This window comes from Xanthomonas sp. NCPPB 2864 (assembly GCF_056675615.1).
Map to the genome: position 1 here is coordinate 173,015 of NZ_JBWWVS010000001.1, position 115,343 is coordinate 288,357.

Annotated in this window: 88 protein-coding genes, 1 tRNA gene, 1 other RNA gene and 3 pseudogenes (2 of these 93 running past the window's edge); 48 read left to right on the plus strand and 45 right to left on the minus strand. The window is 66.7% G+C overall.

The window, feature by feature from the left end:
- The 9 genes from ruvB to queE form a co-directional block, all read left to right on the plus strand.
- On the plus strand, positions 1-434 hold the final stretch of the coding sequence (ruvB, locus tag AC1KVE_RS00625; RefSeq protein WP_046346028.1) for a Holliday junction branch migration DNA helicase RuvB. 607 nt of this gene lie to the left of the window's left edge; 434 of the gene's 1,041 nt are visible here — the last part of the coding sequence; the start codon falls outside the window, past its left edge; it ends in the stop codon at positions 432-434.
- 52 nt (positions 435-486) lie between these two features.
- Positions 487-945: a tol-pal system-associated acyl-CoA thioesterase gene (ybgC, locus tag AC1KVE_RS00630; protein WP_481092030.1), complete on the plus strand. Its 459-nt coding sequence runs from the start codon at positions 487-489 to the stop codon at positions 943-945.
- An 11-nt stretch (positions 946-956) separates the two neighbouring features.
- On the plus strand, positions 957-1,736 hold the full coding sequence (gene tolQ / locus AC1KVE_RS00635; RefSeq protein ID WP_016904125.1) for a protein TolQ: 780 nt from the start codon (positions 957-959) through the stop codon (positions 1,734-1,736).
- A 235-nt stretch (positions 1,737-1,971) separates the two neighbouring features.
- Positions 1,972-2,421 (plus strand): protein TolR, encoded by a 450-nt coding sequence (gene tolR, locus AC1KVE_RS00640; protein WP_016904126.1) that lies wholly within the window; start codon positions 1,972-1,974, stop codon positions 2,419-2,421.
- A complete protein-coding gene (gene tolA, locus AC1KVE_RS00645; protein WP_046343846.1) occupies positions 2,411-3,448 on the plus strand; it encodes a cell envelope integrity protein TolA in 1,038 nt (345 codons plus the stop codon). Before tolR ends, tolA begins: the two co-directional genes overlap by 11 nt.
- 276 nt (positions 3,449-3,724) lie before the next feature.
- On the plus strand, positions 3,725-5,044 hold the full coding sequence (gene tolB, locus AC1KVE_RS00650; protein ID WP_024939948.1) for a Tol-Pal system beta propeller repeat protein TolB: 1,320 nt from the start codon (positions 3,725-3,727) through the stop codon (positions 5,042-5,044).
- Between the two features lie 57 nt (positions 5,045-5,101).
- Positions 5,102-5,620: a peptidoglycan-associated lipoprotein Pal gene (pal, locus tag AC1KVE_RS00655; RefSeq protein WP_016904129.1), complete on the plus strand. Its 519-nt coding sequence runs from the start codon at positions 5,102-5,104 to the stop codon at positions 5,618-5,620.
- A gap of 6 nt (positions 5,621-5,626) precedes the next feature.
- Positions 5,627-6,445, plus strand: a complete 819-nt coding sequence (gene ybgF, locus AC1KVE_RS00660; protein ID WP_104576450.1) for a tol-pal system protein YbgF — start codon at positions 5,627-5,629, stop codon at positions 6,443-6,445.
- A 42-nt stretch (positions 6,446-6,487) separates the two neighbouring features.
- Positions 6,488-7,171: a 7-carboxy-7-deazaguanine synthase QueE gene (gene queE / locus AC1KVE_RS00665; protein ID WP_104576449.1), complete on the plus strand. Its 684-nt coding sequence runs from the start codon at positions 6,488-6,490 to the stop codon at positions 7,169-7,171.
- Between the two features lie 190 nt (positions 7,172-7,361).
- On the opposite strand, the gene AC1KVE_RS00670 is transcribed toward queE, so the two are convergent.
- Complete coding sequence (locus AC1KVE_RS00670) at positions 7,362-8,228, minus strand: aldo/keto reductase family oxidoreductase (RefSeq protein ID WP_104576448.1); 867 nt, start codon at positions 8,226-8,228, stop codon at positions 7,362-7,364.
- 524 nt (positions 8,229-8,752) lie between these two features.
- On the opposite strand from AC1KVE_RS00670, the gene AC1KVE_RS00675 reads away from it, so the two are divergent.
- Both AC1KVE_RS00675 and AC1KVE_RS00680 read left to right on the plus strand, forming a co-directional pair.
- Positions 8,753-8,968: a hypothetical protein gene (locus AC1KVE_RS00675; protein ID WP_146095707.1), complete on the plus strand. Its 216-nt coding sequence runs from the start codon at positions 8,753-8,755 to the stop codon at positions 8,966-8,968.
- Positions 8,965-9,288 carry a hypothetical protein gene (locus tag AC1KVE_RS00680; RefSeq protein ID WP_181142416.1) on the plus strand — a complete coding sequence of 108 codons (324 nt, stop codon included), beginning with the start codon at positions 8,965-8,967 and terminating at the stop codon, positions 9,286-9,288. Before AC1KVE_RS00675 ends, AC1KVE_RS00680 begins: the two co-directional genes overlap by 4 nt.
- A 230-nt stretch (positions 9,289-9,518) precedes the next feature.
- On the opposite strand, the gene AC1KVE_RS00685 is transcribed toward AC1KVE_RS00680, so the two are convergent.
- From AC1KVE_RS00685 to AC1KVE_RS00695, 3 genes are all read right to left on the minus strand, one after another.
- Positions 9,519-9,594 (minus strand) — tRNA-Lys (locus AC1KVE_RS00685).
- A 47-nt stretch (positions 9,595-9,641) separates the two neighbouring features.
- Positions 9,642-10,316 carry a 7-cyano-7-deazaguanine synthase QueC gene (queC, locus tag AC1KVE_RS00690; RefSeq protein ID WP_039519526.1) on the minus strand — a complete coding sequence of 225 codons (675 nt, stop codon included), beginning with the start codon at positions 10,314-10,316 and terminating at the stop codon, positions 9,642-9,644.
- 231 nt (positions 10,317-10,547) lie between these two features.
- A complete protein-coding gene (locus AC1KVE_RS00695) occupies positions 10,548-11,441 on the minus strand; it encodes a LysR family transcriptional regulator ArgP (protein ID WP_104576447.1) in 894 nt (297 codons plus the stop codon).
- 76 nt (positions 11,442-11,517) lie between these two features.
- Here AC1KVE_RS00695 and AC1KVE_RS00700 point away from each other — a divergent pair, with 76 nt between their 5' ends.
- Both AC1KVE_RS00700 and AC1KVE_RS00705 read left to right on the plus strand, forming a co-directional pair.
- The gene (locus AC1KVE_RS00700) at positions 11,518-12,168 is read left to right on the plus strand and encodes a LysE/ArgO family amino acid transporter (protein ID WP_221234064.1); all 651 of its coding nucleotides are present in this window, start codon (positions 11,518-11,520) and stop codon (positions 12,166-12,168) included.
- Between the two features lie 26 nt (positions 12,169-12,194).
- Positions 12,195-12,620, plus strand: coding sequence for a GNAT family N-acetyltransferase (locus AC1KVE_RS00705; RefSeq protein ID WP_104576446.1), 426 nt, complete (start codon positions 12,195-12,197; stop codon positions 12,618-12,620).
- Positions 12,621-12,710: 90 nt separating this feature from the next.
- On the opposite strand, the gene AC1KVE_RS00710 is transcribed toward AC1KVE_RS00705, so the two are convergent.
- From AC1KVE_RS00710 to AC1KVE_RS00720, 3 genes are all read right to left on the minus strand, one after another.
- A complete protein-coding gene (locus AC1KVE_RS00710) occupies positions 12,711-13,076 on the minus strand; it encodes a hypothetical protein (RefSeq protein ID WP_104576445.1) in 366 nt (121 codons plus the stop codon).
- 442 nt (positions 13,077-13,518) lie between these two features.
- Positions 13,519-15,687, minus strand: coding sequence for a methyl-accepting chemotaxis protein (locus AC1KVE_RS00715; protein ID WP_104568943.1), 2,169 nt, complete (start codon positions 15,685-15,687; stop codon positions 13,519-13,521).
- Between the two features lie 519 nt (positions 15,688-16,206).
- Positions 16,207-16,413 carry a hypothetical protein gene (locus AC1KVE_RS00720; protein ID WP_016904346.1) on the minus strand — a complete coding sequence of 69 codons (207 nt, stop codon included), beginning with the start codon at positions 16,411-16,413 and terminating at the stop codon, positions 16,207-16,209.
- Positions 16,414-16,530: 117 nt separating this feature from the next.
- On the opposite strand from AC1KVE_RS00720, the gene AC1KVE_RS00725 reads away from it, so the two are divergent.
- A complete protein-coding gene (locus tag AC1KVE_RS00725) occupies positions 16,531-17,241 on the plus strand; it encodes an rRNA pseudouridine synthase (RefSeq protein ID WP_104576444.1) in 711 nt (236 codons plus the stop codon).
- A 1,157-nt stretch (positions 17,242-18,398) separates the two neighbouring features.
- On the opposite strand, the gene AC1KVE_RS00730 is transcribed toward AC1KVE_RS00725, so the two are convergent.
- From AC1KVE_RS00730 to AC1KVE_RS00750, 5 genes are all read right to left on the minus strand, one after another.
- Entirely contained in the window at positions 18,399-19,169 is a 771-nt protein-coding gene (locus tag AC1KVE_RS00730; protein ID WP_456362947.1) for a hypothetical protein, read from the minus strand.
- Between the two features lie 155 nt (positions 19,170-19,324).
- Positions 19,325-19,729, minus strand: coding sequence for a response regulator (locus AC1KVE_RS00735; protein ID WP_024939936.1), 405 nt, complete (start codon positions 19,727-19,729; stop codon positions 19,325-19,327).
- 78 nt (positions 19,730-19,807) lie between these two features.
- A complete protein-coding gene (locus tag AC1KVE_RS00740; protein ID WP_046343838.1) occupies positions 19,808-20,290 on the minus strand; it encodes a hypothetical protein in 483 nt (160 codons plus the stop codon).
- A 138-nt stretch (positions 20,291-20,428) separates the two neighbouring features.
- Positions 20,429-22,225 (minus strand): DNA helicase RecQ, encoded by a 1,797-nt coding sequence (recQ, locus tag AC1KVE_RS00745; protein ID WP_039519542.1) that lies wholly within the window; start codon positions 22,223-22,225, stop codon positions 20,429-20,431.
- Between the two features lie 395 nt (positions 22,226-22,620).
- Positions 22,621-23,178, minus strand: a complete 558-nt coding sequence (locus AC1KVE_RS00750) for a Dps family protein (RefSeq protein WP_024939933.1) — start codon at positions 23,176-23,178, stop codon at positions 22,621-22,623.
- A gap of 90 nt (positions 23,179-23,268) precedes the next feature.
- Between AC1KVE_RS00750 and hrpA the strand changes: the two genes are divergently transcribed.
- Complete coding sequence (gene hrpA / locus AC1KVE_RS00755; RefSeq protein ID WP_481092029.1) at positions 23,269-27,399, plus strand: ATP-dependent RNA helicase HrpA; 4,131 nt, start codon at positions 23,269-23,271, stop codon at positions 27,397-27,399.
- 64 nt (positions 27,400-27,463) lie between these two features.
- On the opposite strand, the gene AC1KVE_RS00760 is transcribed toward hrpA, so the two are convergent.
- From AC1KVE_RS00760 to pqqA, 10 genes are all read right to left on the minus strand, one after another.
- Positions 27,464-27,538: non-coding RNA, sX9 sRNA (locus tag AC1KVE_RS00760), on the minus strand.
- A gap of 61 nt (positions 27,539-27,599) precedes the next feature.
- Entirely contained in the window at positions 27,600-30,233 is a 2,634-nt protein-coding gene (locus AC1KVE_RS00765; protein WP_481092028.1) for a TonB-dependent receptor, read from the minus strand.
- Between the two features lie 102 nt (positions 30,234-30,335).
- A complete protein-coding gene (locus AC1KVE_RS00770) occupies positions 30,336-31,370 on the minus strand; it encodes a glucokinase family protein (RefSeq protein WP_184608787.1) in 1,035 nt (344 codons plus the stop codon).
- Positions 31,371-31,710: 340 nt separating this feature from the next.
- Positions 31,711-33,228: a PhoPQ-activated pathogenicity-related family protein gene (locus AC1KVE_RS00775; protein WP_184608788.1), complete on the minus strand. Its 1,518-nt coding sequence runs from the start codon at positions 33,226-33,228 to the stop codon at positions 31,711-31,713.
- A 60-nt stretch (positions 33,229-33,288) separates the two neighbouring features.
- Positions 33,289-33,801: a hypothetical protein gene (locus AC1KVE_RS00780; protein WP_054591015.1), complete on the minus strand. Its 513-nt coding sequence runs from the start codon at positions 33,799-33,801 to the stop codon at positions 33,289-33,291.
- 62 nt (positions 33,802-33,863) lie between these two features.
- Positions 33,864-34,994: a pyrroloquinoline quinone biosynthesis protein PqqE gene (gene pqqE / locus AC1KVE_RS00785; protein ID WP_481092027.1), complete on the minus strand. Its 1,131-nt coding sequence runs from the start codon at positions 34,992-34,994 to the stop codon at positions 33,864-33,866.
- Complete coding sequence (gene pqqD, locus AC1KVE_RS00790) at positions 34,991-35,269, minus strand: pyrroloquinoline quinone biosynthesis peptide chaperone PqqD (RefSeq protein ID WP_047129146.1); 279 nt, start codon at positions 35,267-35,269, stop codon at positions 34,991-34,993. The genes pqqE and pqqD overlap by 4 nt, the downstream gene beginning before the upstream one ends.
- A complete protein-coding gene (gene pqqC / locus AC1KVE_RS00795; protein ID WP_039525992.1) occupies positions 35,266-36,018 on the minus strand; it encodes a pyrroloquinoline-quinone synthase PqqC in 753 nt (250 codons plus the stop codon). Before pqqC ends, pqqD begins: the two co-directional genes overlap by 4 nt.
- A complete protein-coding gene (pqqB, locus tag AC1KVE_RS00800) occupies positions 36,015-36,914 on the minus strand; it encodes a pyrroloquinoline quinone biosynthesis protein PqqB (RefSeq protein ID WP_481092026.1) in 900 nt (299 codons plus the stop codon). Before pqqB ends, pqqC begins: the two co-directional genes overlap by 4 nt.
- Positions 36,915-36,980: 66 nt before the next feature.
- Positions 36,981-37,061: a pyrroloquinoline quinone precursor peptide PqqA gene (gene pqqA / locus AC1KVE_RS00805; protein ID WP_002812057.1), complete on the minus strand. Its 81-nt coding sequence runs from the start codon at positions 37,059-37,061 to the stop codon at positions 36,981-36,983.
- A gap of 290 nt (positions 37,062-37,351) precedes the next feature.
- Between pqqA and AC1KVE_RS00810 the strand changes: the two genes are divergently transcribed.
- Together AC1KVE_RS00810 and AC1KVE_RS00815 are read left to right on the plus strand one after the other, a co-directional pair.
- On the plus strand, positions 37,352-39,535 hold the full coding sequence (locus AC1KVE_RS00810) for a RelA/SpoT family protein (RefSeq protein ID WP_184613271.1): 2,184 nt from the start codon (positions 37,352-37,354) through the stop codon (positions 39,533-39,535).
- 218 nt (positions 39,536-39,753) lie between these two features.
- Positions 39,754-41,268: a hypothetical protein gene (locus AC1KVE_RS00815; RefSeq protein WP_481092025.1), complete on the plus strand. Its 1,515-nt coding sequence runs from the start codon at positions 39,754-39,756 to the stop codon at positions 41,266-41,268.
- 59 nt (positions 41,269-41,327) lie between these two features.
- Here the strand turns inward: AC1KVE_RS00815 and AC1KVE_RS00820 are convergent, their stop codons facing one another.
- Positions 41,328-43,430, minus strand: a complete 2,103-nt coding sequence (locus tag AC1KVE_RS00820) for a glycosyltransferase (protein ID WP_481092024.1) — start codon at positions 43,428-43,430, stop codon at positions 41,328-41,330.
- Positions 43,431-43,669: 239 nt separating this feature from the next.
- Between AC1KVE_RS00820 and mrcB the strand changes: the two genes are divergently transcribed.
- The 5 genes from mrcB (at position 43,670) to AC1KVE_RS00845 (ending at position 50,575) form a co-directional block, all read left to right on the plus strand.
- Positions 43,670-46,114, plus strand: a complete 2,445-nt coding sequence (gene mrcB, locus AC1KVE_RS00825) for a penicillin-binding protein 1B (protein ID WP_481092023.1) — start codon at positions 43,670-43,672, stop codon at positions 46,112-46,114.
- Between the two features lie 13 nt (positions 46,115-46,127).
- Complete coding sequence (locus tag AC1KVE_RS00830; RefSeq protein WP_024940334.1) at positions 46,128-46,652, plus strand: tetratricopeptide repeat protein; 525 nt, start codon at positions 46,128-46,130, stop codon at positions 46,650-46,652.
- A gap of 256 nt (positions 46,653-46,908) precedes the next feature.
- Positions 46,909-48,915: a DNA repair helicase YoaA gene (gene yoaA / locus AC1KVE_RS00835; protein WP_102251496.1), complete on the plus strand. Its 2,007-nt coding sequence runs from the start codon at positions 46,909-46,911 to the stop codon at positions 48,913-48,915.
- A 29-nt stretch (positions 48,916-48,944) separates the two neighbouring features.
- Positions 48,945-49,664 (plus strand): tRNA (adenosine(37)-N6)-threonylcarbamoyltransferase complex dimerization subunit type 1 TsaB, encoded by a 720-nt coding sequence (tsaB, locus tag AC1KVE_RS00840; protein WP_184456787.1) that lies wholly within the window; start codon positions 48,945-48,947, stop codon positions 49,662-49,664.
- Positions 49,661-50,575: an ADP-ribosylglycohydrolase family protein gene (locus AC1KVE_RS00845; protein ID WP_104568125.1), complete on the plus strand. Its 915-nt coding sequence runs from the start codon at positions 49,661-49,663 to the stop codon at positions 50,573-50,575. Before tsaB ends, AC1KVE_RS00845 begins: the two co-directional genes overlap by 4 nt.
- Positions 50,576-50,660: 85 nt before the next feature.
- Here AC1KVE_RS00845 and AC1KVE_RS00850 read toward each other — a convergent pair whose 3' ends face one another.
- Together AC1KVE_RS00850 and gshB are read right to left on the minus strand one after the other, a co-directional pair.
- On the minus strand, positions 50,661-51,536 hold the full coding sequence (locus AC1KVE_RS00850) for an energy transducer TonB family protein (protein WP_184456791.1): 876 nt from the start codon (positions 51,534-51,536) through the stop codon (positions 50,661-50,663).
- Entirely contained in the window at positions 51,533-52,483 is a 951-nt protein-coding gene (gene gshB / locus AC1KVE_RS00855; RefSeq protein WP_024940329.1) for a glutathione synthase, read from the minus strand. Before gshB ends, AC1KVE_RS00850 begins: the two co-directional genes overlap by 4 nt.
- A gap of 238 nt (positions 52,484-52,721) precedes the next feature.
- On the opposite strand from gshB, the gene pilG reads away from it, so the two are divergent.
- The 9 genes and pseudogenes from pilG (at position 52,722) to AC1KVE_RS00900 (ending at position 65,989) form a co-directional block, all read left to right on the plus strand.
- Positions 52,722-53,123: a twitching motility response regulator PilG gene (gene pilG / locus AC1KVE_RS00860; RefSeq protein ID WP_024711139.1), complete on the plus strand. Its 402-nt coding sequence runs from the start codon at positions 52,722-52,724 to the stop codon at positions 53,121-53,123.
- A gap of 17 nt (positions 53,124-53,140) precedes the next feature.
- On the plus strand, positions 53,141-53,503 hold the full coding sequence (locus tag AC1KVE_RS00865) for a response regulator (RefSeq protein WP_024940328.1): 363 nt from the start codon (positions 53,141-53,143) through the stop codon (positions 53,501-53,503).
- Positions 53,503-54,033 carry a chemotaxis protein CheW gene (locus AC1KVE_RS00870; protein ID WP_003482487.1) on the plus strand — a complete coding sequence of 177 codons (531 nt, stop codon included), beginning with the start codon at positions 53,503-53,505 and terminating at the stop codon, positions 54,031-54,033. The genes AC1KVE_RS00865 and AC1KVE_RS00870 overlap by 1 nt, the downstream gene beginning before the upstream one ends.
- Positions 54,034-54,072: 39 nt before the next feature.
- Positions 54,073-56,109, plus strand: coding sequence for a methyl-accepting chemotaxis protein (locus AC1KVE_RS00875; protein ID WP_016904289.1), 2,037 nt, complete (start codon positions 54,073-54,075; stop codon positions 56,107-56,109).
- A gap of 113 nt (positions 56,110-56,222) precedes the next feature.
- Positions 56,223-60,881 (plus strand): annotated as a pseudogene (locus AC1KVE_RS00880) (Hpt domain-containing protein); the annotation flags it as partial.
- Between the two features lie 165 nt (positions 60,882-61,046).
- A pseudogene (locus AC1KVE_RS00885) lies at positions 61,047-63,485 on the plus strand (hybrid sensor histidine kinase/response regulator); the annotation flags it as partial.
- Positions 63,486-63,492: 7 nt separating this feature from the next.
- The gene (locus AC1KVE_RS00890) at positions 63,493-64,680 is read left to right on the plus strand and encodes a chemotaxis protein CheB (RefSeq protein WP_102251500.1); all 1,188 of its coding nucleotides are present in this window, start codon (positions 63,493-63,495) and stop codon (positions 64,678-64,680) included.
- A 35-nt stretch (positions 64,681-64,715) separates the two neighbouring features.
- Complete coding sequence (locus tag AC1KVE_RS00895; protein ID WP_024940325.1) at positions 64,716-65,192, plus strand: chemotaxis protein CheW; 477 nt, start codon at positions 64,716-64,718, stop codon at positions 65,190-65,192.
- 224 nt (positions 65,193-65,416) lie between these two features.
- Positions 65,417-65,989, plus strand: a complete 573-nt coding sequence (locus AC1KVE_RS00900; RefSeq protein WP_102580834.1) for a GNAT family N-acetyltransferase — start codon at positions 65,417-65,419, stop codon at positions 65,987-65,989.
- 45 nt (positions 65,990-66,034) lie between these two features.
- Here AC1KVE_RS00900 and AC1KVE_RS00905 read toward each other — a convergent pair whose 3' ends face one another.
- The 3 genes from AC1KVE_RS00905 to AC1KVE_RS00915 form a co-directional block, all read right to left on the minus strand.
- Positions 66,035-66,496 (minus strand): hypothetical protein, encoded by a 462-nt coding sequence (locus AC1KVE_RS00905; RefSeq protein WP_146009950.1) that lies wholly within the window; start codon positions 66,494-66,496, stop codon positions 66,035-66,037.
- Positions 66,497-67,668: 1,172 nt separating this feature from the next.
- Entirely contained in the window at positions 67,669-68,241 is a 573-nt protein-coding gene (locus tag AC1KVE_RS00910) for a sigma-70 family RNA polymerase sigma factor (RefSeq protein WP_102251519.1), read from the minus strand.
- Between the two features lie 29 nt (positions 68,242-68,270).
- Positions 68,271-69,740 carry a vWA domain-containing protein gene (locus AC1KVE_RS00915; protein ID WP_481092022.1) on the minus strand — a complete coding sequence of 490 codons (1,470 nt, stop codon included), beginning with the start codon at positions 69,738-69,740 and terminating at the stop codon, positions 68,271-68,273.
- Positions 69,741-69,816: 76 nt separating this feature from the next.
- Here AC1KVE_RS00915 and AC1KVE_RS00920 point away from each other — a divergent pair, with 76 nt between their 5' ends.
- The 3 genes from AC1KVE_RS00920 to AC1KVE_RS00930 all read left to right on the plus strand — a co-directional run bounded on the left by AC1KVE_RS00920 (position 69,817) and on the right by AC1KVE_RS00930 (position 72,458).
- Complete coding sequence (locus tag AC1KVE_RS00920) at positions 69,817-70,086, plus strand: hypothetical protein (RefSeq protein WP_481092021.1); 270 nt, start codon at positions 69,817-69,819, stop codon at positions 70,084-70,086.
- Between the two features lie 579 nt (positions 70,087-70,665).
- Positions 70,666-71,730, plus strand: a complete 1,065-nt coding sequence (locus tag AC1KVE_RS00925; protein ID WP_024940206.1) for a glycosylasparaginase — start codon at positions 70,666-70,668, stop codon at positions 71,728-71,730.
- On the plus strand, positions 71,727-72,458 hold the full coding sequence (locus AC1KVE_RS00930; RefSeq protein WP_481092020.1) for a copper homeostasis protein CutC: 732 nt from the start codon (positions 71,727-71,729) through the stop codon (positions 72,456-72,458). Before AC1KVE_RS00925 ends, AC1KVE_RS00930 begins: the two co-directional genes overlap by 4 nt.
- Before the next feature lie 822 nt (positions 72,459-73,280).
- Here the strand turns inward: AC1KVE_RS00930 and AC1KVE_RS00935 are convergent.
- Positions 73,281-74,393, minus strand: a complete 1,113-nt coding sequence (locus tag AC1KVE_RS00935; RefSeq protein WP_481092019.1) for a sialidase family protein — start codon at positions 74,391-74,393, stop codon at positions 73,281-73,283.
- Positions 74,394-74,397: 4 nt separating this feature from the next.
- On the opposite strand from AC1KVE_RS00935, the gene AC1KVE_RS00940 reads away from it, so the two are divergent.
- Together AC1KVE_RS00940 and AC1KVE_RS00945 are read left to right on the plus strand one after the other, a co-directional pair.
- Complete coding sequence (locus AC1KVE_RS00940) at positions 74,398-74,718, plus strand: hypothetical protein (protein WP_435014051.1); 321 nt, start codon at positions 74,398-74,400, stop codon at positions 74,716-74,718.
- A gap of 80 nt (positions 74,719-74,798) precedes the next feature.
- On the plus strand, positions 74,799-75,128 hold the full coding sequence (locus AC1KVE_RS00945; protein ID WP_126966186.1) for a RebB family R body protein: 330 nt from the start codon (positions 74,799-74,801) through the stop codon (positions 75,126-75,128).
- A gap of 72 nt (positions 75,129-75,200) precedes the next feature.
- Here AC1KVE_RS00945 and AC1KVE_RS00950 read toward each other — a convergent pair whose 3' ends face one another.
- From AC1KVE_RS00950 to AC1KVE_RS01000, 11 genes and pseudogenes are all read right to left on the minus strand, one after another.
- Entirely contained in the window at positions 75,201-75,416 is a 216-nt protein-coding gene (locus tag AC1KVE_RS00950) for a hypothetical protein (RefSeq protein ID WP_016904393.1), read from the minus strand.
- Positions 75,417-75,735: 319 nt separating this feature from the next.
- Positions 75,736-77,577 carry a glycoside hydrolase family 35 protein gene (locus AC1KVE_RS00955; protein WP_481092018.1) on the minus strand — a complete coding sequence of 614 codons (1,842 nt, stop codon included), beginning with the start codon at positions 77,575-77,577 and terminating at the stop codon, positions 75,736-75,738.
- Positions 77,578-77,626: 49 nt separating this feature from the next.
- Entirely contained in the window at positions 77,627-79,969 is a 2,343-nt protein-coding gene (locus AC1KVE_RS00960) for a GH92 family glycosyl hydrolase (protein ID WP_481092017.1), read from the minus strand.
- Between the two features lie 134 nt (positions 79,970-80,103).
- Positions 80,104-81,564: a glycoside hydrolase family 125 protein gene (locus AC1KVE_RS00965; protein ID WP_481092016.1), complete on the minus strand. Its 1,461-nt coding sequence runs from the start codon at positions 81,562-81,564 to the stop codon at positions 80,104-80,106.
- Positions 81,565-81,798: 234 nt separating this feature from the next.
- A pseudogene (locus AC1KVE_RS00970) lies at positions 81,799-81,963 on the minus strand (6-phospho-beta-glucosidase); the annotation flags it as partial.
- 46 nt (positions 81,964-82,009) lie between these two features.
- Complete coding sequence (locus AC1KVE_RS00975; protein ID WP_481092015.1) at positions 82,010-84,679, minus strand: glycoside hydrolase family 3 C-terminal domain-containing protein; 2,670 nt, start codon at positions 84,677-84,679, stop codon at positions 82,010-82,012.
- 237 nt (positions 84,680-84,916) lie between these two features.
- The gene (locus AC1KVE_RS00980; RefSeq protein WP_481092014.1) at positions 84,917-87,598 is read right to left on the minus strand and encodes a beta-mannosidase; all 2,682 of its coding nucleotides are present in this window, start codon (positions 87,596-87,598) and stop codon (positions 84,917-84,919) included.
- A gap of 21 nt (positions 87,599-87,619) precedes the next feature.
- A complete protein-coding gene (locus tag AC1KVE_RS00985) occupies positions 87,620-90,043 on the minus strand; it encodes a family 20 glycosylhydrolase (protein ID WP_478204425.1) in 2,424 nt (807 codons plus the stop codon).
- A gap of 310 nt (positions 90,044-90,353) precedes the next feature.
- Entirely contained in the window at positions 90,354-91,409 is a 1,056-nt protein-coding gene (locus tag AC1KVE_RS00990) for a glycosyl hydrolase family 18 protein (protein WP_039519620.1), read from the minus strand.
- A gap of 14 nt (positions 91,410-91,423) precedes the next feature.
- Complete coding sequence (locus AC1KVE_RS00995; RefSeq protein ID WP_481092013.1) at positions 91,424-93,106, minus strand: alpha-L-fucosidase; 1,683 nt, start codon at positions 93,104-93,106, stop codon at positions 91,424-91,426.
- A gap of 208 nt (positions 93,107-93,314) precedes the next feature.
- A complete protein-coding gene (locus tag AC1KVE_RS01000; RefSeq protein WP_184456812.1) occupies positions 93,315-95,975 on the minus strand; it encodes a TonB-dependent receptor in 2,661 nt (886 codons plus the stop codon).
- A gap of 717 nt (positions 95,976-96,692) precedes the next feature.
- Between AC1KVE_RS01000 and AC1KVE_RS01005 the strand changes: the two genes are divergently transcribed.
- A complete protein-coding gene (locus AC1KVE_RS01005) occupies positions 96,693-97,691 on the plus strand; it encodes a glucokinase family protein (RefSeq protein ID WP_184456977.1) in 999 nt (332 codons plus the stop codon).
- Positions 97,692-98,301: 610 nt separating this feature from the next.
- On the opposite strand, the gene AC1KVE_RS01010 is transcribed toward AC1KVE_RS01005, so the two are convergent.
- Both AC1KVE_RS01010 and bioA read right to left on the minus strand, forming a co-directional pair.
- A complete protein-coding gene (locus tag AC1KVE_RS01010; RefSeq protein WP_184456814.1) occupies positions 98,302-99,036 on the minus strand; it encodes a 16S rRNA (uracil(1498)-N(3))-methyltransferase in 735 nt (244 codons plus the stop codon).
- Positions 99,027-100,445, minus strand: coding sequence for an adenosylmethionine--8-amino-7-oxononanoate transaminase (bioA, locus tag AC1KVE_RS01015; RefSeq protein ID WP_184456816.1), 1,419 nt, complete (start codon positions 100,443-100,445; stop codon positions 99,027-99,029). The genes AC1KVE_RS01010 and bioA overlap by 10 nt, the downstream gene beginning before the upstream one ends.
- A 41-nt stretch (positions 100,446-100,486) precedes the next feature.
- Between bioA and nudE the strand changes: the two genes are divergently transcribed.
- The 8 genes from nudE (at position 100,487) to gcvH (ending at position 106,730) form a co-directional block, all read left to right on the plus strand.
- Positions 100,487-101,035: an ADP compounds hydrolase NudE gene (gene nudE, locus AC1KVE_RS01020; RefSeq protein ID WP_016905001.1), complete on the plus strand. Its 549-nt coding sequence runs from the start codon at positions 100,487-100,489 to the stop codon at positions 101,033-101,035.
- Positions 101,032-101,832, plus strand: a complete 801-nt coding sequence (cysQ, locus tag AC1KVE_RS01025; protein ID WP_024939266.1) for a 3'(2'),5'-bisphosphate nucleotidase CysQ — start codon at positions 101,032-101,034, stop codon at positions 101,830-101,832. Before nudE ends, cysQ begins: the two co-directional genes overlap by 4 nt.
- Positions 101,833-102,009: 177 nt before the next feature.
- On the plus strand, positions 102,010-102,966 hold the full coding sequence (gene mazG, locus AC1KVE_RS01030; RefSeq protein ID WP_481092012.1) for a nucleoside triphosphate pyrophosphohydrolase: 957 nt from the start codon (positions 102,010-102,012) through the stop codon (positions 102,964-102,966).
- On the plus strand, positions 102,963-103,298 hold the full coding sequence (locus AC1KVE_RS01035) for a YnfA family protein (protein ID WP_102253671.1): 336 nt from the start codon (positions 102,963-102,965) through the stop codon (positions 103,296-103,298). Before mazG ends, AC1KVE_RS01035 begins: the two co-directional genes overlap by 4 nt.
- A 215-nt stretch (positions 103,299-103,513) precedes the next feature.
- The gene (locus AC1KVE_RS01040; RefSeq protein WP_024939263.1) at positions 103,514-104,479 is read left to right on the plus strand and encodes an SPFH domain-containing protein; all 966 of its coding nucleotides are present in this window, start codon (positions 103,514-103,516) and stop codon (positions 104,477-104,479) included.
- Between the two features lie 3 nt (positions 104,480-104,482).
- Positions 104,483-104,917, plus strand: a complete 435-nt coding sequence (locus tag AC1KVE_RS01045) for an NfeD family protein (protein WP_104568142.1) — start codon at positions 104,483-104,485, stop codon at positions 104,915-104,917.
- Positions 104,918-105,079: 162 nt separating this feature from the next.
- Positions 105,080-106,189 (plus strand): glycine cleavage system aminomethyltransferase GcvT, encoded by a 1,110-nt coding sequence (gene gcvT / locus AC1KVE_RS01050; protein WP_039526065.1) that lies wholly within the window; start codon positions 105,080-105,082, stop codon positions 106,187-106,189.
- A gap of 145 nt (positions 106,190-106,334) precedes the next feature.
- On the plus strand, positions 106,335-106,730 hold the full coding sequence (gene gcvH, locus AC1KVE_RS01055; RefSeq protein ID WP_024939260.1) for a glycine cleavage system protein GcvH: 396 nt from the start codon (positions 106,335-106,337) through the stop codon (positions 106,728-106,730).
- 450 nt (positions 106,731-107,180) lie between these two features.
- On the opposite strand, the gene AC1KVE_RS01060 is transcribed toward gcvH, so the two are convergent.
- A complete protein-coding gene (locus AC1KVE_RS01060) occupies positions 107,181-107,528 on the minus strand; it encodes a hypothetical protein (RefSeq protein WP_481092011.1) in 348 nt (115 codons plus the stop codon).
- A 214-nt stretch (positions 107,529-107,742) separates the two neighbouring features.
- Here AC1KVE_RS01060 and AC1KVE_RS01065 point away from each other — a divergent pair, with 214 nt between their 5' ends.
- The gene (locus AC1KVE_RS01065) at positions 107,743-108,222 is read left to right on the plus strand and encodes a hypothetical protein (protein WP_039519650.1); all 480 of its coding nucleotides are present in this window, start codon (positions 107,743-107,745) and stop codon (positions 108,220-108,222) included.
- A 589-nt stretch (positions 108,223-108,811) separates the two neighbouring features.
- Here AC1KVE_RS01065 and AC1KVE_RS01070 read toward each other — a convergent pair.
- The gene (locus tag AC1KVE_RS01070) at positions 108,812-110,191 is read right to left on the minus strand and encodes a serine hydrolase domain-containing protein (RefSeq protein ID WP_039813429.1); all 1,380 of its coding nucleotides are present in this window, start codon (positions 110,189-110,191) and stop codon (positions 108,812-108,814) included.
- Between the two features lie 333 nt (positions 110,192-110,524).
- Between AC1KVE_RS01070 and AC1KVE_RS01075 the strand changes: the two genes are divergently transcribed.
- A complete protein-coding gene (locus tag AC1KVE_RS01075) occupies positions 110,525-111,886 on the plus strand; it encodes an NTP/NDP exchange transporter (RefSeq protein WP_054590986.1) in 1,362 nt (453 codons plus the stop codon).
- Positions 111,887-112,356: 470 nt separating this feature from the next.
- Positions 112,357-112,710, plus strand: a complete 354-nt coding sequence (locus AC1KVE_RS01080) for a DUF1304 domain-containing protein (protein WP_024939255.1) — start codon at positions 112,357-112,359, stop codon at positions 112,708-112,710.
- 247 nt (positions 112,711-112,957) lie between these two features.
- On the opposite strand, the gene AC1KVE_RS01085 is transcribed toward AC1KVE_RS01080, so the two are convergent.
- Positions 112,958-115,343, minus strand: the 3' portion of a protein-coding gene (locus AC1KVE_RS01085) for an acyl-CoA dehydrogenase (protein WP_024939254.1). Its footprint extends 89 nt past the window's final position; the window shows 2,386 of its 2,475 coding nt (coding positions 90-2,475); its start codon lies off the right edge, out of view; the stop codon is at positions 112,958-112,960.

Below are 115,343 nucleotides of genomic sequence, written 5' to 3' on the forward strand. Positions count from 1 at the left end.
GCACGCCCGAGGGTGCGGCCGAGATCGCCCGCCGCGCGCGCGGCACCCCGCGTATCGCCAACCGGCTGCTGCGGCGGGTGCGCGACTTTGCCCAGGTCAAGGCGGCGGGGCATATCGACCTGCCGGTGGCGCAGGCGGCGATGCAGATGCTCAAGGTCGACCCGGAAGGCTTCGACGAGCTCGACCGCCGCATGTTGCGCACCATCGTCGATCATTTCGACGGCGGCCCGGTTGGGGTGGAGTCGCTGGCCGCCTCGCTGTCGGAAGAGCGCGGCACGCTGGAAGACGTGATCGAGCCCTACCTGATCCAGCAGGGCTTTTTGATCCGCACCGCGCGCGGCCGCATGGCCACCCACAAGGCCTACATGCACCTGGGCCTGAAACCGCCACGGGACCGCGCGCCAGGATTCGGCGAGCCGGGAGAGCTGTTCTGATGATGCTCCGTTCGTCGCGCGCCCAGGCCGTCTTGACCAACAATCCGTGCCCATGACCGCCGAGTCCCGACTCCCGATTCCCCCATCCCCGCCTGTATTCAGTTGGCCGACACGCGTGTACTGGGAAGATACCGACGCCGGGGGCGTGGTCTACCATGCGCGCTACGTCGCTTTCATGGAACGGGCGCGCACGGAGTGGATGCGCGCACTCGGCTACGGGCAGGAGCGCATGCGCCAGCAGCACGATCTGGTGTTCGCGGTCCGCTCGATGCAACTGGATTTCCTCAAGCCGGCCCGGCTCGACGACGCGCTGTCAGTGTCGGCGGTACTGCTGCGATGCAAACGGGCCAGCCTGCTGTTTGCGCAGTCGGTACGTCGCGAGGGCGAAGTGCTGCTGACCGCCGAGGTGCGCATTGCCGCACTCGGTACCAGCGACTTCCGCCCGCGCGGGATGGACGATGCGCTGTATGACGTGTTGAAAGCTCTAGAAACCCCAGAATCCGATTACTGAGGAACAAACGGATGTCGATTGCATTGCTCCTGGCCCTGCAGGACACGGTAGTGGAAGCACTACCGCAGGACGTTGCCGCCGCTGCGGCACAGACCGCCAGCGTGGCGCACAACAGCAGCATCAACTATGTCGATCTGATTCTGCGGGCGAGTATCCCGGTCAAGATCATCGTGTTGCTGCTGCTGATCGGCTCGTTCATCAGCTGGGTGATCATTTTCCGCAAGGCGCGCGCCTTCAAGCAGGCCAACCGCGAGGCGGACGAGTTCGAAAACCGCTTCTGGTCCGGCGCCGATCTGGCCAAGCTCTACGCGTCGGCCACCGACCGTAACCGCACCGTCGGCGGCCTGGAGTCGATGTTCGAGAGCGGCTTCCGCGAGTTCTCGCGGCTGCGCGACCGCCGCCGGCTGGACGGGCGGGTGCAACTGGAAGGCGCACAGCGCGCCATGCGCACCGCCTTCACCCGTGAAGTCGACCAGCTCGAGCGCAATCTCGAATTGCTGGCCAACATCGGTTCCACCGCCCCGTACGTCGGCCTGGTCGGCACCGTGTTCGGCATCATGGTGACCATGCACGACATGGTCAGCAGCGGCGAGCAGGCCGGTATCGCTGCGGTCGCACCGGGTATTTCCGAAGCGCTGTTCGCCACCGCCATCGGCCTGTTCGTGGCGATCCCGGCGGTGTGGGCCTACAACCGCTTCACCACCCGCGTGGAACGGCTGTCGGTGCGCTACGAGACCTTCGCCGACGAGTTCAGCTCGATCCTGCAGCGCCAGGCCGGCGCGGACGAGTAATGCGCGTGCCCTGCGACAGCCGGCAGCCAGGCGAATGCCCCGTCACGGCACGCACATCCCGGTGCGTGGACGTGGCAGGTGCGGCGTTCGCACATGCGCGTCTGGCGTGGCGCAGGGATTGGACAGGCAAGCCCCTCGCGACAGCGCGCACACGCAGGTGCGATGGATTGGATGGGCGAGTCCCTCGCAAGAGCCCGCACATCCATGTGCGGGGGATCAATAGGAACGTTCCGCGATGATTTCCGGTATTTCCCGCCGTAAGAAGCGCAAGCTCAAATCCGACATCAACGTCGTGCCGTATATCGACGTGATGCTGGTGCTGCTGATCATCTTCATGGTGACCGCGCCGCTGCTGACCCTGAGCACCGACGTCAACCTGCCTAGCTCGCGCGCCAAGGCGCTGGAGAGCAAGCAGGATCCGGTGGTGGTAGTGGTGGCCGCCGACGGCCAGCTCGCACTGCAGCTGCCCAAGGGCAAGCCGCAGGCGATGGACGTGGCGGCGCTGCAGGCGCAACTGGCCGCCATCGTGGCGCAGGACAAGGACGCGCGCGTGGTCGTGGCCGGCGATCGTGCCGCGCCGTATCAAAAGATCATGGACGCCATCGACGTGCTCAAGCAGGCCAAGGTCGAGAAGGTCGGCCTGATCTCCGACTCCGGCGGCACTGCAGGCAGCGATGCACGCTGACGCACTCCCCACTCAGACGGCGCGCGAGGATGGCTGGCTGCGGCCAGTCGTGCTGGCCCTGGTCGTGCACGTGCTGGTCGCGCTGGTGTTCATCGCCGGCTGGCTGTGGTCGCCCGAACGCTCGGTCGAGCCGGCCGCGGGCGACCCCAGCATGGAAGCCTCGCTGGACGTGTCCGCCGCCGAAGCGCGCGTTGCGCGCCAGGCGCTGAAGGCCACGCCGGTGGAGGCGCCGCCACCGCCGGCACCGCTGCCCGAACCGGCGCCGGAAGACACCGTGCCGCCGCCGCAGCCGATTCCCGAACCGCGTCCGCAGGATGCGCCCACGCCGCAACAGGCGCAGGCGCAGGAACGTGTCGCGCAGCCGGACAAGGTCGACCAGGACCGCGTCGACGCGCTGGCGCTGTCGGCGGAAAAGGCCAAGCAGGAACAGGAGGCCAAGCGCCGTCAGGAGCAGATCGACCTGACCGAGCGCAAACGCCAGGAAGAGGCCGAGCAGAAACTGCGCCTGGCCAAGCAGCAGGAAGAAGCCGACGCCAAGAAGAAGCAGGCCGCAGCGCAGCAGGCTGCCGCCGATGCCGAACGCGAAAAGAAGATCGCAGAGATCCGCCGCCAGCGCGAACAGGCCACCAAGGAAGCCGCGCTGGCCGAGCAGAAACTGCGCCAGGTCGCCGCCGCGCGTGCGCAGCAGGCCTCGTCGGCTGCCGCCGCCACCGCGCAGCCGACCGCAGGGCAGGGCGGTACCAATACCGATCTGTCGGCCAAGTACGCCGCGGCGATCCAGCAGAAGGTGCTGGCGCAGTGGGTGCGCCCGCCGTCGGTGCCGCCGGGCCAGAAATGCAGCATCAACATCCGCCAGTTGCCGGGTGGCACCGTGATGGAGGCCAAGGTGGCGCCGGGTTGCCCTTACGACGAGGCCGGCCAGCGCTCGATCGAGGCCGCGGTGCTGAGCGCGCAGCCATTGCCGTACCGTGGGTTCGAGTCGGTGTTTCAGCGCAACCTGACATTTGTGTTCACCCCCCAGGATTAGTCATCCCCCTGATCCTGGATGGTCGGGGCGCGGCAGCATGACCTGCGCTGCGCCCCTCGTAGGAAGGTAGATTTGCGGGATGTGGCCGACTGCCTGGCGCAGTTCCGGCGGGTGAGTATTGCTGCGCCACCGCACGCAAGCTCGCTCGCTGGCCGCCGGAATCCCCAGTGGGCGACCACTCGCTTCATTTTCACGCTGTCTCGTTCACGATTGCGAGTATGTTCACTCGCTGATTGGTATCCCTTGCACACTTTTCCTGCCCGATCCGAGCCGTCCATGAAAAAACCGCTGCGTTGGCTAGCTGCCTTGACCGCCCTGTTGTTGCCGCTGAGCGCGCTCGCGCAACAGCAAGGGCTCACCATCGATATCGTCGGCGGTAGCGCTTCGGCGACGCCGATCACCGTCGTGCCCATGCCGTACCAGGGCTCCGGCACTGCGCCGCAGACCGATGTGTCTGCCGTCGTCGGCGCCGACCTGGACCGTTCCGGCCAGTTCCGCACGTTGCCGGTTGCGCAGATCGTCGAGAAGCCGACCCGCGGCACCGAGGTGCAGTTCCAGACCTGGCGTACGCTCAAGCAGAACTACATTGTGGTCGGCCGCGTGATGGATGCCGGCGAAGGCGCCTACCGCGTCGAGTACGAACTGTTCGACGTGGCCAAGGGCGAGCGTCTGCTCGGCCTGGCCATGACCGCACGTGCCAATGCGATGCGCGATGTCTCGCACCAGATGGCCGACGCGATCTACGAAAAGATCACCGGCGTGCGTGGCGCGTTCTGGACCCGGATCGCCTATGTGACCGCCAGCGGCAAGGGCGGCGCCATGCGCTATGCGCTGATGGTGGCCGACTCGGACGGCTACAACCCGCAGACCATCGTGCGTTCGGCCGAGCCACTGCTGTCGCCGAACTGGAGCCCGGACGGCAAGAAGCTGGCCTATGTGAGCTTCGAGCGCGGCAATTCCTCGATCTACCTGCAGGACATCGCCACCGGCGCACGTGAGCTGGTGTCCAGCTTCCGCGGCATCAACGGTGCGCCGTCGTTCTCGCCGGACGGCCGCCGCCTGGCGCTGGCACTGTCGCGCAGCGGCAACCCGGAAATCTACGTCATGGATCTGGGCAGCAAGCAGTTGACCCAGCTGACCAATCACTTCGGCATCGACACCGAGCCGACCTGGGCGCCGGACGGCGGCAGCATTTACTTCACCTCCGACCGCGGCGGTCGTCCGCAGATCTACCAGGTGGCCGCAAGCGGCGGCAGCGCCAACCGCGTGACCTTCCAGGGCAACTACAACGCCACCGCCAGCGTCTCGTTCGACGGCAAGAAGATCGCCGTGGCACAGGGCAGCGGCAACAGCTACCGCATCGCCATGATGGACCGCAGCCTGGGTTCGCCGAGCTGGAGCACGCTCTCGCCGGGGTCGCTGGACGAGTCGCCGAGCTTTGCGCCGAACGCCAGCATGGTGCTGTACGCCGCACGTGAAGGTGGTCGTGGCGTGCTCTACGCCGTGTCCGCCGACGCTCGTGTCCGCCAGCGCCTGGTCCTGGCGGATGGAGATGTGAGAGAACCTTCGTGGGGGCCTTACCGAACCGCGCATTAATGTTAATATTTCGCTGCGTTAAACCACTCATTGGCCCAGAGCCTCCATAGGTATCCCATGAACAAGTCCACCCGCGTCTTGCTTGTCTCCCTGTTGTCCGTTGCCGTGCTGGCCGGTTGTTCGAAGAAGGTGAAGGAAACTCCGCCTCCTGCGACTGACACCACCGCTGGTTCCTCCGTTCCCACCGGCCCGTCCACCTCTGGCCTGTACGGCCCGGGCGACCTGGATACCGATGCCTGCCTGCGCCAGCGCGTCGTCTACTTCGATCTGGATCAGGACTCCCTGAAGCCGGAATTCCAGGCCATCATGGCGTGCCACGCCAAGTACCTGCGTGACCGTCCTTCCTCGCGCATCACCCTGCAGGGCAATGCTGACGAGCGCGGTTCGCGTGAGTACAACATGGGTCTGGGCGAGCGTCGCGGCAATGCCGTGTCGTCGTCGCTGCAGGCTGCCGGCGGTTCCGCCAGCCAGCTGACCGTCGTCAGCTACGGCGAAGAGCGTCCGGTCTGCACCGAAACCAGCGAAAGCTGCTGGTCGCAGAACCGTCGCGTCGAAATCGTGTACACGGCTCAGTAAGAAGCGATGCGCTTTCGAGTGACATCCCTGTTCGTCGCGGCGGCCCTTGTGGTCGCCGCGCCGGCACACGCGCAGCGAGCCAGTCTCGCTGATCGTGTTGCCGTTCTCGAGCAGCAGCAGGCCAACAGCCAGGCCAACAACGATCTCCTCAACCAGTTGCAGCAGGCGCGTTCGGACCTGCAGGGCTTGCGAGCGACCGTGGAGCAGCTGCAGCACGACAACGAACAACTCAAGCAGCAGTCCAAGGATCAGTATCTGGACCTGGACGGACGCCTGAATCGGCTGGAAGGTGCAGGTGGCGCAACCCCGCCATTGCCATCTCCCACCGGCAGCGTCACACCCGCCCCGGCTCCGGCCGCGCGGCCTGCAGCGGCGGCAACTTCCGAGAAGCCGCCCAGCGTGCATGGCGACCCAGGCACCCTGGCCGTCAGCAACGAGGAGCGCACTGCCTACAACGTCGCTTTCGATGCCTTGAAGAACGGCAAGTACGACGATGCCTCGCAGTTGTTCCTGAGTTTTCTGGAGCTGTATCCAAACGGCGTCTACACCCCCAATGCCTTGTACTGGCTGGGCGAGAGTTACTACGCCACCCGAAATTTCCAGCTGGCCGAGGCGCAGTTCCGCGATCTCGTCAGCCGCTATCCCACGCATGACAAGGCCTCTGGCGGCCTGTTGAAGCTTGGCCTGTCGCAGTATGGCGAAGGCAAGAACGATCAGGCCCAGCAGACCTTGCAGCAGGTCGCAGCGCAGTATCCCGGCTCCGACGCAGCGCGCGTGGCCCAGGAGCGTCTGCAGTCCATCCGTCTCGGCCAGCAACTGCGCTGAGCCCGCGCGTGCGCGCCTTCGGGCGTGACGCATACTTTGCCAATGAACGCCGCCGCCGTCCCCAGCGAGATCGTCCAGTCGCCGTTGCCGCGATTGAAGATCACCGAAATCTTTCTGTCCCTGCAGGGCGAAGCCGAGGCCGCCGGCTGGCCGACCGTGTTCGTGCGTTTGACCGGTTGCCCGCTGCGCTGCCATTACTGCGACACCGCCTACGCCTTCCACGGCGGTGAATGGCATGACATCGATGCGATCGTCGCCGAGGTGGCTAGCCACGGCGTGCGCTATGTCTGCGTGACCGGCGGCGAGCCGTTGGCGCAGAAGCGCTGCCTGGTGCTGCTGCAGAAACTGTGCGATGCCGGCTTCGACGTCTCGCTGGAGACATCCGGCGCGTTGGATGTGTCGGCCGTGGATCCGCGCGTCTCGCGCGTGGTCGACATCAAGACGCCCGCCTCCGGCGAGGAACAGCGCAATCGCTGGGAGAATCTGCCGCTGCTGACCGCACGCGACCAGATCAAGTTCGTGATCTGCAGCCGCGCCGATTACGAATGGTCGCGCGAGATTGTCGCCGCGCATGCGCTGGACCGCCGCTGCACGGTGTGGTTTTCGCCCAGCAAGAGCGAAGTCACGCCGCGGGAGCTGGCCGACTGGATCGTGGCCGATCGTCTGCCGGTGCGCTTCCAGATGCAGCTGCACAAGCTGCTGTGGAACGATGAGCCGGGGCGCTAAGCCCGGGCGATAGAGCGACCGCGCTCACCCAAGAAAGGCAGGCGCGGCCGGTTGCCCGCAATCGGCGTGTACCACGCATCCGTTGCGGTTGCTGGCATGCCGTCCGCTCCCGCCTGACGATCACCCGCGACGCTTCGTTGGCTGCTTCCGGTCCCCCGTGCAAGGCGAGCCAGGAGGCAGCCGCCTGCGTTTACGCGGCGATCCTGTTCAACTCTTCGACGGCATCGGCCGGCAGTTTGAGTTCCGCCGCGAACAGATTGGCGCGCAGATGCGCCACCGACGAGGTCCCCGGAATCAGCAAGATGTTGGGCGAACGCTGCAGCAACCACGCCAGTGCCACCTGCATCGGGGTTGCGGCCAGGCGCTGGGCAACAGCGGCAAGCGTGGACGATTGCAATGGCGAAAAGCCGCCGAGCGGGAAGAACGGCACGTAGGCGATGCCGTCGCGCGCGAGCGTGTCGACGATTTCGTCGTCGTGTCGATGCGCGATGTTGTACATGTTCTGCACGCAGACGATATCGGTCATGGCGCGTGCCTCGGCCACCTGCGTCGCGGTGACGTTGCTGATGCCGATGTGCCGCACCAGGCCATCGCGCTGCAGCTTGATCAAGGCTTCCAGTTGCTCGGCGATCGAGCCTTCAGCTGGCTCCTGCGTCTTGAACATCACGCGCAGGTTGACCACCTCCAGCGTTTCAAGCCCCAGGTTGCGCAGATTGTCGTGCACCGCCTCGACCAGCTGCTGCGGCGAGAAGGCAGGTAGCCATGAACCATCCGTGCCGCGCGCGGCGCCGATCTTGGTGACGATGGTCAATTCCTGCGGGTAGGGATGCAGTGCCTCGCGGATCAGCTGATTGGTGATGTGCGGCCCGTAGAAATCGCTGGTGTCGATATGGTTGACGCCCAGCGCGATGGCTTCGCGCAGCACCGCCAGCGCACCCTCGCGATCCTTGGGCGGGCCGAACACGCCAGGCCCCGCCAGCTGCATTGCGCCGTAGCCGATGCGGGTGAGCTTGCGGTCTCCAAGCAAAAACGTTCCGGCTTTTTCGATGTTGGTCATGGCGTGGCGCTCGCGTGTCGTTGAGCCAACAACGATAGGAAACGTGGCGCGGCATGTGAATTCGCATTTGCTGCCGCGCCAGTCCACTGCCGCCAGGGCTTGTGGCATATGGGCGCAGCCGCAGCGCCCCGGGCCGATCGTCCGGCGGGATGTGCTGGAGTTTCAGGTTTTGCTGGCTGCGCGGGCAGTGCTTTCGCCGCGTTTCTTCGCGGCTGAAGCCGCCGCGTTGCACGTTCTGCATTGACAGGCGCCAAGCGGCGGCGCGAGTATGCCAACGTCGCCGCACAATCGGCGGCCGGGATTGGCGTCCCGAACCAAAAGGCGCACCAGCGCCCATCGACCGATGCACGGCGCTTTTTTATCGCCCGCATCGTCGCGGGCGCATGCCGGCCAGTTTTATGGCGGGCGGTGCGCGGGGGCCGCAAGGCCCACCGGGTCCTTTTGGCCGGCACGCCAACCGCGTACCGTCCGCCACCCCGATTGGCGTCTGGGTGGCGGATTCCAAAACACAAAAGGAATCCAGCATGTCTCACGACACCCATGAAGCACCCACGTCTGTGGCGTACCAGGTCGTCCATGATGTGGGGCCGATCTCCAATGCCCTCGAAGCGACGCGTGCCGCTTGGCGAAGCCCGAATGCCCATCTCGGCGTCGCAGGTAAGGCTGTGCATGCGCTCACGCTTGCCGGCGCCGATGCAATCGCTAGCGTCGATAGCGCGTTGACGGAGCCGCAGCGATGAGCCTGGGCAAACAGTTCCGCGTCTGCACGGGCGTCGTCCTCAGCGTCGAGATGATGCAGGGCTATGTGCTGGCCATGCTGCATTCCGACGCGCAACCCGGTGCCTCGCCCGTCCTGATCGCCTGCGAAGCCACTGGCTTTGACGATATTTTGCCGGGCGGCGATGCGCAGAGCGTCGTGCTGGGCCGCCTGCATGTCTGCATGCGCGTGGACGCTGCAGTGGACGTCCTCAGCTGGTTGCGCAAGCAGGCACGCGCCGCAGGAGCTGCGCGACGAACGCGGCGCGTGCAATCGCGTATCCAGAAGACGGGAGCCGCATGATTGGCGAGAACGCCACGGCCGCCTGCGCCGGGCCCACCACCTGCAAGATGACACGCGCGATCGGCAAAAGAGGAGCCGGCGTTGACGGCAGCGCGCCAGTCGCGGCAGATGGTGCATGCCATCCGACTTCGCGGCCGTGACGCAGGGTCCCTGGCGACGCAGGTCCCGGCAACTTTCCGGCGGACAAACAAAAAAAGCGCCTTCGGCGCTCTTCAAGTTGCTGATTTGATTGGTGGGCCGTGATGGATTCGAACCATCGACCAAAAGATTAAAAGTCTTCTGCTCTACCGACTGAGCTAACGGCCCACTGTCCCGGCAGTGCGCCGGGGTGCGCATTCTACCCTACAGCGGCGTCAAGGCGAAATGGCGTAGTGGGTGGGGTCCGCGACGCCGGCGTCGGCGAAACCGGCGGCACGCAGGCGGCAGGCGTCGCAGTGGCCGCAGGCGCGTCCGTCGGCGTCGGCGCGGTAGCAGGACACGGTCAGGCCGAAGTCCACGCCCAGGCGCACGCCTTCACGCACGATGTCGGCCTTGCTGAGGAACTGCAGCGGTGCGTGCACGCGCAGGCCGGCGCCTTCGACGCCGGCCTTGGTGGCCAGGTTGGCCAGCACTTCGAAGGCGCGCACGAATTCGGGCCGGCAGTCGGGGTAACCCGAATAATCGACCGCGTTGACGCCGCAGAACAGGTCGTTGGCGCCGATCACCTCGGCCCAGCCCAGTGCCAGCGACAGCATGATGGTGTTGCGCGCCGGCACGTAGGTGACCGGGATGCCGTCACCGCCGGCATCGGGCACGTCGATGTCGTCGGTGAGCGCCGAGCCGCCGATGCTGCGCAGGTCCACGTCCACCACCTTGTGCGCGATGACGCCCTGCGCCGCCGCCACGCGCGCGGCGGCGTCCAGCTCGGAGGTATGGCGCTGGCCGTAGCGCACGCTCAAGGCATGCACGGCAAAGCCCTGCTCCTGCGCAAGCGCGATGACGGCAGCGGAATCCATGCCCCCGGACAACAGAACAACGGCTTTTTTCATGACGGATCGGCAATCACAACGGAATAAGCGGAAAGGCTAGCAGGCTCGGCGTGGCACGGCGACCCGGCTGTCGCTGCGGCGGCAGCGGGATGCCGGGCAACGCGGCTGTGCCAAGCGTGCGCGGGCAGGGCAGCGATGCACCTGCAGGCCAATCCGGTGCGATAGCCTGCCGGCAGTTGCGCGCTCGTTCATGGGTATTGCCCGCCCGTTTCGCGTGCGGCACGGCCGGTCTCAGCGCAGGCTCGCAGCCGCGGCCTTAAGCAGGGCCTGGCCCAGCTGCTGCAGGGCGCTCGAGCGCACTGCGGCGCATTGCCAGTACAGCGGCACATCGAGCCAGCGTGTCTGGTCGATGATGACCACCTGTCTGTTGCGCACGGCAGGTACGACCATCGATTCCGGCGCCAGACACCAGCCGAGTCCGCGTGCGGCCGCTTCGACGAAACCGGTCGAGGTCGGCAGGTAGTGGATCGGCGGCGCCACCTGTGTGCGGGTGATGCGGCGGACGAAGCGGGTCTGCAGCGTGTCCTTTCGGTTGAACACCAGCATCGGTGCGTGGGCCAGGGCCGCTGCGCTGAAGCCCTGTTTGAAATGCGTCGCAACGAATGCGGGCGATGCGATGGCGTGGTAACGCATCACTCCCAGCGCCTGCACATTGCAGCCCTGCAGCGGCTTGCGCTCGGCGGTGACGGCACCGAGCACCGCCCCGGAGCGCAACAGCTCCAGGGTGTGGTCCTGGTCGTCCATCTGCACATCGAAAAGGACGCCGTGCTCCCGGTGCAGCGCCGACAGGGCCGCCAGAAACCAGGTCTGCAGCGAGTCGTCGTTGACGGCGATGGCCAGCGTGCGCGGATGCCCGGCGCTGCTGTCGCCAGGGAGGAAGTCGGCGATCGCTTCGGATTCCAGGACCTGCATCGGCTTCACCCGGCGTAGCAGGCGTTCGCCGGCCGGGGTAGGGCGGCAGGGGGCTTTGCGGATCACCAGCACCTGGCCGAGCCGGTCTTCCAGCGCCTTGATCCGCTGCGAAATCGCCGACGGCGTCACCGACAGCCGCCGCGCAGCGGCGTCGAAGCTGGCTTCCTCGAGAACGGCAGCGAATGCGGCCAGTTGCGGATGCAGAAGATCCATGGCGTTCGGCGGGATTAGAAGTTCTAAGCAGGATACAGAAGATTTAGTTTTCCTAATTGCAGCGGAACGCCCAGCATTGGCGCCTGTGATCCGGGAGGTGCTCGTGTTCCTTCAAGCCGCAATCTCTGGCTTTATCGCCAGCGCAGGTCTCATCATCGCAATCGGTGCGCAGAATGCATTCGTGCTGCGGCAGGGACTGCAGCGCCAGCATGTCGGTCTGGTGGTGGCGATCTGCGCGTTCGGCGATATCGCGCTGATCGTGCTGGGCGTAGCCGGGATTGGCGTGCTGGTGACGCAGTGGCCGGAGTTGTTGCAGGGACTTCGCTATGCGGGAGCTGCATTTCTCGCGGCATATGGCGCGCTGGCTGCGCGCAGGGCCTGGTGTGGCACCAGCGGGTTGGCGCCGTCGCAGGCGGGTGCGCAACGCTGGCAGCGCGCCATGCTGGCGTGCCTGGCATTTACCTTTCTCAACCCGCATGTCTATCTGGACACGATGCTGCTGCTGGGCAGCCTGGCCGCGCGTTACCCGGGCCAGCTGCGCTGGGCATTCGCGTCGGGTGCGTGCCTGGCCAGCATCGCCTGGTTTTCCGCTCTGGGCTATGGCGCGCGCTTGTTGCAGCCGGCCTTCCGCGATCCGCGCGCGTGGCGTGTGCTGGATGCGGCGATCGCAGGATTCATGCTGGTGCTGTGCGCACTGTTGCTGCTGCCTGCGCAGGCGCTACCCTGAGGCCCACTGTTGCCGGAGCTGTCGTCATGTCGCCGCTGCGCGTTTCCACCGATCACTCCGAACTCGATGTTGCGCTGGTCCATCGCTACCTGGCCCAGCACAGCAGCTGGGCCAGGGACATCCCGCTTGCGGTAGTACAGCGCTCCATCGCCAACTCGCTATGCTTCGGCGGGTTTCTGCAGGGCGGGCAGGTGGCCTTTGCGCGGGTGGTTTCCGACTATGCAACCGTCGCCTATCTGGGCGATGTGTTCGTGTTGCCCGAGCATCAGGGCAAGGGCTATGGCAAGGCAATGATGAATGCGGTCATGGCGCACCCCGATCTGCAGGGGCTGCGCCGTTTCAGCCTGGCCACAAGCGATGCGCATGGTCTCTATGCGCGCTACGGCTTCACGCCGCCGCTGGCTCCGCAGTCGCTGATGGAACGCTATCGTCCCGGTCTCTACACGCGCTAGCCGCGGCGGGCCGGCTGTTGCGCGGCCGCACCGGCATGGCACTGCGTCGGGGCAGAAGGACGGTTCAACGCGCTGCCGCGCCGCGTGGTATTAGGCAAGCACTGCGACCTCGTCACCGCACAGCGCCGGCCAGGCATCGGCAGCGCGCATTGCCGCCAGTGATGAATCGCAGTTGCCGCCGCACAGGTGTCGATCCTGCAGCAGGTCGATGGCTTCCCACTCCCAGCGCAGCGAATGCGGCATCTGCCAGGCCGCCAACAGCACCGACATGCCGCCCTGGAGCATGAGCTGCCGCCGCCAGATCACGCGCGTGTCGAGATGGGCTTGTTGCCAGTGCGAGAAGGCATCGTCGTATGGCTTTGCGTCTGCGGCCCCTGCGTATGCGCAAGCATGCACGTTGGCATGCTCATCGTTGATTGGGCGATGCAGATCATGACTGTCGATGCTGGTGTTCACGGGTGATCCTTCCTGATTGAGAAGGCGTGCCGAGCGGTGACGAGAGCAAGTACGGACACACCTGCAGTGCCGGCATCGCCGGCTGCGGATGTCGTGGGTACCGATGGCTAAGATGCCGCCTGCGCTGCAGACGGTGGCCGGGCTACCATCCGGCCTGCTCTCTTTCGACCGGCGCAGCGTAACCAGGCATGGCGCTGGAAACAAGCGCTTTTGAGTGACTTGAGCGCTTGTTTTCCAGCTTATTTTGTGAGCACTGGGCGCGCGTTGCGGTGCCTGAGCTGTCTGCGCCGAATGCCGGTGAGCGTGCGGGATAAACGCAGAAAGCGCCCTGGCGGGCGCTTTCTGTGTGTGCGATGGCATCAATGGCTGCGGGCACATCCGCGGTGTTGCATCAGCGTGCCTGCACCGACAACCGGTCGACGGCGCAGTACCGGCTGCTGGCTCAGGCGTTGCGGACCTTGCTCAGCAGCTGTGCGACCGGTGCCGCTATGCGCGAGGCGGCCTGCCGTGTCTGGCGTGCGTCGATCTTGAAGATCGCCACCGCATCGGTGAGCTGCACCGCCTGCTCTTCCATCGCGCGCGCGGCGGCAGTGGCTTCTTCCACCAGCGCAGCGTTCTGCTGGGTGGTTTCGTCCATATGCGTGATGGTCTGGTTGACCTGCTCGATGCCGGCCGACTGTTCCTGCGAGGCTGCAGAAATCTCGCCCATGATGTCGGTGACGCGTTGCACGCTGGCCACCACATCGCCCATGGTCTTGCCGGCGCTGTGCACCAGTGCCGAACCCTCGGCCACGCGTTGCACCGAGTCGTCGATGAGGTCCTTGATCTCCTTGGCGGCGCCGGAGGACCGCTGCGCGAGCGTGCGCACCTCCGAGGCCACCACGGCAAAGCCGCGGCCTTGTTCGCCGGCGCGCGCGGCTTCCACCGCTGCGTTCAAGGCCAGGATATTGGTCTGGAAGGCGATGCCGTCGATGACGCTGATGATGTCGGCAATCTTCCTGGACGAGGCTTCGATACCGGTCATGGTGTCCACCACCTTGCCGACCACGTCGCCACCTTGCGAGGCAACGCGTGCGGCGCCGATCGCCAGCTGGTTGGCCTCGCGGGCGCTTTCGGCATTCTGCTTGACGGTGGAGGTCAGCTCTTCCATCGATGCTGCGGTTTCTTCGAGGTTGGCTGCCTGCTGTTCGGTGCGCTGCGACAGGTCCTGGTTGCCGGCGGCGATTTCGCTGGCCGCGGAGTTGATCGACACGGCCGACTCCTGGATGTTGCCGACGATCTGCGCCAGCTGGCTGGCCGTGGTGTTGGCGTCATCGCGCATCTGTGCGAACACGCCGCGGAATTCGCCGCTCATGCGTGCGGTCAAGTCGCCGGCGGCGATGGACTGTAGCAACGACGACAGCGACTGCAGATTGCCGTCGGCCGTGGACATCAGGTGGTTGAGGCTTTCGACCATGATGCGGAAGTCGAACTGGAAGCGCTCGGCATCGCCGCGCGCGCTGAAGTCACCATTGGCGGCGGCCTGGGCGAGATGCTTGATCTCGTGGTTCATCGCCGACAGGTTGAGCTTGACCTGCGACATGGTGTCGCTGAAAACGGCCTTTTCGCCGGGCAGCGGCTGCATGTCTTCGGAGAGTTCGCCAACCGCATACCGGCCCATGATGCGCGCCAGATCGGTCTGCACTGCCACGTGCGAGGCAACCAGCAGGTTGGTGTCGTTGGCCATGCGCCCATAGTCGCCCGGGAATGCTGCCGCATCGATGCGGAAGCTGATCTGGCCGTTGTCGTGATGCCTGGCCATGTCGGTTTGCGCGGCGATCAGGTTACGTAGCTGCAGCTGCATCTTGTCCATGGCCTTGAGCAGACGGCCGGTTTCATCGTTGGCGTTGGTGTGCACATCGTTGTGCAGATTGCCGGCCGCGATCGCTTCTGCAGTGCGTGTGGCCTGGCTGAGCGGCTGGGTCAGGCTGCGTGTGATCAGCCACGCGAGCAGGCCGCTGATGACCAGTGCGGCAATGCCGCCGGTAGCCAGGGTGATCTTCCCTCGATGCATCGATGCAACCGCGGCCGCATAGGCATCCTTGCTGAGGCGGCGCTCCAGTGCAGCGTTCTCGCGGATCGCCGTCTGCTGCGCATCCATGGCCGCTGCGGCGTCGCCTTGCAGCAAGGCCTGCGCTTCCTGGTTCTGGTCGCGGAGGCCGTATTCGAGAATCTGGTTATTGAGCTTGACCGAGATGTCGCGCTTTTCCTGCACCAGGTCGAGCGCCTGTTTTTCAGGAACGCTGCTGGGCAGTGCGGCCAGGGCGTCGTGTGCCTGCTTGTAGCGTGCGCGGTTCTTCTCGATCATGTCCATCGCACGGCGATTGGCCGCGTCGCCAGCGACCATGACGATGTCGCGCAGGCCGATTGCCACGTTGGTGTTGGCGTCGAGCATTTCCGAGGACAGCTGGATCCTCTCCATGTTGCTGTTGACGATGGTGTCCAGTTCGAAACGCGCGTTGGACATGGTGACCAGGCCGGTGGCCACAAGCAGGCCCGACAATAGGATCAAGATGCCAAAGGCCATGCCCAAGCGGCGGCCGACATTGAGGCGTTGCAGATATGTATTCATGACCGCATCCAGGTAGTGCAACTGAGGGGCTCGATGAATGGGTCATCCACCAGAGCGTCTTGCCCCAGCTAGCGGCCGGATCGCGACGAGCTAAAGGCTCGTATTTGAAATTACTTATATTGAATTCATCGGATGGAAGAAATTTCCCGACAGCCGTCCGCAGCGGCCTGACATACGCGCAGAAATTGCTTGTTTATTGCGTTATGGCTGGATCGAAGCGTGCCAACGGCGGAACGATTTTCCGACGTTCTGGTGACAGGTGGCGATGCACCCAGGGCAAAGACGTTGCTGGGACAGGGTGCAATTCCTCCCGTGTCGCGATACCGGCAATGCGCTTGTCTTCAAGCAGCGGCGGCGCCATTGCTGCCGAGTGCTCAGGTGCTTGGATCGGCCGTGATGCGGTGCGACAAGCCCACGTTGCCGCGAGCGATTTGCGGGCCCGCACGTGCTGGCTGCTCTGCCGGCAACGCCCATCGCGCGTGAGGCATCACGCGCGTGACGGCACTGTGGGTCTTGCGCTCAACCTTCCAGTGCAGCGAGCACCTCTGCATGCAGCTGCTCGGCGCCGCTTTCGGTATTGAAGCGTGCAAAGATTTCCTCGCCGGAGAGCAGGCCGACCCGGACCGAGTGGCAATACGAGCCGAAGTTTTCGCCTGCATTGAAAGGGTCGCTGATGACGGAGATATGGTTGAGGCGGACCCGGGTGGTGCCGAACTTGATGAACATCTGCAATCTCCTGTGTGAGCGCCCAGTTTCCCATGTTGTCGGGCGGTGCAGAAGCCGGCCTCACGCATCCATCGACCCAGCACGTACACTGCCGTGCCCTGAAACCGAGCTCGCCCGATGTCCGATCCGATCCGTCTCGACAAATGCGTGGCCGCGCTGTTCGGCTGCTCGCGTGGCGAGGCGCAGCAATACATCGAAGGCGGCTGGGTCAGTGTGGACGGGGCCGTGGTCGAAGAGCCGCAAGCCTTGGCCACTGCAGCGCAGGTGACGCTGGCGGAAGACGCCGTGCTCGCAGCTGCCGAGCCTGCCACGCTGCTGCTGCACAAACCGGCAGGCATGAGTGCCGAAGCTGCGCTGGCACTGGCCACGCCGGCAACGCGCAGCGCACTGGACCAGCTCGAAATGCGGGTGCTGAAGCGGCACTTCCTGCGCTTGAACGCGCTGCTGCCGCTGGAGGACGAGGCGAGCGGCTTGCTGGTGCTGAGCCAGGACGGCCGCGTGCTGCGCAGGCTCAGTGCCGATGCGACCTCGATCGAACAGGAATTCCTGGTGGAGGTGCGCGGTGAGCTGCGCCCGTATGGCATGGCGCGGCTTGCGCATGGTCTGGTGTATCAGCAGCGCAGCCTGTCGCCGTGCAAGGTGAGCTGGCAGAACGAGGAGCGCCTGCGGTTCGCGATCAAGCATGTGCAACCCGGCCAGCTGCGTTACATGTGCGCTGAGGTGGGGCTGGAGGTGGTCAGCATCCGACGCCTGCGCGTGGGCCGTGTATCGCTGGGCAAGCTGGCCATTGGTGAGTGGCGCTATCTGCCGACAGGCGAGCGGTTTTGATCGGCGTCGGTTTTTTCTGCGCGCCTAGTCGCAACGCGGTCGTGTGCAGATGCTGCTGACACGTGCTGGTGACACGGCACATGCATCAAATTCCGCGCAGCCTCAACGCAGCGATGTCGCTGCGGGGCCTCGCTTTCCAGACAGCGTTAGCACTGCTGCGCTGTCACGCGGGAAGTAGTGGGTGTTAGCCGTGCCAGGCAGAGTCCGGCCTGGACCGGCGCCCGATATCAGCAACTCAGGGTAAGTGCGCATCGAGCGCGGGATATGTCGCATCCCGATGTCTGGCGCGCTTCCTGTGTTGCTTACTTCTTGTTGCGCTTCTTCTTGGCGCGGGTCACCAGCCAGAACACCACGGCAATCACGCCGATAACCAGAATAACGAAGGCCGGTGACAGAAACGAATTGTCGCCCATGGGAATTTCCTGAAAGTCTTCGCAGCCAAGTGCTGCACTGACATCAGCCTAGCGAGCGGCCTGCTTGATGGCGTGAAATACACTGCATTCGTCCCTGGCAGCAGCGGTGCATCGCCATCCGCGCAAGAGCACGCTACAGCTGCGAGTGCGGTTGCTGGGCATCTGGCTGCCGGCGCTGCCGTGGAGATACCGGCGCAATGATGCTGTGCTGGCGGTAACCGCAAACCGATAAGTCTCAAGCCACAAGCGCATGGGCAGCAGCGTTTGGAGATCGCTGTGCAGGTGATCAATTTAATGCGCATGCAACGCCGGCGCTTGAGCTCAGCCACGATAAGCATCAGCACAATCGAGCTGCAGGACAGATCGAGCTGCAGGTTGGAGCTCGTGACGTTGGAGCTCGGACACAGGGCTGGCGTGTCACCGAGCAGTTCGACTGCAAACCCAAGTGAGCCGTCTGCGCCTGCGCGAATGACTCTTTGTCCGAGTAAAGCGCGCGCAGCCAGGCTGATGGACGAACAACTCACCACGATGTGGGAGCCGCTTGCCCGGTGCCGGTAATGTCCCGGCAGGGGCGTGCTCAGCGCCCCGCGAGTTGAGCGGCCCAACAGGCCTCGCGTCCGGTGGCTGCAGTCTAAATGAGGTGTACATCACGTAAATCGGGGCCGCGCCGACAGCTTGTCGGGTCATCCCCGACAAGTGTCGTGCCGTCCGGCTGCACCCGCACCCGGGCGCAGCCTTGTCAGGTCACGGGAAGCTCGCGCTGCAGCGGAAGCCGGCGCAATCGATCTGCACCGTACTGCCGCCAGTGCAACTGGCGGTGAAGCGCGTGGCGCTGCGCGCCTGCACCGCGCCGCAACTCAGGCCAGTGCTGATGCCCTGCGCGCGCGTCATGGCCGATTCGGTGGACATCGCCGGGCCTGCAGGTGCAACGGTGGCTGCGGCGTTGCCGGCTGGTGCTGCTGCGCTGGCCGGTGCAGGCGGGGCGACATCGCCTGCCAGCGGCAGCGTGACCGCTCCGCCGGGCGAATTGCCGCGGCTGGAATCGATTGCTGCGACAGCGCGCCCTTGTGCCTTGTCGCCCTGCAACGGTTGGCCGCGGTCCTCGCGGTGGCGGTCGAAGCTCAGCGTCTGTCCGAATACCAGCTGGATCCAGCTCGGGTAGGTGTAGCCGGTACCTTTGCTGTGGTCGACGATGGCGCCGATCGCGCCGCCGATCAGGATGTTGCCCCAGATCCCGATGTTGGCGCGCGAGATGGAGCGGCCGGCGGCATCGCGCTGACCGGGCAGCACGCAGCTGACCTCCAGATCGCGCGAGGACCGATGTACCTGCACGGTCTGCCCAGACTTCAGGGTGAACCGGCCCTTGTCGTTGCTGAGCGCGCAGTCGGCGCCAGCGATGACGTGCCCGTCGGCGGTCTTGGTATCCACACGGATGGGCTGGGTCGCGTCGTTCATGACCGTCGCGCAACCGCTCAACGCAGCCATGGCAATGGCTGCGGTCACTAGGTGTTTCATGTTGTCCCCTGGCGTAAGACATGGTCGGGCCAGGTGGGCATGGCGCCGCGTCCCTGGCACAACCGTGTCGTGATCAATCCCCGTTGCCGACGCATCGCGCCGGCCGCCACTTCATACCGGGATTATGGGTCGCCGTCCAGTCGCGACCGTCTGCGTCATGCAACCGGGGTGGAGAGCACCCGGTGCTTGGCCATCACGCTGCGGATCGCGCTCAACAACTGCTCAGGGGTATAGGGTTTCTCGAGGAAGGCCACGCCGTCCGGCAGGATCTCTTCCACATATTCGACCGCCAGGCCGGAGGTCAGCAGCACGGGCAGGTTGTAGGGCGCGTGCGCCGTCTTGAGGGCCAGGTCCACGCCGGTCAGGCCGCCTGGGAAATGGATGTCGGAAAACAGCACATCCACGCGTGGGTCGCTTTCGATCAGGGCCAGCGCTTCTTCGACCGAGCCTGCGCTACGGCAGGTAAAACCATAGCTTTCCAGCACAAGGCAGCTGAGTTGTCGGGTGCCATCGCCATCTTCGACGACAAATACAACTGGCCGTTCCTTGTTCTGTGACATGAGCACGTCTCGTAAGGCAGGCCACATTCTCAGCGATGCGGCAGTGAACCCTCTGTCAACGCAGACGGAGCCGTACGGTTACCAGCCAAACGGGCCGGGGCCATAGCCGCCGGGGCCGTAGCGCGGCCCGAACAGTGCGCCTTCGCCGCGTCCGACGCTGATGCTGACGCCGATCTGGTGCGCCTTGCCGTCGTCGTCGTAATAGGTCTTGCAGGAATTCAGGTTGACGGCCTGCCAGTTGCTGTTGCCGCCGCGGTTGGAATAGCCCATGCCGGTTTCGACCGCGCCATGTAGCTTGCCCTGGCACTGCTCGGCGCGTTCGGCGGCAAGCGAGGCCGCGCTGGGGCGGCTCAGCGCAGGCTTGGGGCCGCTCTTGTCGCCGTAGAAGGTGCCCGGCGGGTCGGTGCTGTATTCCGGGTCGGAGCGGTACTGCACCGGGGCTTGCGGAACGCTCAGGTCCAGCGACCGCGCCGACCCCGGCTCGGCACTGCTCTCGCCGGCCTGGGCAAGCGCGCTGCCGGCGGCAAACAGAGTGGCCAGGACAAGCAGGCTGCGTTTCATGGGTGGACTCTACTCAAGAGGGACTGACAGCGCGTGCCAGATCGCCTTGTGAAACTAGCAATGGCTGATTGAATGCGCGCTGTCGATTCTGCGGATTTTTGTGCCAGCGCCGCCACCGCGATGACACATGCCGTTGCATCAGCCCTGCTCGCGCACGATCTCGATCAGTTGCGCGCCATAGCGGGCCAGTTTGCCGCCACCGATACCACCGACGCGCGACAGTGCATCGATGCTGGTCGGCCGCTGTTCGGCGATATTGCGCAGCGTGCTGTCGTGGAAAATCACGAAGGCCGGCACGTTCTGCTCCTTGGCCAGCTCCGCGCGCAGGCCGCGCAAGGCATTGAACAGCACCAGATCCTGCGGCTGCACCGGCAGGCCGGTCCGCTGCGCGCTGCGCTCGCGCCCGGCAGCCGGGTTCTCGCGCCGCATCATCACCTGGCGCTCGCCCTTGAGCACCTGGCGGCTGGCATCGGTCAGGCGCAGCCCGCCGTGGCCCTCGCTGTCGACCTCCAGCAGGCTGGCCGCCACCAGCTGGCGGAACACTCCGCGCCAGGTGCGCTCGTCCAGGTCGCGGCCGATGCCGTAGGTACTCAGCTGGTCGTGGCCGAGCTGCTTGATGCGCTCGTTCTCGCTGCCGCGCAGGATGTCGATCAGGTGGCCCACACCGAAGCGCTGCCCGCTGCGGTACACGCAACTGAGCGCCTTCTGCGAGGCTACCGTGGCGTCCCAGGCGGCAGCAGGCGTCAGGCAGTTGTCGCAGTTGCCGCAGGGCTTGGGATAGGTCTCGCCGAAGCCGGCCAGCAGCACCTGGCGGCGGCATTGCATCGATTCGCAGTAGCCGAGCAGGTGATCAAGCTTGGCGCGCTCCAGCCGCTTGCGCTCCTCGGCCGCTTCGCCCTGTTCGATCATCTGCTTGAGCAGCACCACATCGCCCAGGCCATAGCAGAGCCAGGCCTCGGCGGGGTCTCCATCGCGGCCGGCGCGGCCGGTTTCCTGGTAGTAGCCTTCCAGCGATTTGGGCAGGTCCACATGCGCCACGAAGCGCACGTCCGGCTTGTCGATACCCATGCCGAAGGCGATCGTGGCGGCCATGATGATGCCGTCCTCGCGCAGGAAGCGGCGCTGGTTTTCCGCGCGCACCTCGGCGGGCAGGCCGGCGTGGTAGGGCAGGGCATTGAATCCCTGCGAGCACAGATACTGCGCGGTCTCCTCGACCTTGCGCCGCGACATCGCATAGACGATGCCGGCAGAGCCGCGGTGGCGGCCCAGGAACTCCTGCAGCTGCTTGCGCGCGTTGTCCTTCTGCACCACGGTGTAACGGATGTTGGGGCGGTCGAAGGAGCTGACGAAGTGACGCGCGTCGACCAGGTCCAGGCGTTCGGCGATCTCGCGCTGGGTCGGCGGATCGGCGGTGGCGGTCAGCGCCATGCGCGGGATATGCGGCCAGCGTTCGTGCAGCACCGTGAGCTGGCGGTATTCGGGGCGGAAATCGTGACCCCATTGCGAGACGCAATGCGCCTCGTCGATGGCGAACAGCGCGATGCGGCTGCGTTCCAGCAAAGACAGGAAGCGCGGGTTCAGCAGGCGCTCCGGGGCGACGTAGAGCAGGTCCAGGTCGCCCGACAGCAGGGCACGTTCGACCCGCTGGGCGTTCTCCGCGTCCAGCGTGGAGTTGAGGAATTCGGCGCGCACGCCGAGCTGGCGCAAGGCCTCGACCTGGTCCTGCATCAGCGCGATCAGCGGCGAGACCACAATGCCGATGCCGTCGCGCAACAGCGCCGGCACTTGATAGCACAGCGACTTGCCACCACCGGTGGGCATCAGCACCAGGGCATCGTTACCCGCAGCGACGTGTTCGACAATGGCTTGCTGTGGGCCGCGGAAGTCGTCGTAACCGAAGACGCGGCTGAGCAGTTCGTGGGCGGGGGAAGACATCCGCTTAGGATACCGCGCGGGTCAAGCCCTGGTCGGTGTCAGGCTGGCGGTGTTGCGCAATGGTGCGTCGGGGATTGCCGCGATGTGGCGGGTGCGCCCACGAGTGCTGATGCGGACGTTGCTTGGTAGGGGGCGTGCGGCGTGGAAAATGGCCGGTGGCCGAGCGTTGCCTGAGGCGACTGGAGCTTCGCTCCGTACCCTCACCCCAAGCCCCTCTCCGCGCCCCGGCCCGCGCTTGCGGCGCGGGCGCTCCAAGGCACGCGCGCCCATGGCGCTCCAGCAGTGCCTCCTCGTCCCGAGGGGAGAGGGGCTCTGTGTCTAGCTTATGGAGCAGGAGCCCAAGGTTTCGGCGCAGCGAAACCTTGGGTAAACCCGCAGGGGTGAAGCCCAGGGGATTACTGCAGCAGCGAACGCAGCATCCAGGCGTACTTCTCGTGGGTCTGCAGGCGCTGGGTCAGCAGGTCCACGGTCGGATCGTCGCCGGCGTCGTCGGCGGTACCCAGCACCTTGCGTGCGGTGCGGCAGACCGCCTCGTTGCCGCTGACCAGCTGGCGCACCATTTCACGCCAGTCGGCGCTGTCGCTCAGCCCCTGTTCTTCCGGGATCGAGGTCAGGGCGACGAACTCGCTGTAGGAGCCCGGTGCGTTGTAGCCCAGCGCGCGGATGCGCTCGGCCACTTCGTCCAGCGCGGCCCACTGCTCGGTGTACTGGGTCTCGAACATGGTGTGCAGCGAGTTGAACATCGACCCGGTGACATTCCAGTGGAAGTTGTGGGTCTTCAGATACAAGGTGAAGGCGTCAGCCATGTAGCGGGCCAGACCGTCGGAGATCTGCTTGCGATCGCCGTCCTTGATCCCGATATCGATGTGTGGCGCCGATGCTGCGGCGACCGGCAGTGCACCCGCTGCTTCATTGATGACGACGGGCTTGTTGGCGTTCTTTTTCTTGGACATGGGAATGGTCCTCCTGAGGAACCTGATATCGGGTCACAATAGACAGGCTAAAGGATCTGTTGTCATTCAATCTTTCACATTTTTCCATCAATGAGCGCTATCGACACCGACCTTGCCAACACCTTGCGTGAGCGCCGCCGCGCCGTCGATGGCGCGATGAGCCGCGACCGGGGCCGGCTGCTCGGTCTATGGTCGCGCTGGCAAGGCAAGCCCGGCAACCCGCAGGTGCGCGCGGCGTTCGAGCAGGCGCTGGCGGCGTCGCAGGCGCAACGCCAGGCGCGCGCCGAGCAGCAGCCGGCCATCACGCTGGATCAGCAACTGCCGATCGCGCGCGAGGCCGAGCGCATCATCGCGCTGATCCGTGACCATCAAGTGGTTGTCATCGCCGGCGAAACCGGCTCGGGCAAGACCACCCAGCTGCCCAAGCTGTGTCTGGCGGCCGGGCGCGGTGCGGCCGGCATGATCGGCTGCACCCAGCCACGCCGGATCGCCGCGCGCGCGGTGGCGGCGCGGGTGGCCGAGGAGCTGAAGACGCCGTTGGGCACCACGGTGGGCTTCCAGGTGCGCTTCACCGACCGGGTCGGCGAGCAGTCGCGGATCAAGTTCATGACCGACGGCATTCTGCTGGCCGAGATCGCCAGCGACCGCTGGTTGTCGGCCTACGACACCATCATCGTGGACGAAGCGCACGAACGCAGCCTCAACATCGATTTTTTGCTCGGCTATCTCAAGCAGTTGCTGCAAAAACGCTCCGATCTCAAGTTGATCGTCACCTCGGCCACCATCGATACCGAGCGCTTCGCCCAGCATTTCGACAATGCGCCGGTGATCAATGTGGAAGGCCGCACCTTCCCGGTCGAAGTGCGTTACCGGCCACTCGAAGGCGAGGCTGGCGGGGCCGACGACACTGGCGACGGCGAGCGTGGCAATGGCCGCGATGGCGAACGCACCGTCAACGATGCGATCGTGGCGGCGATCGACGAGATCACCCGCATCGATCCGCGTGGCGATGTGCTGATGTTCCTGCCCGGCGAGCGCGAGATCCGCGATGCGCACCAGTCGCTGGAACGGCGCAAGTACCGCGAAACCGAAGTGGTGCCGCTGTACGCGCGTCTGTCTGCGGCCGACCAGGACCGCGTGTTCAACCCAGGGCCGCGTCGGCGCCTGGTGCTGGCCACCAATGTGGCCGAGACCTCGCTGACGGTGCCGCGCATCCGTTACGTGGTGGACCCGGGTTTTGCGCGGATCAAGCGCTACAGCCCGCGCCAGAAGCTGGACCGCCTGCATATCGAGCCGATCTCGCAGGCCAGCGCCAACCAGCGCATGGGCCGCTGCGGGCGCATTGCTGAGGGCATCTGTTACCGCCTGTATGCCGAAGCGGACTTTGCCGCGCGGCCGGCATTCACCGATCCGGAAATCCGCCGCTCGTCGCTGTCGGGCGTGATCCTGCGCATGCTGCAACTGGGGCTGGGGCGGATCGAGGATTTCCCGTTCCTGGAAGCGCCTGACGAGCGCGCGGTCGCCGATGGCTGGCAGCAGCTGCTGGAGCTGGGCGCGATCGACGGCAACCGCCGCCTGACCGCGACCGGCCGCCAGATGGCGCGCCTGCCGGTGGACGTCAAGCTGGCGCGCATGCTGGTGGCTGCGCAACAGCACGGCTGCCTGCGCGAGATGATCATCATCGCCGCCTTCCTGGGCATCCAGGATCCGCGCGAGCGTCCGCCCGAGGCACGCGAAGCGGCCGACAACGCGCATGCGTTGTTTGCCGATGCACGCTCGGAATTCGTCGGCATCCTGCGCTTGTGGGAGGCCTACCGACAGGTGCACGAAGATCTCACCCAGTCCAAGCTGCGCGACTGGTGCAACCGGCATTTTCTCGGCTTCCTGCGCATGCGCGAATGGCGCGAGCTGCATCGGCAGCTGCGCCTGTTGTGCGAAGAGCTGGGTTGGAGCGAAGAGCCGGCCACCGCGATGCTGGCACCATTGCTGGCCGGTGCCAGCGCGCCTGCGCGCGAGGATGGGCACAACGCCAACCGGCCCACGCGCGGGCAGTTGCATCGCGCTGCGCGGCTGGCGCGCGAAGGCAAACCGGATCCGAACGCGCCACCTGCACAACACACCTCTGCCGCTGCCGCCAGGCAGGCCGAAGCGGCCGAAGCCACGGCACGCACCAGCGAGCGAGAACGTGCAGCGGCGTATCAGGCCCTGCACCGCGCGCTGCTGGCCGGCCTGCCCACGCAGATCGGTCATCGCACCGAAAAAGGCGACTTTCTCGCCGCGCGGCAACGCCGGTTCGTGCCGTTCCCCGGCTCGGCACTGGCACGCAAGCCGCCGCCGTGGATTCTCGCGGCCACGCTGCTGGACACGCAAAAAGTCTGGGGCATGACCAATGCCGCGATCGAGCCTGACTGGGCGATCGCCGAGCTGGGACATCTGCTGGCACGCAAGCACTTCGACCCGCATTGGTCGCGTGCGCAGGGGCAGGTGGTGGCGTCCGAACAGATCAGCCTGTTCGGCCTGGTGCTGGCACCGAAGAAGCCGGTCCATTTCGGCAAGATCGATCCGGCCGGCGCGCATGACCTGTTCGTGCGCCAGGGCCTGGTCACGGGCGAGATCAATACGCGTGCGGCGTTCATCGCCGACAACCTCAAGGTGCTGGAACAGGCGCGCGAAGAAGAAGCCAAGCTGCGCCGGGCCGGCATCGTGGCCGACGAGGACTGGCAGGCGCGCTGGTATCTGGACCGCATCCCGGCCGAACTGCATTCGGCCAGCGGGCTGGATGCGTGGTGGAAAACCCTGCCGCCGGACAAGCGCCGCAGCCTGCACTGGACATTGAACGATCTGTTGCCGGGCGAAGGCAGCGAGGCCGATCGTTTCCCGAAGTATTTCCCGCTGGGCGATGCGCGGTTGCCACTGCATTACCGCTTCGAGCCGGGCGCCATCGATGACGGCGTGACGCTGGACGTGCCGCTGCACCTGCTCAACGCGCTGGATCTGGCGCGGCTGTCGTGGCTGGCGCCGGGCTTCGTTGCCGACAAGGCATCGGCCTTGATTCGCAGCCTGCCCAAGGCGCAGCGGCGCAATTATGTGCCGGCCCCGGATTTCGGGCGCGCGTTCTACGAGGCCTACAGCATCGCCTCGGCCGACGACATCCGCGGCGAGCTGGCGCGCTTTCTGACCAAGACCACCGGTACGCAGGTGGCGGCGCTGGATTTCGACGAAGAGTCGCTGGACACGCATCTGCTGATGAACCTGCGCCTGCGCGATGACGACGGCAAGGTGCTGGCCGAGTCGCGCGATCTGGACGGATTGCGCGCCCGCTTTGGCGAGCGTGCCGGCCAGGCCTTCGCCGCGCGTGCAGGGCGCGCGCTGGCTGCCGAGGGCTTGCGTGATTTTCCGTCCACGCCGATTCCCGAACAGGTTGCCGGCGAAGCCGGCGTGCCGGCCTATCCGGCGCTGGTGGATCAGGGCGACGACGCGGCGTTGCGCATCTTTGCCGACCGCAACGAGGCGGCGCAGGCGCATCCGCGCGGCGTGCGCCGGCTGCTGGAAATCGCGCTGGCCGATAAGATCAAGCAGGCGCGCAAGCAGTTGCCGGTGTCGCCCAAGACCGGCCTGCTGTACGCGGCGATCGAATCGCAGGAGCGCCTGCGCGGCGATCTGGTCGATGCCGCGCTCAACGCGGTGCTGGCCGATGGTCTGGGCGCGATCCGCGACCCCGGTGCCTTTGCCCAGCGCCGCGATGAGGCGATCAAGCGCCTGTTCGGCGAGGCGATGGAACGGCTGAAGCTGGCCGAAAGCATTCTCGCTGCGGTGGCCGAGCTCAAGCCCCTGCTGGAAGCGCCGTTGATGGGCTGGGCGCGCGGCAACCTGGACGATATGGAGCAGCAGCTGCGTGCGCTGGTGCACGCCGGCTTCCTGCGCGAAACACCGGCTGAGGCGCTGGCCAATTACCCGCGCTATCTCAAGGCGATGATCCTGCGGACCGAGCGCGCCAAACGCGATCCGGCCCGCGACCAGGCGCGCATGCTCGAACTCAAGCCGTTCGTGGACGCATTGGACCAAGCGGCTGCGCGTGGTCTGCAGCAACGTGATGAATGGCAGTCGCTACGCTGGGACCTGGAGGAATTGCGCGTGTCGGTGTTTGCGCAGGAGCTGGGTGCCAAGTCGGGCGTGTCGGCGAAGAGGCTGTCACAGCGGGTGGCCGCGTTGCGCAACTGACTGGTGCCGGAGGCGCTGGTCCTGCCACCGACTGGTCACTCAGGCCAAGCGCTGCGCCTTGAGCGGTGAACGCGACCCAGCGCGCAGTGGTCAGCTGGGCGTGGGCGATGCCCGGAACCGGCGTGTACGCCCGGTACATGCCGGTTCCGGACATTGGCCGCACCGCCTGGCGGTGCGCGCCGTCCGGTTGCCAGCCGCTGTCAGAACTTCATGTGCAGGCTCGCCATGTAGCGGCGCCCGCTCCTGTAGCGGCCGGCCAGATGGTCGGTGTCGCCGAGATACTGCAGGTATTGCTCGTCCAGCAGGTTCTGCGCGTCGATCTGCAGCGACCAGTTCGGGCTGAACGCATAGCCGATGCTCGCGCCGAGTTCGGCGTAGTCATCCACGCTTGCCGGCGCGGCGCCGGCCACGTAACCGCCGGCCAGATAGCTGTCGCGCCAGTTGTAGGTCAGCCGTGCGTTGAGTGGGCCTTTTTCATAGTACGGGCTGACTGCAACGCTGTTGCGCGACTGGTAGGGCAGGGCATCGCCGGTGTTGTTTTCGCCATTGGCGTAGGTGTAGTTGGCAGTCAAACCAAAGCCGCTGTCGCCGAACGGCTGCTGGAACGCGATGTTGAAGCCCTTGACCTTGCCATCGCCGGCATTGCGTGGCCGCTGGATGCTGTAATCGCAATATCCATCGGCGCTGCAGCCGTTGCTGCCGAGCAACTGCGCCCAGCTCTGCGGCGCGGTATCGCGTAGCGCGTTGTACTGGCGCTCCACGCTGGCGCTGGTGTCGATGTAGTTGTCGATCTTCTTGTAGAACAGCGACCACGCCACCACCGACTGCTGCGCGAAGTAATACTCGGCCGACAGGTTGAAGTTCCAGGATTCGTACGGCGACAGCTCGGCATTGCCGCCGCTGCCGGTCAGCGTGGTGTCGTTGAGGAAGGTGTTGTTGACCATCTGGTTGTACGGTGCCCAGGCAATCACCTTGGCCGCGGCAAAGCGGAACACCCAATCGTCAGCGGCCTCGTAGGAGAGCGTGAGCGAGGGCAGCAGGAAATCCTCCTTGCGCGTGCGGGTCTGCCACAGGCTGTCGGCGTTCTGCAGTGTGGGCGTGCCGCTGTAGACGAAGCCGCTGCCCTCGGTTTTCGAATCGACATAACGCAGCCCGAGATTGCCGCGCAGGCCGCCGCCGGAGAAGTTCAACTGGGCATAGGCGGCGTTATTGGTCTGCTGCAGCGCCCAGGTGTTGTTGAGGTAGCTGGCCGGATCCGGCGCGCCGTAGTCGACCGGGCTGTTGCGGATCCAGTTCAGCACGTTGTTGCGGCCTGCCTGCACATGCCGGCCGTGGTCAGGGTAGAAATCCTGCAGATCGGTCAGCCCGATCGTGCCCACGTCGGCCAGCGTGCCCGGCGTCACGCCGCCATAGACGTTGAGTTCGAAGCGCTCCTCATGCTTGCCATGGCGCACGCCCAGCAGCAGTTGGTTGAACACGCTGTCGAACTGCAAATTCAGATCGAGTTGGCCGTAGGTGTCCTTGCTTTCGGTGGAAAAGATGCCGTTATTGCCGAACCAGCCGCCGGCCGAGCCCCAGTTGGCCGGATCGCGCGCGCGCGCCGGATCGTCGAAACGGATGCCGCGCCGCGTGTCCCAGCTGAAGCCGCCGTTGTAGAACGGCTCGATGAAATACTGCGACAGGTCCTTGTTCTCGGATCTGCTTTGGCCCACCTGCCCATTCAATCCCCAGCCATCGCCGCGGAATGCGCCGCGTAGGTCCAGGCCCTTGGTGGTGACTTCCGATTCGCGCACGTTGTTGTCGTAGATCACGGTGCCGCCGAGCGGGTCGGCATTGGCGCCGGAATGCCCGCTGGTCACCACGCCATTGCGCAGGCCGCCGAGTTGGTCCACTGCCGCCACCGTGCCGGCATTCCAGGTCAAAAAGCTGTACATCGACTGGTTGTAGTTGTCGAAGTTCTCGTTGATGTACAGGCCGCTGAGGTTGAATTCCAGCGCCTCGCTGGGCTTGAGCTGCAGGTTGACCACGGCGCTGTCGCGCTCGCGATCCTGCTGGAACCAGGCCGCGTTGATCGAGTTGGGCACGTCCGCATCGGCGGGCACGCTGCCTGCGGCATTGGCGAAGGTGCTGGCCGGCGCGTAGCCGAACACTTCCATGCCGCGGCGATCGACGCGTTCTTCGTAATGCTGCGCCGACACCGCAATGCCGAAGGTGTCGGCTGCGTTCTTCCAGCTATACAGCAGCGCCGCGTTCGGCTTGCCCTCGCTGGCCTGGGCGCTGTAGCTGTAGCCGATGGAGGCGGCCACCTCGTTGACGTCCAGGTCCAGCGGCTGCCGGGTGTGCATCAACACGGTGCCACCCAGGCTGCCTTCGGTCAGGCGCGCTTCGGAGGATTTGAGGATTTCCGCGCGGCCCAGGATCTGCGGCGCCAGCAAGGTGTAGTCGAATCCGCGGCTGGGTTGCTCGCCGTAGAGCCAGATCGCCTGCGCCACCGGATGGCCGTCCAGGAAGGACAGATTGAGGCTGGGGTCGGTGCCGTCGATGCTGACGCGCTCGCCCTGGCCAAAGCGCCGGTCCAGGGTGACGCCGGGAATCTGCGACAGCGCCTCGGCCACGTTGGTGCTTGGAAACTTGCCGATGTCTTCGGCGGTGATGGCTTCGGAAATGCCGGCGTTGTTGCGTTTGGTGTCGAGCGATTTTTCCAGGCTGGCACGGATGCCGACCACCTGCACGGCATCCAGATCGGTGGCCTGGTCGACCGCGTCCTGGGCTTGGGCGGCGAATGCCAGCGACAACGCGATCGCGCTGGACAGCAGGGTGGTGCTGTATTTCATGATGTCTCTCCTCATCACGCACGGGGATGGACGGCGGGCTGCTGCTCGCCGGATGCGGGGTCTTGCAGACGCGCGCTCGGGACCGAGCGCGTGGTGGATCGCTTACGTCAGGTCAGCGTGGTGTTGCAGATACCAGTTGGCCGCGCCGAGCACGCCCAGTTGCCCGTGCTCGACCAACTTGACCGGAATGCGCTCGAGCACCGCGCGCATGCGTCCCTTGGCCAGAAAACGCTCGCGAAAACGGCTGTTCTGCAGGAACGGCCCGATCGTCGGCAAAAAGCCGCCGGCCAGATAGATACCGCCGGCGGCGCCATAGGCCAGCGCCATGTCGCCGACCGCGCTGCCCAGGATGGCGCAGAAGACCTGCAGGCAATCGCGTGCCAATGCATCGTCTTCGTGCAGCGCGGCATGCGTGATTGCGGCCGGCAGCCGATGGCGGGGCGTGGCGCCCTGCAGTTCGCACAGGGCGTTGTACAGATGCAGCAGGCCGGGCCCGGACAGCACATGTTCCAGCGGCAGATAGCGCTCGCCACGCAGCAGGATCCGCAGCACCTGCAGTTCCATCTCGTCGTTGCTGGCCAGGGCAACCTGGCCGGCCTCGGTGGCGAGCACGATCGCCCGCGGCCTGGCATCGATCCAGACCGCCGCACCCAGCCCGGTGCCGGGGCCGACCACCAGGATGGGGCCGCTGGCGCGCGCATGCCGCGGCGTCGGCCCACTCAGTTGCAGCGCGGCACGTTGTTCCATCAGCGGTGCGGCGTAGGCCACCGCTTCGAAATCGTTGACCAGGTGCACGCTGGGCACGGCGAGCGCGGCGCGAATGCGGCCAGGCGAAATCGTCCACGGCAGGTTGTTGCTGATGAAGCTGCCATCGTCCAGCGCCACCCCGGCACTGGCGATCACCACCGCCTCGACGTCGCGCGGTGGCTGCAGGAAGTCGGCAAGGATGGCGTCCAGACTGGCGTGTTCGGCGCAGCGGTAGGTGCGGTAATGCGACAACTCGGTCGCAGCAGTACCTGCCCGCGCGATGTGGCCGATCCGCACATGCGTGCCACCCACATCGGCCGCGATGAAACCGGTGGCAACCGGTGCGGTGGGCAAGCCAGAAGCGAGAGCAGAACGCGAAGTCGCAGCCACGTGCAGTCCTTTGGAGTCGTCCGAGCGGCCAATGCGATCGGCGAGTAGCGGCCTGTGTAGGAGTTGGTGACAACGATGTCAATGGTTCAGTCGGGTTGGATCGATCTTGCTGGCGGACTCAAGTGCAAAATTTCCCATTTCAGGGCTGTCTGCATGGGCGTGATTGCGCAGTACGGGAGAATGCGCACGCGCCTCCGCGCCTCCGCGCCGTCGCAACGGTCGCGTCTGTTGTCGCCATCTGGACGCTGAGCGGCGCCGACATCGCTCCGTGGCATCGACATTGGCTTCGGCGGTCGCTACCGCCAGCCTGATTGCGTCAGCGCTCCGCGTAGTCGCCAGCTCAGCGCGCAGCCGCCGCAGAGGCCACGCCCGGCAAGGTGCTGCAGGCCGCACCGTCGGTGGGTGGCGCCTGCGTCGGATAGCGCTGCTTGCCGAGCACGTAGGTCTGGCTGGTGGCGACGAAGCCGTCCGCGTAGGTGGCCTCGACGAAGTACGCGCTCCAGCCAGCGTCGGGAATCTGCACCGGTACCGACACCGTGTTGCCGCGTGCAGGTGTGATCGGCGTGGCGCTGTAACGAATGCCGCAGGCATAGCGGAAATCGCGCGCCGCCGGATTGCGCGCCTGCCACAGACGCAACTGCGCAGGGCGCTCGGACGACTGGAAGCGGATCTGCGGGTGTTCACCTGCATGCAGGGAATCGCGCACCTTTGGCAATGCACGCTGCTGCTGCAGCCGGGTCACGAAGGGCACCAGGCTGTCGACGATGGAAGCGCGGATGCCGTTATGCGCGCTGTTGGGCACCATGCGCAGCGCCTTGCTGCCGGGCAGCGCGTCGTAGAAGAACTGCGTGTTGTCCGGCAGGAAGAAATCGTCGCCGCTGGCATTGACGATGTACTTGGGCACGGCCAGGCGTTTGCGCTGCGGCGTGTGCAGATAACTCAGCGGGTCCTGCAGTTGCACCAGCTGCGCAAATGCCGGCGTGTGCAGCTGCGCGGTGATTCCCTGCCTGGCGTAGGCGCCGAATGCGATCGGCCAGTTGCCGCCATAGGCCCGGGACATGTGCTCGAGCACGGCCGGCAGATTGAGGATGTCGATCACGAACGGCACCACGGCCTCCACGCGCGCATCGGCGATGGTGGCGTGCCAGCTGGCCCAACCACGCTTGGAGGCGCCGGCGAGGATGAAGCGATGAATCTGCAACGGCGCCAATTCGCGTTCGGCCAGGCTCATGGTGCGCGCGATCGCCGCGGCCATCGGCACATGCAGCGGCATGGTCTTGCGTCGTTGCGGCGATGCCAGGAACAGCGACCAGCTGTAGGCGACGCTGTCGTCCTCGCGGCGCGGCGTGCCATCGTTGCGGTAGGTCAGTGCCTGGCTGGGCAGATCGCCGAGCGCGATCACCACGGTGCGGCTGCGCCGCGCCAATGCGGCCAGCGCCTCGGGCGGCAATTCGCTGGACGGTTGTGGCGCGCCGCCATCGACGGGATGACGGGTGCCATTGGTGGAGATCAGCAGCGCACGCGTCGGCAACGCATCTGCCGGAATGTAGATCGCCACATCGTGCTGCCAGCTGGCCGGCTGCACCAGGTCCTCCGGCGACCACTGCTGCGAGGTCAGCAGGTAATCGCGCCTTTCGACACCGTCCACCGTGCGGGTGGCCACGCGCCGGTAGACCAGTGGCTGGCGCTCGATGGCATCGTGATAGCACACCAGCGCCTGGTCGATGCCGACCTCGGGCGCATCGGCGCATTGCCGCGCTGACAGGGTGGGTGCAGTGGCCGCATCGGCAGGCGCAACGCCTGCGAACCAGGCCAGCGACGCCAGCAATGCCAGGCTGCAACATGGCATCCAACGCATGCGTGTTCTCCGGGTGGCCTGCTCAGGCTGCGGTGGCGGGCCGGCAATGCCTGGACGCGCTTACTTGACCCGGCGCACCTTGGCCTGCGTGTTGTAGCCCTCGATCTGCAGATACCACACGCCGACCAGACCCGGCTTGATCTTGACCTTGGGTGACGCCTTGCGCACGCCCGACAACGTCGCAGCGTCGGTCTGCTCCCAGTCCTGGCCATTGGCCAGCGTGTACACGCGCCCCTTCGAAAAGCCCTTGAACTCGCCGACGATGTTGCTCTCGATCGGCTCGTTGCTGCCGAAATCGAAGAAGCCGCGGTTCTTGACGATCACTTCCTGGCGGCCGGCTTCCTTGGCCTGTTCGACCACGACCGCGGCTTCCTTGGCGACCTTGCCCTGCAGCCAGTCGTTGAGCGCGGCCAGTTCGCCGGCATCGAGCTTGTCCAGCCCGGCGGCCTTGAACTGTTCGGCGCTCATCTGCGACTGCAGGTCGCCCTGCACCGCGCGCTGCGCGAGGGCCGGAGCGGCGTTCAGGGCGAGGGTCAGGCAGACCAGCAAGGGAATGCGGCGTGCGAGCGACATGGATGCCATCCGATCAGGAGAGGCGGCTAGTGTAGACGCTAGCCCGCGCATGACGCAGCCGGCTATGGCGCGTCGGCGGCTCGTGCCTCTGTGCTGGCCGATGCCGCGCGTCCGGGGCGGCGGTAGACGAACTCCGGCGGCGGGGCGGCGGCCTCGCGTTCGGCGGTGGCGCGTACCTCGGCATGCCGCGGCGAGCGTTCGCAGACCGGGTCCAGCGTGGCGGCATCGCCACTGAGCGCCAGCGCCTGGCAGCGGCAGCCGCCCCAGTCGATCTCGCGTTTGGGGCAGCCCTGGCAGACCTCCGGCATCCAGGCGGTGCCGCGGAAGCGCACGAAGGCCTCGCCGTTGTCCCAGATGTCGGCCAGCGACCGCTCGCGCAGGTTGTCAAAGCGCATGCCGTCGATGGTCTCGGCCGCATGGCAGGGCAGCACGTCGCCGCGCGGGGAGATATTGACGAAGCGCTGGCCCCAGCCGCCCATGCACGGCTTGGGCTGGCGGACGTAGTAATCGGGGGTGACGAAGTCGATCGCCAGGCGGTCGCCGAGCTCGCGGCGGGCGGTTTCCACCGCGTCAATCGTGGCCATCAGCTGCTCGCGGCTGGGCATCAGCGCGGCGCGATTGCGCAGGCCCCAGCCGTAGTACTGGGTGTGCGCCACTTCGATGCGTTCGGCCTGCCATTCCAGCGCCAGCGCGATCATGCCGGGCACGCGCCCGGCGTTATGGCGATGCAGCACCGCATTGAGCGTCAGCGGCAGGCCGCGCGCGCGCACGGCGGCGGCAAACTCGCGCTTCTTCGCCAGGCTGTTGCGATAGCCGGCGATACGGTCGGCACCGGCCGGGTCGACGTCCTGCACGCTCAGCTGCACATGCTCCAGTCCGGCGGCCTGCAACTGGTCCAGCATCGGCTCGCCGCCGGCCACGCCGGAGGTGATCAGGTTGCTGTACAGCCCGAGCGCACGTGCATGCGCCACCAGCTCGGGCAGGTCCTTGCGCAGCATCGGCTCGCCGCCGGAAAAGTGTGCCTGCAGCACGCCCATGTCGGCAGCCTGCTGCAGCAGCGAGCGCCAGCCGGCGGTGTCCATTTCCTCGCGCAGCGCCGCCAACGCGATCGGGTTGGAGCAATACGGGCAGGCCAACGGGCAGCGATGGGTCAGCTCCAGCAGTACCGACAGTGGCGGCGGGGCGATGCTCATAGCCGCAGCAGACGCTTCTGATGCAGCGTGGCGGTGAGTTCGATCACATCGACCTCGATATCGGCCGCGTCAGCATCGAATTCGCCTGCCAGTTCCTGCGCGATCTGCGCCAGCGAGCGCGTGCCGTCGTAGCGCTGCGCCACCACCAGTGCGATCTCGTCCAGCTCGACCACGCGTTCCGGCGCCAGCAGCACCCATTGGTCACGCGCGCGGTCGTGCTGCAGGCGCACGCCTGCGCGCAGGGCCGGCTGGCTGTCGCGGGTGATGCTGCTCACGCCGCGGCCCGGCTGGCGTCGCGGTCGGGCACGAACGCATCCGGCCACACGATGCCCGGGGCGACGTAGGCCACGTGCAATGCATCCAGCTGCGCCCACAGCACCGAGCACTTGAAGTGCAGCGCGGCCTTGACCAGGGCCTGTTTTTCGACGGTATCGGCGTGCTGCTTGACGTAGTCCAGCGCAAAATCCGAATCGCGTGGCGCCTCGGTCAGGCGATGCTCGAAATAGGCCAGCGCTTCGGGCGAGACGAAGTCGTAATGCTTGAGCATGCCGGCCACGCGCCGGCCGATGATGTTGGGGGCGAACAGCTCGGTCAGCGAGGAGGCGATCGCCTCGAGCAGGCTTTTTTCGCGCACGAACTGCAGGTAGGCCTGCACCGCGAAACGGGTGCCGGGCAGCAGCGCACGGCCGGATTCCACCAGCGTGCGCTCCAGGCCGAGCGCGTCGGTCAGGTGCAGCCAACGCGCGATGCCGCCATCGCTGGGGCTGTTGCCGTCGTGATCGAGAATGCGTTGCCGCCAGATCCGCCGCAACGCCGGGTCTTCCATGCGCGCCAGGATCGCGGCGTCCTTCAATGGAATGCAGCGCTGGTATTCGAAGCGGTTCAGCGCCCAGGCCTGGACCTGGCCGCGATCGAGCTTGCCCTCGTGCAGGAGCGCATGGAAGGGATGCTGGTCGTGGTACAGGCGGGCGCCGATGGCACGCAGGTCCGCTTCCAGCTGGTCCGGGGTGAGCAGGGTGGTCACAGGGTGATCTCCAGGCCGTCGTGCGCGATTTCCCAGCCGCTGGCACGCGCGCTGGCGTACTCCGGCGAGTGGGTGTCGAGCACGGGATTGGTGGTGTTGAGATGGATGAAGATCTTGCGCGCCACCTCCAGCGGGGCGAACGCGGCAATCGTGCCGTCGGGGCCGTCGATGCTCATGTGGCCCATGCGCTGGCCGGTCTTCTGGCTGATGCCCAGTTGCACCATCTCGTCGTCGCGCCACAGCGTGCCGTCGAAGAACACCAGTTCGGCGCCTTGCAGGCGCGCGCGCAAGGCATCGGTCATCGCTGCGCAGCCGGGAATGTAATGTACGCGGTGCTGGCCATCGTCGATGGTCAGCCCAAGGGTTTCTTCGTTGGAGCCGGCCAGGTCGCCGCCACTGCGCGATTCCATGAACAGCGGTACCTTGCCGGGCACCGAGAATGGCGTGAGTTGCAGGCCCAGCAGCGACACCGGCGTGTCCAGCGCAAACGGCTGGCGCTCCACGTAGGCGGGATTGACCGCATCGAAGATGGGGTTTTGCGACAGCAGATCCAGCACGCGGCTGCTGGCATGCAGCGAGAACGCCTGGCTCTCGCGCATCGACAGCAATCCGGCGATATGGTCGATCTCGCCGCTGGTCAGCAGCACCGCTTCGATCGGCGAATGCCGCAAATCGCACTGCGGCCAGAGTGCGGGCGTTGCAAGGATTTGTTGACGGAAGTCGGGGGAGGCGTTGATCAGGACCCAGCGCTGGCCATCGGCACTGACGGCGATGCTGGCCTGGGTACGACGTTGGGCACCATCGGCTTGTTGCCATGCCCGCCTGCTGGCGGGTGTGTGGCAATTCCACTGCGGGTGCCCACCGCCGGCCGCCGATCCCAGAACGATGATGCGCATGGAGAACTGTTACCTATCTGCCGGCGCGTGCCGGTCATGCATCGGGAGGAGGGGCGGCAGGTGAGCTCAGAATTCGCCGGAGACGTAGCAGTTGATCTCGGCGCCACAATTGACTTCACGAACGACAGGCTTCTTCCAGGTCTTCATCGGCTACCTCGCAGTTGGTTGGAATGACGTGGCCGCGGCAGGACGCAGCGACAACGCCACTGGAGGATAGGCAGGCGGTTTGGGCGAGTTGTAAAAAGCATGTAAAAAGCTGATTGAGCATGCCGATTGGCCTGCAGCGTTGCGGCACAAGCGGCGCACAGCGGTTGCGAATCAAGACGTTGGCGGGTGAACCGACCATAAGCGCAAGCGTGCGGGATCGCGCCGACGATGCAGCGATTGCGCGTTGTGGAGAAGGTGACGCGCACGTTACCGTAGCTGTCAGCCCCCCGTTGTTGCCCATCGCCGTGTCCACCGTTGTGACCAGTTCCTCACTCGAGCGCCTGCATGCCTTGCTGCAGCGTCCCGCCATCGCGTCGATCGCGCCAGATCTGCGTGATGCCCTGGCGCAGGCCTGGCAGCAGTTGCCGGCGCCGAGCGAGGACGTGGCCTGGACGCTGCTGGCCGATACGCTGGACGCGCTGGCGTTGCTGGCCGCCGATGAGGCCACCCTGATTGCGGCATTGCTGTTCGACCTGCCGGCGTTGCGCGGCGCGATCGCCGGCCTGCCATGGCAGCCGGCCGAGCGCCGGGTGGCGGTCGAAGGCCTGCTGGACGGGCTGGATGCGGCCGACCAGGTCTGGGCCCTGCATGCCGGTCGCGAGGCCGGGCGCAACAGCGAAGGTCTGCGGCGGCTGTTGCTGTCCATCATCCACGACCTGCGGGTGGTGCCGATCCTGCTGGCGCGGCAGTTGGCGCGCATGCGCGTGGCCGACCGCCTGAGCGAAGAGCAGCGCCGCGCACTGGCCCAGCTCACCCGCGACATCCATGCGCCGTTGGCCAACCGGCTGGGCATCTGGCAGGTGAAGTGGGAGCTGGAAGACCTGGCGTTCCGGCATCTGGAGCCGGAGACCTACCGCCGCATCGCCCGCGAAGTGGACGAAACCCGCGTTGCGCGCGAGCGCTATCTGGACGCGGTCAAGCGCACCCTGTCGACGACGCTGGCCCAGCAGGGCCTGCGCGCGGAGGTGAGCGGGCGGCCGAAGCACATCTACAGCATCTGGCGAAAGATGCAGAAAAAGCGCCTGTCCTTTGACCAGCTTTACGACATCCGCGCGGTGCGGGTGATGGTCGATGACGTGGCCGCCTGCTATGCCGCCCTGGGGGCGGTGCACTCGCTGTGGGCACCGGTGCCGAGCGAGTTCGACGATTACATCGCCCGGCCCAAGGCCAACGACTACCGCTCGCTGCATACCGCGGTGGTCGGCCCGGAAGGGCGCACGATCGAAATCCAGATCCGTACCCACGAGATGCATGCGCAGGCCGAGCTCGGCGTGGCCGCGCACTGGAAATACAAGGAAGGCGGCAAGGGCGGCGAAAAAGCCTTCGACCGCAAGATCCTGTGGATGCGCCAGCTGCTGGAGCAGGTGCAGGAAGGCGACCACGGCGAACTGGCCGGCGCGCTGGACGCCGAGCTGATCGAAGACCGCGTGTATGCGCTGACCCCCAAGGGCGAGGTCATCGACCTGCCGCAAGGCGCTACGCCGCTGGATTTCGCCTATCACGTGCACACCATGGTCGGGCATCGCTGCCGCGGCGCGCGCGTCAACGACCGCATCGTGCCGCTGACCTACCGGCTGCGCAGCGGCGACCGGGTGGAGATCATGACCGCCAAGGAGGCCGACCCACGCCGCGACTGGTTGCTGGCGTCCAACGGGTTCCTGGCCAGCGGGCGCTCGCGCGACAAGGTGCGCGCGTGGTTCCACAAGCTCGACCGCGCGCGCAACGTACAGGCCGGCAAAGACCTGCTCGATCGCGAGCTCAAGCGGCTGGGCCTGCAGCACGCCGACCTGAGCGTGGCCACGCGCAAGTTCCACGCCGAGAATGTCGACGACCTGTACATCCAGGTGGCGCTGGGCGATACCGGGCCCAACCAGGTCAGCCGTGCGCTGCTGGAAGCCGAACGGGCCGCTTCGCAGCCGGCGGTGCCGGCGCCGCCACGGCCCACCGCGCGCCGCGAGGGCTTGGGTAAATCCAAGTTCACCGTGCAGGGCGTGGGCAATCTGCTGGTGCAGCTGGCGCGCTGCTGCCAGCCGGTGGCGGGCGAGCCGATCGCCGGCTATCTGACCCGTGGCCGCGGCATCACCGTGCACCGCACCGATTGCGCGGCACTGTCGCGTCTGGCCGCGGCGCATCCGCAGCGCGTGTTGCCGGTGGAGTGGGGCCAGGCCGGCAGCGGCTACGAAGTGGATGTGCAGGTGCGCGCGGTCGACCGCCGCTGGCTGCTCAAGGACATCACCAACCTGATCGCGCAGGAGGACGCGCACGTGCTGGAAATCAACAGCGACAACGTGCGTGACACCGGAAGGGCACAACTGCGCCTGCGCCTGAAGGTCAGCGACTACGACCAGCTGTCCAGCCTGCTTGGCAAGCTGGACGCCTTGCCTGGAGTGAGCGAGGTGCGGCGACTCGGTTGAGTGCGCCGCAGCCCGCCAGCGCCAATCGCCTGGAAACAGGCGGGACCCACAGCAAACAAGGTGTGCTCGCTTCCCGCTTCCCGCTTCCCGCTTCCCGAATCCCGAATCCCGATTCCCGATTCCCGATTCCTCAAGCCCACATCGTCTTCGCAGCAGACAGCTACCATGAGGGGGTGAACGCGTCCCCGTCAGGTCGCGCCAAGGACGGACGCCACCGCATGCTCCCGCTTCCGCGCTGGGCAAGATCGCCTCGCCTCTGGGCACCATTGCGCAGCCGCGCGCTATGGCGCGTGGTGCTGGCGCTGTGCGCCTGTCTCTTGCTGGCCACGGTCGTGCTGCGCAAGCCGCTGGCAGATTTGTTGTGGCCGGACACACGCATCCAGCAACTGCTGCAGCGGGGTGATGCGGCGCTGTCGCGCGGCCATCTCAGCGCAGCCGATGGCAACGGCGCGCGCGAACTGTTCGCTGCTGCGCTTGCGCTGGACAGCGATCGCGGCGAAGCCCGTGCCGGGCTGGCGCGCACCGGTGCCGCCGCAGTGGTGCAGGCGCGCGCGGCGATTGCGGCCGGGGACGCCGCTGCTGCGCAGCGCGCGCTGACGCTGGCGGGCGCGCTGGAGGTGCCGCAGGCGCAGATCGCACCGGTGGCACTGCGCCTGCGCCAGTTGCAGGCGCGTCGGGCCGGCCTGGACGCCTTATTCGCACAGGCGGTGTCCGCGCAACAGCAAGGGCGCCTGGATGGCAGCCCGGACAGCGCGCTGCCGTTGTATCAGCGCATCCTGACCCTGGCACCGGACCGCACCGATGCGCTGGAAGGGCGCGAGGACGCCCTGACCGATCTGCTGGCGCAGGCGCGCAAGGCCTTGGCGCGCGATGCGCTGGCCGATGCGGCGATGCTGCTGGCCGCCGCCAAGCGCTATGACGCCGGGCATGCCGATGTGCCGCTGACCGAAGGCCACTATCACCGTGCGCTGGAACAACGCCGTCAGCGCGCGCAGGGTCTGTTGCGGCGTGGCCGGCTGGCACCGGCCGCACGCGATTTCACCGCAGTGCTGGCAGCCGAGCCGGCGGATGCGGCCGCCCAGCGTGGGCTGGAGCAGGTGGCAGGCGAATATGCCGCGCAAGCGGGCCGACAGGCGGCAGACTTTCAGTTCGATGCCGCGCTGCAGTCGCTGCAGGAAGCCAAGACCTTGCTGCCCGGCGCCGCCGCGATTGCGCAGGCCGAGCAGGCGATTGCGCGTGCACGCGATGCCCAGCGCAGCCCCGAGACCGGGCTGTCGCGCGGTACCCGCGAGCGCCGCCTGCGCGCGCTGCTGCAACGGGTGGCAGCTGCCGAAGCGCAGCAGCAGTGGATGACGCCGCCCGGCGCCAGTGCCTACGACGCGGTGCGTGCCGCGCAGGCGCTGGCGCCGCGCGATCCACGCGTGCTGCAGGCCGCCGCACGTGTGGTGCCGGCCAGTCAGCGCTGCTTCGAGGACGAGCTGCGCAACAACCGCCTGCGTGCCGCGCGCGGCTGTCTTGATGCCTGGCAGGCGCTGACGCCCAACGGCGATGCACTGGCCGGCGCGCGTCGACGGCTTGCGCAACGCTGGGTTGCGGTGGGCAGCGAACGCCTGGGACAGGAAGACGCCGCCTTTGCACGACGCGCGCAGGACGAGGCGCACCAGCTGGATCCGGGGCTGCCGGAATTGGCCGAGTTCACGCGCCGGGTCAAGGCCGTGACCGAGCAGCGCTGACCCAGCGGCTGTCTTCGGCGGCGCCACTCACAGCGCCATCCCCGAGCGCCGGCGCGCACTCACTCCGCGATAAACAGCGCGCGCACCGTGCCACGCGCCGCATCCAGCGAAAAATGCCGGGCCACGTTGTGCAACCCGTTGTCGGCCAGGCGTTGCCACAGCGCCGCATCGCGATACAGGCGCACGATCGCCGCGGCGAAGGCATCGGCGTCATCGGCCACGCAGACATCCTCACCGTCGCGCAGATGCATGCCTTCCACCGCACAGGTGGTGCCGACCACCGGCTGCCCGTGCGCCATGCTCAGGTTGATCTTGCCTTTGACGCCGGCGCCGAAGCGCAGCGGTGCTACCGCGATGCGTGCGTTCTCCATGAACGGCAGCAGATCCGGCACATGCCCGTGCAATTGCACGCCGGGGCATTCGTCGGCCAGCAGTGTCAGTGCCTGCGGCATGTCCGCGCCGATGCAGTGGAAGACCACCTGCGGCAATTGCGCGCGCACCTGCGGAAAGATCGCGCTGATGAACCACTGCACCGCATCCACATTGGGGGGATGCCGGAAGCCGCCGACGAACACCAGGTCGTGGCGTTGCTCGAAGCGGCGGCCGCTACCGGCCACCTCATGCAGGTTGGAGAGCAGGGCGGTGCGGATCTGCGGTGCGTCCGCCTGCAGCTGCGCCTGTTCGGCCGCCGAGACCAGCAGGGTGACATCGGTGGCGGCCATGATCTCCAGCTCGCGCAGGCGTGTGCGTTCGGCCGCGCGCAACAGGTTGGCATCGCCGGCCAGCTCGGCGCCGCGGCGCTCGCGCAGGTAATGCAGGTCGACGGTGTCGAACAGGGTGCGCGCCTGCGGGGCGTATTGCCTGAGCAGCGGCAGGCAGGCATGCGCAACGTGGTGACGCACCAGCAGCACCACCGCAAACCGCGGGCCGTGCGTGCGCAGCCAGCTGCCGATGCCGTCCAGGAACGGCGCGTACCAGACTTCCACGCCCAGTTGCTGCAGCGCCTGCGTGTGCCGTCCGGCGTGTTCGCGGCGGGTCGGCACGAACACCACGTGCGCGCCTTCTTCGCATAGCAGGCGGATCAGATTGAACTGCCGCAACGAGCCCGAGTCGCGGTCCGGTTGCGGCACGCATTCGTCCAGGATCAGCACCTGGCGTTGGCCACGATGCAGCAGCGCAGGCCCGGGGACCGTGCCGACCGGCAACTGCATTGCCAGCGCCTGCTGCCACTTGTCGGCGAACACGCCTTGGTTGCGCACCTGGTACGCCTTCACCCCGGTGCGGGTGTCGGTGCCATTGCTGGTGCCCTCGTCATGCACCACCACGCTGGCCGGCTGCACCAGCACCCGGTAGCCGGCGGCACGCACCGCAAACGCCAGATCGGTGTCTTCGTAGTACGCCGGCATGTAGCGGCGATCCAGCCCACCCAGCGTCTGCAACAGCGCGCGTGGCAGCGCGATCGCCGCGCCGGAGCAGTAGTCCATCGCACGCACATAGGCATGGCGCGGGTCGTCGGCCGATTCGAAACGGCCGTAACTCCAGGCGCTGCCGTCGGCGAACACCACGCCGCCGGATTCCTGCAGGCGTCCATCCGGGTACACCAGTTGCGCGCCGACCAGCCCGGCGCCGGGGTGCTGGGCAAATGTGTCGATCAGCCGATCCAACCAGCCGGGTTGCGGGATGGTGTCGTTGTTGAGCAGCACCACGTAGTCGCCGCACGCCAGGGCGATGCCGTCGTTGCAGGCGGCGATGAAGCCGCCATTGCTGACGCGCCGGTGGTAGTGCAGCCCTTGCACCTGCGGCAGCTGCGCCTGCGTGGCGTCGCTGCTGCCGTCGTCCACGACGATGATCTCCACCTCCAGCAGCGGCGGATGTGCCGCCAGTGCGCGCAGGCACGCCAGCGTGTGCGCGATGTGGTTGTAGACCGGAATCACCAGCGTCACGCGCGGGGTGTCGCTGTGCGGAACCGCAAACGCGGCAAACGGTGCGGCCTCCGGCAACCACAGCGGCGTGCCGAGCGCCACCGGTGGTGCCTGCGTATGCACGCGAATGCGCTGCCAGGTGGCGCGCCAGCCGCGTGTGCGCATGCTCGCCACGCTGCGGTGAATCAGCCCAAGCACGCGATTGAACAGATAGCGTGCATCGGCCAGTGACATCGACATTCCGTTGGAACTCCAGACGTGGCGTGACGAAGAAAACCCGGCGAGCAGTCGTCAGGCGGCGAGGACGGCGCAAGGCAAGCGCAGGGGACGCAGGGTACCCGCAGATGCCGGAGACGGTCCGTGCCCGCTGACGGTGAGCGTGGCCGTTTTGTTAGCCGCTCTTAAGTCAGAGGGGCCGGCCGGCCACAACCACGACAGCGCTGCGCTAGACTCGCCGGACTCTACATTCTCGCATTCCTGTGCCCCGACGCCACGACAACGACGCTCCCGACGATTTCGAGGACGACTCCACCGAGCAAGGTTCCCGCTGGCAACGCAGGCTGATTGTCTGGGCCTTTGCGGCATTCGCGCTGGCGCTCGGTTTTCTGATTCCCTACACGGTGTATCTGAACAAGCAGGTCACCCAGCGGTTTGGCGAGCTGCGTTGGCAGATCCCGACCCGCGTGTACGGGCGGCCGTTGGTGCTGGCACCGGGCAATGCGCTGGATGCGGCCACGTTGAAGACCGAGCTGGACGCCGCCTCGTACCGTAACGACGGGCAAGCCAAGCTGGCCGGCACCTACCAGCAGGACGGCAGCCGCTTCACCATCGCCAGCCGCGGCTATATCGATGTGGATGGGCGCGTGCCTGCGCGGCGGGTGGAAGTCAGCCTCTCCGGTGGGCGCGTGGCCAGCCTGCGCGACGCCAGCGACCGCAAGGCGCTCAAGAGTGCGCGGCTGGACCCGGCGCGCATCGCCACGCTGTACGGACAGAAGCAGGAAGAGCGCCGCCTGGTGCGCATGGAAGAAGTGCCCGAGCTGCTGGTCACCGGCCTGCAGGCGGTCGAGGATCGCGACTTCAACAGCCACCACGGCATCGATCTCAGCGGCATGGTGCGTGCGGCCTGGATCATGGCGCGCTCCGGCGGCCAGGTTCGCCAGGGCGCCAGCACCCTGACCCAGCAGCTGGCGCGCAGCGGCCTGCTCGGCATCGGCAAGGAACAGACCGTCACCCGCAAGTTCAACGAAATTCTCTACGCAGTGATCATGGAGGCGCGTTACGACAAGCGCACCATCCTCGAGGCCTATCTCAACCAGGTCTATCTGGGCCAGCGCGGCGGGCAGGCGATCCACGGCGTGTCCTCGGGCGCGGAGCTGTGGTTCGGCCGCGAGCTCAATTCGATGACCACCGAGCAGATCGCCTTGCTGATCGGGCTGGTCAAGGGGCCGTCCTACTACGACCCGCGGCGCAACCCGGAGCGCGCGCTGGATCGGCGTAATTTCGTGCTGGGCAAGCTGCACGAAAACAACCTGATCGATGCGGCCGAATACAAGCGCGCGCTGGCCGCACCGCTGGGCGTGCCCACCGAGCCGGGCCTGGTCGCGGCCAACCGCTTCCCGGCCTATGTGGACCTGGTGCGGCGCCAGCTGGCGCACGACTACCCGGAAGGCGTGCTGCAGGGCGCCGGCATGAGCGTGCTCACCGGCATGTCGCCGTCCGCGCAGGCTTATGCCGAAGGCGCGGTGACCGGCACCATCACGCGGCTGGACAACAAGAAGCGCCCACCGCTGCAGGCCGGCCTGGTGCTGACCGACGTGCATAACGGCGACGTGCTGGCGGTGGTCGGCAGCCGCGACGTGGCCAAGCCGGGCTTCAACCGCGCGGTCGAAGCGCAGCGGCAGGTCGGCTCGCTGCTCAAGCCGTTCGTCTACCTGCTAGCGCTGGCCTCGCCGGACCGCTGGGCGCTGTCCAGCTGGGTCGACGATGCACCGGTGACGGTGCAGCTCAGCCGCGGCAAGACCTGGTCGCCGGGCAATTCCGACAACCGCAGTCACGGCACGGTGCGGCTGATCGATGCGCTGGCGCATTCCTACAACCAGGCCACGGTGCGCGTGGGCATGCAGGTCGGCCCGGAGCGCATCGCGCAGCTGATCCAGGTACTGGCCGGCATCAAGGCCGACACCAATCCCTCGCTGATCCTCGGTGCCACCGACCAGAGCCCGTACGGCATGGCGCAGCTGTATCAGTTCCTGGCCGCCGGCGGCGAGATCCAGCCGCTGCACGCGGTGCGCGGCGTGCTCGATCCGCAGGGCAAGCTGCTCAAGCGCTACGACAAGACCCCGGCGCCGGCGCAGGAGGGCGATTCGGTGGCGGCCAACCTGATCAGCATCGCCCTGCAGCAGGTGGTCAGCGGCGGCACTGCGCGGCAGTTGCTGGGCGATGGCCTGGGCCGGTTGTCGCCGGCCGGCAAGACCGGCACCTCCAACGACGGCCGCGACAGCTGGTACGCCGGCTACACCGGCGACCATCTGGCGGTGATCTGGATGGGCAACGACCAGAACGAGCAGACCGGCCTGTACGGCGCCACCGGCGCGATGCGGGTATGGTCGAGCATCTTCGCGCGGCTGCCGAGTGCGCCGTTGAAGGTCAGCGGCAAGGGCCTGGACTGGCAGTGGGTGGACGCGGCCGGTACCGGCGTGACCGATGCCGGCTGCCCGGGCGCGCGCCAGTTCCCGTTCGTGGTCGGCTTCACGCCGGCCTACGCCCCCTGTGCCGGCAATGCACCATCGATCGAAGGCGTGCCCGGCGATGCATCCGCACCGGCCGAGCAATCCAGCGGTGGTGGCTGGCGTCGCTTCTTCGGTCTGGAAAAGAAGCCGGAAGAACCCGCGCCGGCACCCGCCGCGGCTGCACCTGCACGTTGACTGGAGTGACCCGATGAACCGACTGCACCGTTTGCTTGCCCTCGCTGGCGTGTCTGCCGCACTCACCGCCTGCGTCAGCGCGCCGCCTGCGCCACCGCCGGCCCCGGTGGACCCGACCACGCCGACACAGCGGCTGCTGCTGATCGAACGCGAGGCCGGCGTCGACGATACCGAGCTGTCGGTACAACCATTGCGCGACCCGCAGGTGGACGACCTGCGCGAGACCGCCAAGAGCAAGCGCCAGGCCGGCGACCTGGCCGGCGCGGCGGCGTCGCTGGATCAGGCGGTGGGCCTGGTTTCCGGCGATCCCGCCATCCTGCAGGAGCGTGCCGAAGTGGCGGTGCTGCAGGCCGACTGGCCCGCCGCCGAGCGTTTCGCCAAACAGGCCATCGAGCTGGGCTCCAAGACCGGGCCACTGTGCCGCCGGCATTGGGCCACCATCGAGCAGTCGCGGCTGGCGCGTGGCGAGAAGGAAAACGCCGCTTCGGCCAAGTCGCAGATTGCCGGGTGCACGGTGCCCGGCGTGAAACGCTACTGAGCACGGCCACGCCGCTGGCTGCGCCTGCTGCACGACAGGCGCAGCCAGCGTGATGCGGCCTGCGTTGCTTGCGCCCATCTGCTTCGACGCGAGCCGTTCGTTCCCGCGCGCGACCGCCAGCGGCGCCACGCCGCGCATCCTGACGCGTAAACGCCGGCTGCGCGGCCAGTGCCGCCACTGGCTCACCGGCGCAACCCAGGCAGCGGCAGCGCGCACGCGCTAGGCTGTCGCGCTTCCTGCCCCAGCTTCCGGTCCCATGTCCCAACTTGCCACTGCCAGCATCGAGGCGCTCAGCGAGGGCGGGGCGCTTGCGCGTCAGCTCGATGCGTTCGCGCCGCGTGCCGCGCAGTTGCGCCTGACCGGCGCCATTGCCGAGGCGTTCGAGGCCCGCGATGTGCTGCTGGCCGAAGCCGGCACCGGCACCGGCAAGACCTACGCCTACCTGGTGCCGGCATTGCTGTCGGGGCTGAAGACCATCGTCTCCACCGGCACGCGCGCGCTGCAGGACCAGTTGTTCCATCGCGACCTGCCGCGCGTGCGCGCCGCGCTCGGCATCGGCCTGCGCAGCGCGCTGCTGAAGGGCCGCGCGAACTATCTGTGCAAGTACCGCACCCAGCAGGCGCGTGGCGAGCCGCGCTTTGCCACGCCCGAGCAGGTCTCGCAGTTCCAGCGCATCGTGGCCTGGAGCGGGCGCACCCAATTCGGCGACATGGCCGAGCTGGAAGCCTTGCCGGACGACTCGCCGCTGCTGCCGCTGGTGACCTCCACCGTCGACAACTGCCTGGGCACCGAATGCCCGTTCTACAGCGAGTGTTTTGTGGTGCAGGCGCGCCAGCGCGCGCAGGCGGCCGATCTGGTGGTGGTCAACCACCATCTGCTGCTGGCCGATCTGGCGCTCAAGCAGGAAGGCTTCGGCGAAATCCTGCCCGGCGCGCAGGCCTTCGTCATCGACGAAGCGCATCAGCTGCCGGAGCTGGCGGCGAACTTCTTCGGCGAGAGTTTCGGCATGCGGCCGTGGCAGGAGCTGGCGCGCGACTGCATGGTCGAAGCGCGCCTGGTCGCCGGTGCGCAGGCCAGCCTGCAGGAGCCGATCCTCGCCCTGGACGAGGCTCTGCGCGGCCTGCGTGCGGGCATGGAGGGCCTGCCGTCACGCGGCACCCAATGGCGTGCGTTGGCCAAGCCGCAGGTGCGCGAAGGCTTCGATGCGGTGCTGTCGTCGCTGGCGCGGCTGGGCGAGGCCCTGCTGCCGTTGCGCGAGGCCTCGCCCGGGTTCGATGGCTGCTGTGCACGTGCGCAGGAAGCGCTGTCGCGGCTGTCGCGGTGGCTGGGCGAGGATGCGCCGGTACCGGATTTCGAGCAGGAGCTGCCGGAGACCGTCGACAACGATGTGCTGTGGTACGAGCTCAGCCCGCGCGGGTTCCGCTGCCAGCGCACGCCGCTGGATGTGTCCGGCCCGCTGCGCGAGCATCGCGAAAAATCGCATGCGGCCTGGGTGTTCACCTCGGCCACGCTGGCGGTGGGCGGCGAGTTCGACCACATCGCGCAGCGCCTGGGCCTGAGCGATCCGGTGACCTTGCTGCAGCCCAGCCCCTTCGACTGGGCGCGCCAGGCACTGTGCTACCTGCCGCCGCATCTGCCCGATCCTGCCGCACGCGGATTCGGCACGGCGCTGATCGCGGCGCTGATGCCGGTGCTGGACGCCTCCAATGGCCGCGCGTTCCTGTTGTTCGCCTCGCACCGCGCGCTGCGCGAGGCGGCCGACGCATTGCGCGGCGCGCCGTGGCCGCTGTTCGTGCAGGGCGAGGCGCCGCGTGCCACCTTGCTGCAGCGTTTCCGTACTTCCGGCAACGGCGTGCTGCTGGGCTCGGCCAGCTTCCGCGAGGGCGTGGACGTGGTCGGCGATGCCTTGAGCGTGGTGGTGATCGACAAGCTGCCGTTCGCCGCACCCGACGACCCGGTGTTCGAAGCGCGCCTGGATGCGATCCGCCGCGACGGCGGCAACCCGTTCCGCGACGAGCAGTTGCCGCAGGCGGTGATCGCGCTCAAGCAGGGCGTGGGCCGGCTGATCCGCAGCGAGACCGATCGTGGCGTGCTGGTGCTGTGCGACCCGCGCCTGGTGAACAAGGGCTACGGCCGCACCTTCATGCAGTCGCTGCCGCCGTTTGCGCGCACCCGCGAGATTGGCGACGTGCGCGCGTTCTTTGGCGTCGCCGAGCCGGTGGGCGACAATGGCGTGCTCGCGTTGCCGTTCGGCGACGACTGAGCTTTCTCCTTCCTGCCTGCGGTCCTGCCATGAAAGTCCTCGCGTTCGAGACCTCCACCGAAGCCTGTTCCGTCGCGCTGCATGTGGATGGCCGCGTGCTGGAGCGCTTCGAACTGGCGCCGCGTCGCCATGCCGAACTGGCGCTGCCATGGGCCGAGCAACTGCTGGCCGACGCCGGCATTGCGCGCCGCCAGCTCGACGCGATTGCGGTCGGTCGTGGCCCGGGCGCCTTCACCGGTGTGCGGCTGGCGATCGGCATTGCGCAGGGCATCGCGCTGGGCCTGGACGTGCCGGTGCTGGGGGTGTCCACGCTGCAGGTGATGGCCCTGCGCGCGCCCGCCGAGGCGACGCAGGTGCTGGCCTGCATCGATGCGCGCATGGGCGAGGTGTACGCCGGCGTCTTCGCGCGCGCTGGCGATACGCTGCGCGAGCTGGTGCCGGAAGTGGTGTGCGCACCGCAGGAATGCGTCGTGCCGGACACGCTGCAGCGCTTTGCCGGTGTCGGCAGCGGGTTCGCCGCTGCCGAGGCAGTGCTGCAACAACGATTTGCGACCCGGCTGAGCAGCATCGATGCCGCCGCATTGCCGCATGCCGCCGACCTGCTGACGCTGGCCGTGCCGGCGTTGCTGCGCGGCGAGGGCGTGGCGCCGGAGCGGGTGGAACCGGCCTATCTGCGCGACAACGTGGCGCTGACCCTGCTTGAGCAGCAGGCCGCACGCGCAGCCAAGGCCGCCGGCGCCGCGCCATGACCGACGACCTGCAACGCGCGCGTTTCCGCGGCTGCCTGCTGGGCCTGGCGGTGGGCGATGCGCTCGGCACCACGCTGGAATTCTGCGCGCCGGGCAGCTTCACGCCGATCGACGACATGCGCGGCGGCGGCCCGTTCGCGCTGCGCGCCGGCCAGTGGACCGACGACACCTCGATGGCCTTGTGCCTGGCGCACAGCCTGCTGTATCGGCAGGGCTTCGACGCCGCCGACCAGATGAACCGCTATTGCAACTGGTACCAGCACGGCTACCTCAGCAGCACCGGCAGCTGCTTCGATATCGGCGCGACCGTGCGGCAGGCACTGGAGCGCTATCTGGATGGCGGCCCGGCCTTCAGCGGCAGCACCGATCCACGCTCGGCCGGCAATGGCTCGCTGATGCGGCTGGCGCCGGTAGCGATGTACTACGCGCATCGCCCCGCCGAGCTGGGCGAGCGCGCCGCCGACAGTTCGCGTACCACGCATGCTGCCGACGAAGCGCTGGATGCCTGCCGGCTGTTCGCCTTCCAGTTGCGTGCCGCGTTGCTCGGTGGCGAGCGCCAGCAGGTGTTGCAGACCCGCTGCGAAGGGCTGTCGACACCGGCGCTGCGTGCGTTGTCGGTGCGCGACCATGCGGCAGTTTCCGCGGCCCGGATCCGCGGCACCGGCTATGTGGTCGATGCGCTGTCGGCGGCACTCTGGTGCTTCGCCACCACCGACACGTTCGCCGATGCGGTGCTGCGTGCGGCCAACCTGGGCGACGATGCCGACACCACCGCGGCCATCTGCGGTCAGCTGGCCGGTGCATTCCATGGTATCGACGGGATTCCCGCCGCCTGGCGCGCGCGCGTGCAGGATGCGGACGCGATCGTCGAGCTGGCCGACCGGCTGTACGCAGCCGCGCAGGCAGCATAAAGGCCGCCCGCAACGCACTGGGCAACGCGGGCCGCCGGGAAGGCATGCCGCAGAAAGACGCGTCCCTGTCGGGACGCGCGACGGCTCAACGATCGTCGTGCAGCTCGCCGCCGGGCAGGAACAGCCAGGTGCGTGTGACCTGCAGGATATCCACGTCGTCCTTGGTCCTGGGCAGTGGCGGGAACGGCTGCGCCAGCTGCACCACCCGCAGCGCTGCCGCATCCAGCGCCGGGGTGCCGCTGGAGACCAGCACGCGGCTGCTTTCCACGCTGCCGTCGCGGCGCACGCCCACGCTGATCACCACCTTGCCGCCGAGTCGGCGCCGGCGCGCCTCGTCCGGGTAATTGAGATTGCCGACGCGCTCGGCACGGTCCACCCACGCGCGCAGGTAGTTGGCGTAGGCGTATTCGCGGGTACTGGCCGAGACGAACTTGCGATTGGGGCGCTTGGCATATTGCTCCGAGCGCAGATGCACCTCGGCGGCGAGCCGGGCCATTTCCGCGTCGCGCTGCACGCGTTGCGCATCGGTGGGCGAGGGCAGGTCGGTCTGCGGATTCGGCTGCGGGATGGGCACGGCCTGCTCGCCGCGGCGGCTGGCCACCACGCGGGTCTGGGTCGGCTTCGGCGCCTGCAGCGTGGTCGCACGCTGCGCCTGCGGTGCCAGCCCGCTGCGGTCCTGCGGCACCACGCCGGGCTGGCTGTCGCGCGGGCGTTGCGCGGTGGCGTGATTGCCGCCGCCCTGCTGGTTGGCCTGGGCCAGGAAATCGGCCTGCCTGGGCGTCAGCGGGGTGCTGGTCTGGCTGAAGATCACATCCAGCGTCGGCACCAGCGGTGCGTCCTCGCTGACCGCAAACCCCACGCCCAGGATCAGCACGCCGTGCAGCAGCAGCGAGATCACCAGCGTCGCGGTCAACCGGCGGCGCTCGTCCATGGGAGCCGGCAGTGCCGCGGCCGCGCTCATTGCGCCGCGCCGGCCTCGATCGCGTCGAACAGCAGCCCGGCGATGTTCAGGCCGAACTGCGCATCCAGCTCGCGCACGCAGGTGGGGCTGGTGACGTTGACCTCGGTCAGGTAATCGCCGATCACGTCCAGGCCGACGAAGCGCATGCCGCGGCGGCGCATTTCCGGGCCCACCTGCGCGGCGATCCAGCGGTCGCGCTCGGACAGCGGCCGGCCTTCGCCACGTCCGCCGGCGGCCAGGTTGCCGCGGAATTCGTCGCCCTGCGGAATCCGTGCCAGGCAGTAGTCCACCGGCTCGCCATCGACCAGCAGGATGCGCTTGTCGCCGGCGCTGATGTCGGGGATGAAGCGCTGCGCCAGGGTCAGCTTGCGATTGCCGTCGGTCAGCGTTTCCAGGATCACGTTGAGGTTGGGGTCGCCGGTGCCGCTGCGGAAGATCGAACGCCCGCCCATGCCGTCCAGCGGCTTCAGCACGGCCTGGCCGTGTTCGAGCACGAACGCCTTGAGCGCGGCGGAGTCGCGGCTGACCAGGGTCGGCGGGCAGCACTGCGGAAACAGCAATGCGGCCAGTTTCTCGTTGTAGTCGCGCAGGCCCTGCGGGTCGTTGACCACCTGCGCGCCGGCGCGCTGGGCCACGCTCAGGACCTGGGTGTCGTAGACGAACTCCGCATCCACCGGCGGGTCCTTGCGCATCAGCACCACCTGGCCGGGGCCGAATTCCAGTTCGGCGAACTCGCCGAGGGTGAACCAGCCGGCCTTGTCCTCGCGCACGCTCAGGGGCGCGACCTGTGCCACCGCGCGTCCCTCGCGCAGGCTGAGTCCGCCCGGACGCACATACTGCAGGCGGTGACCACGCCGCTGCGCTTCCAGCAACATGGCGAAGGTGGTGTCTTTGGCGATCTTGATGGAGGCGATGGGATCCATCACCACGACGACGTCGAGCGACATGGGGAGCTAAACCTTTAGAACAGGCTGCCGATGGTAACTTCAAGCGGTGGCGATGGCGCGCCCGGCCGGTCGTGAATGCGCGACTTGCCGCTCGGCCCGCAGCTGCACACGGTCGGAACGTCCGCCTGGCGGGCCCCCGGCAACGTACCCTTGACAGTCAATGCGGGTCTTGGGATATACATGCAGTTTCGTAGCGACGCCGGCAGGGAAGAAGCGTCGCGCGTCCGGGGATATTTGCATGACTGAAAACATTGCTGCGGGTGGGGAACTCGCAGGACTGAAGGTGATGGTGATCGATGATTCGAAGACCATTCGCCGCACCGCCGAAACGCTGCTGAAGCGGGAAGGCTGTGAAGTAGTGACAGCGACCGATGGTTTCGAGGCACTGGCCAAGATTGCCGACCAGCAACCTCAGATCATTTTTGTCGACATCATGATGCCGCGTCTGGATGGGTACCAGACATGCGCGTTGATCAAGGGCAACCAGCTCTTCAAGTCGACGCCGGTGATCATGTTGTCGTCCAAGGACGGCCTGTTCGACAAGGCACGCGGCCGCATCGTCGGCTCCGAGCAATATCTGACCAAGCCGTTCACCCGTGAAGAACTACTGAGCGCGATTCGCACGTACGTCCACGCCTGACCAGGGGGAAAGGCAACATGGCTCGAATTATATTGATCGAGGACTCGCCCACCGACAGGGCAGTCTTCAGTCAATGGCTGGAAAAAGCAGGCCATACGGTCGTCGCCACCGACAATGCCGAAGAGGGACTTGCGCTGATTCGCAGCCAGGCGCCCGATCTGGTGCTGATGGACGTGGTGCTGCCCGGCATGAGCGGTTTCCAGGCAACGCGTGCATTGGCGCGCGACCAGGCCACCAAGGACATCCCCGTGCTGCTGGTCAGCACCAAGGGCATGGAAACCGACAAGGCCTGGGGTTTGCGGCAAGGTGCCAGCGACTACATCGTCAAGCCGCCGCGCGAAGACGATCTGATCGCCCGCATCAAACAACTGGTGCGTTGATGCGTTCTCCATTCGACATTCTCGAAGACTACGAGCGTCGTAGTCTTGCGCACGCCACGCCGCTGCCGGAACGCCAGTTCTCGGCCGACATCTGGCGCGGCGTCGGCTATCGCGTCGGCACCCGGCGGCTGGTCTCGGATTTTCGCGAAGTCGCGGAAATCGTGCCGATGCCGCCGGTCACCCCGGTGCCGGGCGCACAGCCCTGGCTGCTGGGCGTGGGCAACCTGCGCGGCAACCTGTTCCCGGTGATCGATCTGAAGCAGTTCCTGGAGGGCCGGCGGACGGTGCTGCAGGAAGGCCAGCGCGTGCTGATCATGCGCCAGAGCGGCGGCGACGTCGCGCTGACCATCGACGAGCTGTACGGCCAGCGCAGCTTCGAGCAGGTCCAGGCGGTCGAACCCGGCGAGTTGGCGCAAGGCCGCTATGCCCACTTCATCGACCGTGCCTTCCGCAACGAGACGCAGGACTGGGGTGTGTTCTCCCTGGCGTTGCTGTCGCGCACTCCTGAATTCCGGCAGGCCGCGGCCTAAGCCGCGACCCCGCCACGTCATACAGATCGAGGTCGAACCATGAGTACCGCCCCGGACGCCCGCAAGACCAACAAGCTCGGCAGCGTCAGCACCAGCTTCTGGCTTGGTTTGCTGGTGTTGTCGATGATCGTGTTCGGCGCCAATACCGGCGTCGCCACCTGGCAGGGCAGTCGCCTGGCCGGTGCCGGCACCGGCGCGGCCGATCTGCAGGTGCTGTCGCAGCAGCTGGCCAACCAGGGCCGCGAAGCGGTCTCCGGTGACCCCAAGGCGTTTGCCGCGTTCAAGGAGACCAAGGCGCGCATCGACAGCACGGTCAGCGAACTGGATGGCCGCTACGGCCAGGAAGGCTCGGTCGCCAGCTCGATGGCCCAGCTCAAGGCGACCTGGGTGCCGCTGAGCAAGAACGCAGATCAGGTCATCGCCAGCGAACCGGCGGTGCTGGGTCTGTCCGGCAACGCCGAACGCTTCTCCGGCAGCGTGCCGCAGCTGCAGGCGCAGTTGAACGAAGTGGTGCGCGCGATGACGGTCAGCGGCGCGCCCGCCTCGCAGATCTACAACACGCTGCAGCAGGTCGTGGTCGCCGGCACCATGGCGCGCCGGGTGACCGAAATGCGCGCCGGTGGCGCCAATGCCGCCGCCTCCGGCGATGCGCTGGCACGCGACTCGGTGGTGTTCACGCAGATGCTCGAAGGCCTGCGCGCGGGCAACGACGAACTGGGCATCGCCGCGGTGCGCAACCCGGCCGCGTTGTCGGCGCTGGAGCAGTCGCAGGCGCAGTGGGCGACGATGAAGAAGGACGTCGACGCCATCCTGGCCAGCTCGCGCAACCTGTTCGCCGCGCAGTCCTCGGCCGCGGCGCTGACCGCCGGCTCGAACAAGATGCTGGACGACAGCAAGAAGTTGTTCGATGCGTTCTCGGCGTTCGGCTCGGTGCGTGACACGCGCCTGTTTCCGAACTTCTGGCTGGGCGTGGTGTCCGGCCTGCTGGCGCTGCTGGCGATCATTGGCTTTGTCTGGAGCTCGGTGCGGGTACGCTCGCGCGAGCAGGACGTGCGTTACCAGGCGCAGGTGGAATTCAACAGCCGCAACCAGCAGGCGATCATGCGGCTGCTGGACGAAATCAGCTCGCTCGGTGAGGGCGACCTGACCGTCAAGGCCTCGGTGACCGAGGACATGACCGGCGCGATTGCAGACGCCATCAACTACGCCGTGGACGAGCTGCGCCACCTGGTGACCACGATCAACGACACCTCGGCCAAGGTCGCCGTGTCGACCCAGGAGACCCAGGCCACCGCGATGCAGCTGGCCGACGCCGCCGGCCAGCAGGCCAACCAGATCACCACCGCCTCCGAGCGCATCAGCGAAATCGCCGCCAGCATCGAACAGGTGTCGCGCAACTCCACCGAGTCGGCCGAAGTGGCGCAGCGCTCGGTGGTGATCGCCGCCGAAGGTGCCGGCGTGGTGCGCGAGACCATCCAGGGCATGGACCAGATCCGCGACCAGATCCAGGAAACCTCCAAGCGCATCAAGCGCCTGGGCGAATCCTCGCAGGAGATCGGCTCGATCGTGGAACTGATCAACGACATTTCCGAGCAGACCAACATCCTGGCGCTCAACGCCGCGGTGCAGGCCGCCTCGGCGGGCGAGGCCGGTCGCGGTTTCGCGGTGGTGGCCGACGAAGTGCAGCGCCTGGCCGAACGCACCTCCGGCGCGACCCGGCGGATCGAAGGCCTGGTGCAGACCATTCAGGCCGATACCAACGAGGCGGTCAGCTCGATGGAGCAGACCACCTCCGAAGTGGTGTCCGGTGCACGCCTGGCCGAAGACGCCGGCACCGCGCTTACCGAAATCGAGCGCGTGTCCAACGCCTTGAACAACCTGATCAAGAACATCTCCATCGCCGCGCACCAGCAGTCGGCCGCAGCGACGGATATCACACAGACCATGGGCGTGATCCGTCAGATCACCAGCCAGACATCGCAGGGTGCGGAGCAGACGGCCGAGTCGATCGGCAACCTGGCTCAGCTCGCTGCCGATCTGCGCCGTTCGGTCGCCGACTTCAAGCTGCCGGCGTGAGCACGACGCGGAACGGGAAAGGATCAGCAGATGGCGCGTAGTAGCGTTACGTCGATGCAGGAACAGACCGGTGGCCGCCTCGGCGGTACCCCGGCCGTAGGCAGGGGGCTGCAATGAGTGCGCTTCGCGATGCGATGAGTCACGCTGCGCTGGGCTGGGTCAAGCCGGAGCTGGACGAGACGTTGCGCCAGGCGCGCAACGAGATCGAGTACTTTGCCGAAGAACCGTCCGACACCAGTCGGATGCGCTTCTGCGCCGGCTATCTGCACCAGGTGCAGGGCACCTTGCGCATGGTGGAGCTGTACGCCCCGGCGATGGTGGCCGAAGAACTCGAGCTGCTGGCCCAGGCGGTGCAGGTCGGCGAGGTGGCCGACCGCGACGAAGCCTGCGCCATGCTGATGCGCGGCACCGTGCTGCTGCCCGACTACCTGGAGCGCCTGCAGAACGGTCACCGCGACATTCCGATCGTGCTGCTGCCGCTGCTCAATGAAATCCGTGCCACGCGTGGTCAACCCGGTCTGAGCGAAAGCGTGTTGTTCGCGTTCGATCCGCAGGCCGGCGTCGCCACCGAGGCCGAGCTGGATCACGCGCGCGGCAGCCTGAGCGGGCGCAATCGTGAGTTGCTCGACACCGTCGGCAACGCGGTCAAGGAAGAATTGCTGCGCGTCAAGGACGCGCTGGACCTGCACTTGCGTACCGGCGGCGAGATCGCCGAACTGCAGACCCAGGTCAAGGATCTCGGCAGCGTTGCCGACACCCTGGGCATGATGGGCCTGGGCGTGGCGCGCAATGTGGTCGTGCAGCAGCGCGATGCGCTGGCGCGCGTGGTCGACGGCCAGGTGCAGATGGACGAAGGCGTGCTGCTGGATATCGCCGGTGCGCTGCTGTATGTCGATGCCTCGCTGGATGACCAGGTCGCCAGCCTGGGCGCCGATGTCGGCGACGGCAATGAAGCCAGCAACAGCGCTACCTCCTCGGAAGTGCGGCGCACGGTGGACGTGCTGGCACAGGAAGCGATCGCCAATTTCGGTGCGGCGCGCGAGCATTTCGTCGCCTTCATCGAGACCAACTGGGACCACGCCCGCCTGGCCGACGTGCCGCATCTGCTCGGCGAAGTCGGCGGTGCGCTGCGCATCCTCGAGCTGCCGCAGGCCGCCGATTACCTGGAAGGCGTGCGCCGCTATGTCGACCTGGAACTGATCGGCAAGCAGCGCGTGCCCAGCGGGCGCCAGCTGGACACCCTGGCCGATGCGATGGCCAGCCTGGAGTACTACCTGGAAGCCCTGCGCGAGCGCCGTCCCGGCCGCGAGGAAATCCTGGACATCACCCGCAACAGCCTGGAAACGCTGCGCTACTGGCCGCTGCCCTCGGGCCAGCCGTCCGACCTGCCGGTCGGTGCCGACCAGCCGGGTAGTGTGGCCGAGCAGCTCGCCGCATCGCTCGCGCAGCAGGCCGCTGCCCCGGCGCTGGCGGCCAACGACGCTGCGCCGACGCCGTCGCTGGAATGGGCCAACGAAACCGTGGTCGAGGCGCCGTTCGCCGCCAGCGTGGTGCACGACACCGGCGCTGCCGCTACCGACACGGTGTTTTCGTTCGACCCGGTCGCCGCCGAGGAAACCGTCTCCGGCCAGGCGCACGTGCCGTTTACGGTTGCGCCGCTGGACCTGTCCGACGATGGCGCGCAGGCGCCCGGCGACTGGCAGCTGGAAACCACCGAACACGCCGCACCGATCGCCACCTCGGTGTTCGACCCGGTGTCGGCCGAGCAGGACGGCAGCGTGTCGGCCGATGCCGCGCAGGTCAGCTACACCGTGGATCTGAGTGCGCTGGAGAAGGACGATAGCGCCACGCCGGCGGTTGCCGAACCGACGCCGCTGCAGATCGAGCAGATCGAGTTGCCGGGCGATGCCGACCAGAGCGAGGCACCGCTGGACTTCATCGCGCAGGCCCAGACCGGCCGCGCGCAGACCAGCATCGAGGATGCGTTCTCGCCGCCGCCGCTGCCGCCCGTGGCGCCGCAAGAGCTGGACGACCCGTTCGTCGACTCCGCGCCCGAACCGCAGCCAGCCCCGGCCGACGCCGCCGCCGAGCAGAGCGCACCGCGCGTGCAGCAGGCGGTAGTCAGCGAGTTCGAACTGGACGCCGCATCGACGGCGTTTTTGGCCCAGCTCGACGCGGCCGCCGCGCAGTTCGATGTGCAGCGTCCGCAGGTACAGCACACGACCGATGCCGACAGTCAGACTGCGAAGGCAGCGCCCGAGCCGGCAGCGAGCGAACCGGCCCAGGCCAGTGCCGATGCCGGCATCTTCGGCGGCTTTGGCGACAGCGATATCGACGACGACATCCGCGACGTATTCCTGGAGGAATTCGACGAAGAGCTGGTCAATCTGGGGCAGCTGCTGCCGGTCTGGCGTGCCGCGCCACACAGCCAGGACAACCTGCGCCCGATCCGCCGCGTCTTCCACACCTTGAAGGGCAGTGGTCGCCTGGTCGGCGCGCAGGTGCTCGGCGAGTTCAGCTGGAAGATCGAGAGCATGCTCAACCGCGTGCTCGACAATTCGCGGCCGGCCAGCCCGGCGGTGGTGGCGATGGTCGAACTGGCCTACGAAGTGCTGCCGCAGTTCAACGCCGCATTGCGCGACCAGGGCCGCATCAGCGCCGATCTGCCGGACATCCAGGCAGTTGCCGAGCGTGTGGCCGCGGGCGAAGAAGTCTACTACGTGGCCGCGCCGGCAACGCCGGTGGCTACGGATGTCGCCTTCATTCCGGCAGCGGCAGGCGTGTTCGCGGCGACCGGTGGCACACCGGCCTCGGTGGACAGCGTGCTGCGCGAGATCCTGGAAGCCGAAGTCGCCACCCATCTGGAAACCGTCAACGCATGGCTGCAGGCCAACCAGGCCGAGCCGCAGCTGGCGAGCGAAGAATTGCTGCGCGCGGTGCACACCATGAGTGGCGCATTTGCGATGACCGACGTACCGGAAATCACGCTGGTGACCACGCCGGCCGAGAGCTACGTCAAGCGTCTGCTTGCCGCGTCGCTGCTCCCCTCGCAGGAGGGCATCGACGCCATTGCCGCAACGGCGTCGGCAATCGCCACCACCGTGACCGCCTTGCGCGCCGATGCGCCGTTGATTCCATCGTTTGCGCCGTTGAGCGAACGCCTGCGCGCGCTGGTGGAGACGCTGCCGGAAGCGCAGTGGCCACCGCAGGCGTTCCTGGACGAGCTGGAAGATCTGGATGCGCCGGGCGAGATGGCGGTCAGCAGCGAGTCGGCGGTCGAGCTGACCGGCGCGCAGGATCTGTCGCAGTATCTGGACGCCAGCGCGCTGCCGTCGGATACGAGCGATCACAGCGCGCCCGTGCATTCCGCCGATGACGCAGCGGATGCCGATGCGCACGCCGATGCCGACGCACCGATCGCGGTGGACGAGCTGGCCGAGGCCGAGGCTGAAGACACCTCGTCGCTTGCGCTGGACGCACCGGCACCGCACGAACAGACGCAGACGGCTGAGGTTGCTGCGCTGGAGCAGGAGCAGGTTGCTGATTCGGTCGAGACCGCGCAGGCCCCGGCCGGGGATGCGGTCGCCTCCGATGCGGGAGCGGAGCAGCTCGCCGAGGCCTCGCATGGCGATGCTGCCCAGCACCAGCACGAAGCCGAAGCCGAGTCGCCTGGCGTCGATGCGCACGACACGCCGGCCGATGAGCCGGTGGTCGACGCCGATGCCTGGGATGCGACCGGATTGCAGCAGGCCGGCCATGTCGATGCGGCGTCGCATGCGCACGCAGGCGACGTGCCGGAAGCTGGCGAGCACGTGGCAGTGGACGAGTTGTCCGACGCGGAAGCCGCGTTGGGCGATGCGCAGACGCTCGCCGCACCCGAAGCGGGGGAGATTGCTGCCGAGCGTGCAGAGGCCGAGCAGCAGTCGCCGGGCGAGCACGCTGCCGAGTACGAGCAGCTCGAGGGTGACACAAGCGCGCAGGATGCCGAGGCGGCATTGAGCGATGACGCGGCGTCCACGGACGAAGCGCCTGTCGAGACCATCGAGGCATTGGAAGCGGTGCATGCGCAGGCCCCGCTGGCCGACCACACGCAAGCGGCGACCAGCGAAGACTGGACGCAGGACAGCGCGGCGCTGGACGGCGAGTCGACCGGGCAGGGCGACCACGTGTCCACCCCGCACGACGAGGCTATCGGTGCGCACGCGCAGCTGCCTGCCGAGGAGGCAGCGCAGCACGGCGATGCCGCGTTGCCTGACGATGCGGACGCGCAGCTTGGCGACCAGTTGCAGGTGGAAGACACCGCGCAGTTGGGCGAGCATCCGTCTTCCGAAGAACATGCGCTGTCGGGCGAGCAGGTGCACCTGCAGGAACCTGCGCATACGGACGAGGCTGCGCAAGGGGAAGCGCACGGCGATTCGGGCGAGCAGGAACACCTGGACGCGCACGCGCATGCCGACGAAGTCGAGCACGCTGCAGAAGCAGAGCAGACTCCAGCAGCAGAGCAGGCTGAAGCAGAGCACGCTGAAGCAGAGCACGCTGAAGCAGAACAGACTGCAGAGGTGGAACAGCCCGCAGACGCAGACCACGCTGAGTACGTACAGCCGGCTGCCGAAGCGCTACCCGAACACACCATCGAATCGGTGCAAGCCTTCGAGATGGCGCAGGTGGCCGATCAGGTCGAAGAGACCGGTGATCCGCAGTCGGACATTGCGCCGGAGCTGCGCTCGGACGTCGCGGCTGACGCCGAGGCGGATACCCATGCCGATGCCGAGGTCCACGCGCAGCATCCAGACGCAGACGCAGACGCAGACGCGACGCTCGAGGCTGCCAACACGGATGCTGTCGAGCATCTCGAGCAAGTCGAACACGCCGAACAAGTCGAGTATCCCGAGCACGCCGAACAGGTCGGACACACAGAGCAAGTCGAATCTGCCGATTCCGCAAGCGAACACGAAGACGTCGCAGCCGTGGCCTTCAGCGCGCCGGTGGAAGACGCCGCAGCGGCCGATAGCGCCGCCAGCGACGTGGGCGCAGCCTTCGATACCGGCCCGCTCAACTTCGACCAGCTCGATGGCGAACTGGTCGATATCTTCGTCGAGGAAGGCCGCGACCTGCTCGACCATTGCGATGGTCTGATCGCCCGCATGCGCGAGGTGCCGGAAGACCGCGAGGTCCTCAACGGACTGCAGCGCGACCTGCACACGCTCAAGGGCGGCGCGCGCATGGCCGGCATCAACGCCATCGGCGACCTCGGTCATGCGATCGAATCGCTGCTCGAAGCGGTGGCGGCCAACCGGACCGACATCGACCGCGACGACGTGCGCCTGTTCGAGCGCGGCTTCGACCGCCTGCATCAGCTGTTGACCCGCACCGGCATGCACCGCGCCGTGGCGATGCCGACCGACCTGGTAGAAGCCTTCGAAACCCGTACCCGTGGCCGCAATGCCGCAGAGCCCAGCGACGCCGATGTGCGTGCGATCGCCAAGGCGTCGGTGGAACCGGCACCGCTGTCAGCGCCCATCCCGGTCGACGGCCAGGTCGAAGAAGAACTGCTGCCGCGCACGCAGCAGGAACAGGTGCGCGTGCGTGCCGACCTGCTCGACCGCCTGGTCAATCACGCCGGCGAAGTGGCGATCTACCGCTCGCGGCTGGAACAGCAGATGGGCGCCTTCCGCGGCGCCATGGGCGAACTGGATCGCACCAACGCCCGTCTGCGCGACCAGTTGCGTCGTCTGGATCTGGAAACCGAAGCGCAGATCGTGGCGCGTTATCAGCGCGAGCAGGATCAGGGCGATCGCACCTTCGATCCGCTGGAACTGGACCGCTTCTCCACCCTGCAGCAGCTCAGCCGCGCGCTGAACGAATCGGCCGCCGACTTGGGCGGCTTGCAGGGCGTGCTGGAAGATCTCTCGCGTCAATACGACGGCCTGCTGCAACAGCAGTCGCGCGTCAGCTCCGAGCTGCAGGACGGCCTGATGCGTGCGCGCATGGTGCCGTTCGACGGCCTGGTGCCGCGTCTGCGCCGTGTGGTCCGCCAGGCCGCCACCGATACCGGCAAGCAGGTGCATCTGCTGCTGGAAGGTACCCAGGGCGAGCTCGATCGCAACGTGCTCGACCGCATGGTCGCGCCGCTGGAACACATGCTGCGCAACTCGGTGGCACATGGCCTGGAAGCGCCGGAGCAACGGCGCGACGCGGGCAAGCCGGAAGAGGGCAGCATCGCGATCCGTCTGCGCCGCGAAGGCTCGGAAATCGTGCTGGAAGTGGCCGACGACGGCGCCGGGCTGGACCGCGAGGCGATCCGTCGCCGCGGCGAGCAGCGCGGCCTGATCGAACCCGGCCAGGAACTCAGCGAGGCCGAACTGGATGGGCTGATCTTCGCCTCCGGTTTCAGCACCTCCGAGCAGGTCAGCCAGCTGGCCGGCCGTGGCGTGGGCATGGACGTGGTCCGCAACGAAGTGCGTCAGCTCGGCGGCTCGGTGGACATCCACTCGGTGCGCGGCCAGGGCGTCACCTTCACCCTGCGCCTGCCACAGACGCTGGCGGTCACCCAGGCGGTGTTCGTGCGCATCGGCGACACCACCTTCGCGGTGCCGGTGGCATCGGTCAGCGGTATCGGCCGCATCTCGCGCAGCCGCTACGAGTCGGGCGAGGGCGGCTACCACTACGCCGGCGAGGAGTACGTGCTGCACGATCTTGGCTCGCTGGTCGGCCAGGCCGCCGCGCGTGCCGATGGTCAGGCGCAGGTGCCGTTGCTGCTGGTGCGTGCGGGCGACCTGCGCGCGGCGGTGGCGATCGATCAGGTGCTGGGCAACCGCGAAATCGTGGTCAAGCCGGTGGGCCTGCAGATCGCTTCGGTGCCGGGCATCTACGGCGCCACCATCACCGGCGATGGCCGCGTGGTGGTGATCCTGGACGTGGCCCCGCTGGTGCGCCGCTATCTCAGCCAGCCGGCGCGTCCGGCGCCGGAAACCCCGGCCGAATCGCAGCGCCAGGTGCCGTTGGTGATGGTGGTGGACGATTCGCTGACCATGCGCAAGGTCACCAGCCGCGTGCTGGAACGCCACAACCTGGATGTCACCACCGCACGCGATGGTGTCGAGGCACTGGAACTGCTGCAGGAGCGCGTGCCCGACCTGATGCTGCTGGACATCGAAATGCCGCGCATGGACGGCTACGAGCTGGCGACCGCGATGCGTGCCGACCCGCGCTTCAAGGCGGTGCCGATCGTGATGATCACCTCGCGTAGCGGCGAGAAGCATCGCCAGCGCGCCTTCGAGATCGGCGTGCAGCGTTACCTGGGCAAGCCTTACCAAGAGTTGGATCTGATGCGAAACGTGTATGACCTGCTGGGGATCGCCCGTGTCCGAGAATAATGGCGCAATGGGAACTCCGGTCGCCCTGCTGGGCCGCCCCGGGCAGGCGCGCGAGCGCCTGCGTGAAGCGCTCGGCCTGGCTGGCGCCCACGTGGTGCTGGAAGACGAGCCCTCCGCGGTAGATGTGCAGATGCTGCGCGATGCCGAGCCGGTGGCGGTGCTGGTCGCGCTGGAGCCGTCGATCGAAGACGCGCTCGAAGCGCTGGAGCCGGCCTTCAACATGCCCGGCGTCACGGTGATCTTCGACGAGGCCGAACTGACCGTGCGCCGCGAGGGCTGGGAAGCGCAGCGCTGGGTGCGCCATCTGGCCGCCAAGCTGCATGGCCATGCCGACGTACTGCCGCCAGGCACCGAGAGCGAGCCTTCGCTGCAGCCCGAACCGGGCCTGGAACTGGCGCCGCGGCAGCATTCGGACCTGCAGCTGGACCAGCATCTGCAGGCAGCCGCGCACGCATTCGACAGCGTGCCCGGCGATGCTTTGTTCGCACGTGACGCGGACACGTCCGAGGCCGCAGCTGCGGCCGACACGCCGGGCCTGACGCTGGGCGATTCCAGTACCTGGGGCCTGGTCGACGAGGTCGCGGTGGTGGTGCGCCCGCGTGCCGAATTGAACATGGACGCGTTGTCGACCGGCGGACTGTCGCTGGTGGAGCTGGATCAGGCCGGTGACACCACCGGTGCTGTGCTGGTACTGGCCGGTATCGGCGGCCCGGATGCGATCCGTCGCCTGCTGTCCGCGCTGCCGCCGGAGTTTCCGCGCGCCGTGCTGGTGCGCATGACCCTGGATGGCGGCCAGTACGGCAACCTGGTGCGGCAGATGGGACGCGTGTCGGCATTGCCGGTCGAACTGGGCGAAGCCGGCCAGGTGATTGCGGCGGGCAAGGTCTACGTGCTGTCCGACGACATCGGCGTGCAGCAACATGCCGGCGCGCTGGCGTTTGTCGCGCAGGCCGATCCGGCCGGGCTGGTGGCCGCGTTGCCGCCGACCGACAGCGCGGTGCTGATGCTCAGCGGTGCCAACGAGGCGCTGGTCGAGGCCGCGCTGGCGCTGGCCGAGCAGGGCGGCTGGCTGGCCGGTCAATCCGCCGACGGCTGTTACGACCCGGCCGCGGCGGCGCGTCTGGCGCGCCAGGGCATTCTGACCGGCGACCCTGCGCAGCTGGCGCAGGCGTTGGCGCAGCGCTGGCCGGCGTAAGCCGGGCGCTTCCTCTCAAGAACGGAACAGGTGCGATGAGCTACGCCAACAATGACGAAATCCGCGGCGTCCTGATCCAGGCGGGCCAGGAGCGCGTGCTGCTGCCCAACGCCACGGTGGCCGAGGTGATGTCGCGCGTGGCGGTCGAGCCGATGGCCGAGATGCCGCGCTGGGTGGTCGGGCGCATCGACTGGTACGGCTGGAAGGTGCCGCTGCTGTCGTTCGCGCGCTTGAGCGGCATGGGCGAGGAGCCTACGGCGGTCAACAACAAGGTGATCGTGCTCAAGGCGCTGGGCGGCAATCCGGTGCTGCCGTATTTCGCCTTGCTCACCGCCTCGTTCCCGCAGCTGATCTCGGTGCCGCGCGACGGCCTGCTGGCCGACGCCTCCGAAGACGCGCTGCCCGACGGCGTGCATATGCGCGTGCTGCTGGGCGAGCAGAGCGCATTGCTGCCGAACCTGGATGCGATCGAGGCGCAGGTTGCGCAGGCGCTTGCGGCGGTTGCCGCCTAATGTGCCATTGCCGGGCGACGACGCTGCCCGGTTGCGGGCAGTGCCGGGATGAGGATCGGGTAGAGGCCGCGCTGCTCTGACGAGTGCCGCCGCGCTGCGTGCAGTGGGCAGATGGCTGGGATGTCTTGCTGCCGTAGGGCAACCGTTTGCGGGGGCGTGATCTGTATGTGTCAGCCTGCTCTACACAACTCGCACGCCGCGCGCAAGGCGCGCCCGCGGCTGTCATGAGTCTTCCCGTCTTCGCGCCGGTCGAGCACGCCGACGGTGTGCTGCTGTGCGATCTGGCCATCGTCGATCCGGCCGCGATGGCCGATTACCACAGCCGTAATCGCGCGCATCTGGCCGCGGCGATGCCGCTGCGGCCACCGGCGTTCTACACCACCGAGGGCTGGCGCCGGCTGAGCATCGCCTACCGCACCGCGGTGCCGGGCGAGCGCGAGTTGCAACTGGTGTTGCTGCGCGATGCGCAGGTGATCGGCACGGTCGGCTTCACCCAGATCCAGCGCGGTGCCTTCCAGGGCTGTCATCTCGGGTATGGCCTGGATGCGCAGCAGCAGGGGCGCGGCCTGATTCAGTGGGCGGCCACGCAGGGCATCGGGTTTGCGTTCGGCCCGCTTGGCCTGCATCGGGTGATGGCGCAATACGTCCCCGACAACCTGCGCAGTGCGCGCGTGCTGCAGCGGCTGGGCTTCCAGATCGAAGGCTATGCGCGCCGTTACCTGCAATTGAACGGCGTCTGGCGCGACCATGTGTTGACCAGCAGGTTGCGCGGCGACGATCCGGCGGCGGGTGCGTGAGCCCGGTTGCACAGGCGGGTACAGCGATGCGCGATGTGCGGTGACCTAGGGGGTGGCGGTCAGCGGCTCGACACGCAGCTGGTCGGCTTCGAGCCCTGCATCCTGCAAGACCTCCACCTGTGTTGACCAACCGCGTTGCCGGAGGCGCTCGCGCAGTCGGTTGGCCCAGTCCTGCACCTCGGGTGCATCGGGTGTGGCGGCCAGGATGCGGATCCGAGCCGGCGCGGGATCGTCGGCAGCGGCGTGGCGCGCAAGCCAGTCGGCCGGCGACATGGCGCGCGTAATCGGCGCGATGCGCACCGGGGCAGATTTTGCTCGAGACATCCCGGCGTCAACCGCCGTGGTGCTGAAGGCTGGTTGGCTGGTTGGCGGTGTTGCGCGGGCGGCGTCCGTCTGCGCCAACGGCGCATGGAGCACACGCAGCGGTGCAGGCTGGCCTGCGCCAGGCGCGCGTGATTGCAGCGTGCCGTCTGTTGCGCTGATGACGATCTGCGCCTGCTCGGTCAACGGCGGTGGGGCCGGCAGTGATGCCGGTGCTGGCGAGGGCGGGATGGGGGCAAGTGCTGCAGGCGCGCTGCGCCGGGCACTGGCTGCGAGCGAGCCACTTGCCGACGCATCCTCGCGGAGTGCGGCGATTGGAGCCGGAGCTGGCGCAGGCGCCGCAGATGGCTGCGCGTCGGCAGATTGCAGGTCAGTGCCTGGCGTGGGTTCGGCGGCGAGTGCGGAGTCGAATGACGGCGCAGGCGCTACAGGCGCCGCTGCACTGGCTGGTTCCGGGGCCAAGGCGGGCGATGGCAGGGCTGACGGCGCTGGTGGCGGGGAGGGGGATGCCGCGCTCGGGCGCGCTGCGGTTTCGGGGACTTCGGCATCCGCAGGTGCCGGCACCGCAGGCAAAACCAACATATGGTCTGCGCCGGGATCGACCTGCTCAGGCGCGCGCCTGGCTGGGTGAACTGTCGACGGTTCGACGACTGCCGTCCCGACTGCAGCCGCTGCCGGCGCTTCCGCAGTGGGCTGACTGGCCTGCCACTGCAATCCGATGCCGACCACCAGGGTGATCGATGCAGCGAAGGCCAGCGTCGGCATCCAGCGCGGGCGACGGCTGCTGCGCCGGCGGGCGGCTGCGTTGCCGGCAGGGGCAGGGTTTGAGCTTGCTGTGGCTGCTGATGCCTGCGCCTGCGCCGATGCATCGGAGGTGGATGTGGACGCGCTATCAGGCCCGGGAAGCGCGGCAGCTCCGGCTTCCTGTGCAGATGCCGGTGCCGCCGTAGCCAGCGACGCAGCTGCTGCGGCCACACGCGCGGTCGGACGCAGCTCTGCCGTATCGGCGTGTAGCGGTTGCGCGGCGATCCACGCACGCGCGGACTCGCCCAGGTTCGTCGTCCCGGCCTGATCGACAGGCTGGCCCTGTGCAAGACGCGCCTGCACGGCAGCACGCCGTGCGGCCTGCGCCTGCTCCGCCTGCGCGGCGGCCGCCGCAAACATCGCCGCCATCGTGGCGGGTGCTTCGAACTGCAAGGTGTCCTGCGTTGGATGCACTGCAGCGCGTTCGGCATCGGCGTTGCGTGCGGCCTGTGCGAACCACGCCTGCATCGACGCCGGCGGCGTATGCGCCGGCAGTGCACGCAGCAGTGCGGCAAGGCCATCGCTGCCGGCGACAAACCGATCGAAGGACTGGCTCATCGGGTCGCGTCCAGGCTCAGGCGCAACTTTGCGAATGCATAGCGCAGCCGGCTCTTGACGGTCTCGAAACCTTCGCCGATCACCTGGGCGATTTCGTCGACGCCGAGCTCGGCAAAGAAGCGCAGCACCACCACTTCGCGTTGTGCGTCGGGCAATGCCATCACCGCGGCGCGCACGCGATGGTGTTGCTGGCCGAGCATGGCCAGCTGCTCGGTGGACAGGTCGTCATCGGGCAGCTGCAGATGCGCGTCGTCCAGCGCCACCGAGGTGCTGTGATAGGCGCTGCGACGGGTGTCGATCCAGCCGTTGCGCGCGATCTGGAACAGAAAACTGGTGAAGGCGGCCTGCCCGGGGCGGTAGTCGCTGCAGCGGGTCATCAGCTTGACCCAGGTCTTCTGCGCGAGGTCTTCGGCTTCGCTCAGGTTGCCTTCGCACAACCAGGCCAGGAAGTTGAACAGGGCGCGGTTGTGACGCGTGAACAACTCGGTGGCCGGCTGTTCGACAAAACCATTGGCGACGAGGAGCATGAGCTCCTCGTCGGGAAGATGCGCAAGGTCGGCAGGTTGCATGCGCGCAGTATAGGCAGGTGCCGCGCGCATCAGTCGGTGGTTGCGATTGGCCGGCTACTCAGTGCATCGGCCTGCTGCACCATCTGCAGGAAATCGGCGCGGTAGCCGAAGCGGTCGCTGCCCAGGCTGGCCGCGGCCAGGGCACGCACCTGCGGATAATCCCAGCCGTGCAGCTGAGTGCCGCCGCGCAGGCGCTGGCCAAACCCGGCCACTGCGGCAGAAAAGCGGAAGGCATCGCTGGTGGCGTTCAAGGCCCGGCGCTGATTGCTGCGGACCACCGTGTCGAGCAACTGGCTGCGTTGTGCATCGGGCAGTTTGTAGCGCAGTTTGACGTGCGCCAGTTCGTTGTCGATTGCACGCACGTTTCGAGGTGTGGGGGTGTTGGCATAGCGCAACGGGTCCACCGATGCGTGGCCGTCGGTCGGGGTGATTTCATACAGCGCGGTGACGGTGTGGCCGGCGCCGATCTCGCCTGCATCGACCTGGTCGTTTTTGAAGTCCTCGCGTTGCAGTGCGCGGTTTTCATAGCCGATCAGGCGGTATTCCTTGACCGTGTCCGGATTGAATTCGACCTGGATCTTGACGTCGCGCGCGATCGTGGCCAGCGTGGCGCCGAGCTCATGGGTCAGTACCTTGCGTGCTTCCAGCGCCGAGTCGATATAGGCGTATGCACCGTCGCCGGCATCGGCCAGCTGTTCCATCAGCGTGTCGTTGTAGTTGCCGGTGCCAAAGCCGAGCGTGGACAGCGCCACGCCGGAGCGCCGCTTTTCGGCGACCATGCCCTTGAGCTGATCGAAGTCGGTGACACCGACATTGAAGTCGCCATCGGTGGCGAGCAGGATGCGGTTGATGCCGCCGCGCAGATAGGCTTGCTGGGCAGCCCTGTAGGCCAGTTCGATGCCGCTGGCGCCGGCGGTGGACCCGCCCGACTGCAGGCTGTCGATGGCTTCGATGATGCGGCCCTGCTGGTCGCCGGGCGTGGGCGGCAGCACGACTGCGGTGTTGCCGGCATAGGTCACCAGGGTGATGCGATCTTTCGCCCGCAACTGACGCACCAGCAGCTTGAGCGAGGATTGCAGCAGCGGCAGTTTGTCGGGCGAGTCCATCGAGCCGGAGACATCGACCAGAAACACCAGGTTGGCCGGCGGCAGATCGGCGCTGGCGATGTCGCGGCCGGCAATGCCGACGCGCAACAGCAGGCTGTCGTTGTTCCAGGGCGTGGGCGCCAGTTCGGTGCGCACGGCGAACGGTTGGCCGTTGGTGGGTGCGGGGTCGTCGTAGCGGAAGTAGTTGATCAGCTCTTCCACACGCACGGCGTCCACCGGCGGTAGCGTGCCTGCGCTCAGGAAGCGCCGCACATTGCTATAGCTGCCGGTGTCCACGTCGATGCTGAAGGTGGACACCGGATTCGCCGCGGTCTGCACGATCGGGTTGTCGCGCAGCGTTTGATAGGTTTCGCGGTCTTCGGCCGGTGCCGGCAGGACCAGCGGCATCGGCATGTGGTTGTCGAGTATTGGGCGTTGTGCGACCCACTTGGCGCTTGGCGCCCGCTGTGCAACGGAGGCCTCAAGTGCGATGGGCGCTGCTGGCATCGGCATTGGCATTGGCATCGGCATCGCGGATGGCGATGGTGCCGGTGCTGGACTCGGCACAGACGGCGGCTGCATGGGGTGGGCGGGGGCAGGCGCTGCGAGACTGCCCTCGATCTGCGCGGGTGTCGAAGCGGTGGATGGCGATGGCTGCGCGGTTGCAGGCAGCACGGTGGTGCGCGAACTGTCGCTGTTCGGCTGGGTCGGCTCGTGCGAGCAGGCGCTCAGCAGCAAGGCGAGCGCAAGAAGGCTGTGACGGGGCATGGGAATCCTTTGCGTGGCGAAGAGGGATGGGTGAACAACGGACCGCCCGAGGTCGCCGTGCACTGCGCCTCTGTTGAGTAAACGGGCCAGTGCGGCAAACGGGGTTAACTGGGGTGAAGATTTTTTCGATCGCTGCTGAGTGCTGTGTGCAGTGCCCGCTGCGGGGAGGGCTGGGCGATGGGCATCACTTGTCTGCGTACCCTCACCCCAACCCCTCTCCCGTTGGAGAGGGGCTTGATGCTTCCCTTCTCCCATTGGAAGAAGGTGGCGCCTAGCGCCGGATGAGGGCACGGCGCTGCAGGGCGGTGCCGGTCGCCCCGTACCCTCACCCCGACCTCCGCTCCGCGTCCCGGCCCGCGCCAGCAGCGCGGGCGCTCCAAGGCCCGCGCGCAAGCCGTGCCTTCTCGCCGCTGTGGGAGAGGGGCTTTACAGTCAGTGCTGCGCGTTATGCGCGAATCCGCACTGCTGGGCGCCGCAAGGCGGTTTATCCGCGCGCGGTGCTGCCGCATGATGGAAGGCTATGGCCGCGCACTGCGGTTGCCTGTCTTCTTCCTGCATGGAGTTCGCCCGGATGATCCAACGTCGTCACTTCCTCAAGAGCGCCACGCTTGGTGCGATCGCTTCCGGCCTGGCCGGGTGGGGCGCACGTGCGCAGGCCGCCGCCGGTGCCGGCACGGCCGGACGCGTTACCGCGCTGCCGCGCGGCGCGGCGCGGGTGATTTCCACCTGGGATTTCGGCATTGCCGCCAATCAGGCGGCCTGGAAAATCCTTGGCAGCGGCGGTATCGCACTGGATGCGGTGGAAGCCGGCGTGCGCGTGCCGGAAGCAGACCCGAGTAATCCGACTGTTGGCTTGGGTGGCTATCCGGACCGCGATGGCCGGGTGACGCTGGACGCCTGCATCATGGATCACCTGGGCAATTGCGGCTCGGTTGCTTCACTGGAAGATGTGGTGCATGCGATTTCGGTGGCGCGCGCGGTGATGGAAAAAACCCCGCATGTGATGCTGGTCGGCGATGGCGCGCGGCAGTTCGCGCTGGAGCAGGGATTTCCACAGACCAAGCTGCTCACGCCCAGCTCGGAAGCGGCGTGGAAAGAGTGGTTGAAGACCTCGAAGTATTCGCCGGAAGCCAATATCGAAAACCGCGCCTGGCGCGATGCGAAGCTGCCGGGCGGCAAGGACAATCACGACACCATTGGCATGCTGGCGCTGGATGCGCACGGCAACCTGTCCGGCGCGTGCACCACCAGCGGCATGGCGTGGAAGATGCACGGCCGGGTCGGCGATAGCCCGATCATCGGCGCGGGGCTGTATGTAGACAACGAGGTGGGCGGTGCGACCTCGACCGGCGTCGGCGAAGAGGTGATCCGCAATGTCGGCAGTTTTGCGGTGGTGGAAATGATGCGCCAGGGCAAGTCGCCGGCCGATGCCTGCCGCGAGGTGGTGATGCGGCTGATCCGGCGCAAGCCCGAACTCACCCGCACCTTGCAGGTAGGATTTCTGGCGATGAACAAGCGCGGCGAGGTGGGGGCGTTCGCGATCCAGAAGGGTTTCAGTTACGCGGTCTGCGATGCGCAGCGGCAGGATCTGCTGGTGCCCGGTGAAAGCCACTACACCACCGAGCCTGCAGCATGAGTGCGTTGGGGCTGGAAGTGGCCGCCGATTCGGTGGGGTCGGCATTGGCGGCGCAGGAAGGCGGTGCGATGCGGGTCGAACTCTGCGGGGGCCTGGATGGCGGCGGGCTGACGCCATCGTTCGGCACGCTGGCAGTGGTGCGTGAGCGATTGCAGATTCCGCTATACGTATTGATCCGTCCGCGCGTGGGCGACTTCGTCTTCGACGCGGCGGAGGTCGAGGTGATGCGGCGCGATGTGGAGCAATGCGTGCGGCTGGGCTGCGATGGCGTGGTGCTGGGTGCGCTGGATCCGCACGGGCAGGTCGACATGGGCACGATGCGGGTGTTGATCGCCGCAGCCGGTTCGCTGGGCGTGACCTTTCATCGTGCGATCGACGTCAGCGCCGATCCATCACGCGCGCTGGAAGATGCAATCACGCTGGGTTGCGAGCGCGTGCTGACCTCCGGTGCGCGTGCGAGCGCGCTTGAAGGTGTCGACACCATTGCCGCATTGGTGCGGCAGGCGGGCGACCGCATCAGCATCATGCCGGGCGCGGGCGTGACCGAAAGCAATGTGCGTGCGCTGCGTGCCAACACCGGCGCGCGCGAGTTCCATGCCTCCTCACGTGGGCCGGTTGCGGCGCAGGTGCATGCGCCGCACGCGTACATCTCCGATCTGGGCGGCGACTACCAGCGTACCGATGTGGCGCGTGTGCGGCGGATCGTGGGGTTGTTGCAGGAGCTGTGAGGCGCGTGTGCCGATTGTGGAGCACGTGAGCGGGAACCTTTTTGCGCGCTGTGGCTGGGCAATCTAGGTGGAGCGAAGACGTCGCATGTGAGCTGTAGCTTGGCTGCAGGGCCCTTGCCCGCCCACCATCGCGGGACACGCCGCAAGTACGTCCTTGTAGGCTCTTACGCGGCATCCATGCCGCGTAAGGTCCCGCGACGGTAGGCGGACAAGGACCTGTCGAGATGGTCGGTGTGTGTGGAGAAGAGCAGGAGCGGTTGTCGGCGCGTCGCTTGTGCAGTTCCATCAGCGCACGACCAACTTAGCAGGCGCGATGCCCTTGCCGGTTCCGGGACCCTTGGCGGCATGGATGCCGCCACGGAGCCTCCACGGATGGATTCACGGCGTGTCCCGGAAGTGGTGAGGGCATTGCGCCCTCGACCACCAGGCTTTGCTGCGTTGAAACGGCGGCCGAGCTCAATAGCATGTTGTGTTGAGCTTAGACAGGGCACGGTGGAAGCAGCGAACGCAAAGCGTCTGATCTGGTGCTTCGTTGCAGGGCCCTTGCCCGCCCACCATCGCAGGACACGCCGCAAGTACGTCCGTGTAGGCTCTTACGCGGCATCCATGCCGCGTAAGGTCCCGCGACGGTAGGCGGACAAGGACCTGTCTCGATGGTCGGTACGCATGGCTTTCAATAAAACAGCCAACAACTTCTCTGGTGCGGTGTCCTCGCCGCTTGCGGGACCGTGTGGCGGCATGGATGCCGCCACCGAGCCCCCAGGGATGGGTTTACGGCGTGTCCTGCAAGCGGCGAGGGCACCGCGCCCTCGATCGTACGATCTATTGCGCACTTCCGGGCAATGACTGCGGCGATCTTATGTCATCTGCCTCGCTGCCGAGTCGTGTCGGATCCAGGACGACATGCTTGATGCGTTGGCGCTTCCAGGTGTAGCTGATATGGACCAGACCATCGCGGGTCTGGATCACCGCCGGATAGGAGAACTCGTCTTTTGCACTGTTTTCCAGCGTGAGGGCGCGTTGCCAATGCACGCCGTCGGTCGATAGCGCCACCGCAAGCGTGCCGCGACCATCCCACCAGTCCTTGCCGGCGATGCCGGGGTTGTAGACCAGCAGGGCGCGGCCGTCGCGCAGCATCACCGCGTCGGTGCCGGAGTTGGGGTTCTCCACGTCCAGCAGCTGCATCGGTTGCCAATGCAGGCCGCCATCCTGCGAGAAGGTACTGAACAACCTGTTCTGCTGGCTGCGCCCGAGCACCTGCACGCGCCCGTCTGCGTGCAGCAATACGCTGGGCTGGATCGCGCCGATCACCGCCGGGTCGTTGAGGGGCATGCCGCGCTGCCAATGCGCGCCGTCGTCGTCGCTCCATTCCAGATGCGCGCGCCAGCCGCGGTCTTCGCTGCTGCTGGGTGCGAGGATGCGTCCGTTCGGCAATTGCACCGGCTTGTTCTTGATCGGGCCGAGAATGCCGTCGGGCAGCCGCTGCGGCGGCGACCAGTGCGCACCGTCGTCATCGGAAGTGGTGCGCAGTCCCCACCAATCGCGCGGATTCGGGCCGAGCTTGTAGTACAGCTGCACCGGGCCGGTGCCGGACTGGAACAGCACCGGATTCCAGGCCGGCAGCGCGGCGCCATTGGTGCCTGCGTGCGCGCCATCGGCGATGCGTCGCGGCGGCTGCCAGTGCTGCGCGCCGCGTTGTGCGAGCCAGATACCGACATCGGCCGCTCCCTCGTGCGCGCCGCCGAACCAGGCCGCCAGCAGCGTGCCGTCGCGGGTTTCCAGCAGCGTGGAGGCGTGCGCCTGCGGTGTCGGTGCCGGGTCGGCGATGAACTCGCTGAGCACGATGGGCGAAGGCGTCGGCATGGGCGATTCGGCTTGAACTGCGCAGGCGGCAAGGCTCGCAACAAGGCAGGTCAGCAGGCGTGACGGGAGCATCGTGGTGAAGTCCTGTGCGGATTTTAAAGATACCTATTTATTATCTATTAAATACCATGTGCTCTGGTTATCCCAGGGGCCGTCGTCGCCCACCACGGCGAGGACCCGCGATGTCGTCACGCCCACTTTCCCGTTGCGCTGGCTGGCTGCACTCGGCCTGACCGCGCTGATCCTGCCCACCGCCATGACGCAGGACTTTGCTGCGCCTGCGACGTCCATCGCGAAGCGGCGTTGCGGGGATTCAGTCGTACGCGAGCAGGCCGTTATCGAGATGACATGGTGTGCGGTGTGCCTGGTGTTTGGTCGGCGCACTGCGACGCGGTAAACAGCTGCGACCGGCTGTCAGGGCCGATTGGCGTGCAACAACGCGCAGTACCGTGTATCCGTCCCCTCAGGAGCACACGTATGGCTTTTCCAACATCAGTCAACGACCAGATCACCGATGCTGTCACGCAGTCCAACGTCAAGGTCATTGGCGAGGCGCCTGCAATGGCCACGAGCACGATCTACCAGAGCATGGCGCATTCGACCGACATCCTGTTTCAGAACGCGGTATCGGTACAACAGCAGCAAAACACCCTGTCGCAGGCCGCCACCAACCAGGGCGTGATGCAGATCTACAGCCTTGATACGACCGCCTCGGCGGCGGATGTCGCGAAGGTCGCGCAGGCGGGTGTCGCCGACAATCTGACCAGTCTGCTCACCGTGCTCAATGCGTTCAACACCGGCAAATAATGGCGGCTGGCGACAGCGGCAGTGCTGTCGCCAATGTTGCTATCGCCATTGCTGACGCGAGCGTCGTCGCACTCAGGCCGCGTCGTCGTCGCGCGCCTGCGGCGGCAGCAGGATCTGCGGCTGCTTGGCCGAGTGGGTCTGGCACAGGAAGGTCATCAGGTGCGCCGCTTCGGTGCTGCCGATCGGCTGGCTGGGCGCGGGCTTGCTGTGGACGTGTTCGGCGAAGGCGTGCTGGGTCTGCTCCGGAACCGCGGAGACAGGGTCTTGCGTAACGGTGGACGACGACATGAAACGCTCCTGGAACTCACGATCTGACCGTCGCCCGATAGGACGACGGGAATGCGCCACTGCCTTCCACAACGGCGTGAGCCGGTGATCTTGCCTGGAATGCGATCGGTCCGATACCACAATTGGTAGCAGACGCTGCGCGGGCAGCGGACCTCCAGATAGCGGCGGGCGCGCGGCGGTCTGAAGGGGCGTCGCTCCGGGGGCGCCCGGCGGGTTGCCTGGCGGTTGGTTTTGGGCGTCGGCGGGCATGGGCGTGCGGCTTGCGATCGCCGCCCCGGACAGGTGCGCAATCGCCAGCGGCCCGCCACCCGCGTGCCGGTTACTCCTTCGGCGTGATCCACACCTGCTGCTGCAGGCCGCGCACGCCGGGCTTGGCGGTGCTGTCCAGGTCGAACACCACCACGGCGTTGTCGCCCTTGCGCTGGAACGGGGCAGGGAAATACAACGCCCGCTGCGGGCCGATGGCCCAGTGGCGGCCCAGGTTGACGCCGTTGGCCCAGGCCACGCCCTTGCCGAAGGCGCGCATGTCCAGATAGGTGTCGGTCGGTGTGCCGATGCGCAGCGTGCCGCGATGGAAGGCCGGGCCTGCGACGGGGGTGCGGGTCCAGCCGCGGATGCTGTCGGGCGAACGCATCGGCAGCGGGAAGGCCTGCCAGCCGGTGAGCTGCTGGTTGTCCAGCAGCACCGGGTCGACCAGCCCGGCGCGGCCGTCGGCCATGCGCGGGCCGTAGTTGATGCGGCCGCTGTTTTCGACCAGGACATCCAGCGTGTGCTGGCCGGCCGGAATATCCACATCGGTGGAGACCTGCTGCAGCCGGCGCTCGACACTGCCGACCGGCTTCTGGTCGACATACACCCGCGCCACATCGCGCACCTCGCCCAGGTACAGCGGCCCCTTGCGCGGGCCGGTGACGGTGGTGCGGTAGAGGATGTAGCCGTAGTCCTGGCCGAAGTGCTCCATCGGCTGCGGGGTGTCGATGGCGATCGGCGCGGGCAGGTTGTCCCACAGCGAGGCGGATTCGCGCAGTTGGGTGTCCGGCAGCGCCGCGATCGCGATCGGCTTGGGCAGCGCGGGCGGTTGCACGCCGGTGACGCGGGCGATGGCGTCGCGCATCAGCGCGAACTTGGGGGTGGGGCGGCCGGCTTCGTCCAGGATGGCGTCGTAGTCGTAGCTGGTGGTCTGCGGGGCGTAATGGTCGCTGGGATTACCCTGGAAATTGGCACCATTCATGAAGCCGAAACTGGTGCCGCCGATGAACATGTAGAGGTTGGCCGAATGCCCCTGGCGCAGGATCCACTCCAGTTCTTCGGTCTGTTGTTTGGCGTCGGTGCTGGCGTGTGGCTTGCCCCAGTGGTCGAACCAGCCGGCCCAGTATTCGCCGACCATGCGCGGTTGGTCGGGACGGAACTTGATCAGTTTGTCGAACGCGCTTTTGGCCTCGCCGGGGGCGAAGTTCACCACCGCCAGGGTGTCCGGCAAGGTGCCGTTGGCGAGCATGTCGGCGCCGTCGGAGGTGAACAGCAAGGCGTCGTCGAAGCCGGCCTTGACATACATGGCGCGGTTGTCGGCCATGTAAGCATGGTCGTCGTCGTAGGAGCCGTATTCGTTCTCGACCTGCACGGCGATGATCGGCCCGCCGTTGTGATTGAGCAGCGGACGCACCTGTTGGGACACGGCATCCAGATAGGCCTGGCTGGCGGCGAGGAAGCGCGGGTCGCGGCTGCGCACACGGATGTTGTCCTTGCCGAACAACCAGGCGGGGTAGCCGCCGGCTTCCCACTCGGCGCAGGTGTAGGGGCCGGGCCGCAGGATCACGTTGAGGCCTTGCGCGGCGGCCTCGCGTACGAACGCGGCCACGTCGTTGTTGCCGGTGAAGTCGAACCGGCCCTGCTGCGGCTCGACCAGGTTCCAGAACACGTAGGTCTCCACCGTGTTCAAGCCCAGTGCGCGCGCCTTCTGCAGGCGGTCTTTCCAGTAGTCACGCGGGATGCGCTGGAAATGGATGGCGCCGGAGAGCAGTTGATACGGCTTGCCGTCGCGCACGAACTGCGTGCCCTGGGTGCCGAAGCTGGGCCAGCTGTGGGTGTCGGCGGCATTGGCGGCGACGGGAAGCGCCAGCGCGAGGGCCAGGACGAGGGGGCTGAGGGTGCTGCGCAACATGGGCGATTCTCGGCGGTAACGAGTGACGAGTGACGGGCAAGAACAGACTTCAAGCAAACGAAGGCGGCAGATCCTCCTTGTTCGCGCCGAAGGCGAGGTTCGGTTTGGCACCCATGGTGAATTCCAGCGTGCCGCCAGCGGCCAGGTCGGCATGCCGCATCCAGCTGCGGTTGGTCGGTTTGCCGTTCCAGCTCAGCGCCTGCACATACACGTTCTGCGCGCTGCTGTTGTTGGCGACAATGCGCAGCGTGCGGCCGTTGCCGACATCGAGTTCTGCGCGCTTGAACAGCGGGCTGCCGAGGACGTAGTTGCCGCTGACCGGGTCCACCGCATACAGCCCGAGCGCACTGAGCACGAACCAGGCGCTCATCTGCCCGCAGTCCTCGTTGCCGGACAGGCCATTGCGCGCGTCGTGGTACTGCTCGCGCAGCAGCCGGCGCACCATCGCCTGGGTCTTGTAAGGCTGGCCGGCGTAAGCAAACAGATACGCGACGTGGTGGCTTGGCTCGTTGCCGTGCGCGTACTGGCCGACCAGGCCGTCGATATCCGGTGGCGCATCGGCGGGCAGTTCGGAGCTGGTGGAAAACAGCTCGTCGAGCTTGGCGACGAAGCCGTCGCGGCCGCCGTACAGGTCCATGTAGCCGTACAGGTCGTGCTGGTTGAGGAAGCTGGCCTGCCAGGCGTTGGATTCGGTGAAATCGCGCCACTTGCTGATGTGGCCCATGCCGCGCGGGTCGAACGGCGTGGCCCAGCTACCGTCTTCCAGACGCGCCTGCACGAAGCCGCTGTCGCGATTAAACACGTTGCGGTAATTGCGCGAGCGCTCGCGCAGTGCGCGTGCATCGTCGGTGGCACCGGCGGCCTGCGCCAGATGCGCGCAGGCCCAGTCGTCGTAGGCGTATTCCAGCGTGCGGCTGACCGCTTCGTCCACCTTGTCGGCGGGGATATAGCCGAGCTTGCGGTAGTACGCCAGGCCATGGGTGGTGTCGTCCATGGCGCGCTTGCGGTAGGCCGGCCAGGCGGCGGTGTAGTCGATGCCGGTGAAGCCCTTGGCATGCGCCTCGGCCAGCACCACCGCCGAGTGGTAGCCGATCATGCAGCCGGTTTCCACACCTTGCAGCGGCCAGATGCCCACGCCGTCCGGGCATTCGTTGGCGCCGCGCACCAGGCATTGCAGCAGGTCCGGTACGCGCTCGGGTTGCACCAGGGTGAGCAGCGGATGCGCGGCACGGTAGGTGTCCCACAGCGAGTAGGTGCTGTAGTTGTGATAGCCCTTGGGGGCGGTGTGGATCTGCAGGTCCATGCCGCGGTAGCGGCCATCCACATCGCTGAAAAGGGTGGGCGCGAGCAGGCTGTGATACAGGCCGGTGTAGAAGATGCGGCGTTGCGCGTCGTCATCGCTGTCGATGCGTACGCGTGCCAGTTCCTTTTCCCAGGCGGCCACGGCTTGCGCATGCACGCGGGCGAAGTCGAAGTCGGGCAGTTCCGCATCCAGGTTGGCCAGCGCATTGTCGGCGCTGACCGCGGAGATGCCGACCTTGATCAGCAGCGGTGCGTCTGAGGCATCTGGGTAGTGCAGGGCGGCCTTGAGGTGCACGCCGTCCACGTTGCGCGTGCCTGCGGCCAGCGGTTGATCCTCGTTGTAAAGCTGCACCTGCTTGAACGGCCGCGACAGCCGCATGGCGAAATAGATGTAGCGCCCCTGCGCCCATTGGTAGACGCGCCGGCCACCGGTGAGCGTGCGGTCGTCGACCACGCGCAGTTGCGCGTCGGTGATGCGGGTGGGGATGCCGGGTTTGTCCTGCATGCCGTGGCACAGGTCCAGCAGCACATGCGCCGGCTTGCCCTTGGGGAAGTGATAGCGGTGCAGGCCGGCGCGTGCGGTGGCGGTGAGTTCGGCATGTACGCCGCTGTCCTTGAGCCGCACGCGGTAATAGCCGGGCGAGGCGGCTTCGTCGGCATGGTCGTAGCGCGAGCGGTAACCGCTGTCCGGTGCGTCGAGTGCGCCGGGCACCAGCTTCACTTCGCCGGTGGCGGGCACCAGCAGAAAATCCAGCATGTCGCCGATGCCGGTGCCGGACAGGTGCGTGTGCGAGAAGCCCATGATCGAGCCGTCGGACTCGTGATAGCCGGAGCACGAATCCCATACCGCGTTGTAGGTGTCCGGGCTCAGCTGCACCATGCCGAACGGCAGGGTCGCACCGGGGAAGGTGTGGCCATGGCCGCCGGTACCGATGAACACATCGACGTGGCGGGTGAGCTCGGCGCGGGTGCGCGCATCGGCCGGCAGTGCGTAGTTGCCGGCGCGTGCGCGTGCAAGCCCGGAGAGGCCGGCGCTGCCGAGCAGTGCCGCCGCGATGGCGCCTTGGAGAAAACCGCGTCGTGTTGCCATGGTGATGTGCTCTTGGATGTCACGAAGTGGGGCGGGCCTACCCTCATCCGCCCTTCGGGCACCTTCTCCCGGCGGGAGAAGGGAAGATCAAGCGCTCTGCAGTTCCGCGTTGGAAGGGCGGGCCCTTCGTGGAATCAGGCGCTGCGCAGCAGCTGAGGTTTGCGTTGGTGCAGGTCGATGATCAGTTCGCCGAACAGGGTGTTGGCCCAGGCGAACCAGTCGCGGGTGAAGCTGCCCGGGTTGTCCTTGTCGAAGGCCTCGTGCATGAAGCCGGTGCCGGCATGGGTGGTCTTGAGCCACTGCAGGCATTGGCGCAGCTGCGCGTCGTCGTCGCTGACCAGCGCGTACTGGATGATCGACATCGGCCAGATCGTGCCCATGCCGCTGTGCGGGCTGCCGACGCCTTCGGCCGCGCTGCCGCGCGAGAAATACGGGTTGCGTTCGCTCCAGGCCAGCTGGCGCGTGCGCAGGAACACCGGGTCGGCGCGGTCGCAGCAGCCCAGGTAGGCCAGGCTGAGCAGGCCGGGGGCGTTGGCGTCGTCGATGAACAACTGGTTGCCGTAGCCGTCCACTTCGAATGCCCAGTAGGCCTGCCCATCGGCGTCGCGTTGCTGGCCGAACTTGCGTGTCGCCGCTTCCACTTCGTCGGCCAGCGCGGTGCAGTCGGCGGCGAACGCGGCATCGCGATGCAGGGCCGTGCTCATCGTCGCCAGCTGGCGCAGCGAGGCCACCGCAAACAGGTTGGCCGGCACGAACAACGGATACACGCAGGCATCGTCGGAGGGGCGGAACATCGAGTGGATCATGCCGTTGGGCCGGGTCGGCTGGCCGTAGCCTTCCAGCACCAGGGTCTCGGTCGCCAGCGGGGAGGGGCGCTGGAACACGTAGGGGCCGCGATTGTCCTTGCGCTGCTGCTCGCGGAAGGTTCTGACCACCACCTGCATCGCCGCGCGCCAGTCGTCGTCGAACGGGGCGGCATCGCCGGTGGCGCGCCAGTATTCGTACGCGATGCGGATCGGGTAGCACAGCGAATCGATTTCCCACTTGCGCTCGCCCACGCCGGGCTTCATCTCGGTGATGTCGTTGAGCGACCACTTCAGGCGCTGAGTCTGGCCATCGGGCAGGAAGGCGTTGGCGTACGGGTCCAGCCGGATGCAGGCGGCCTGGCGCTGGATCAGGCCATGGAACATGCGCCGCAAGGCAGGGTCGCGCCTGGCCAGCGGCACATACGGGTGCACCTGGGCGGAGGAGTCGCGCAGCCACATCGCGTGGATGTCGCCGGTGATGACGAAGGTGTCCGGCTTGCCGTTGCGGGTGCCGGTTTCCACCGTGGTGTCCAGCGTGTTGGGGTAGCAGTTCTCGAATAGCCAGGCCAGCTCGGGATCGGCAATGCGCGCCTTGATCTGCACGATCTGCTGCTCGACCGCCTTGCTGACGAAGCGGCGCTGCGCCTTGGGCGGGCGCTTGCTGACGAAGTTGCCGGCAGCCGTGGAGGTGCCGGCAACCGGGGCGGCGAAGGCGGGCAGTGCGCCGGCGAGCAGGCCGGCGCTCGCGCTGGCGCCCAGCAACTGAAGGATGTCGCGGCGGGTGTGCATGACCTAGAGCTCCCTGGGATTTCAGCAAGCGGTCGACGCAGCGGACATCCTTGCAGCGGCGGCATCACGTGCCGGGCCGATGATGAGACCTATGCATGACCAATTCCCGATGACCATACAACGTGTGCGCCGAATGTGCATAGTGCGCCCGCACAATTCGGCGCCGTACGCGTGGCCTGCGGCCATGGCGGCAGTGGCTGGCCCGCATCCTCCGCGGTCGCGCGGCACCGGCTTTCAACCGGCCGCATGCCCGCGCCAGTGCGCCGGTCCCGCGCAGTGGCCGTCGTCGTGTGCATGCCCGAACAGTTCGTCCAGCATGCGCCGCGACGGGCTCCACTCGCCGATCGCCGGGTGGATCAGCATCGCCTTGCAGGCGTCCAGATGGCTGCCGCTGAGCGCCGGCCATGACAGCCAACGCCTGTTGCATGTTGCGCAGATGCATCGCTTATTTCGGCAACGGCGAACGCCCCGAGATCGAGAACGCTGCGGCCTCGCCAGCCGCGCCGGTGCCGGGCTGGCCACCTCCGACAAACAGCGTGTAATCGCCGGCTTCCACCGCACGCTGCCCGGTGCGATCCACATCGCTCAAGGCGCGCGCATCCAGGGTGAAGCGCAACGTGCGCTGCTCGCCGGGCTTCAGATGCACACGCTGAAAGCCGACCAGGCTGCGCAACGGAGACTGCGGGCGATCCGGATACTGCAGATACACCTGCGCCACTTCGTCGCCGGCACGCGTGCCGGTATTGCGCACGGTGGTGGTCACCTGCAACGGACTGCCGGCTTGCAGGGTTGCAGTGGACAGCTGCGGCGCGGCGTAGGCAAAGCTGGTGTAGCTCAAGCCGTAGCCGAACGGAAACAGCGGCTCGCCCTTGAAGTAGCGGTAGGTGCGGCCCTTCATGTCGTAGCTGACGTAGGGCGGCAGGTCCTTGGTGGAGCGATAGAACGTGACCGGCAGGCGCCCGCCGGGATTGTCGTCGCCGGCCAGCATGCGCGCGATCGCTGTGCCGCCGGACTGGCCCGGATACCACGCTGCCACGATCGCATCGGCATGCGTCTTGGCCCAGTTCAGGGCCACCGCGCTGCCGCTCATCAGCACCACCACCAGCGGCTTGCCGGAGGCCTTGGCCCGTTCCAGCAGCGCCTGCTGCGGGGCGGGCAGGGCGATGTCGTTGCGGTCGCCGCCGTCGAAGCCGGGCACATCGATGCGCAGTTCCTCGCCTTCCACATCCGGCGACAGGCCGACGAAGGCCACCACCGCATCGGCCTGCGCCACCGCCTGCTCGGCCTCGGCCAGTTGCGCGGCCGCCGGTGCCAGCCACTCCAGGCGCACGCCCTGGTCCTGGCCGCGGTGTTCCATTTCCAGGCGGATCTTGCGCGGGCGGGTGTCGCCGAAGTGCAGCACGGTTTCCACGCTGCGGCCGTCGGCGTTGTGCATGCCCGCCGGCACGTGCTTGTCTTCGGCATTGCCGGCGACCACCAGCTTGTCGTCGATGTACAGCCGCACCGGGTCGTGGCCGGCGCAGTCGAAGCAGCGCGCCACCCGCACCGCCAGCGTGTAGTCGCCCGCGCTCGGCGGCAGCAGTTCGCCGCTCCAGCGCACCGCGTAGCGATCGGCCGGCACGCCCTTTGCGGGGGCGACCTGATCCCAGTTGAAACTCACCGTGCGGTCCTGCCGCACCGTGCGCGGCGCACCGTCCAGCTCGACAGTATCGAAATATTCGCCACGCAAGCCCGGCTTGCCGTCGCTGCGCAGCGCGGTTTCCGGAATCATGCCGGGTACGCCCGCGGCCAGCGGCGCACCTTGCGCATAGCTGACCTGCTGCGCGCCGAAGCGCTCGCGCAACCCAAGCAGCGGGGTGACCGGCGTGGACGAGGTGCCCTGGTAGTTGGCTTCCAACGCTGCCAGCGCATCGGCATTCGGCCCGATCACTGCCAGCCGCGTGCCGGCCTTCAACGGTAGTGTGCCGGCCTCGTTCTTGAGCAATACGATCGATTCGGCAGCGGCCTTCAGCGCCAGCGCACGGTTGGCGGCGTTATCGATATCCTTGGCACCGAGCTTTGCATACGGATCCTTGCGCGGCGCTTCCAGTTCGCCCAGGCGATAGCGCGCGGCGAACAGGCGCACCAGCGATTGGTCGAGCAGGGCTTCGTCCACTTCGCCACGTTCGATTGCCGTGCCGAGTTCGCGATAGGCATGCCCGCAATTGAGATCGTGCCCGGCCTTGAGCGCTGCAGCCGACGAGCCTGCATTGTCCGGGCGGAAATAATGGAACTGGGTCATGTCGTCCACCGCATCGCAGTCGGACACCACAAAGCCCTTGAAGCCCCAGTCGCCACGCACGCGGCCGTTTAGCAACCAGTCGGCCGCGCAGGCCGGCGTGCCGTGCAGCGAGTTGTAGGCGCACATCACCGAGCCGGCCTGGCCGTCGATCAGGGCGGCGCGGAAGGCGGGCGTATAGGTCGCTTCCACGTCGCGCGGCGACACGTCCACATCGAAGCTGTGCCGGCCAGGCTCCGGGCCGCTGTGCACCGCGATGTGCTTGGGCGTGGCGATGGTGCGCGGGTGATCCAGATCGTCGCCCTGCAGCCCTCGAATGAAGCCCACCGCCAATTGCCCGGTGAGGAAGGGATCCTCGCCGTAGGTTTCCATGCCACGGCCCCAGCGCGGGTCGCGGAAGATATTGATGTTGGGCGACCAGATGGTCAGGCCCGCGTAGCGCTTGTGATCCTTGCCCGGGGCGCCGGCCTGATTGAACTTGGCGCGCGCTTCGGTCGACACCACCGTGCCCACCTGCTGCATCAACGCAGTATTCCAGCTGGCCGCAAGACCGATCGACTGCGGAAACACCGTGGCGTAGCCATTGCGTGCGATGCCGTGCAGGCCTTCGCTCCACCATTCGTAGGCGGGGATGCGCAGGCGCGGAATCGCCGGCGCATCGTTCATCGCCTGCGCGACTTTCTCCTCGCGGCTCATCTGCGCGACCAGCGCGGCGGCGCGTTGCTCCGGCGTCGCATCGGGTTGTGTTGCGGCCAACGCCGGCGCGCCGACCAGCGGCAGGTACAGGCCCAGACTCAGCGCGACCGCCAGGCGGCATGGAAACACGGACAACGACATCTGCTCACTCCTGCGGGGCGGCGACTGGCCGTCACGCGTTGTTCTTGGATTGCCCGCAACGACACCGCGGGCAGCGGTTGGTGACACTTGGCGCAGTGGTAGTTACTGATCGGACGCCGAATCGGATGCGACCTGCGCCCGGGACTGCAGTCACTGCGCCACGCGCCGGCTTGGCGGATGGCGCAGCGCCCTGAGACGAGCGCTGCGCCATCGCCTGACGCCTGTTCCCGGCGCGGCTTACTTCGTCTCGGCCGGCTCCGGCGGTGCACCGGCCAGGGTGCTCGCCAGATCGCGCACCTGCAGCGTGGACTGCAACTGCGCCAGCGCCGCCTTGCTGCTCACATGCACGGTCAATGGCTCGCCCGGCAACAGGTCGAACGCGTTGTCCGACAGCGTGGCATCCACGTCGCCGAACGATAGCCAAACCTCGCGTGCCAGCGTGTTGCTGGACAGCGTCAGCGCGTAGCCATCGCCATCGGCGCGCCATTGGCTGTCGATATTGGCGGCCGGCAACGCCAGCTGCTTGGCCGGGGCGAAGAACACCACCTCGCGCGACAGCAGCTTGTCGCCGTCGAACAACTCGAACACCGCGTAGCTGCGCTTGGGGTCGGCGCTGCCCAGCAACTGCTTGTCGCTGAAGTTGCCCACCTGCAGGCTGCTGAGCGGTTTGACGGTGGCCTTTTCCTCGCGCTTGCTCAGCAGCTTGCCGTCCATGCTCATTACCCGCATGCGCCAACGCGCGGCCAGCGGGGTGGTGCGGTCGGAGACCAGCGACACCTCGGTCTGGCCCTTGTCGTTACGCAATGCGGCGATCAGCTCCGGCGCGTAGAAGCGGCGGGCGTGGTAGTGCAGCGCCTTCCAGCGGCCGTAGTAGTCCACGCTGGACCACGACGCACCCGGCCACACATCGTTGAGCTGCCAGTACAACGAGCCCATCGATTGCGGGCGCGAGGCGCGCAGATGCGAGGCGGCCAGGTTGATGCCTTCGGCCTGCATCAGCTGGCTCAGGTAGACGAAGCTCTCGAAATCCTTGGGCTCGCCGAATTCGCGCCGGATGTACAGCATCAGCCGCTTGTTGCCGTTGCCCTTGTCGAACTTCTGATGCACGCGCATCACCGGCGATTCCGGATCCATGTCGCCGGGTTCGGCGAAGGCACGCACGGTGCGCATGTCCGGGAACGACTGCAGGCCGTATTCGGACATGAAGCGCGGGGTGACGTTGAGGTATTCGGTCACCGGCAGCGCGGGGCCGCCCCAGACCTTCCAGTAATGCATGTCGCCATCGTTGGCCTGGTCGGCGGCGCCGTCGAAGTTGGTGCCCGGCGAGGTGGACCAGTACGGCACGTCGCTGTCGTAGGTGGCCACCACTTCGCGGAACACGGTGCCGAACAAGGTGGTCATGCCGCGCTCGATGCGGCTGCGTTCTTCCGGGTCCACTGACTGCTTGAACTTGACCCGGTCGCCCCAGTTTTCCCAGCCGGTCTGCACTTCGTTGTTGCCGCACCACAGCACGATGCTGGGATGGTCGCGCAGGCGCTTGACCTGTTCGATCGCCTCCTGCCGGGTGTTCTCGCGGAATTCCACGTCGTACGGCGGCACCGCGCCGCCGAACATGAAGTCCTGCCAGATCATGATGCCCAGCTCGTCGGCCACCTCGTAGAAGCGGTCGTCCTGATAGTGCCCGCCGCCCCACATGCGCAGCATGTTCATGTTGGCATCGCGCGCATCCTGCAAGGTGCTGCGCATGCGCTCGGGGCTCACACGTGCGGGGAACGCATCCAGCGGAATCAGGTTGGCCCCCTTGGCGAAGATCGGGATGCCGTTGATCACGATCTCCATGCTCTTGCCGTACTTATCTTTCTCGCGCCGCAGCTCTACCGAGCGCAGGCCGGTCACCCGCTTGATCTGCTGGCTGTCGCCATCGGCATCACGCACGCTGGCCACGAAGGTGTAGCGGTCCTGCGCGCCGTAGCCGGCCGGGAACCAGCGCTTGGGCTTGGCGATGCGCACCGGCACATCGATGCGGTTCTGCCCCGGGTCGACCACCGCCTGCTGGGTGAATTGCCCGACTTTCTGCCCATCCGGTCCTAGCACGTCCAGCGTCACCTGCACCGGGCCGCTGCGGCCGGCCTGCAGTTCCAGCTGCGCCTGCAATTGCGCACTGTCGGCGTCCACGCGTTGCTGGGCGATATGCAGCCCGTCCACGCGCACCGCATCCCAGGCTTCCATGCGCACGTCTTTCCAGATGCCGGCATTGACCATGCGCGGGCCCCAATCCCAACCGAAGTTGTACGGCGCTTTGCGCACGTAGGTGGAGCTGTGGCGCGATTCGGGTTCGTCGCCGAAGGCGGAATCGTAGGCGCCCGGCAGCGCGTACGGCTGCTTAGCCAGCCACGGCTGGATCTTCTTGATCGGCGAGAACAGCTTGACCTCGAGCACGTTGTCGCCGCGCTTGAGCAGGGATTTGGCATCCACGCGCCACTGCCGGAACATGTTGTCGGCGCTGAGCAGCGGCTTGCCGTTGAGGGTGACCTCGGCAAACGTGTCCAGGCCGTCGAACACCAGCTCGACGTGCTCGCGCTTGAGCGTAGCCGCATCCACGTTGAAGCGGGTCTGGTATTGCCAGTCGCTCAGGCCCGCCCACTGGATCTTGCCTTCGTTGTCGCGATAGAACGGGTCCGGCACGATCTTGGCGGCGATCAGATCGGTCTGCACCGCGCCCGGCACCTGCGCCGGCAACCACGCTGCCGCTTTCGGATAGGTCCTGGCCTGCTCCTGGCCCGGCACCAGTCGCACCTGCCAGCCGCTGTCCAGCGGCGTCACGGTGGGCGGCGCGGCCCAGGCCTGCGAGATGGCAACGGCCAGGGCAAGCCCGAGGCGGGCGGGGGCGGGAACGCAACGATGACGGGACAGGGGCATGGATGACTCTCCTTGGATGGATCAGCGCGTGGCGGCGGGGGGCGCCTGCGCGGTGGTTTCAATCAACTGGACGGCGCCGATGGCGTACAGCGGGCCGCGAATCGGCGCGGTGAAGCGCAGGCATAGATCGTGGATGCCGGTGCGTGCAGGCAGTGCGGTTTCCAGCGTGAATTGTTCGCCCAGCGTGGCGCTGTTGGGTAATTGCACGCTGGCGATCAGCTCGCCCTCGCAGCCCAGGCGCACTTCCAGCTCGCCGCGGCGCGTCTTGGCGGGGTACTGCACCACCTTGGATTGTTCGTGGGCCAGACCGAAATTGTTCGGCAGGCGTGCGGCCTCGATCCGGATCGCGCCGACGCCATCCAGGCGCGCCTGCGGATACAGCCGGCAAGCATGGAACAGGTCGACGTTGTAGACCGGCGTGTCGGCGCCGGTCAGCTCCGGCAACAACGGCAGGCGCAGGCCGAGCGCACCGGTGTCCACGCAATCGCGCAGGCCCTGGGTATCGGCGCGCAACAACCCGGCACGATCGAAAGTACGGCTGCGCGTGGCCGCCAGCGCGGTGCCGCCGGCATCGAAGGCGGTGGCCTTGACCGTGGTCGGCAGCTGGATCGTAAACGGCGCCGCATAGCGTGGCGATGCCGGCGTGGGATCGCTGCCGTCGACGGTGTAGTGCAGCGTGCCCGCACCGGCCTGGGTGCCGAGTGCCACCTTGGCCGGGCCACCGGCCAGCACCGGGTTGGGGCCGCTTTCCAGTGCGATATCGGCGGCGAAGGCGCCGTCGCTGTAGTCGATGCCCAGCGCTTTGTAGCGCTGCAGCTGCGCCGGCAGGCGCGCCAGGAAATCCTTCCAGTTGCGGGCAGCCACCGGCGACCAGGTCACTTCGGCGATGGCGGACAGACGCGGGAACAGCGCGTGATCCACATGCCAGCGCGAGGGAATGTATTCGGACCACAACGCGCCTTGCGCGCCGAGTACATGCTTGGACTGCTCGGCGGTCAGTGTGTCGGGCACCGGGTCGAAGGCGTAGACCTTGGACAACGGCAGTACGGTCAGGCGGCCGTTGGGTTCGTCGCTGCGGGTGGTCTGCAGGTTGTCCAGGTACAGCCAGTCGCCTGGCGCCAGCACCACATCGTGGCCCTGCCTGGCGGCGGTCACCGCACCGTCGGTGCCGCGCCACGACATCACCGAGGCACTGGCCGGCACGCCGCCTTCGAGAATTTCGTCCCAGCCGATCATGCGCCGGCCGTGCTGGGTGAGGTAGGCCGCAAGCTGTTCGTTGAACCAGCCCTGCATCGCGTGCGCGTCCTTGACCCCGAGCTTGCGCATCTGCGCGCGCACCGCGGGCGAGGCTTCCCATTGATCCTTGACCGCCTCGTCGCCACCGATATGGATATACGCCGACGGGAACAAGGTCAGCACCTCGTCCAGCACGTTGGTGATGAAGCTCAGGCTGCGTTCGCTGGTGTTGAACAGGTACGGGTTGACGCCCCAGTCTACGCCCACCTGCGTGCGCTGGCCGGGCACGCCGACTTCTTCCGGATACGCGGCCACTGCGGCCTGCGCATGCCCGGGCATGTCCAGCTCGGGCAGCACGGTGATGTGCAGGCGCGCCGCATAGGCGACGATCTCGCTGATCTGCTGCTGCGTATAGAAACCGCCATAGCGCTCGGGCGTGCCGTGCTGGCCGGCGCCGGGCGGGGTGCGCCAGGCACCGACCTCGGTGAGCTTGGGGTATCGCTTGATCTCGATGCGCCAGCCCTGGTCGTCGGTGAGATGCCAATGCAGCACATTGAGCTTGTGCGCGGCCATCGCGTCCAGCACATGCTTGACGGTGTCCACGTCGTGGAAGTGGCGGGCCACATCCAGATGCTGGCCGCGCCAGCCAAAGCGCGGCCAGTCGCGGATCGCCACCGCCGGTACGGTGACATCGCCCTTGCCCGCATCCGGCGTCATCAATTGCCAGGCGCTGATCGCGCCATAGAACAGGCCGGCACCATCGCGCGCGGTGATGCGGATGCCGTTGCCGTCCACATCCAGGCTATAGCCTTCCTTGTGTGCCACCGGCGCCTGCGCTGTGCGCTCCAGGCGGATGCTGTGCGGCGAGGCGCTGGTTTCGGTACGCACTTCCAGGGTCAGGCCGCGGGTGCGTTGCAACAGGCTGGCCAGCGACTCGGCGCTGCGGCGCACCTCGGCATTGCCGGTGGGGATGGAGATCACCGTGCCGGTGCCGACGCGGAAACTGCCGGTGCCGCGCCTGGCTTCGGCCGGGGCGGGAATCAGGGGCAGCGGTGCGGTGGTCGCAGGCAGTGTTGCGGTGGTGCCGGGATTGGCTGCAGGTGCGGTCGCTGCATCGCGTTGGCCGCAGCCCGCCAGCACCATTGCCGCAAGCGCCATCGCAAGCAGGCGCGAGGAACGTCGGTGCGATGACAGCAGGCGCGACGACAGGCTGCGCGGCGACGGCGGCCCGGATAACGGTGAGCGCAGGCTCGGTGCGGAGTTCGACATCATGCAATCACATCCCGGTATGGCGGGGGAGATACGGCAGCCACGCACAGTAGCAAAGCCGTGCCGGATGGCGCAGGGACTGGCGCACGCTTCGTCGGGGTGCGCGGTGTGTGGTATCGCGCAGCGACCGCGCTCCGCATGGCGTGTGGCAGAACGGGCGCGGGCAGTGCACGCATCGGCTTGCAGTGGATGCATTCCGATGCGAACACCGACCGCGCCCGTCCTGTCGTGCAGCAGTGCGATGACGCGGTCAGCGCTGCGCGGTCGGCAACTCGTCCCACACCTTCGGGTCCTCGGCGCCCAGCACCCAGCAGCTGAAACCTTCCAGGCCGTACTGCTTCACCAGGTCGTAGCGTGCCTTGAAGCTGCGCGCATCCGGGCGGAACACCCACTCGCGCATGTCGTCGCGGTAGAAGTAGAACCACGATTCCTGCTCGACCGGATCCCATTGCACGGTGGCGTTCTGCTCGATCGCCAGCGGAAACGATTCGTCGGCATCGATATAGGTGGCGGAGATGTTCGACGCCTCGGTGCCGTCTTCCTTGACCGGATTACCGGTGTACCAGCGGTAGCCGTAGGTGGCGATGCCGAGCGAGAGCTTGTCCTTCGGCACCTGGGTGATCGCGTAATCCAGGTGCTTCTTCATCCACACCATGCCGTCGACCGGGCCCGGCGTGGTCCAGCGGGTGTGCTGGTCGTAGGTCATGATGCTGACCAGATCCACGGCCTGGCCCAGCGCCTTGAGGTCGTACGCGCCGCGCCAGTATTCCCACATCCACTTGGAGAACTGGCCGCCTTCGGCATGGCCCGGGGCATTGGGCACCACCGCCACCGACATCTTGAAGCCGGCCTTGTGCAGCGCATCGGCGGTCTGCTTGACCATCAGCGTGTAGGCGTCGCGGTCGGTCCAGGCGATGTTCTCGAAATCGAACTGGAAGCCGTAGTACTTGTGCTGCTTGCCGTGGATCAGCAGCGATTCGATCATGCGCTTCTTGGCGGCTTCGTCGTGCATCAGCTTGTGGAAGCCGTCGCGCCCGGTGGTCATCGACAGGATCGGCATCACCCGCAGGTTCTTCTGCTTGGCGATGTCGTACAGGTACATGTTGGGCGTGCCGTTGACCAGGCCGTTCTGGTCGACGCCGTACCAGGTCGGCACCACCACGTCGATCTTGTCGACATTGGCCAGGAACGAGTTGGTCGATTTCTGCGTGTTCATCAGATAGAACAACGCCGTGGGGGTTTTGGCCAGGGCCGGCGCGCACAGCAGCGCCAGCGCCAGCAGGATCCAGGTCAATCGCTTGCTCATGAAAACAGCATCCGTCAGGGAGTGGAGGAAGAAGAAAGATCGATGCGCAGCACGTAGGCGTGTTCGCCGACCGGCTTGGCCGGCAGGCGCAGATGCAGGCCATCGGCCTGCTGCTCGAACGGCACCTTCTTGCCGTTGGCCAGCAGCGTCACGCCGCGCACGCCGTCGGCCGGTGTGAGCGAGCGGATCACCGCCTTGCCGCCGGCCGGCCAGCCGAGTTCGATCGCATACAGCGCGCCATCGCGCGTGGTGAAGCGGAAATCCTCGGCGGTGTAGGGCTTGGTCTTGACGTCCTGGAAGGTGCCGCCGACCACCTCGGTCGGGCCTTCGCCATACACGCGCCACGGCTTGCTGTCGTAGATCGCGCCGCCGTTGGTCTTGAGCCACTTGCCGATCGCCAGCAGGATGCCGCGCTCGGTATCCGGGATCGAGCCATCGGCACGCGGGCCGATGTTGAGCATCAGGTTGCCGTTCTTGGCCACCACATCGGCCAGCATGTGGATGATGAAGGTCGGCGACTTGTAGGTGTCGTTTTCGATATAGCCCCACGACTCATTGCTCACCGAAGTGTCGGTCTGCCAATGGGTGGGATGGATGCCGGTGAGCTGGCCGCGCTCGATGTCCAGCGTGCCGGCCCCTTCCGGAAACGCGCCCAGCTTGTAGTTCACCACCACGCCGCGATCGGCTTCGGTGCGCGCCGCGCCCTGGTTGTAGTAGTAGGCCAGCATGGTCGGCAGGCTGCTGCGGAACGTGGGGTGGGCAATCCACCAGTCGAAATAGATCAGGTCCGGCTGATAGGTGTCGATCAGCTCGGTGGTACGCGCCAGCCAGTCGTCCAGCCAGGCCTGCGACACCGGCGTCCAGTCGTTGGCCACATCGGCATCGTCCTTGCCAGGCAGGCGCACCTGCGCCGGGCCGTACAGCGCGGCATAGCGCGGGTCGTTGACGTCCGAATCGAACTTGCGCCCGCCATCGAAGAACCAGTTGTGCTCGGCGCGGTGCGAGGACAGCCCAAAGTGCAATCCCTGCGCGCGGATCGACTTGGACAACTCGCCCAGCAGATCGCGTTTGGGGCCCATCTTGACCGCAGTCCAGTCCGACAACCGGGAGTCGTACAGCGCAAAGCCGTCATGGTGCTCGGCTACCGGCACCACATAGCGCGCGCCGGATTGCCGGAACAGCTTGGCCCAGCCATTCGGATCGAACTTGGGCGCGGTGAACTTGGGAATCAGATCCTTGTAGCCGGAGCGCGCCTGCGGGCCATAGGTCGCCACGTGATGGGCGAATTCCTTGGAGCCCTCCAGGTACATGTTGCGCGAATACCACTCGCTGCCGAACGCCGGCACCGAGAACACGCCCCAATGGATGAAGATGCCGAACTTGGCGTTGTCGTACCACGCCGGCGATTGATAGGCCTTGAGTGCAGCCCAGTCGGGGCGGAACGGACCCTTGCGTGCGCCGGCTTCGGCTTCGCGCACCAGGCGCTCGCGTTCGGGTGCGTACTTGGCGGTGGCGCTGAGCCACTGCTGGTCGATCTGTTCCGGGCTGAGTGTGGTGGCGGTAGCCGCGGTGGGCGATTGCGCGCTGAGCGTGGCAGCAGGCAACGCGAGCAGCAGACCGAGCGCGAGCATTCGCGTTCTGGGTGCAGCTCCGGCGTGGCGGCGGGATGGAGCCGCTGGGCGGCTATCGGTCGTCATGGGAACTGCACTCCTTCAAGCGAGACGTGTCGGTTGCAGCGCAGCCGGCACGTGGATGGCAAAAGCGGGCCTGGCCATGCTCCCTCAACCGCGAAGGGGCGTGGCCAGTACCACTCCTTGGTACAACATCGAGCGGTGCACTGCATGCAACACACCGCTCAAAAAAAAGCGCGCCACCGTGGAGGGTCGGTGGCGCGCCGGTGCTACATCAGAACTTGAAGTTCAGCTGGGCCTGATAACCGCGGCCGTTCTTGTAGAACGCCGTGGGGGTCGAGCGGGTGTTGCTGAACAGCCGGTAGGTGGAATCCAGCAGATTGGTCGCGCCGAAGGTGATGCCCATGTAATCGGTGATCTGATACGAGGCGGTCAGATCCAGCTGCTTGTAGCTGTCTGCGAAGTCCTGCGAGGCCAGGCGGCCGATCTGGGTGAAGTACTTGGAACGGAAGCTGTAGTTCACACGCACCATCCAGTCGCCATGCTCCCAGTACGGGATGATGTTGTAGGTATCGCGCGACAGGTACGGCAGGTTCAGGCCCGAGCTCGAATCGGATTCGGCAAAGGTGTAGTTGGCCTGCACACCGAAGCCCAGACCCAGCGACTGCTGGTAGTTCACCGACACGCCCTTGACCTTGGCGTCGGAGACGTTGATCGGCGAGGTCACCGTGTAGATGCCGGAGTTGCCGCTGATCGGATCGGTCAGCTGCTGCTGGCTGGTGGTGTTGACGATGTAGGAGCTGATGTCGCGATAGAACACTTCACCGGACAGCATGCTGGACGGCGCGAAATACCACTCCGCAGCAAGGTCGTAGTTGGTGGACTCGTACGGCTTCAGGTCCGGGTTGCCGCCACCGGCGGTCAGGTTGCCGTTCGCACTGTTGATGCTGAACGTGCCGGCCAGATCGCCATAGCGTGGACGTGCGATCACCTTGGCAGCCGAGAAACGCAGCACGGCGTCGTCGGTGATGTCGTAGGCGATGTTGAAGCTCGGCAGCGCCTTGCGGTAGTCGTTGGTCTCGGCCACGCGCGAGTAGTTGGTGCCGCCATCGGCGGTCTGCCAGTACAGCGACTTGTCGGTGGTGTCGACCAAGCGCACGCCGACGTTACCACGCCACTTGCCGGTCTCGTAATTCAACTGGGTGTAGAAGTTCTGCGTGATCTCCTTCACCTCGAACGAGGAACCGTAATCGGGACGGTACGCACCCTGCGGCTGCGACAGCAGATAGTTGCGGATCGAGTTCAGGCTGGCGGTCGGCCAGGTGGTCAGGTCGCCACTTGCGCCCAGGCCGTCGTACAGACCGCTCGGGGTGGTGCCCGGGTTGAACTGGGTCAGCGAGATCGCATCGGTGGTATTGATGCGATTGCCGCGTGCGTCCACGCCGTTGTTGTGGTTGATGTACTTGTAGCCGAACAGCAGTTTGGTGAACGGGCCCAGCTCCAGATCGCGGGCCGCATCCCACTGGAAGTATTTCTCTTCGTCGGTGCTCTTCTGATAGAAGATGCCGCCGGCCTGCATCGCGCTGGAGTCCTGCGAACCGGCGGGCAGGCCGGCCGGCGAACCGGGCAGCGTCCAGTTCGAAGCGCCGCCGTTGTCGTAGTTCACCGCGGTGTTCTGACCATCGAAGGCGTAGTTGTAGCCGCCGTCGGTCATCAGGAACTTCATCAGGTACTCGGGGTTCTTGCCGCCGGTGGCCTTGGTGTCGCCGACCTGGGTGGTAAACACCCACTTCTCGCCCGACCAGTCGTGACGCAGGTTCAGGCTCTTGGTGGTGACGGTGCTCTCGCGGTAGTTCGCGTCCAGCTGAGCGTACGGCTGCCCCGCGGCGCCATCGCCGAAGGTCGCCGAGGTGACCACGCCGTTCTGCACATTGGCGCTGGTGACCTTCTGCAGGTCGTTGTTGCACGCCGGGCAGACGTAACGCGATTCGCTGAAGTTGTTGTACTTGCCCTTGATGTACAGGCCGGTCAGGTTGAATTCGTTCTGCTCGTTCGGCTTCCACTGCAACGCGCCCTGCACGCCGCTGCGTTCGCGGGTCTGCTGGAAGAATGCGCTGTTGATGCCGGCCGGTACACGGGCGGTGGCGACATCGCTGCCGTCGCCGGTGATGGTGGCGCTGGCGGGAATGTTGGCGCCGGTGGTGTAGCCGAAGTATTCGATACCGGCGCGTGCCAGGTCCTGCTTGTCATGCGTGGCGGAGATCAACGCACCGAAGGTTTCGTCGTCGTTCTTCCAGCTCCACAGCGCCGAGCCGCGCGGATTGCCTTCTTCCGAACGGTCGTTGTAGTTGTAGCCGACCGAGCCGCGGATGGTGTTCTTGGGCAGGTCCAGCGGCTTGCGGGTGTGCACGATCACGGTACCGCCGATCGAGCCTTCGTCGATGCGCGCTTCCGGGGTCTTGTACACCTCCATCAGACCGATGATTTCCGGCGACAGCAGGGTGTAGTTGAAGGTACGGCCGCTGGTGTCGGTCGGGTTGCCGCCCCAATCGCCCGAGGCGATGGTCTGGCCGTTGAGCAGCACGCGGTTCAAGGCCGGGTCGGTGCCGTTGATGCTGACCTTTTCGCCTTCGCCGAACTGGCGGTCGACGCTGATGCCCGGCAGGTGCGACAGCGATTCGGCGGCATTGATGTCCGGGAACTTGCCGATGTCTTCGGCGCTGATCGCATCGACGATCGAGTTGGCCGAGCGCTTGACTGACTGGCTCTTCTCCAGCGATGCGCGATAACCGGTGACGGTGATGGTATCCAGCTCGGTGGTCGCCGACGGCGTGGCGGCAGGAGCCTGTTGTTCTTGTCCGGCAGCCATTGCAGAGCCGGAGCAGTACAGAGCGGCGGTAATACAGAGTGCTAACGTCGTGGTGCGGCTGTGCATGGCTAAACCTCGTTGGTTAGTGCTGTGAGCGCGCCGCCTCTGGAAGGCGTCACGCGCTCGGCGTGGCCGGCAAAACAACACGCCCTGACCGATCGCGGTGATCGCACTGGCACGCGTCGCTAGAGGCGGGCCCGGGTGATTCGCGTGGTAGAGGAGGTGTCCCCCGTGTGGTGAAGCGGTAGAGCGAATGCGACTTCAGCGAGTCGAACATCGGGTGATGTCCCGCTCACGAATCTGGAATGCACCGGCGAGGGAGTAGCCCGTTCCTGAGTACCGAACAGTCCATGGCCCCTCCTGCCAGAACCCCGATTTGGATCGAGTCTCGCGTAGCGTTGACAGCGTTGTCAACACATCGTCACAGATCTCTGAAGCGGCTGCGATTGCGCTGCAATGCAGCATTTCTCCGCGATGCCATGCACTGCGCCGATACCGTTGCGCAATGCGCCGTCGGCGGCTCACGGTTTTGATCAGCTGTTTCTATGGGGAATGGCGCTTGTGCAAATGGCGGGTGCCGTTTTGTGCTGAAATCGCTGTCGCAAACGTGGAATTTGAGTGAATGATGAAATTGGCGGCATCCTGTTTAAATCGTGATCGCCACGGTTGCGTTACAGGGCGATTACTGACAACGTTGTCTATCCCGTTACCGTTCGTCGGACAATGGGCATGACGCCAGCCCGCGGCCACTTATCAGGAGAATGCGTGAGCGCAAGCAGTCCAATGGAAGCGGTGGCCTTTCCGCGCCCCGACACCTTCGTTGCCGCAGACGTGGGGGGGACGCATGTGCGTCTGGCGCTGGTGTGCGAAAGCCCCGATCCACGCCAACCGGTCACGGTGCTGGACTACCGCAAGTACCGGTGTGCCGACTACCCGGGCCTGGCCGAGATCATGGCCGCGTTCTTTGCGGAGCTGGGCTGCGCGCCGGTGCAGCGTGGTGTCATCGCCAGTGCCGGGTATGCGCTGGAAGACGGCAGCGTGATCACCGCCAACTTGCCGTGGGTGCTGGCGCCGGAGCAGATCCGCCGCCAGCTCGGCATGCAGGCATTGCATCTGGTCAACGATTTCGAAGCGGTGGCGCATGCGGCCAATTACATGGTCGGCAATCAGGTCCTGCAGTTGTCCGGCCCGCCGCAGGGTGCGCCGGGTCCGGCGCTGATCCTGGGCCCGGGCACCGGCCTGGGCGCGGCGTTGTGGATTCCAAACGGCGCCACCCCGGTGGTGTTGCCGACCGAGGCCGGCCACGCCGCGCTTGCTGCCGCCAGCGATCTGGAAGTGGCCTTGCTGCAGGAGCTACGCCGCACCCGCACGCATGTGGCCACCGAGCACCTGCTCTCCGGCCCGGGCCTGTTGAATCTCTACACCGCACTGGCCGCGCTGCGTGGCGTGCCGGCGCTGCATGCCAGCCCGGCCGATGTCACTGCCGCCGCACTGGCTGGCGAGGACGTGCTGGCGCGCGATGCGCTACAGGCGTTCTGCGGCTTCATGGGGAGCGTGGTCGGCGACATGATGCTGCTCTATGGCGTGCGCAGCGGTGTCTATCTGGCGGGTGGATTCCTGCCGCAGATCGCCGCATTCGTGGCCGCAAGCGATTTCGTCGCACGTCTGCTCGACAAGGGCGCATTGCGTCCGGCGCTGGAGCAGGTGCCGGTCAGCATCGTCGAGCACGGCCAGCTCGGTGTGATCGGCGCGGCCAGCTGGTTCCTGCAGCACGGCCGCTGAGCGCCCGCGCATCGCCAGGTGCAGCAGTCTGGCTGCACCAAACCGATCAACTCCACATCCCGTAGGAGCGCATCCGGGCGCGACGAGGCATTCCCGATAACGCCCGGTCGCGCCCAGGTGCGCTCCTACGAGCCGGCGCGGGTTTAGGGCCGGGACGCAGTGGACGGAGCCATCGACATGCAGCGGACGACGCAACGTCGGGCAACTCCACATCCCCCGTAGGAGCGCACCCGGGCGCGACGAGGCATTCCTGATAACGCCAGGTCGCGCCCAGGTGCGCTCCTACGAGCCAGCCGGGCTGTCGGGCCGGGACGCAGTGGACCGGGCAGTCAACATGCAGCGGACGACGCAACGCCGATCAACTCCACATCCCCGTAGGAGCGCACCCGGGCGCGACGAGGCATTCCTGATAACGCCCGGTCGCGCCCAGGTGCGCTCCTACGAGTCGGCGCGGGTTTAGGGCCGGGACGCAGTGGACGGAGCCATCGACATGCAGCGGACGACGCAACGCCGGTCAACTCCACATTCCCGTAGGAGCGCACCCGGGCGCGACGAGGCATTCTCGATAACGCCCGGTCGCGCCCAGGTGCGCTCCTACGATGGCGTGGCGCTATAGGTCACCGAACCGCGACTGCAGCGCCGCAATTGCCGCCAGGCCCGCAGTTTCGGTACGCAGAATGCGTGGCCCCAGTTGCAGGCCGCTGAAACCCGTATCGGCGAGGGTGGTGCGATCGCGCGGCGACCAGCCGCCTTCCGGGCCGATCGCCACGATCACATGCGGTTGCGCACCCAGCGCCAGGCTACCCAGACGATGCGCGCCGTGCGGGTCCAGTGTCAGCCGTAACGCCTGCGGGTCGCTGGCCTGCGCCGCATCCTGCAGGCCGTGCGGCGCAGCGACCGTGGGAATGCGCGCACGCCCGGACTGCTCGCAGGCCGACACCACCACGCTACGCCAATGCGCCAGGCGTTTTTCCATGCGCGCCGCATCCAGCTTGACCTCGGTGCGCTCGGCGTTGACCGGCACGACCGCCGTCACCCCCAGCTCGGTGGCCTTCTGCAGGATCAGATCCATCTTCTCGCCGCGCGCAATGCCCTGGATCAGGGTGATCGACAACGGCGACTCGTTGCGCAGCGGCTCGGCACGTTCCACCAGTGCGCGCGCCTCGCGTTTGCCGGCCAGGGTGATGCGCGCGTGGTAGTCGCTGCCGTCGCCGTTGAACAGCACGCAGGCATCGCCCTCGCGCAGTCGCAGCACACGCAGCAGGTGATTGGCCGACTCTTCCGGCAGCGTCACCTCCTGGTCGCAGTGCAGCGGCAGTGCGACATGGGAGCGGGTCAGGCGCATGCAACGGCCTCCTCGATGGCGTGGCGGGTGGTCGCAGCCAGCAGCGCAAGTTGCGCGTCGTCCACGCAGTACGGCGGCATCCAGTACAGCACGTCGCCGAGCGGGCGCAGCACCACGCCCTTGTCGAGTGCGGCGCGATAGGCCTTCAGGCCCACCCGCGCCGCAGACGGAAACGGCGTGCGCTTGTCGCCGCCCTGCGTGAGTTCGAACGCCACGATCATGCCGGCCTGGCGCACGTCGGCCACCGCGGGGTGTTCGCCGATCTGCGCAGCCAGCGTGGTCATGTGCGCGGAGGTGCGCTGGTTGCGCGCAATCACATCGTCGTCTGCAAAGATCTGCAGGGTTGCCAGCGCGGCGGCGCATGCCAGCGGATTGCCGGTGTAGCTATGCGAATGCAGGAACGCACGTTCGCGCGAGTCGTCCAGGAACGCGTCGTACAACTGCTGGGTGGCCAGCACCGCCGACAGCGGCAGGAATCCGCCGGTCAGCCCCTTGGACAGGCACAACAGGTCGGGCATGATCCCGGCCTGTTCGCAGGCGAACAGGCTGCCGGTGCGGCCGAAGCCGGTGGCGATCTCGTCGGCGATCAGGAACGCGCCATGCGCGTCGCACAGTTCGCGTGCGCGGCGCAGATAGGCCGGGTGATACATGCGCATGCCGCCTGCGCATTGCACGCGCGGCTCCAGGATCAGCGCGCAGATTTCGTCGGGCGATTGTTCGAACACCGCCTGCAGCGCATCGGCCGCCTGCAATGCGTAGTCTTCCGCGCTCTGTCCGGGCTCGGCCAGGTAGGCGTCGGGCGAGGGCGCAAAGATCGACTCCAGCAGCAACGGCGCATACACGCGCCGATACAGCGGGATGTCGCCGACCGACAGCGCGCCGATGGTCTCGCCGTGGTAGCCGTTTTCCAGCGCGACGAAACGCGTGCGGCGGTGCTCGCCGCGGTTATGGAAATAGTGGAAGGCCATCTTCAAGGCCACTTCCACGCCGGCCGAGCCATTGTCGGCATAGAACACCTTGGACAACGGCGCGCGGCCGGCCTGGCGCGGCGCGATCGCCAACAGGCGCTCGGCCAGCTGCACGGCGGGCGCATGAGTGAAGCCGGCCAGCATCACCTGCTCCAGTTCGCCAGCCTGGCGCGCGATGGCCGCGCCGATGCGCGGTTCGCTATGGCCGAACAGGTTGGTCCACCAACTGCTGACCGCGTCCAGGTAGTGGCGACCGTCGTGGCCGATCAGCCACGCACCATCGCCACGCGCAATCGGCACCAGCGGAAGTGTGTGCGGGTGCTCGCGCATCTGCGTGCAGGGGTGCCACAGCACGGCAAGATCGCGTTGCCGCCAATGTTCGTCAGCTTGGGAGGCTGCCGGGTCTGCTAGGATTTCGGGCTCATGAACATGTCGATGCATACGCCTATTCTATCGGTCGGCTCCGCCGCTGCGTGCGACGCATGAGTCCGCGCCTGCCAACCATCCACAAGATCACCGATCTGGGTGACGGGCCGTTCCGTCGCCAGCAGCTGGATCTGGAATTTTCCAATGGCGAGCGTCGCCTTTACGAGCGCCAGCTCAGCCAGGGCCATGGCGCGGTGGTGGTGGTGCCGATGCTCGACGCGCAGACCGTGCTGCTGGTGCGCGAGTATGCCGCCGGCGTGCATCGCTACGAGCTGGGTCTGGTCAAGGGCCGCATCGATGCCGGCGAAACGCCGGAGCAGGCCGCCGACCGCGAGCTCAAGGAAGAAGCCGGTTACGGCGCGCGCCAGGTACAGGTGCTGCGTGCGATGACGCTCGCTCCTACTTATATGAGTCACCAATCCTGGTTGGTGCTGGCACGCGACCTCTATCCCGAGCGCCTGGTGGGCGACGAGCCGGAAGAGATGGAGGTGGTGCCCTGGCCGATCGCCCGTCTGGACGAATTGATGCTGCGCGAAGATTTTTCCGAAGGCCGCTCGCTGGCCGCCTTGTTCATTGCGCGCGAGTGGCTGGAGCGCAACCCATGATCCGCATCCCGATGGAACTGCGCGAAACCGTGATCGCCATCGCCCGCGAGGCGGGGGCGGCGATCATGGATGTCTATGCGCAGGATTTCGCGGTGCAGATCAAGGACGACGCCAGCCCGCTGACCCAGGCCGACCTTGCCGCCAACCGTGTCATCGTCGAAGGCTTGCGCCGGGTCACCCCGGACGTGCCGGTGCTGTCGGAAGAATCCGCGCACGTGGCCTGGGAAGACCGCCAGTTCTGGACCAGCTACTGGCTGGTCGACCCGCTCGACGGCACCCGCGAGTTCGTCAAGCGCAACGGCGAGTTCAGCGTCAACATCGCCCTGATCCATATGGGCGCACCGGTGCTCGGCGTGGTGCAGGCGCCGGTCGATGGCCGGGTCTGGTACGCCGCACGGGGCGAGAACGCCTACCGCCGCGATGGCGACCGCGACGAGATGCTGCACACGCGCACGCCGGCGGCCACGCCGCTGCGGGTCGCCGCCAGTCGCTCGCATCGCGATGCGCGCACCGCCGCCGCGCTGGAGCGCATGGGCGAGATCGATGTGGTCGCGCAAGGCTCGTCGTTGAAGTTCTGCCGCATCGCCGAAGGCGACCTGGACGTGTATCCGCGCTTCGGCCCCACCTCCGAGTGGGACACCGCAGCCGGCCAGTGCGTGCTGCACGCCGCCGGCGGCGTGCTGCTGGCCGGCGGCACCGGCAAACCGTTCCGTTACAACCGCCGCGACACCTTGCTCAATGGCGACTTCATCGCGCTGGGCGATCCCAATCTGCCGTGGCGCAGCTGGCTGGTGTGAGCACGGCCGACCGCCGCTTGCGCGCTCGCCGGTTGGATCCGGCAGTTGCGCGCACTCCCGATGCAGTCACGTCCAATGCGGTCCCTGTCCATCGCCTGCCGCCAGGTGACCCGGCACGTGCCCGCGGCATCGCCCAGGCACGCCACTCCACTGCACCACACCTGCCAGGAATACCCCATGTCTCAGTCCCCGCCGACCGGCGACCTCCAGCGCCTGCTGCAGCTGATGGCGCGCCTGCGCGATCGTGAGCACGGCTGTCCGTGGGATGTGGAGCAGACCTTCGCCAGCATCGCGCCGTACACCATCGAAGAAGCCTACGAAGTTGCCGACGCCATCGATCGCAACGACCTGCCGGCTCTGCGCGACGAGCTGGGCGACCTTCTCCTGCAGGTGGTCTTCCATGCGCAGATGGCCTCCGAGCAGGGCGCGTTCGGATTCGCCGACGTGGTCGCCACGCTCAGCGACAAGCTGGTGCGTCGCCACCCGCACGTGTTTGCCGAGCAACGTGCCGACGATGCGCAGGCGGTAAGCGCCAACTGGGAGCAGATCAAGCGCGACGAACGTCGCGCGGCCGGCCATCAGGACGACTCCGCACTTGCCGGCATCGCACGCGGCCTGCCGGAATGGCAACGCTCCACCAAGCTGCAGGCGCGTGCGGCGCGGGTCGGCTTCGATTGGCCCGGCCCGGCCCCGGTGCTGGAAAAGCTGCAGGAAGAAATCGAGGAACTGCGCGTGGAGTTCGCGCGTGGCCCGGTCACCGACAACCAGGCGCGGCTGGAAGACGAGCTCGGTGATGTGTTGTTCGTCTGCGCCAACCTGGCGCGTCATGCCAGGGTCGACGTGGGTGCGGCGCTGCGCCATGCCAATCTCAAGTTCGAGCGCCGCTTTCGCGCGATGGAAGCACAGGCACAGGCGGACGGCACCTCCCTGGCTGCGCTGTCGCTGCAGCAACAGGAGGCGCTTTGGCAACAGGTCAAGCGCGGCGAACGCGGCGGTGATCCGCCCGCTCTGGGTCAGGCTGCCGCAACGCCTGTCACTGACGCGCCCGCGGCCGGTGAGCAGGCGCGCGACACTGCGGAGCTGCAGCAGGCCGACGCTGGCAAGCAAGGCGTCGACAAGCCCGGCCACGCATGAATGGCGCACCGACCACGCTGTTGCTGTTCGCGGCCACCGCCGTCGCCGAGCTGGTCGGCTGCTACCTGCCGTATCTGTGGCTGCGCAAGGGCGGCAGCATCTGGTTGCTGCTGCCGACGGCGCTGAGCCTGGCCGTCTTCGTCTGGTTGTTGAGCCTGCATCCCGATGCCAGCGGCCGCGTGTATGCCGCCTATGGCGGGGTCTATATCGCCAGTGCGCTGCTGTGGCTGTGGTGGGTGGACGGGGTGACGCCGACGCGTTGGGATCTGCTGGGCGCAGCCTGCTGCCTGCTCGGCATGGCGATCATCATGTTTTCGCCGCGCGGCGCCTGAGCGCGCGCTCGCAGCAAAGTCTGCACTTTACAAAGCGCGGTCGCCTGCGCGTTGCGGCGTGCTGCGCAACGCCGACACGCTGCCCGAGGTGGTCAGCCACAGCGCCGCATGCAGGGTCGTGACCGCCGTTGCCGAAGCTAGGGCGCGCAGTGGGGACAGGTGGCGCTAGGGCATACTCAAGCCAAGGATCGACTCGTCATCGCAAGGGGCTGCTCATGTTTCCGACTTCTTTCTTGGCCATCGCCGTTCTGGTCGCCGGCGTCATCGTGTTGTTCAAGACCGTGCGCATGGTGCCGCAGGGCTTTCAGTGGACGGTGGAGCGCTTCGGCCGCTACACCCACACCATGAGTCCGGGTCTGCACTTTCTGGTGCCGGTGGTCTACGGCGTGGGGCGCAAGATCAACATGATGGAGCAGGTGCTCGACGTCCCTAGCCAGGACGTCATCACCAAGGACAACGCGGTGGTGCGCGTGGATGGCGTGGTGTTCTTCCAGGTGCTCGATGCCGCCAAGGCCGCCTATGAGGTCTCCAACCTGGAGATCGCCTCGATCGCGCTGGTGCAGACCAACATCCGCACCGTGATCGGCTCGATGGATCTGGACGAATCGCTGAGCCAGCGCGAGACCATCAATGCGCAGCTGCTCAGCGTGGTCGACCAGGCCACCAATCCCTGGGGCATCAAGGTCACCCGCATCGAGATCCGCGACATCCAGCCGCCGCGCGACCTGATCGACTCGATGGCGCGGCAGATGAAGGCCGAGCGCGAGAAACGCGCGCAGATCCTCGAAGCCGAGGGCTCGCGCCAGTCGGAAATCCTGCGCGCCGAAGGCGAGAAGCAGGCCGCCGTGCTCGAAGCCGAAGGCCGCAAGGAAGCCGCGTTCCGCGACGCCGAGGCGCGCGAGCGTCTGGCCGAGGCCGAAGCCAAGGCCACCCAGATGGTCTCCGATGCGATCGCCAACGGCAGCGTGCAGGCGATCAATTACTTCGTCGCACAGAAGTATGTGGAGGCGTTCAAGGCGCTGGCCACCGCGCCCAACCAGAAGTTCGTGCTGATGCCGATGGAATCCAGCGGCGTCATCGGCTCGATCGCCGGCATTGCCGAGCTGGCCAAGGAAGCGCTGAACAAACCCGACGCGAGCCATGTGCGCGTGCCGCCGATGCCCCCGCGCGTGGGAGGTTGAGCCATGCGTTGGGACGTGGTGGCCTGGGCGGTGCTGGCGTTGCTATTGATTGCTGCCGAGACGCTGGTGCCCGGCGCGTTCCTGCTGTGGATGGGCATTGCCGCCGCAGCGGTGTGCGTGCTGGTGCTCGCGTTGCCGGGCATGTCGCTGCTGCTGCAGATCGTTGCCTTCGTGCTGCTGAGTTTCGTATCGGTGCAGGTGTATCGCAGCTGGTTTCGCGGCAAGGGCCGGCAGAGTGATCGGCCCCTGCTCAACCGACGTGCCGAGCAGTTGATCGGTCGCTGCGTAGTGCTCGACCAGGCGATCCAGGAGGGGCGCGGCCGTGCCAAGGTCGACGACGCGTTCTGGGTGGTCAGCGGCCCGGACCTTCCGGCCGGCGCGCCGGTGCGTATCGTCGGTGTCGATGGCATGACCTTGCAGGTGCAGGCGGCCGGTTGATCGGGCAGGGCACGCGTCGTGCCCATGCAGCGATGCTGCAGCGCGGCGCGATAGGGCGCGGCCAGGTCCAGGTGTCGGCGGCGCGTTGCCGCATCGCCTGCGCCGTTTCCCCAGGCACGGCCGGGCGGCGATAATGGTGCTCTTTCCCTTGGACCGGTGCGCATGACCCAGAAGACCATCCTCAACGACACCCATCGTGCGCTCGGCGCCAAGATGGTCGACTTCGGCGGTTGGGACATGCCGATCCATTACGGCTCGCAGCTGGACGAGCACCACCAGGTGCGTCGCGACGCCGGCATGTTCGATGTCAGCCACATGACCGTGGTCGACCTGCACGGTCCGCGCGTGCGCGAGTTCCTGCGCTACCTGCTGGCCAACTCGGTGGACAAGCTCAAGGTCTCCGGCAAGGCGCTGTACACCTGCATGCTCAACCCGCAGGGCGGGGTGATCGATGATCTGATCGTCTACTTCCTGCGCGAGGACTTCTTCCGCCTGGTGGTCAACGCCGCCACCCGCGAAAAGGACCTGCAGTGGATCGGCGAACAGGCCGCAGCCTTCCAGGTGCGCGTGGAAGAGCGCGGCGACTTTGCGATGATCGCCGTGCAAGGGCCCAACGCGCGCGCCAAGGTGATCGAACTGGTGGATCCGGCCGATACCGTAGCGGCGAGCAAGCTCGGCCGCTTCGCTGCGCTGCAGACGCGTTCGCGTGATGGCGTGGAACTGTTCCTTGCGCGCACCGGCTACACCGGCGAAGACGGTTTCGAAATCGTGTTGCCGCAGGAGGCAGCAGTGGCGTTCTGGAACGCGCTGCTCGCGCAGGGCGTCAAGCCGGCCGGTCTGGGCGCACGCGACACCTTGCGTCTGGAAGCCGGCATGAATCTCTACGGCCAGGACATGGACGACACGGTCAGTCCATACGAGGCCGCGCTGGCCTGGACGATCGCCCTGGACGACGGTCGCGACTTCATCGGTCGCGCCGTGCTCGAGTCGCAAAAGGCGCAGGGCGCACCGCGTCAGCTGATCGGTGTGGTGATGGACGAGAAGGGCGTGCTGCGGCATGGACAGACCGTGCTTAGCGCCAGCGGCGAAGGCGAGATCCTGTCCGGCACCTTCTCGCCCACGCTCGGCAAGGCGATCGCGTTCGCGCGCGTGCCGGCCGGCAGCATCGACGCGCTGCGCGTGGACATCCGTGGCAAGCAGGTGCCGTTGCGCGCGGTGAAGTTTCCGTTCGTCCGCGACGGCCAGGCGCAGCCCGGCGTCCTTGGCGAATGAGTCAGACCTCTGCCGGGCGTGCAAACGTCCGGCAGCGTGCGACATCCATCGCCACCCACCGGCCGATACGCGCGTGCACCTGTGTTGTCGTGCGGTCTAAACTAGCCACCTGTCCCCAACCCAACAGTTTCCCCGGAGCACACCCATGAGCGAGATCCCTGGCGACCTCAAGTTCCTCAAATCCCACGAGTGGGCCCGCGTCGAAAGCAGCGGCCGCGTGACCGTCGGCATCTCCGACCACGCGCAGGGCTTGCTGGGCGACTTGGTCTACGTCGAACTGCCCGGCGTCGGCGACACCGTGCAGGTCGGTACCGGCGCGGCGGTGGTGGAGTCGGTCAAGGCCGCCTCCGACGTCTACAGCCCGGTCAGCGGCACCGTCGTCGAGGTCAACAGCGCACTCAGCGACAAGCCGGAAACCATCAACGAAGATGCCTACGGCGAAGGCTGGATCTTCGTGGTCGAACTCGACGACAAGGAAGAGCTCAACGACCTGCTGTCGCCGGACGACTACGCCGAGCTGCTGGAAGACGACGCGCACTGACCGCGCCTCGCCCGTCGCACACCCGGATGGCCGCTCGTTGGAGCGGCCATTTTTTTGTCTGCGTGGCGATGGCCGCGCGTCGATCCCGCCTGCCGATGGCGTGCGTCCTGCCGATCTGCGCGCGACCGACCGGTGCCGACTCTGGATCGCAGTCGAAGCCTTTGCCGATGTTTGACGACCGTGCACTCGCCAGCGGCATGCGCGCGCGACATCGTCGACTGCGTTGCGACCGTCGCGGTGTCGGATTTCCGACGTGAGCCGGTCGTGAGGAGATGGCGTGCAGCCGGTGAAAAATATTTGCAGTGTCGCCTGCATCCAACCTTGGACACGGTGCGCAACGGATGCCGTTGGCAGTGCACGCGGATGCACGCATGGGTCGAAAAACGCGCAATAAGTTTGCGCATTTTTGCTTGTGCGAGGCCTTGGGCAAGCTTGGTCGATAAAAAATTTTCAGCTGGCGGACAGGCGGCGCGTACCGCGGCGAGCGGGCGTGCGCTGTTGTGCCGCTGCAGTGGATAACAGCGTGCGCGTCTGCATCGCTAAAAAAAAACAGCACAAAAGAAGTGCTTTTTTGAAAACGTCGTTGCGCCGCTGCATGCCAAGGGCAGCGACGCGTGCCATCGCACGGCGTCTTTGGGCACGCTCGACGGGATGCGCCGCGACGAGGCGTTGAAAAAAAAATGCAAAAGAGTGTTGACAGTAAAAAAAAGCGTGATTAGGTTTCGCCCAGCAGACGTTGCTGCGAAAGAGAGTGAGCAGAATCGACATCAAGCCGACACGCTTGTTCCCGATGTCCACCGAAGCGCTATCCACGGTGGAGTTGGGTCCGCTTCTCTCCGAAAAAGCAGCAGTCGCTCCGATCACGCACCCGCGTCGCTGTTCGATGCGGGTGTTTCTGTATCCGTCCCGTCGCGCATTACCTGCGGACGGTTCCCGACGACGGCGTGCCGTTGCGGGGTTTGCTTCAACTGGGCGTTTCACCTCCATAGTTCACTGACGAGGAGCCAATTACATGGCCACTGCAAAAGCTGCGAAAAAGAAACCCACTGCCAAGAAGGCAGTGAAGAAGACTGCCGCCAAGAAGGCAGTCAAGAAGGTCGCCAAAAAGGCAACCGCCAAGAAGGCAGTGAAGAAGACTGCTGCCAAGAAGGCCGTCAAGAAGACTGCAAAGAAGGCAACCGCCAAGAAGGCAGTGAAGAAGACTGCAAAGAAGGCAACCAAGAAGACTGCCGCCAAGAAGGCAGTGAAGAAGACTGCAAAGAAGGCGACCAAGAAGACCGCCGCCAAGAAGGCCGTCAAGAAGACCGCCAAGAAAGCGGTAAAGAAGACCGCCAAGAAGGCAGTTGCCAAGAAGGCGACCAAGAAGTCCGCCACCAAGAAGACTGCCGCCAAGAAGCCTGCTGTGAAGAAGGTCGCCAAGAAGAAGCCGGCCGTTCGCAAGAAGAAGGCCGCTCCGGTCGCGCTGCCCGCAACCCCGGCGCCGCTGATCTGATCCGCACCACCCGATCGCCGTAAACATCGAGCTCCCTCCCCGACGCCCAGCGGGGAGGGAGCTTTTTTATTGGCGGATCCAGCGCATCCTTGATGGGGGAGTCCCGGTCGCACGCAGGCAGCCGAAGCTATCGCCGCTGGATGCGTTGCGCTGTGCGTGACGGGATGTCAGGCCGGGACGTTGTGGCTATCGCCACACTATCGCCGCTTGCCACCCGCCACCCGCTTTCTCCGGTCCAACGCTAGCAGTGGGCTGGGCCGCTGCGCCGCCCGCCCAACTGACCATCGTCTGTCCCGATCGGTCGTGCCGCCATCGATTGGCGTAGCGGTGCGGTGTGTTGGTCGTGCCAAGCGGGAGTAGATGCATTGGGCCGCATCGTGGGCAGCCACGCTCTCGCTTTTCAGTCAGGTCTGGCGCGCTTACTCGACAAGGTGACTCAGACCTGCGCCTGCCATGACCGTCATCGCATGGCCATGGAGCGATGCCCGGCTTCCGGCCACCGATGTCGATATGCTCGACTCGATTCTGCAGGCCGGAAACGACACAGGCGGCCGAAGCCGCCTGTGCGCGAGGTTGCCGCAACGCCAACTCAGCGCGGCGATGCCACCGACTTGCCCGACGAGGCGCCCTTGCCGGCAGGATCGGGGCGCTCGGCCAGCATGTTCTCGCTGCCGAAGTCGCCATCCACATCGATATCCAGCCAACGCTTGGCGGGCAGACCCAGCGCCCGATCCAGAATGGTGGGCAGCATGCCGGAGGGCAGGCCGCTCTCGCCGTTCCACATGATCGCGATGCCGAGATCACGTTCGGGCAGCAGCGCGACCAGGCCGCGATAGCCTTGCACTGCGCCGGCATGGAAGACGACCTGATGGCCGGCGTAGTCGAACACGCGCCAGCCCAGCGCGTAGCTGGCAGCGTCAACACGCTCGTGGCGCCAACCCGAGCGCATCTCCCCTGGCGTGGAGATCAGCGGCGCGTGCAGCGTCGCCAGCAGCGGCGCAGGCAGCACGTCGGTGCGGTGGCCGGTGTGCGCGAGCAGCCACTGCGCCATGTCGCTGGCGCTGGCATTGACGCCGGCAGCGGGGGCCAGACGGTAGTAGGTCGGCTTGGGCGTCAGCGACACCCAGCCATTGCGGCTGCGCACATGCGGGCGCGCCCAGCGCGGGCTGGCCTGGATACCGGCCAGACCCATGCTCGCATCGTTCATGCCCAGCGGCTTGAAGATGCGGCGCTCCACCGACTGCTCGTAGAAGCTGCCGGACGCAGCAAACACCACATCGCCGACCAGGCTGAAAGCCACGTTCTGGTATGCATAGCAATCGCCGGGCGCGCAGCGCAACGGTGCGGCGGCAAGCTTGTGGCTGAGCGAGTAATAGTCGACGTTCGATTCGATATCGTTGTCGTAGGCATTGCGGGTCAGCCCGACGCGGTGGCTCAGCACCTCGGCGACGGTGAGCTGCCGGGTGGCGACGTCATTGCTGAGCTGGAACCCGGGCACGTAGTCCACTACCTTGCTGTCCCAACGCAGCACGCCGTCGTTGACCAGCAACCCGGCCATGGTGCCGGCGAAGGCCTTGGACAGCGATGCCAGACGGAACACGGTATGCGCATCGACCGGCTGCGGGTGATTGACGTCGGTGACACCATAGCCGCGCGCGCTCAGCACCTTGCCGCCCTGCACGATCGCCATCGCCATGCCGGGCAGGCGATTGCCGTAGGTCAACTGGTTGGCCATCGATTCGAACGCGGCCACATCGAACCCGGCCGCCGGGGCCAGCACCTGGCTGGCCGGAAGCGATGCACGGTATTGCAGCGGGGCGGTGGGCGACTGCACGACGGTGGCCGGCTGCAGCGCAGAAGCAGCCGGCGCAGGTGTCTGCGCGGTGGAAGAGAGGGCCAGAGGCAATAACGCCCCGAGCAGCCCGATGGCCAACGGTCGGAACCGTCGGCGCCTGCGCATTTGAGTCATGGTTGTCCCGCCTGTTCCACTGCCTCCGACGATTCTAGCGCCGCGCTTTGCAATAGCACAAACTGCCGGAAGATGAATGGGCATCGTGTTGATCCTATTGATGATTTTAGGTTCATAAATCGAACTGCCAGGACCCTCTGCAACGCAATCGGGAGCCCGTGCGGAGACAGCTGCAAGCGGCGTGCCGTCTCCGCAGGCAATCGATTTAGTCGGTGCCGCCCGCTGCTGCTGGTGATGCAGCGCGGCATCGGCTAACTTGCGCGCTTGTTTCGCGGGTGTTGCCGCTGCCATGTCCCTGCTGTCGCGCTCGTCGATGCGAGCGAGCCTTACCCGATGACCAGCCTGTCTTCGCGGCTCTCTGCGGCTGGCCGTCTGAGCGTGGCATTGCGCAGCTCGCCGCCGCTGGCGTGGTCGTTCCTGTATTTCTTCTGCCTGCTCAGCGGCTACTACGTGCTGCGCCCGGTGCGCGAGGCGATGAGTGCGTCGGCGGATGTGGAAGCGATTTTCCCCACCGGCATGATCGCCTTCTTTGCCACGCACGGCATACCGCTCAAGGATTTCACCCTGCAGGTGCTGTTTACCTGCACCTTCCTGATCATGGTGTTGCTGCAGCCGGTCTACGGCGCGCTGGTCAGTCGCTACCCGCGCCGGGTGTTCCTGCCGGCGGTGTATGGCTTCTTCATCGCGACCCTGTTGCTGTTCTACGTATTGTTCGACAGCGGCGTGCCCGGGCGCGGCCTGGCGTTCTTCCTGTGGGTGACCGTCTTCAACCTATTTGCGGTGGCGGTGTTCTGGAGCTTCATGGCCGACGTCTTCAGCAATGCCGAAGCGCGCAGCTACTACGGTTACATCGGTGCGGCCGGCACGCTGGGCGCGTTTCTCGGGCCGATCCTCACCCGCACGCTGGTCGAGCGCATCGGCATCGCGCATCTGATGTTGGTCTCGGCCGGGTTTCTGACCGTGTGCGTGGTCTGCGTGCTGCGTCTGCGCCTGTGGGCGGTTGCGCGCGAGCAGGAGCGACAGCTGGGCTCCGGCGAGGTGCCGATGGGCGGCGATGTGCTGGGCGGGCTCAAGCTGATCGTGCGCGAGCCGTTGCTGCGCTGGCTGGCCTTCATGGTGCTGTTCGGCGTGGGCGTCGGCACCTTGCTCTACAACGAGCAGGCAGCGTTGGTACGTCGGCTCTACACGGACGCAGCGGCGGCCACCGCCTATTACGCCAGCATCGACCTGGCGATCAACGCGCTTACCCTGGTGTTGCAGCTGCTGGTGACGCGCGCGCTGCTGTCGCGTTTCGGCATCGCACCGGCGCTGCTGATTCCGGGCGTGGCGATCACGCTGGGCTATGCCGTGCTGACGGCCTCGCCGCTGCCGATGATGCTTGCGATCGTGCAGGTGATCACCCGCTCCAGCGAGTTCGCACTGGCCAAGCCGGCGCGCGAGACCTTGTACACGCGGGTGGATCGGGAATGGCGTTACAAGGCCGGCGCTGCGATCGACACCGTGATCTACCGCGGTGGCGATCTCACCTTCGTCTGGGTGCACAAGCTGGTGTCGGCATTCGGCTCCAGCGCGGTGTTCGGCGTCGGTCTGCTGGTGGCATCGGGCATGACCCTTGGCGCGTTCGGCCTGCTGCGCGAGGCGCGCAAACTGCCCGCAGAGCGCGATGCGGAGACTGGCAATCAGGTCTCCGACTAGGAGCGGTCAACAAATGGCCTGGTTGCAGGGCCCTTGCCCGCCCACCCTCGCGGGACACGCCGCAAGTACGTCCTTGTAGGCTCTTACGCGACATCCATGCCGCGTGAGGTCCCGCGAGGGTGAGCGGGCAAGCACCGGTCGAGATGGTCGGTGTGCACCGGCAAGCAGGGCATGACATGCATTAGCGATGCCGCTGTTTGAACTAGCCTCGTTTGCCTTTGGGCGAGCGTGGCGAGCAGATGGACCAGGTGTAGAGCGCTTGATCTGCAACTTGGCTGCAGCACCTGTGCCCGCGCAATAACCATCGCAGGACACGCCGCCGATGTTCGCAATCGCGACGCTCCGATCGTGCATGCAGGTCCTGCACATCTCCCATGTCTCGCCGGCGCGTCGGATTCCGTTGCCTGCTCTGAACAGCAGCGCCGCAATCACCGCTATGCTGGCCGCCACATCCATCACGCCGATCTGCCATGTCCCTGTTCGCCATCGTTGCCGGCCTGTGCGTCGCTCTGCTGCACGTCTACATTCTGGTCTTGGAGATGGCGTTGTGGACGCGGCCGCTGGGCCTGAAGACCTTCCGCAATACTCCCGAGAAGGCACAGGCCACGCGCGTGCTTGCGGCCAATCAGGGCCTGTACAACGGCTTCCTGGCAGCGGGCCTGTTCTGGGGCGCGTTGCAGGCTCGCACCGACGTGCTGGGCTTCTTTCTGGGCTGTGTCGTCGTGGCAGGCTTCTATGGCGCCTACAGCGTCAACCGCCGCATCTTTTTCGTGCAGGCCTTGCCCGCGCTGATTGCGCTGGCGTTGCTGTGGTTGCCGCGCTGAGGCCGTGTGCTCGCTTCCTGTAGGAGCGGGCCTGCCCGCGATGGGGCGTTACCGGTAGAGCTTCATCGCGGGCAAGCCCGCTCCTACTAGGCGGCTCGCTGGAATTGCAGGTGTCGCGAACTGGTCGAAGGTGACAGCGACAGGCAATGCAACTGCGAGATGGTCGGTCTCTACAGTAGCCAATCTCCACAAACGACAACGGCGGGCCGAAGCCCGCCGCTGTCTGCTTGTCACCTCGGCCTGAGACCTACGCCGCTTCGCGCGGCTGCTGGGCCTGCGGCTTGTCGTAGTAGCTGGCCGCACGCAGTTCGTGCGGGTCGAAATCGTCCACGGTGATGGTGTCCATCATCATCTCGCGCAACTCTTCCAGCTGCCTGCGCTCGTCGCCGGTGATCACGCCTTCGGCCACGGCTTCGTCCAGCTGCGCGGTGAAATCCAGCGCCTCGATGCCCTTGGTCTTGAGCGCCTTGAGGAACTTGCGCTCCACCGGCTCGGCCAGCACGGCCTTGGCCAGATAGCTGGCGATACGTCCGCCCGGATTGTTGGCGCAGGGGGTCAGAAACACGCCCTGGCCCAGACGGTCGCGCGCTTCGTTCGGTGTCATCAGGATCGATGCCACGCGGTGTCCCAGCCGGTCACCCGGTGCTTCAGCACGACGGCCCAGCGGGAAGATCAGCACCCACATCAGCCAGCCCACCGGACGGATCGGGAAGTTGCGCAGCGCCGCAGACAGCGCGGTTTCGATCTTGTGCACGCTGTCATGGAACGCCCAGGCCAGCAGCGGCTGATCGGTCGCCGGCGCGCCTTCGTCGTGATAGCGCTTGAGCATCGCGCTGGTCAGGTAGATGTGGCTCAGCACGTCGCCCAGACGTCCGGACAGCGATTCCTTGAACTTGAGCTTGCCGCCGAGCATCAGCATCGACACGTCGGCCATCAGCGCCAGGTTGGCGGAATAACGATCCAGCTTGCGGAAGAAGCGCCGCGTGTACGCATCGCCCGGCGCTGCCCCGATGCGCGCACCGGTCAGCCCGAACCAGAACGAACGCACCGCATTGGAGATGCCGAAGCGGATATGCCCGAACAGACTCTGGTCGAACTCTTCCAGGCCACGACGCGTGTCCGGATCCTGCGCCGCCTGCATTTCCTTCATCACCCACGGATGGCACAGGATTGCGCCCTGCCCGAAGATCAGCAGGCTGCGGGTCATGATGTTGGCGCCTTCCACGGTCACGCCGATCGGCGCCGCCTGCCAGGCACGGCCGGCAAAGTTGCGCGGCCCCAGGATGATGCCCTTGCCACCGATCACATCCATCATGTCGCTGACCACTTCGCGGCCCATGGTGGTGCAGTGATACTTGGCGATCGCCGACGGCACCGATGGCACATCACCACGGTCCACTGCCGCAGCGGTGGCCTGCGACAACGCGCTGATGGCATAGGCCTTGCCGCCGATCCGCGCGAGCGCTTCTTCGACGCCCTCGAAGCGTCCGACCGACAGGCCAAACTGCTTGCGAATACGCGCATACGCGCCGGTGACCACGGCGGCATACTTGCTGCCACCGCTGGCCGTGGAGGGCAGGGTGATCGAGCGGCCCACCGCCAGGCACTCGTTGAGCATGTTCCAGCCCTTACCGACCATCTCCACGCCGCCGATCAGCTGGCTCAGCGGGATGAACACTTCCTCGCCGTGGATCGGGCCATTCTGGAACGGCGAATTGAGCGGGAAATGGCGACGGCCGATTTCCACGCCGGGGGTCTCGCGCGGCAACAGGGCCAGGGTGATGCCGATGTCCTTCTTGTCGCCGATCAGGCCATCCGGATCGTAGGCGCGGAATGCCAGGCCGATCAGCGAGGCCACCGGCGCCAGGGTGATGTAGCGCTTGTCGAAGGTCAGCTTGACGCCAAGCACGTTGGCGCCATTCCACTCGCCCTTGCAGACGATGCCGTAGTCGGGGATCGAGGTCGCATCGGAACCGGCGAACGGACCGGTCAGGCCGAAGCACGGCACTTCTGCGCCGACCGCCAGGCGCGGCAGGTAGTAATCCTTCTGTTCCGGCGTGCCGTAATGCAGCAGCAGCTCGCCCGGCCCGAGCGAGTTGGGCACGCCGACGGTGGAGCTGACCACGCTGGAGATCGAGGACAGCTTCTGGATCACCTTGTGATGCGCCAGCGCGCTGAAGCCCAGCCCGCCGTACTGCTTGGGAATGATCATGCCGAAGAACTTGTTCTTCTTGATGTATTCCCACAGCTCCGGCGGCAGGTCGGCGTGGACGTGGGTGATCTCCCAGTCGTTGACCATCCTGCACAGCTCTTCGACCGGGCCATCCAGGAAGGCCTGCTCTTCGGCGCTCAGTTGCGGCTTGGGATAGTTGAGCAGCTTCTGCCAATCCGGGTCGCCGGTGAACAGTTCGCCTTCAAAGCCCACCGAGCCGGTTTCCAGCGCGATGCGCTCGGTCTGCGACAGCGGCGGCAGCACCTTGCGGAAGAAGCCCATTAGCGGCGTGGTCAGCAGTGGCTTGCGCAGGAACGGCAACAGCACCGGCGCGGAAACCAGCACTACCAGCACGGCAGCGACGATGGTTGCGGTGAGATTGGCACCCAGCAACCAGCAGGCCACCAGCACACAGGCGCTC

Coding starts and splice junctions, on each gene's coding strand:
- ybgC (WP_481092030.1), top strand. CDS start 487: ATGACCGCCGAGTCCCGACTCCCGATTCCCCCATCCCCGCCTGTATTC.
- tolQ (WP_016904125.1), top strand. CDS start 957: ATGTCGATTGCATTGCTCCTGGCCCTGCAGGACACGGTAGTGGAAGCA.
- tolR (WP_016904126.1), top strand. CDS start 1,972: ATGATTTCCGGTATTTCCCGCCGTAAGAAGCGCAAGCTCAAATCCGAC.
- tolA (WP_046343846.1), top strand. CDS start 2,411: ATGCACGCTGACGCACTCCCCACTCAGACGGCGCGCGAGGATGGCTGG.
- tolB (WP_024939948.1), top strand. CDS start 3,725: ATGAAAAAACCGCTGCGTTGGCTAGCTGCCTTGACCGCCCTGTTGTTG.
- pal (WP_016904129.1), top strand. CDS start 5,102: ATGAACAAGTCCACCCGCGTCTTGCTTGTCTCCCTGTTGTCCGTTGCC.
- ybgF (WP_104576450.1), top strand. CDS start 5,627: ATGCGCTTTCGAGTGACATCCCTGTTCGTCGCGGCGGCCCTTGTGGTC.
- queE (WP_104576449.1), top strand. CDS start 6,488: ATGAACGCCGCCGCCGTCCCCAGCGAGATCGTCCAGTCGCCGTTGCCG.
- AC1KVE_RS00670 (WP_104576448.1), bottom strand. CDS start 8,228: ATGACCAACATCGAAAAAGCCGGAACGTTTTTGCTTGGAGACCGCAAG.
- AC1KVE_RS00675 (WP_146095707.1), top strand. CDS start 8,753: ATGTCTCACGACACCCATGAAGCACCCACGTCTGTGGCGTACCAGGTC.
- AC1KVE_RS00680 (WP_181142416.1), top strand. CDS start 8,965: ATGAGCCTGGGCAAACAGTTCCGCGTCTGCACGGGCGTCGTCCTCAGC.
- queC (WP_039519526.1), bottom strand. CDS start 10,316: ATGAAAAAAGCCGTTGTTCTGTTGTCCGGGGGCATGGATTCCGCTGCC.
- AC1KVE_RS00695 (WP_104576447.1), bottom strand. CDS start 11,441: ATGGATCTTCTGCATCCGCAACTGGCCGCATTCGCTGCCGTTCTCGAG.
- AC1KVE_RS00705 (WP_104576446.1), top strand. CDS start 12,195: ATGTCGCCGCTGCGCGTTTCCACCGATCACTCCGAACTCGATGTTGCG.
- AC1KVE_RS00715 (WP_104568943.1), bottom strand. CDS start 15,687: ATGAATACATATCTGCAACGCCTCAATGTCGGCCGCCGCTTGGGCATG.
- AC1KVE_RS00720 (WP_016904346.1), bottom strand. CDS start 16,413: ATGTTCATCAAGTTCGGCACCACCCGGGTCCGCCTCAACCATATCTCC.
- AC1KVE_RS00725 (WP_104576444.1), top strand. CDS start 16,531: ATGTCCGATCCGATCCGTCTCGACAAATGCGTGGCCGCGCTGTTCGGC.
- AC1KVE_RS00730 (WP_456362947.1), bottom strand. CDS start 19,169: ATGAAACACCTAGTGACCGCAGCCATTGCCATGGCTGCGTTGAGCGGT.
- AC1KVE_RS00735 (WP_024939936.1), bottom strand. CDS start 19,729: ATGTCACAGAACAAGGAACGGCCAGTTGTATTTGTCGTCGAAGATGGC.
- AC1KVE_RS00740 (WP_046343838.1), bottom strand. CDS start 20,290: ATGAAACGCAGCCTGCTTGTCCTGGCCACTCTGTTTGCCGCCGGCAGC.
- recQ (WP_039519542.1), bottom strand. CDS start 22,225: ATGTCTTCCCCCGCCCACGAACTGCTCAGCCGCGTCTTCGGTTACGAC.
- AC1KVE_RS00750 (WP_024939933.1), bottom strand. CDS start 23,178: ATGTCCAAGAAAAAGAACGCCAACAAGCCCGTCGTCATCAATGAAGCA.
- hrpA (WP_481092029.1), top strand. CDS start 23,269: ATGAGCGCTATCGACACCGACCTTGCCAACACCTTGCGTGAGCGCCGC.
- AC1KVE_RS00765 (WP_481092028.1), bottom strand. CDS start 30,233: ATGAAATACAGCACCACCCTGCTGTCCAGCGCGATCGCGTTGTCGCTG.
- AC1KVE_RS00775 (WP_184608788.1), bottom strand. CDS start 33,228: ATGCGTTGGATGCCATGTTGCAGCCTGGCATTGCTGGCGTCGCTGGCC.
- AC1KVE_RS00780 (WP_054591015.1), bottom strand. CDS start 33,801: ATGTCGCTCGCACGCCGCATTCCCTTGCTGGTCTGCCTGACCCTCGCC.
- pqqE (WP_481092027.1), bottom strand. CDS start 34,994: ATGAGCATCGCCCCGCCGCCACTGTCGGTACTGCTGGAGCTGACCCAT.
- pqqB (WP_481092026.1), bottom strand. CDS start 36,914: ATGCGCATCATCGTTCTGGGATCGGCGGCCGGCGGTGGGCACCCGCAG.
- pqqA (WP_002812057.1), bottom strand. CDS start 37,061: ATGAAGACCTGGAAGAAGCCTGTCGTTCGTGAAGTCAATTGTGGCGCC.
- AC1KVE_RS00815 (WP_481092025.1), top strand. CDS start 39,754: ATGCTCCCGCTTCCGCGCTGGGCAAGATCGCCTCGCCTCTGGGCACCA.
- AC1KVE_RS00820 (WP_481092024.1), bottom strand. CDS start 43,430: ATGTCGATGTCACTGGCCGATGCACGCTATCTGTTCAATCGCGTGCTT.
- AC1KVE_RS00830 (WP_024940334.1), top strand. CDS start 46,128: ATGAACCGACTGCACCGTTTGCTTGCCCTCGCTGGCGTGTCTGCCGCA.
- yoaA (WP_102251496.1), top strand. CDS start 46,909: ATGTCCCAACTTGCCACTGCCAGCATCGAGGCGCTCAGCGAGGGCGGG.
- tsaB (WP_184456787.1), top strand. CDS start 48,945: ATGAAAGTCCTCGCGTTCGAGACCTCCACCGAAGCCTGTTCCGTCGCG.
- AC1KVE_RS00845 (WP_104568125.1), top strand. CDS start 49,661: ATGACCGACGACCTGCAACGCGCGCGTTTCCGCGGCTGCCTGCTGGGC.
- AC1KVE_RS00850 (WP_184456791.1), bottom strand. CDS start 51,536: ATGAGCGCGGCCGCGGCACTGCCGGCTCCCATGGACGAGCGCCGCCGG.
- gshB (WP_024940329.1), bottom strand. CDS start 52,483: ATGTCGCTCGACGTCGTCGTGGTGATGGATCCCATCGCCTCCATCAAG.
- pilG (WP_024711139.1), top strand. CDS start 52,722: ATGACTGAAAACATTGCTGCGGGTGGGGAACTCGCAGGACTGAAGGTG.
- AC1KVE_RS00865 (WP_024940328.1), top strand. CDS start 53,141: ATGGCTCGAATTATATTGATCGAGGACTCGCCCACCGACAGGGCAGTC.
- AC1KVE_RS00870 (WP_003482487.1), top strand. CDS start 53,503: ATGCGTTCTCCATTCGACATTCTCGAAGACTACGAGCGTCGTAGTCTT.
- AC1KVE_RS00875 (WP_016904289.1), top strand. CDS start 54,073: ATGAGTACCGCCCCGGACGCCCGCAAGACCAACAAGCTCGGCAGCGTC.
- AC1KVE_RS00890 (WP_102251500.1), top strand. CDS start 63,493: ATGGGAACTCCGGTCGCCCTGCTGGGCCGCCCCGGGCAGGCGCGCGAG.
- AC1KVE_RS00895 (WP_024940325.1), top strand. CDS start 64,716: ATGAGCTACGCCAACAATGACGAAATCCGCGGCGTCCTGATCCAGGCG.
- AC1KVE_RS00900 (WP_102580834.1), top strand. CDS start 65,417: ATGAGTCTTCCCGTCTTCGCGCCGGTCGAGCACGCCGACGGTGTGCTG.
- AC1KVE_RS00910 (WP_102251519.1), bottom strand. CDS start 68,241: ATGCAACCTGCCGACCTTGCGCATCTTCCCGACGAGGAGCTCATGCTC.
- AC1KVE_RS00915 (WP_481092022.1), bottom strand. CDS start 69,740: ATGCCGATGCCGCTGGTCCTGCCGGCACCGGCCGAAGACCGCGAAACC.
- AC1KVE_RS00920 (WP_481092021.1), top strand. CDS start 69,817: ATGGGCGCTGCTGGCATCGGCATTGGCATTGGCATCGGCATCGCGGAT.
- AC1KVE_RS00925 (WP_024940206.1), top strand. CDS start 70,666: ATGATCCAACGTCGTCACTTCCTCAAGAGCGCCACGCTTGGTGCGATC.
- AC1KVE_RS00930 (WP_481092020.1), top strand. CDS start 71,727: ATGAGTGCGTTGGGGCTGGAAGTGGCCGCCGATTCGGTGGGGTCGGCA.
- AC1KVE_RS00935 (WP_481092019.1), bottom strand. CDS start 74,393: ATGCTCCCGTCACGCCTGCTGACCTGCCTTGTTGCGAGCCTTGCCGCC.
- AC1KVE_RS00945 (WP_126966186.1), top strand. CDS start 74,799: ATGGCTTTTCCAACATCAGTCAACGACCAGATCACCGATGCTGTCACG.
- AC1KVE_RS00950 (WP_016904393.1), bottom strand. CDS start 75,416: ATGTCGTCGTCCACCGTTACGCAAGACCCTGTCTCCGCGGTTCCGGAG.
- AC1KVE_RS00955 (WP_481092018.1), bottom strand. CDS start 77,577: ATGTTGCGCAGCACCCTCAGCCCCCTCGTCCTGGCCCTCGCGCTGGCG.
- AC1KVE_RS00960 (WP_481092017.1), bottom strand. CDS start 79,969: ATGGCAACACGACGCGGTTTTCTCCAAGGCGCCATCGCGGCGGCACTG.
- AC1KVE_RS00965 (WP_481092016.1), bottom strand. CDS start 81,564: ATGCACACCCGCCGCGACATCCTTCAGTTGCTGGGCGCCAGCGCGAGC.
- AC1KVE_RS00975 (WP_481092015.1), bottom strand. CDS start 84,679: ATGTCGTTGTCCGTGTTTCCATGCCGCCTGGCGGTCGCGCTGAGTCTG.
- AC1KVE_RS00980 (WP_481092014.1), bottom strand. CDS start 87,598: ATGCCCCTGTCCCGTCATCGTTGCGTTCCCGCCCCCGCCCGCCTCGGG.
- AC1KVE_RS00990 (WP_039519620.1), bottom strand. CDS start 91,409: ATGAGCAAGCGATTGACCTGGATCCTGCTGGCGCTGGCGCTGCTGTGC.
- AC1KVE_RS00995 (WP_481092013.1), bottom strand. CDS start 93,106: ATGACGACCGATAGCCGCCCAGCGGCTCCATCCCGCCGCCACGCCGGA.
- AC1KVE_RS01000 (WP_184456812.1), bottom strand. CDS start 95,975: ATGCACAGCCGCACCACGACGTTAGCACTCTGTATTACCGCCGCTCTG.
- AC1KVE_RS01005 (WP_184456977.1), top strand. CDS start 96,693: ATGGAAGCGGTGGCCTTTCCGCGCCCCGACACCTTCGTTGCCGCAGAC.
- AC1KVE_RS01010 (WP_184456814.1), bottom strand. CDS start 99,036: ATGCGCCTGACCCGCTCCCATGTCGCACTGCCGCTGCACTGCGACCAG.
- bioA (WP_184456816.1), bottom strand. CDS start 100,445: ATGCATCGACATGTTCATGAGCCCGAAATCCTAGCAGACCCGGCAGCC.
- nudE (WP_016905001.1), top strand. CDS start 100,487: ATGAGTCCGCGCCTGCCAACCATCCACAAGATCACCGATCTGGGTGAC.
- cysQ (WP_024939266.1), top strand. CDS start 101,032: ATGATCCGCATCCCGATGGAACTGCGCGAAACCGTGATCGCCATCGCC.
- mazG (WP_481092012.1), top strand. CDS start 102,010: ATGTCTCAGTCCCCGCCGACCGGCGACCTCCAGCGCCTGCTGCAGCTG.
- AC1KVE_RS01035 (WP_102253671.1), top strand. CDS start 102,963: ATGAATGGCGCACCGACCACGCTGTTGCTGTTCGCGGCCACCGCCGTC.
- AC1KVE_RS01040 (WP_024939263.1), top strand. CDS start 103,514: ATGTTTCCGACTTCTTTCTTGGCCATCGCCGTTCTGGTCGCCGGCGTC.
- AC1KVE_RS01045 (WP_104568142.1), top strand. CDS start 104,483: ATGCGTTGGGACGTGGTGGCCTGGGCGGTGCTGGCGTTGCTATTGATT.
- gcvT (WP_039526065.1), top strand. CDS start 105,080: ATGACCCAGAAGACCATCCTCAACGACACCCATCGTGCGCTCGGCGCC.
- gcvH (WP_024939260.1), top strand. CDS start 106,335: ATGAGCGAGATCCCTGGCGACCTCAAGTTCCTCAAATCCCACGAGTGG.
- AC1KVE_RS01065 (WP_039519650.1), top strand. CDS start 107,743: ATGGCCACTGCAAAAGCTGCGAAAAAGAAACCCACTGCCAAGAAGGCA.
- AC1KVE_RS01070 (WP_039813429.1), bottom strand. CDS start 110,191: ATGACTCAAATGCGCAGGCGCCGACGGTTCCGACCGTTGGCCATCGGG.
- AC1KVE_RS01075 (WP_054590986.1), top strand. CDS start 110,525: ATGACCAGCCTGTCTTCGCGGCTCTCTGCGGCTGGCCGTCTGAGCGTG.
- AC1KVE_RS01080 (WP_024939255.1), top strand. CDS start 112,357: ATGTCCCTGTTCGCCATCGTTGCCGGCCTGTGCGTCGCTCTGCTGCAC.